This window comes from Glutamicibacter sp. GQ173, from assembly GCF_059759215.1.
In genome coordinates this window covers 115,343-230,685 of the sequence record NZ_JCAXDT010000007.1, presented here as the reverse complement: position 1 = coordinate 230,685, position 115,343 = coordinate 115,343, and the positions used below count along the sequence as shown (strand labels likewise).

Genomic DNA, 115,343 nt, shown 5'->3' with positions numbered 1-115,343 from the left:
GGTAACGTTAATGACTGATGCCGTCGATCTAACCGGCATCGCCCGACTCCGTCGCGACCGCCTAGTGTTGCCCTGCGCCGGAAGTCGGTTACCAGTATTTGAGGGCAACAACGGGGGACCCACTACTTCGGCGTGCAAGCGCCTTGGGGTGAAGCTCTGCTTGATGCAGGCCGGTTCATTCTCCAGAACCGAACCCGACAGCTAACTTCGTAGGCGCAACAGTGAGAGGAATGTTTTGGTAGAAACCAAGACTGCGGGACGACGTCGCGCTGCTGGCACCGAGGCTGATGTGATCACCGAGATCGCTGCTTCGGCAACCCAGCGCACGAGTGGACGCCGCGCGTCACGCGCCGCTGAAGCTGTCCCAACTATTAGCCCGGCTACGCCGGTTCATGCAGATTTCGTGGGTCGACGTTTCGACTCGCTACAGCGCTACGGTGTTGCCCCAACCCAAAAAGAGCTGGCGCATAAGGCCACGGACGGCAATGTTGTCGCTCTGCCTGGCGCTGTAGAGGTCCAGGCTTCCAGCCCGGCTCCGGTCCAGGCATCGAGCAACGTTGAATTCATCGCCAGTGTCAAGGCGAAAGCCCGCAAGACCAGCCGCCTTGGGTTTACCCACAAGGTCGCTGCGGTCGCTGCGGTTTCCGGTTTGGCCTTGGCTGCTGTTGCGCCACAGCTGTCAGGTAATACTGGCGAAGAGGACAAGGCAGTTGCCGCCGCTGAGCGCACTGCGACCTCGGCCGTTGTTGACGTGAAGGCTCCGGGCAACGCTGCGGAGCTGTCCGTGGAACGTGCCGCGTTGTCCTCGAAGCTGAGCCCAGAGGTCAAGAGCGAAGAGAAGTTCTCGGACATCATGACTGCCTCGGGTGGCGACATCACGAGCATCAAGGAAACTGCTGGTTTGCTTTCCGCGCCGGTGACCACTCAGCGAATTACCTCGACCTTCGGGCATCGCAAGAACCCAACCGGGGCTGGGTACATGATCCACAGTGGGACCGACTACGGTGTTCCCAGCGGAACCAAGGTCTACGCTGCAGCAGATGGTGTTGTTGAAGTTGCTGGTTGGGCTGGACATTCGGGCAACCGAGTCACTCTGGATCACGGAAGCGGACTAGAGACCGGCTACAGCCACAACAGCAAGGTACTGGTTAAGGTTGGCGACCACGTTAAGCGTGGCGACGTCATTGCGTTGGCCGGCACCACGGGAAACTCAACTGGGCCCCACGTGCACTTTGAAGTGATCGTCGACGGGCAGTTCAAAGACCCAGCCGGATGGTTATAACGACGTTCGTCACTATTCCGTGATCAAAACGTGACATTTCAAAAATCATCCTATAGGCTTATATCCGTGCCATGGGAAACCCTGGGCAACTTTGCGTGAGAACCGAGCACTGCCAACACGCAATGAGCAGTTATACACAACTCGTACGGCAGTGGCGGGGGAACCATCATCGGGTCTTTAGCTTTGGCTAATAACCCTAGGGGTGAAGTGGATAGAGAAGGAAACTTCGAATCCACCGAGGTAACTCCACTTCGAACCCGACAGCTTACCTCGTAGGTATCAAGGAGAGGCAATAATAGTGACCAAGAGTCATACTCATGGGCGTCGCCGTGCTGACGTACCACGCACTAACTCGCTAGAAGCGATTTCGCAGGCTGTATCTTCGAACGCTGGTTCAGTGGGCCGTCAGGCGGCAGTAGTTGCTGCAGCATCGGGTTTGATCGTTGCCCTGGGTGTTCCAGGTCAGGCTTCTGCCCCACGCGATGTTTCGGCATCGCCAGTTGACACCATCAACCCCGAGCGCGTTGCAGTCAAGTCGGTTAGCGTTTCTGCTGACAAGGACGCTTCGGTCGACATCGAGCGTGCAAGCTTCACCGCTAAGGAGAAGCCAAAGCCAGTCGTCATCGCCGTGGCCAACAACGTTGAGCCAACCACCAGCAGCGACTCCGCTACTACGGACCCGATGGCTCCTATGACCCGCGATAGCCGCGCCGGCCGTACCCAGCCAAGCGAAGCAACTCAGCCAAAGGCCGAGGTGAAAACCGAAACTCCGGTACAGACCTCGAACCTTTCCGGCATCGCAGCAACTGCTGCCAAGTATGTTGGCGTTCCATACGTTTGGGGCGGCAACACTCCTGGCGGCTGGGACTGCTCCGGCTTCGTCAAGTATGTATACGCGCAGCACGGCATCAACATTGCCCGCGGAACTTCGGCCATCCTCGGATCCGGCCAGTTCAAGCGCACCAGCAACCCTAAGCCAGGCGACCTGGTCTTCCAGAACGGTGGCGGCCACGTCGGCATCTACCTGGGCGGAGGCCAGATGATCGGCGCGCAGAACCCAACCGTGGACACCATTGTCGGTTCGGTAACCCGCAACCCGCTGTACGGCTACTACACCTTGGCTGGCTAATTTTCACAGCTTTTCATAGGCCATCGAACGAATCAATCGTTCGATGGCCTATGTTCGTTTAAACGTCAAAACAGGTGAACTGCACAAGGCTGGGAAGTGAAAAACGCTTGATTTCTTTCTCGGATGCTCACTAACTAGCAAAGTAATCGAATAGGCTAGCGAGTAGAGACACTCCGATTAGAACGCGAGCTCCATCAATGCCAGATGGTAGCTATCGGTTCAAGAAGGAAGTACCAAGCATGCGAACACTGGTTTTAAACGCAGGATACGAGCCCTTAGCCGTCGTGACTTTCCGACGAGCACTGTTGATGGTCATGGCCGACAAGGCGACCATCGTTCTCCAGGACGAAGGCTCGCCTGTTCGCAGCTCACACGGACAGTTACCCAGACCAACCGTCATTGTCTTAAAACGCTATGTACGACGCCCCTACCGCGACATGCTTCATGTCACGCGTAGGGGCGTTTTGCGTCGTGATGCCTACACCTGTGCCTACTGCGGAAAGTCCGCCAATACGATCGACCATGTCATTCCACGGAGCAGGGGAGGCAAGAACACTTGGGAGAACCTCGTTGCTGCATGCCTGCACTGCAACAGCCGCAAGGCTGACAAGATGCTCTCCCAGCTGGGCTGGCAGTTGCGCATTACACCGCATCGGCCGCGGATGGGCGGCCATCTTGTATCCGGGCTCCAACATATCGATGCCGCGTGGGACGAATTCCTGCAAGCAAGCTAGAGCCGTCGGGCCACATGCTGCTGTAGGGCCAGAACGCGCCATTGATCAGCTGCTGGCTCGCTTGATGAGCTGGGGGAGTACGTGCTCACGCAGCAGCGGTGCCAAATCATCTCGCTTCATGGCATCTTCCGGCATGATCCACAACAGTTCTTCGAGCTCCGCTAGAGGCGACAGCGTGCCGTCGTAGTGCGCAGTAAATAACGATGCGTGAATAGAGGTCTGATCCTCATTGGCCGCCGGGCCAACCCAGACGCCGTTGAAGTCCAGATCCTCGGCTGCAAATTGGATGCCCAGCTCTTCCTGAATTTCTCGAATGACAGTTTGTAACGGCGATTCTCCAAACTCCGGTTTTCCGCCAGGCTGCATGAATTTCGAAGTGCCGCGTTTCCGCACCAAGAGGATTTGTCCTTGGTTGTTGATTAAACATACCGCTGATATCGTCAAATTTTTCTTCACCAAAACACAATATCGTGTGTATCCAAACGACATTGGTGGTAACGTGCTTAAATGGATCTCCAACGTTTTTAGTTGTAGTTTATGCGCGGTCGCCTTACTCGCAGTAATTAGACCACAGGCTCATAGCTACCAAGAATATTGGAACAGGAAGATCGATCCATCTAATTTACAGAACAATGGAGCAATAATGCGACGGGGTACAAATCTAGGCCGTTTGGGAGACTTCAACCAAGCGGTCATTCTTGAATCGATTCGACGCGCGCCTGAGGGAATCAGCCGTGTCGAGCTGGCAGGATCTACCGGTCTGTCTCCACAGACCATTTCGAACGTTGTGCGACGTCTGTTGGATGACGGAATCGTTCGAGAAGACCGCACGATTGTATCCGGCCCAGGTAAGCCTCGCACCGTTCTGGAGCTTGAAGGCAACCGTTTGGTCTCCATTGGCATCCACCTTGACCCCAGCGTTCTGAGCTTCGTAGCAATGAACCTCCGCGGCGAGGTCTTGCGCGAACGCCGCATCGAAGTTCCCAACTTGGAAGTTGCAGCGGAGACCATCCAGCTGATGGCCACCACGGTCAAGGAACTGATCGCTGAAATCCGCATTCCAAAGAAGCACATCGTTGGCGTCGGCATCGCCGTGCCAGGTCCAGTCAACGTCGAAGACGGCGTGGTTCTCAACCCGCCGCTACTGGACGGTTGGGCCGACGTTGAACTGGTCAACCCGCTGCGCAAGCTTCTGCGTCTGCAGGTCATCATCGAAAAGGACACCATTGCATCGGCCGTGGGCGAGCTGTGGCAATCCAAGGAAGAGAAGAACAACGACTTCGTCTTCATCTACTGCGGCCATGGCTTTGGCGCTGGCCTTGTCTTGAACAACGACGTGCACCACGGCGCCAGCAACAACGCAGGTGAAATCGGACATTACTCCACCGGCCACAAATCGTTCACGTGTGAAGAATGCGGCGCTGATGACTGCTTGGCAGCAGGCACTTCGTACGAATACATTTCCAACCAGGCCAAGGAACGCGGTCTGGAGCTGCCAACATACGAAATCGTTGGCCCGGAACAGCGCGCTGAAGGCATGAACCGCCTGTACGAATTGGCCCATGAAGGCAACAAGGTCGCCAAGGAACTGGTTTCTGAAACCATGACCATGGTTGCCGAAGTTGCAGGACAGCTCGCCAATTCGCTCGACGTCCGCGAGGTCGTTTTCGGTGGCCCGCAGTGGGACAAGGTACGCGAACTAGTCGAGGACGAGGTCCGGGAGGCTATCGAGCGCCGCTTTGCGCTACGAGGAGTTCACGAGATTGAGACTCGCACTTCCGAACTTCGTTCGAATGTTGGTGCCGTCGGTGGCGCTTGCGTAGTTATGGATGCTTCGTTGTCGCCAAAAGCAACAGCATTGCTACTTCGCTAAACCGCTTAGTCATAACCAAGTAAGGGTACGTTTCTATCGGACGTGCCCTTATTTGGTGTCACGAGCAAGTAGCGAAAAAGTATGGAGATACCAAAAGAGCTTTGCTGCCAGAATGAATCTGGGAGCAAAGCTCCATTTGTGCCCCTGGCCGGAATCGAACCGACGGCCTACCCTTTAGGAGAGGGTCGCTCTATCCTACTGAGCTACAGAGGCATGGGCGTGAAAACACCAACAACACTATCCTACAAGGATGCTGAGGGTAAATTTCACGTAGCCACCTAGCTAGTGCCCTCACGAATTGCCAGCATCTTGCGCTTCAGCCCTCGATTCGCTCGGACAGCACCCAGCCCGATGACGAGACCAGCGGTAATAATCAGCAGCGCCCAGCGGACCGTAGTCAAAATTGAAGCGAGCAAGACTGCACCTGCGCTGAGATCATGGTTGAAAAGTGCGTCGATGGCGAAGTTCTCCCAAATATCAGCAACAGCGAAGCCTAGTGGGGCCAACCACGCCAGCCAACGCGTTTGTCGATTAGGAATCCAGCGGATGAACAGCAGCATCGAGAAGACGGCTGTGAACATCGGAAAGAGGAAACCTGCGGTCTTGTGCAGGTAATTCAACTGCCCCACGGCATCCGGATCCATTGCACCTCGCAGCGCCTCGATATCTGCCACGGTGTATCCGAAGATCCGCTGATCAGGCATGGACAACGCATCACTCAAATCCTTCATTTGGAACATGGTGAGCAAGTGGTAGTACGTGAAGAGCGCCAAACAGACAACCAGACCAACCGAGATGAGGATCATCGGGTTTGACTTGTTTTCCTGTGAGTCAATCTTGGTCGTGGGTCGCGCTACCGCAGCGTCGGACGACGCGGGTTGCTGGTTATTGAAGTGACCAGGCTTGCGATACTCTTTGGTTTTTTTGACCTGCTTTGCCATATAGTCCATTATGCCTGTGCCTGGACCGGTACTTTTCTGCAAGCACTGAAAGTGTCTGCAGCGCCACGTAGACTGGCTACATCATGGATTTTCTTTTTGATGATTTCGCCGCCGACACCACACCGCAGGTAATGCCCAGTGCAGAGGACCTACTGCAGGGCATGAATCCGCAGCAGGAAGAAGCCGTCCGCTACGCCGGCGGTCCCTTGCTGATCGTGGCAGGAGCCGGATCGGGAAAAACCCGTGTTCTCACGCACCGTATTGCCTATCTATTGGCCACGGGTCGTGCACGCCCCCATGAGATCCTGGCAATTACCTTCACCAACAAGGCCGCCGCAGAAATGCGCGAGCGAGCTGCGGAGCTGATCGGGGAAGAGCAAGCCAAAAAAATGTGGATCTCAACGTTCCACTCTTCGTGCGTTCGCATCCTCCGTCGTGAAGCCGCAACCATTGGCCTTAAGTCGAACTTTTCCATCTATGATTCAACCGATTCCCTCCGGTTGATCACCCTGGTGGCCAAGTCCTTGGAAATCGACCCGAAGCGATTCACTCCCAAGGCCATCGCGCACAAAATTTCCTCGTTGAAGAACGAACTCATCGACGACGAAGACTATGCATCGACCATTAACACCAACGACCCGTTTTCCCGGGCCGTCGCCGAGGTCTACCGCGGCTACACCCGGCGGATGCGTTCGGCCAATGCGCTCGACTTCGACGACCTTATCGGCCAGGTGGTCTTCATGTTCAGGGCCTTCCCAAGGGTCGCCGACAACTACCGGCGTCGATTCCGCCACGTGCTGATTGACGAATACCAAGATACAAACCACGCCCAGTATTCGCTGATCCGCGAGCTGACCGGGATCGAAGGGGAGACGACACCTGGTGAGCTGACGGTAGTTGGTGACTCTGACCAGTCTATTTACGCATTCCGTGGCGCAGATATCCGCAACATCATCGAATTTGAAAAAGACTATCCCAACGCTGCAACGATCAAGCTGGAGCAAAATTACCGCTCTACGCAGACGATCCTTTCCGCGGCCAACGAAGTCATCAAGCGCAACCCGGACCGCAACGACAAGCGGCTGTGGACTGCGAGTGGCGACGGCGAACAGATCACGGGCTACGTCGGTGAATCGGAATCCGACGAGGCACGGTGGATCGCTGAGGAGATCCTGCGGCTCAACGACGAAAACGATGTTCGTCCCGGCGACGTGGCGATCTTCTACCGCACCAACGCCCAATCGCGCGCGTTGGAAGAACAACTGATGCGCGTTGACCTTAAATACCGCGTTGTAGGCGGAACCAGGTTCTACGACCGCAAGGAAATCAAGGATGCGTTGGCCTACCTGCGCGTTCTGGTGAACCCGGAGGACGACATTAATGTCCGGCGTATCCTCAACGAGCCAAAGCGCGGCATCGGGGATCGCGCTGAAGGCGCCGTTGCAGCGCTGGCAGACCGGGAACGCATTTCCTTTATGGATGCCCTGCGCCGTTCGGATGAAGCACCCGGCTTGGGTACCCGCGGCATCAAGATGACCGCTGCTTTTGTTTCGCTGATTGATGACCTGCAAACCGTTGCCGAAGGATCCGGCCCGGCTGAAGCGCTCGAAGCGGTGCTGGAACAGACCGGCTACCTGGAGAACCTGCGGTTGTCGACAGACCCCCAGGATGAATCCCGGGTCGAGAACTTGGCCGAGCTGGTCGCCGTGGTCCGGGACTTCGTCAACGAAGATCCTGAAGGCGGACTGGCTGGATTCTTGGAACGGGTGGCCCTGGTCGCCGACGCTGATCAGATTCCCGAGGCTCCGAGCGATGACGAAGGCGCTGCCATGGCCGCGCAAGAAGGCATGGTCACGTTGATGACCCTGCACACGGCCAAGGGCTTGGAATTCCCTGTCGTATTCCTGACCGGTATGGAGCATGGCGTATTCCCGCATCAGCGTTCGATGACCGATGAAAAGGAACTGGCAGAAGAGCGCCGCTTGGCCTATGTCGGGCTGACCCGTGCCCGCGAACGCCTGTACCTGACCCGCGCTGAACAGCGCAGCCTCTGGGGGCAGGCCCAATACAACCCTGCGAGCCAGTTCCTTGAAGAGGTTCCGAGCGAGCTGATTGACTGGAAGCGCGAAGGATCTGGCGGCGGAATGGGCTTCGGCTTTGGTAACGCAGCGGTGAATTTCGCCACGAGCAGATATGAGCGTGGAAGTCACTGGGGCGCCGGAACTTCTGGCAGCACGCCACAGCGCGGGCATAACGCGGCCCCGGTTTCCAAACAACGCGTGGTGCAAAATAAGGACATCACCGTTCCGAAGGTCGGCCAATCGGTCAAGCATTCGGCCTTTGGCTTGGGAACTGTTATTGCTTTGGAAGGCTCCGGCGACAAGACCGTGGCCAAGGTCCAGTTCCCTGATTCTGAAAAGCGGTTGCTGCTGCGCTACGCGCCGCTTGAAATCGTCGAGTAGTCAACTGGGAGACCGAGTTTTCTTCGTCACATTTACTTGGTTCTCGGCGTAATCCCGCGGTTTCTCTACGTGTTGTAAAAGTGGGAACTTTGCGGAAGTCGGGATAGTCTGAGAGGTGCGCACGGGCTACGGCGCCTTATGACGTCCGTTTGTTGCGGTGCGCTCTCTTAGGTATGGGATGGATTTCGGTCCATGGCCATGCCGCGAGTCAGCATGAACTTCGAACGAAGGACACAAACCCGTGGACCTGTATGAGTACCAGGCGCGCGATCTATTTGAGGCACACGGCGTTCCCGTGCTTGCCGGTATCGTCGCTTACACCCCGGAAGAAGCCAAAGCCGCAGCTGAGAAGATCGGCGGCGTTGTTGTAGTAAAGGCACAGGTCAAGGTCGGTGGCCGTGGCAAGGCTGGCGGCGTTAAGGTCGCTAAGACCGCCGATGAGGCTTTTGAGCACGCATCCAACATTCTCGGTATGGACATCAAGGGCCACACCGTTAACAAGGTCATGATCGCTCAGGGCGCGGACATCGCTGAGGAGTTCTACTTCTCGGTGCTGCTGGACCGTGCAAACCGCAACTACCTTGCAATGTGCTCGGTTGAAGGCGGCATGGAGATCGAGGTGCTCGCAGTTGAGCGCCCAGAGGCTCTGGCCAAGGTCGCAGTGGACCCAATCGTTGGCATCGACGCAGCCAAGGCTGCCGAAATCGTTGAGACCGCAAACTTCCCAGAAGAGCTGCGTGCCAAGGTTGCAGAAACCATCCAGAAGCTTTGGGTTGTTTTCAAGGAAGAAGACGCAACCCTCGTTGAGGTCAACCCACTGGTGAAGACCGGCGCCGGCGACATCGTTGCGCTGGACGGCAAGGTCTCCCTGGATGACAACGCTTCCGAGGTTCGCCACCCAGCTCACGAAGAGCTGGAAGACAAGGGCGCAGCCGATCCACTGGAAGCCAAGGCAAAGGCTGCTGGCCTGAACTACGTCAAGCTGGACGGCGAAGTAGGCATCATCGGTAACGGTGCTGGCCTGGTTATGTCCACCCTGGACGTCGTTGCCTACGCTGGCGAGAACCACGGTTCGGTCAAGCCTGCCAACTTCCTTGACATCGGTGGTGGAGCTTCGGCTGAGGTCATGGCCAACGGCCTGGACGTCATCCTGAACGACCCACAGGTCAAGTCGGTCTTCGTCAACGTCTTCGGCGGCATCACCGCTTGTGACGCTGTCGCAAACGGCATCGTTGGCGCGCTGAACACCCTGGGCGACTCGGCGAACAAGCCACTGGTTGTCCGCCTGGACGGCAACAACGTTGAAGAGGGTCGTGCCATCTTGGCCCAGGCCAACCACCCGTTGGTCACCCTGGCAGCAACCATGGATGAGGGCGCCGACAAGGCTGCCGAGCTCGCCAACGCAGCGAAGTAAGAGGGATAAGCGAACAATGAGCATTTACCTGAACAAGGACTCCAAGGTCATCGTCCAGGGCATCACCGGCGGCGAAGGCACCAAGCACACCGCCCTGATGCTCAAGGCTGGCACCAACATTGTTGGCGGCGTTAACGCCCGCAAGGCTGGCACCACCGTCACCCACGGTGACCAGGACATCAAGGTGTTCGGCACCGTGGCAGAAGCCAAGGCCGAGACCGGCGCTGACGTATCGATCGTCTTCGTGCCACCAAAGTTCACCAAGGACGCAGTCGTTGAGGCTATCGAGGCTGAAATCGGTCTCGTTGTTGTCATCACCGAAGGTGTTCCAGTACAGGACTCCGCTGAGTTCTGGGCTCTGGCACAGTCGAAGGTTGACGCCGACGGCAACCAGATCACCCGCATCATCGGCCCTAACTGCCCAGGCATCATCACCCCAGGTGAAGCGCTGGTCGGCATCACCCCGAACAACATCACCGGCAAGGGCCCAATCGGCTTGGTTTCCAAGTCCGGCACCCTGACCTACCAGATGATGTACGAACTGCGCGATCTGGGCTTCTCGACCGCAATCGGCATCGGCGGTGACCCAGTGATCGGCACCACCCACATCGACGCACTGGCTGCTTTCGAAGCTGACCCAGAGACCAAGGCCATCGTCATGATCGGTGAAATCGGTGGCGACGCTGAAGAGCGCGCAGCTGATTACATCAAGGCCAACGTCACCAAGCCAGTTGTTGGCTACGTGGCTGGCTTCACCGCTCCTGAAGGCAAGACCATGGGCCACGCGGGCGCCATCGTTTCCGGCTCGGCTGGCACCGCCCAGGCCAAGAAGGAAGCACTGGAAGCTGCTGGCGTGAAGGTCGGCAAGACTCCTTCGGAGACTGCTGTGCTGCTACGCGAAGTTTTCGCAGCTCTCTAAGCTGACGCTGAACTAGAAGTTCTGCCCCGGGTCCTTGACCCGGGGCATTTCTTTACCCATATGGCTTCATCGCCGGCAAGCGGGCCTGAGAGCGCAGAAAAGGGGAAGTCCGCCGGACTGGCGGCCTTCCCCTTTGCTATCCAGTAAGCGACGCCCGCAGGCGCAGCACTGCCGAAGCAGGGATCGCGTGCAGGGTGTCGAAGGCGCTCTACGGCTGCGCCGACAAGTCCTTGCCGGATTTGCCTTGCTCAGCCAACTCCAGCTGGTAGCTTTCCTCAAGAGCCGGAACCTGCTCGAACAGCTCCTCGACATCAAGATCAGGATTCTCCTCCTGGGTCTTGACCAGTTCAATCGCTTCTTCTTCGGTGGCAACCGAAGGCAGCGAACCTGGCAGCGGCTTGCGCGCAGATTCCTTGAGGAAGCACACCGCGATGAACCCGGCTACTGACGTGCCCATCACCCAGAATGCCGGAGCCAACGACGACGAAGTCATGGTCACCAAGGCCTGCATGATAAATGGTGCAAACCCGCCAAAGATCGCTACGGCGAAATTGTACGAGATGCCCATGCCACCGTAGCGCGAGGCGGTCGGGAACAAGGCTGGCAGCGACGAGGCAAGGTTAGCCACGTAGAAGGTCACGGGGAAGGCCAGCAAGGACAGGCCAACCAACGTGGACCAGACAGCACCATGCATCATGAACAAGAAGGCAGGGATCGCCAGAACAATCGCGGAGACCGAACCGATGAACAGCACTTTGCGGCGGCCAATGCTATCTGAGAGCTTGCCGCCCAGCGGGATGCACAAGGACATGCCCACAAGGATCGGCAGTGTCAGGAGGTTGCCGTGGACCGGGTCATAATGAAGGGTTTCGGTCAGGTAGGTCGGCATGTAGCTGGTCAAAGCGTAGCCAGCAGTGTTAGCGGCGGAAACCAGGACGAAGCCGGTCAGAAGCTCACGCCAATAGGACTTGACCAAGGCGATGACACCCTTGGGAGCATCAGGCGAGTTCTTGGCATCTTCGCTGGCGCGGTTGGCTGCTTCCTGGGCTTCCTTGAACGCGGGGGTATCCTCGATCTTGGAACGGAACCACAAGGCGATGACGCCCAGTGGCAGGGCGACCAGGAATGGAATGCGCCAGGCGAATCCTTCCATGACATCTTCGGCCAGGGTGAGCTGCAGGATCGAGACAAAGGCCGCGCCCAACGCGAAGCCCATGTAGGAGCCAAGGTCCAACAGCGAAGCATAAAAACCGCGCCGCTTGTCAGGCGCATATTCGGTAATGAACGTAGTAGCACCCGCGTACTCGCCGCCGGTGGAGAAACCTTGAATGAGCTTCAAGGCGACGAGCAGAATTGGTGCTGCTACGCCCCATACCGAGTAGTCCGGAAGGATGCCGATGCCGAAGGTGGCCAGTGCCATCATGAGCAAGGTGAAAACCAGAATTTTCTGGCGGCCAACGCGATCTCCGAGCTGTCCAAGGATCACGCCACCCAGTGGGCGGGCAACGAAGGTCACAGCGAATACGCCGAGACTGAACAATGTCTGGATTGCGGGGTCAACGGTGTCAGGCATGAACAGCTTGCCGATAATGACGGCCAAGTAGCCATAGACACCAACGTCGTACCATTCCATGAGGTTACCGACGACAGTTCCGCCGATAGCCTTCTTCAGCATTGAGTCGTCAACGACGTTGACATCTTCTACTTTCAGGCGACGTTTTCTAAAGAACAGTTGTTTACGTGGATTTGCTGCTTCCATAGTTTCACTCCTCGTATCTTTCTTGATCTTGTCGTGGAACCGGCGTCCTCCATGTGGTGACAGGTGCGTCGAAAATTACTCGCTAAAGTCACGTTTGGACGCCGGGCGACTCATCGAAATCGATAGATTCCTACTCGAAAAACCGCCTAATTACGGGCCTCGAGTGATGAAACGCTTGAGCGGATAGTTATCAAGCCTACCAAAAAATTGATCATTTTCCCCAAACAAGGACTGCCCTCACGCCTCGTGCGGGGGTGCTTGCGGTGCTCTCGAGTAGGTAGGCGAACCGGTGAAAACAGTTGTAGGCAAGAGGCATCGAGAAGAATTGGACGCGAGTTTCGAAAGGGGTTTAGAGGCGATGAAAATGTGTTGAAGGACTCTATGCGACACGGTGGGGAATCTGTGGAAACACAAAAAATTTGCCGGCTACAGAGGTGCGTTAAGAAGGATTTTGCTTCGCGGAACGCCAGGCAGCGATGTGTTCATGCCACCGATTAGCGCAGTGGAGCAGATACAAGAACGCCCCAAGGCTGCCGGTGCGGCATCTTGGGGCATCTATTTTGCGCGATTGCTAGTTTCGTAGGCCGACAGTCGCTTCTGCATCGATTCGGAGGAACGAAGAACCGATGACGGCGAAAGCACCAGGGATCAAAAGCATCCTGTGCTTGGGGTTGTAAAAAATCTCTTCGAGCGGAGACGCCAGAACCCGGCGGACTTTTTCCAGCAGGCGGTCGTTCTCCAAGGACAAGCGTTGCTGCCCAGTTTCGATGACCACACGATCTTTTTCCGTACTTACGGATGCACGCATCCAGTCGTCATCGGGGGTACTGATAGTCTCCGACTTAATCAGGGACACGGTTATTACCGCCTTTATCGTTCGTTTCGCCTCAGCGAGGATCCGCTCAGGCCAGTGACCGATGGGCGCACTATGTGTGGTTTAGCGCATACCAACTGACATATTGAATATATCGCGTCTGGCCAGCAGCCGTCTCTTATTCCCAGAGAATTAATCAACCTGTTACTCGAGAAGTCCTCTGATGTCTTGTGCAGTGAGCGCCTTGGAGAACCCATCAGCTTCGTCCATAACGGTCGAGATCAGCTTGCGCTTGCTTTCCTGCAGCGCAACAACCTTCTCTTCGATGGTGCCCTGGGAGATCATCCGGTAAACCATCACCTGACGAGTTTGGCCGATGCGGTGCGTGCGGTCAATAGCCTGCGCCTCAACTGCAGGATTCCACCAGGGGTCCAGCAGGAAGCAGTAATCTGCCTCAGTCAGGTTCAATCCGAAGCCGCCAGCTTTCAGCGAGATCAAGAACAGCGGAGCTTCGCCTTCCTTGAACTGCTCGATGACCTTGGAACGATTACGCGTATTTCCGTCGAGATACACGAAATTCACGCCTCGCTCGGTCAGCTTCTCGGCCAGCACTTTCAGATAGGAAGTGAACTGGCTGAAGACCAGAGCGCGGTGGCCCTCGCCCAGAACATCATCAAGCTGATCAAATAAGGCTTCAAGTTTCGAACCCGGAACATCCGATAGCTCGGGATCGACCAGCGAAGGCTCCAGCGCAAGCATGCGCAGATGCGTCAGGGACTGGAAAATCGTAAAGCGGTTGCGATCCAAGTCCTCCACCAGGTGCAGGATCTTCTGGCGTTCACGGTTCAGATGGGTGTCGTAAACATGCTGATGCTCATCGGAGAGCCGGACGAGCAATTGCTGTTCCTGCTTGGCCGGCAGATCGAGCACCACCGATTCCTTGGTGCGTCGCAGCATAAACGGCTTGATCCGGCGCTGGAGCAACGCCAGGGTTTCCTTGTCGCCCAGGACTTCAATTGGGCGGGCGAATTGGCGGTTGAAACGGCTCGTGTTCAAGAACAGGGCCGGTGCTACCAGCGACAACAGCGCACCGAGTTCAGAGAGATTGTTCTCCATCGGGGTACCGGTAACGGCCAGCTTGAAGTTGGTTTGCAGGTTCACAGCAGTGCGGTGGGCCTTGGTGGAGCGGTTCTTCACGAACTGGGCCTCATCAAGGATCAGGCCAGCAAAGCGCTGCGCCTCATAAATCTCATCATTCAAGCGCAACAGCGTGTAGGTGGTGAGGATGACGTCGTAGTTTTCCGCCAGCTCGCTGAGCTGCCGCGGTGAACTCAACGTTCCTTCAATGCTGGTCACGCGCAAGCTTGGAGCGAATCGCTTGACTTCGGTTTCCCAGTTCGAGACGACCGAGCTTGGCGCAACCACAAGGAATGGGGCAGGAGTACGCTGGGCTGCCGGAAGCTTGGCGCAAGCCTCGCTGTCATTCCACAGCCCGTGCGCATGCAGGATCAATGCGATGGTCTGCAGGGTTTTGCCCAAGCCCATATCGTCGGCCAAGATGCCGCCAAAGCCGCCCTGATACAGCCGGCTCAACCAGCGGAAGCCGTCAACCTGATACGGACGCAATTGCGCGTTCAACGTTTCAGGAACGGACGCCTGCTCGCCTTCGGCAACCTTGAGCAGGGAACGCATACGCGCAATGAACAAATCTGCGCCGTCGATGCCTTCGGCGAGATCATCGAGCTCCTCGAAGATGGAAATCTGGAAAACCGTAAGCTTCAGATCGCCTTCTTTTGGCTTGTCGTTGAGTGCTTGGGCTTCATCAACAAGGGCCTTGAGCTTGGCGAACAGCGGCTGGTTCAAGGAGAACCATGTATTGTCCGGAAGCTTGATCTTCATCTGGCCATTGCTCATGGCCTCAACGATTTGTGAAAAAGGAACCTCGTGGTCTCCAACGGTGATCAACAATCCCAGGTCCAGCCAGTCAGTGCGCTCGTGGTTGACCGCGTTGATTTTCAGCTGGGGAAGCTCGCGCAGCTGCCGGAATACCGGCCGGGTGCCCTTTTCGCTCAGCTTCACTATTGGCAGGCTCTCGATGGCAGGCAAGATTTCGGAGACAAAGGTAATGACGCTTTCGCCCGAGTAGAACTTGGGTGAAAGATCAGGATTCCCTGTTTCTGTAGTCTGCAGGAAGACCTCATCGATAGCTGCGCGAAGCTGTTCTTCGATTTCACGATCGTAGACCTCGTGCTGATCCGGAACCCCGGGATAGCGGATCTGGAATTCCAAGGTTGCCGAGTCATTCGGCTCGCCCTTGTCGTTCACATCGCGCTTGTAGGTGGCCGTAGCCTGCACATATGGGGGCTTCAAGTCCGGGAGCACCAATTCCTCGCTGGCACTGCGCAGGTCAAAGCGGCGCGCTAGACGCGGGTAGACCGAATCGAAGAAGCTGTCGATTTCCGCGACCGGAATGGCCACCGGGCGACGGTCAACGTACCAGCGGCGGTGCGCCTCAGCCACCGGTTCCTTGCTTGGAGCCAACCAGATTTCGTCGGGCTGGCCCAACTGCGCATAGAACCCATGATTTGCAATAACGCCGCTAGGCGACTCGGAATCCAGCACCAGGTCCTGGCCGTCGACATGCAAAATGCCGCTCAGCTGCATCAACTGGTCATCGAGCGTCGCCTGCATGCTGAAGCTGGCCGGGTCAACGATTCGAATGCGCTGTTCGGAGCGTGTGGAGATGAGATCAATGCCCAGCTCCTGAGCCTGCTGAAGCAGTGGCCACAGCAGGTCGGAAGCGTATTCGTCCATGAATAGCCAGTCTTCATCCACCTTGAACTGCAACTGGGTGTCGCTGCGGGCCATGGACGCAAAACGGGTGAACCAGTGGTGCTGCGAGCGCAACAAATTCCAGCCATAGGTCTTGAAGCCCAGGGTGGTCCAGCGCAGCTGTCCGCGAACCCAGCGGCCTTCGGTATTGCGGACCATCGGCCGCACGCCCAGGCGGAAACGCTTATTGCGGGTGGGATGCGGAATGGTGCCGGTTGGCATCCACTGTTGTTGCTGCGTGGTGTTCTTCGCATCGAAGAGCATGAACTGCAAACCCATGGCTACTATTGGGTCGTGCTGCGAGCCGAGCAGCCCGTCGGCTGGGCCAGGTTCAGAGGGCTCAAACCACGAGTCGATTTGCTGGGCCCACGCGGCCGAGCTTTTTTCTTCCGGCACAGCCACAAGGCGCGGCTGCGAAGCAATCTTGTTCGAGACGATGGCCAAGGCAGCAATGTGCGCGCAGATGCCTGGCTTGTCGCAAGTGCACTCGCAAAGTTCGATTTGCCAGTCGTCGCCGACCATCTGAACTTGGATCATCGGCGAAAATTCTTCGCCATTAGCACGCACGGTGCCTTCGATCTGCCGGGTGGATTCATCAAATTCCACGTCAACCACAGAATTTTCTTCAGCCGCTATGTTCTTTCCGTAAAAGAAAGGGACATCGCCCAGATAGCGCAGCAAGTGGCGCGCGTCGATGGTTGGGGGAACAGAATCACTCATCCTCTCATCGTTTCACGTTCCGGCCCGCGGTGAAAGTTGAAGGGCCTGTCTGTGAATAATCACTATCTATGACGTAGCGTTGACGCATGTCCCACATCTGGCCTTATCTACCGGCGAGGGCAGTGAATATCACCTCGCTCGTCGAGTTTGATCGCCTGGCTTCCGACGCGCTTTCCTCCCTCCACCCCCGTGGATTCAGCTGGCGCGTGCATCGTGTTGATCTGCGTGAACGGGACTCCGTCCTTCGCTCCCTAGACCTGTCTGAAGCGATCTTCATCGATTGCCAATACTCGCAGCATGGGCGGGAACTGGTTCAGGCGACCGGTGGCCTGTGCATGAGCTCTGCTGAAGAACTGCCCTTCACCACGGGGGAACGCAGCTTGTATACCCCGGACGAACTCTATAAAGGGATCCGCACGCAGGGCTACGAACAGGTCCCGGATGCGAAGATCTACACCTATTCGCAACAGCACACCGCACCGGCTGCGCTGAATCCCGAAGATGCCATGGCCAGGACCCTGCATGATCACCACGTTGGGCAGGCTTTGATTTCGGAAGTCTATGAGGGCGTGTTCAAGGATTCCCCGCTCATCGGGGTTATGGGCGGCCATGCGATGCGCCGCGGTTCACGCGAGTACGCGCAAACAGTGGAACTGGGCCAATTGATTACCCGGGCCGGCTATGGCGTTGCCACTGGCGGGGGACCGGGCGCCATGGAAGCTGCCAATGCCGGAGCATGGCTGGCAGGCTACGAGCAAAAAGATCTCGACCTAGCCCTGGAGATGCTCGCCGAACAGCCCGACGCCATTCACCAGCGCACCGGATGGGCCAGGACCGCGCTCGCCGTCAAGGATCGTTTCCCCAGCTCGCAGCAGTCACTGGGGGTGCCTACATGGTTTTACGGCCACGAACCGCCAAATCTTTTTGCCACGAAGATCGCAAAGTTCTTCGCCAACTCCATCCGCGAGGCAATTCTCCTGGAACAGTCCAATGGCGGGCTGATTGTCCTGCCCGGATCCGCCGGCACGGTTCAGGAGATCTTCCAGGATGCCTGCGAAAACTACTACGCCACCGGTGCCCGGGTGGTTCCCATGGTCCTGTTCGGCCGCGAGTACTGGACCAAGACCCTGCCGGTGTGGCCGCTGCTCCAAGCGCTAGCCGCCGATCGGGTGATGCGAGAAAAGATTGCCCTGGTGGACACCGCGGCCGAAGCGATGGAGTTCATCAACTCCATGAGCACGCTGCGCCGGCGCACTCGCTGGTAGCGCCCCTGACCAAATAACCCCGCTGCATCAGATGATGCCACGGGGTCATGGGCGATTGAAGCGGAGCCAACAGCCGGTCAAGCCACCTGCACGTCGAAAAGCAGGCCCAGGCAGTAGGTGACCGCTGCGGCGCCCCATCCGATGGCCAGCTGGCGCAGGCCGCGCTTGAGCGGCGAAGCTCCGGAGAGCAGGCCGACGATGGCTCCGGTGATCATCAAGGCGATACCCACCAGGATCACGGAGATGACCACGGCCGCCAAGCCGCCAAGCCCGAAGATATAGGGCAGGATCGGGATGACGGCGCCGGAAGCGAAGAGGCAGAAGGAAGTGGCTGCCGCGCCGGAGGCCGAGCCGAGCTCTTCGTGTTCGCTTTCCAATTCCTCTGCGCGTTCTTCGGGGTTCAGCGAAAAGGCAGGGTTGCAATCACAGGTGAAAAGCCCCATGCGTTCGGCGGCACGGTGTTCGGCATCTTCATCGCTCATGCCGCGGGCCTTGTAGATCAGCACTAGCTCGTTGGACGCCAAATCGAGGTTGGGTGCTGCCGTCAGCGTCACCTGGGTGGGCCGCGACGCGGTGAGAAGCTCGCGCTGGGAACGCACGGAGACGAATTCGCCGGCTGCCATGGATAGCGCTCCGGCCAAGAGCCCGGCGATGCCGGAAAAGAGCACGAAGGTGGAGGATACGCCGGTGGCGCCGATGCCCATGATCAGGGCGAGGTTGGAGACCAAGCCGTCATTCGCGCCAAAAACTGCTGCGCGGAAATTGCCCGAGAGCTGAGCCCGGCCGGCGGTGGCCAGCGCGCGGACTACTTCTTCATGCACCTGTTCGTCGGCGGCCATTTGCGCGGTCGCGTCCTTGTCGTCGCGGTACGGCGAATTGCTCTCGGAGCGCTGTGCCATGGCCAGCACGAAGACCGAGCCGAAATTGCGGGCCAAGAAGCGCAAGATCGTGCGGCGCAATGATGGGCGGACAGGCTTGGCGTGTTCTCCCAGCTTGGCCCGCCAGTGCGCCTCATGCCGGGCTTCGGCTTCGGCGAGTCCCAGCAGGATCTGCTTTTCCTGCCCTGATTTCTTCTGGGCCAAGGTGCGGTAGATGGCGCCTTCGGCGACTTCATCGGCCAGGTACTTTCGCCAGCGCTGGACTTGGGCACGGGTAGGTTCGGTTGCTGACTGGTTCGACATCACGAAAACAGCTCTCTTGGCAGGTCGAATTTCTTGGCGAAACTCGGTGAACGGGTCAGCTACCGATTTTAGTAAGGGGATGGAGCGTTGGGAATTTGGCAAGGCTAAAAGCGACGTTGCGCCCCTGCAGTTCCCCTGCGGCGGCAACGCCCAGGAGCAGCTCGGAAGTTTCCGGATCGAAGACCGGGCGGCGTGCGCAGCGGGCCAGGAGCTGTTCGAGCAGAATTGGATCGCCGACGTAGCAGATATGCCAGAGTCCATGGACCTTGAATTGCACTTGGCCGGTTCGGCGGTCGACGATGGGCAGGACGGAATAGGCCATGTGATGCGCTCTCGCTGTGTTCTTGCCCGAGCACATTGTGTGAACGGACCGCTTCTTCATCCGAACCACCCGTGAATCTGGGGTTGGTGCACGGCCAGTCGGAGCTTGGCGCCGTGTCTCGTGAAGCAACACTTGCGATACTACCGCCTGCGCTGTCCGCGCTGAAGACCCGTTCCGTAATATGACCTGGCCCCCCTGGCTACTGGCGGTCATCACCCATGGCGAGGCGGTTGATCGATTCGAACTGCTGGGCCCATTGCGCCGCGGAATAGTCCGGGAGGTTGGGCGCTTCGGGGCGCAAGCCGGTGAAGCCATCAAGCTGTTCGCGCACGATGTCGAGGTGGCCGGCGTGCCGGGAGGTTTCCGCGATCATGTGCACCATGAGATGTTCCAGCGTGGTGTGCCGGCGGCGGATCCACCAGGGCACTTCAACGGGAGCGCTGAGCGGCAAAGCCCTGATGCCAGCATCCGAGAAGGCGGTTGATTCCCGGTATAGCTCGATAATTTCGCTGGCGCTGAAGCGGGCCGGCGGCAGGAAATCGGCCTGCGGATCATCGGCTTCCAGAAGCTCTTGGATATAGGGGTCATCCACTGTGCGTCCGAGGCATTGGGCAAAATACCCGTACTCGGTGATGGCCAGATGGTGGACGACGCCGAGGATGTGCGTTCCGGTGGGCGTCAGCGGCTTGCGTGCCAGCAGGCCGCTCAGCCCCTGGGCCTTGTAGATGACTGCTTCGCGCGCGTCGGAGAGATATTCGTGGAGCAGTTCCTTGCTGTGATCCATGATCAGAGTCTAGCCAGCGTGCAGGGATCCGGAGCGCGGAACGTGCGGGACACGGCATATTTGCAGGACTCGCGCTATGCTCTGTTTACTATTGGTAAACTTGTCGCCGCAGCCCTTTCGAAGCGCCCATTTGGCTGCTGGCGTGCCACAACAAGCGAAGTGATGGAGCGAACGCATGAAGACCCTGCCCGTGGAATCAAGCGGTGCCGCGATCAATATCGGTTCGCGGTTGCGCGGGGTGCGCCAGCGGCAGCGAATGACCATCGACCAGGTGGCAGAGCTGTCTGGGCTGACCAAGGGCTTCCTCTCGCGTGTTGAACGCGATCTCACCAGTCCCTCGGTCTCGACGCTGCTGAAATTGTGCGAGGTGCTCGGCATCGAGGTGGGCACGCTATTCGAAGTGCCCGAAACCATGCTGGTGCGGCTGGAAGAAGCGCCGCGGGTGTCGCTGGGCGGGGAGGGGATCACCGAGCAGCTGGTGACGCCGCGCAGCGAGAAGCGCGTGCAGATGATCCGAGCCGAAATCGCTCCCAAGGGCTCTGGCGAAGCCGAGCTGTATTCGGTGGACTGCGAGTTGGAAGTGCTCCATGTGATCGCGGGGAAATTCACCCTCGTGCTGCCCGAACAGCGCGTTGAGCTCCAGGCCGGGGACACCATGACCTTTCCCGGGCGCGAGCCGCACAGCTGGGAAAACGAGTCGGATGAGGCCGCCCTGGTGACCTGGACCTTGATCCTCTAGCTTCAAGCGCTCCTTTTCGTTGCGGTGCTGTGGAGCGCGTATTCTAAAAAGGTGTGCTCGGCGTGCGCACATAGTGCGGTGATCGATGGGAGTGGCGTGAAGACTAGCGAGGAAACTGGCGCACGGGATCAGCTTCGCTGCATCAGCTGGTGGGCTTCGGTGCTTGTCGGCCTTCTTGCCGGCACAACCCTGACGTGGATCCGCACGCAGCGCAATTTCTTTTTCATCGGGGCGGTCATTATCGCGGTAGTGATTGTGGTGCTCGGCCTGCGGACCATTCGGCGCAGGGCCCGCTTCCCGCAAATGGCGCAGGCCCGCGTTTCGTGGCTATATGCCTTCTGGGCGATCATTCTCATGATCCTGGTCGGGCCCCTGCAACTGGTCTACGTAGCCGATGACCTCTCCGAGCTCATGCTCAAGTCCCTGATCCTGTCCGCCGGGTTCTGCGTGGCGATCCATGAAATCGATCGTTCGCTGGTCAATGCCAGCACGAAGAACTTCCGCGACGCCTAGGGTTCCGGCCATCATGCCGCTGCGCCAGCCAGCTGGTCCAGGCATCTGGCTCCTTATCTTGCACCGGGCCCCGGGCCATCATTCAAGCTGCCCCTGCCCGGATGGGCCAGCCTGCCAATAGCCGCAGCGCAGAACCCTGCCCTGTAATGCCCTGGCGCCGGCATTATGCCCTTTTGCGCGCCCCAGCTCCCAGATCCATGGCTTAAGCCTTGACGTGACCGCGCCAACAAAATAGCATAATAGGAAACTGAAGTTTCATATTGGGCAACTACGGTGAAAGCCGTGAAACGCCGGGAGGGCAAGAACATGAAAGAAGTCCGCATTGAGGAAAACGGCCATCTGGGTCCGATCAACGCAGCGGTTATCCCGCGCTATGCGGGGGCCGGAACCTATGCCCGACTGCCCCGCCTGGACCAGGTCCAGAACGCGGATATCAAGATCATCGGCGTGCCTTTTGACACCGGTGTCTCCTACCGGCCCGGGGCGCGCTTCGGCGCCAACCACGTGCGCGAATCCTCGCGCCTGATCCGCCCGTACAACCCTGCCACCGACACCTCGCCGTTTGCGCAGAGCCAGGTGGTGGATGCAGGCGACCTCGCAGTGAACCCGTTCAACATCAATGAAGCCATTGAAACCATCCAGGACGAGGCGCTGGAGCTGACCGCGGACGGTTCGAGCCTGGTCACCATCGGCGGCGACCACACCATTGCGCTGCCACTGCTGCGCGCGGCTTCCCAGCGCGCCGGCGCACCGGTAGCCATGCTGCACTTCGACGCCCACCTGGATACCTGGGACACCTACTTCGGCGCCGAATACACCCACGGCACTCCCTTCCGCCGCGCGGTGGAAGAAGGCATCCTGGACACCGAGGCCATTTGCCACGTGGGTACTCGTGGCCCGCTGTACGGCAAGAAGGACCTGGAAGATGACAAGCGCTTCGGCTTTGGCATCGTAACCAGCTCGGATGTCTACTACCAGGGCGTGCGCGAAATCGTGGACAAGCTGCGGGACCGTATTGGTAACCGCCCGCTGTACATCTCGGTGGATATCGACGTGCTGGATCCGGCCCACGCCCCGGGCACCGGCACCCCCGAGGCCGGCGGCATCACCAGCCGCGAACTGCTCGAGATCCTGCGCGGCCTGCGGGGCTTGAATATCGTGGGCGCCGACATTGTCGAGGTCGCTCCGGCCTACGACCACGCGGAACTGACCGGCGTGGCTGCCAGCCATGTCACCTACGACCTGATCAGCCTGATCAGCGACTTCCGGGCTAACCAGGGGCTGAACAAGTAATGAGCGAACAGCCTCAACGCAACGGCGGCGACCTGGTCATTGAGACCCTCACCGCGCTGGGCGCCAAAACCGTGTTCGGCATTCCCGGACAGCACGCCTTGGGGCTGTTCGACGCGCTCTCGCGTTCCACCTTGGAGTTTGTCTCCTCGCGCGTGGAAAACAACTCCGCCTTCGCGGCCGACGGCTACTCCCGCGCCACCGGAGAGGTGGGCGTGCTCTTCCTGTCCACCGGCCCCGGGGCGCTGACCTCGCTGGCCGGGCTGCAGGAAGCCTACGCCACCGGCGTGCCCATGGTCGTCATCGCCAGCCAGATTCCGCTCGACGGCCTGGGCGCACGCCGCAAGGGCATGCTGCACCAGCTCGATGACCAGAAGGCCTCGGCGGCCAATGTCACCAAGTTCCAGCAGACCGTGCACCATGCCTCGGGCATTCCCTCGGCCATCCAGGATGCCTGGGCGCGCGCCATCACCGTGCCCATGGGCCCGGTCTGGGTGGAAGTCCCGCAGGATGTGCTCTTGGCCCAGGTGATGGTCCCTCCGGTGCAGGATGCCTTGGCCGAGGCCTATGAGCACCCGCCACGCGAGGAATTGATCCGCGAAGCGGTCAACTGGCTTTCTCTCGCCCACCGCCCGGCGATTATCGCCGGTGGCGGGGTGCGTCGTGCCGGCGGCCAGGCCGAATTGCTCGCGGTGGCCGAAACCCTGCAGGCGCCGGTGCTCTCCAGCCCCGGCGGCAATGGAGCGTTCCCCTGGAACCATGAATTGTCCTTGCAATCGTGGGTTGAGGATCGCCATGCCACGCAGATCATGGAAGATGCAGACGTCTTGCTGGTCATCGGTTCGGCTCTGGGAGAAGTGACCAGCAATTACTTCACCCTGGAACCGCGCGGCAAAATGATCCAGATCGACGCCGAGCCACGAGTGCTGGAATCCAATACCCCGGCGCTGGGAATCCGCGCCGATGCCCGCGAAGCCTTGAAATTCCTCGATCGTCAATTGCACGCCGCCGGGTTCGCCTCGCGGGCCTCCTGGCATGGCCAGAGTCCAGTGCAGGTGGTGGCGCAGACCCTCGCGAAGATCCAGGCTCGTCTTGACGGGCAGGATTTGGCCAAGGAGCGAAAGTTCATGGCCGATATCCGTGCAGCGGTTCCGGCCCGGATGCAGACCTTCTGGGACATGACCATCGCGGCCTATTGGGGCTGGAGCTGCTGGGATGCCAAGGAGGGCCAGTTCCACTCGGCACAGGGTGCCGGCGGCTTGGGCTTCGGCTTCCCTTCGGCCATCGGCGGGGCCATCGGCACCGGCCAACGAGTGCTCGCGGTGAGCGGCGATGGCTCATCGATGTATTCGATCGCGGAGCTGGCTACCGCCAAGCAGCATCAGGCTCCGGTGACCTGGCTGATCGTTGACGACGGCGGCTACGGCATCCTGCGCGAATATATGGAAGGCGCCTTTGGCAAGGCGACGGCCACCGAACTGGCGCGGCCAGATTTTGTGGCGCTGGCCCAATCCTTTGGCGTTCCTGCCCGCGAGGTGGCCGTCGAGCAGATCGGCGACGCCCTCGAGGAAGCGCTGGCCGGGCAAGGGCCGAATGTCATCGTGGTCAAAACCCTGCTCAAGATGTTCGCCCCGACGCATCTGTAAGAGGCAGTGCCCAGTGCAGGCAAAAATATGGTGGCCTCGGAGCGATGGCAAATGCCAGCGTCCGGGGCCACAGCCTTATCCAGAACCGTCAGCGACTAATGCGTGAAGTGGTAAACCACGCCGAAGAGCACTGCGGAAACGCCCATGCTGATTCCGATGAGCAGTGGCTCCCAATCCAAGGACTGGGCTGCCAACATCACTGCGAAGGCACCGAAGAGAACTATCGCTCCGATTCCTCCCAGGATCACTCCTCCGCCTCCATGGTGCCGCACGGCGGAGTGTGCGGCCCGGTGGAATAGTGTTTCCATGCCGCCATGATACGTCCGATTCGACGCGGATCCGAGGTCCAGGGAAAGAATCTGGATATTGTCAGACTTCTTAAGCGTCCTTGCCGGTGCGCAGCTCATGGATTTTCTGCGCCGCCAAGTTCAGCGAGCGGTAGTCCGCTCCCGGTCCCTGGGCAATGAATCCGGGGCATTCGTGATCGGCGAGGCCTTCCTGCCCGTAGGCCAAGCCGCGGTAGGTCCCGTGGGCCATGCGCACCAGGTGTGCTCCGGCGGCCACATCCCACACCTTGGTATCAAAGCCGATGGTGGCATCGCACCAGCCAGCGGCTACATGGGCCAAGGCCAGCGCGGCGCTGACCTTGCGCCGCACGGTGGCGAAGTCCTGGATCCACTGGCCGAACAGCTGCAGTGCCAGATCCCCGTCGTGCACCAGGGATTCTGCGCCGGGATAGTCGGTCATCAAATTGGCCCGGGCCTGTTCGGGGCGCCGTGCGGGGTTCAGGACTGCGCCGTTGAGCAGCGCTGAATCGGCATTGGCGGTGAATTCGTCGCCGGCAATGGGATCGATGATCACCGCCGCGGCCAGCTGGCCATCGATGGCGGCGGCAATGGAAATGCAGAAGAATGCGATGCCGTGGACAAAGTTGCTGGTTCCGTCAATGGGGTCGACAATCCATTGGACTGAGCCTGGCGCGGCGTTGCCCGATTGCGTGGAAATGTTCTCCTCGCCGAGCACCCACGAACCAGGAACCGCGGCCAACAAGGACTCGGTGATAATCTGCTGGCTGCGCCGGTCAATCTCGGTCACCAGATCGTGGGCATTGGTCTTGATCTCGGCATCCACCGAGGTGCGGAAGGTGGCACGCAGCAGGCTCGCAGCGCTGCGCGCCGCGTCCAGGGCGGCCACGCGCAGTTCTTCGGCGCGGGTTTTTTCACAGATTGCTGATTGCTCGCTCACCGTGCCAGCTTATCGTGCGGCCGATGGCAGGCGGGCGTTGCCGAGCAGGCGCAGCCATGCCGGTGCCCGCCGGGGAAGTTCTGCGGCGCAGCTCGATTCGAGTGGCTACCGGGTGCCGCGAGTGCGAATCAGGATAAGCTTCTGCACATGAGCAGCATGCAACCGATCCCGCCCAAGGCCTCGTTGACCGAGCAGGTCACTACGATGATTCGGGCGGCCATCGTTGCAGGCGAGATGGAACCCGGGCAGCACTATTCGGCCATCGGCATTTCCGAGAAGCTCGGTGTCTCGCGCACCCCGGTGCGTGAAGCGCTGCAGCTGCTGGAAAAAGAAGGCATCGTGACCGTCGCCAAAAACCGCGGCGTCCGGGTCAACCAGATTTCCCTGGAGGACATCGTCGAGGTCTTCCAGCTGCGGCTGGCCATTGAACCGCCAGCAGCGGCCCGCGGGGTCATCAACGCCAGCGACGCCGACCGCGCCCGGCTGGTGCAGCTGCACGAGCAGTTGCTGCAGGCCGGGCAAAATGGCGATGGGCGCGCGACCCTGGAAGCCGATAAGGAATTCCACTTGTACCTGCTGGGGCTGGCCAGCAATAAGAAGCTTGACTCCGTGGTGGGGGAGCTGCGCAACCTGGTGCTCGCGCATGGGCAGACAACGGTGCCCTATGCCCGCAGCAGCCAGGAACTGGCGGAGGACCGTGAAGAACTCATGGCCGCGATTCTCGCCAAGGATGCGCCGGCGGCGGCCATGGCGGTGCGGGGCCACATCACGCGCACCGCGCAGATGCTGATTCGTTCCATCTGTTCGCGGACCGAGACGCTGGTGGCCCAGCCCTTCCTGGACCGTCTTGACGACCTGATTTCCTAGCCGCGCCTGGATACTTTCCACCGGGTCTTGCCATGCGTGAGCTGCGCAACATAGAGTAGCATGCAACATGTAACTAACTCAGGTGGCAATGACAACGAGGTGGCAAAGATGGGCCAACCGCTGGACGGTATCAAAGTCGTCGACCTCTCGCGCATTCTTGCCGGTCCGCTATGCACCATGACCTTGGCCGACTTCGGCGCCCAGGTGCTGAAAGTGGAAAGCAAGGCCGGGGATGAAACCCGCGGGTGGATCCCGCCGGTCAATGCCCAGGGCGTGAGCACCTACTACTGGTCGGTGAACCGGAACAAGCTGGCGGTCATCGCCGACTTCAGCAATCCCGAACACCTGGCGAGGCTCCTGGAATTGATCCAGGACGCTGATGTTCTGGTGGAAAATTTCCGGCCCGGCGTCCTGGCCAAATTCGGACTGGACTACTCCCGGTTGAAAGAGCTGAACCCGGAACTGGTCTATTGCTCCATTTCAGGATTCGGCGAACAACAAGGCGCAGCTTTCCCCGGCTTTGACCTCCTGGTCCAAGCGGTGGGCGGACTGATGAGCATTACCGGGGAACCCGATGGCGCCCCCAGCAAGGTGGGGGTTGCCCTGGTTGACGTGCTCGCTGCGCACAACGCCGTCACCGGGATCCTGCTGGCCCTTCGGGAAAGGGAGAACAGCGGCCTGGGGCAGCGGGTGAGCATCAACCTGCTCTCTTCGGTGCTGGCCGGAATGACCAACCAAACAAGCAGCACCCTGGCTACCGGAACATCACCGGCGCGCCTGGGCAACGCCCACCCGAGCATCGCGCCCTACGAAACCTTTAATACCGGCGACGGCGTCATCGCGATCGCGGTAGGCAACGACCGGCAATTTGCCGCGCTGTGCCAGCAACTGGGCGATCCCGCGCTCGCCGAGGACCCCCGGTTCATCACCAACACCGACCGGGTCGCGCACCGTGCCGAGCTCAAGACGCTGATTGAAGCGGCCGCCGCTGAACACAGCGCGGCCAACTGGGCCAGCTGCCTGATGGAGTCCGGGGTGCCCGCGGGCAAGGTCAACACCATCGCGCAAGCCATTGGCTTTGCCCAGGAGCTGGGCCTGGATCCGGTGGCGGCCATCAACGATCCCGACACCGGTGAAACAACCACGCACCTTGCCAGCCCTATTGGGCTCTCCCGCACACCAGCTCAATACCGAAGCAACCCGCCGGCCCACGGCCAGCATCAAGAGCTCTTCGAACAAGCAGCTCGCGCCTAGCCGGACTGTGCGCGAACCCGCCAACCAACGCAACCTCCAAGGAGCGACTATGGACACCACTGAACACGCCCTCGACCCCGCTGATCTGATCAACTTCGATTCGCTGCTTGGCAGTGAGGAACTGGCCCTGCGCGATACCGTGCGCGGCTTCGCTAAAGAACACATCAAACCGAATATTGCCCAGTGGTACAACGACGCGGTCTTCCCGTTGGAGATCGTCCCGGAAATCGCCAAGCTGGGCCTGTTGGGCATGCACCTGAACGGTTATGGCTGTGGCGGCCGCTCCGCGGTGGAATACGGCATCGCCGGAGCAGAATTGGAAGCCGGCGACTCGGGACTGCGCACCTTTGTTTCCGTGCAGGGATCCCTGGCCATGAGCGCCATCCACAAGCACGGTTCCGAAGAGCAGAAACAAGAATGGCTGCCGAGAATGGCCGCCGGCCAGGCCATCGGATGCTTCGGGCTGACCGAGCCAACTGCCGGATCCGACCCGTCAAGCATGAAAACCTTCGCCCGCCGCGACGGTGATGACTGGCTGATCAACGGGTCCAAGCGCTGGATCGGCCTGGCCAATGTGGCACAGGTAGCAGTCATCTGGGCGCAAACCGACGAGGGGATCCGCGGTTTTGTAGTACCGACTAACACCCCGGGATTCACCGCAACCCCGATTGAGCAGAAGCTGTCCATGCGTGCTTCCATCCAGTGCGACATCGACCTGGTTGATGTGCGCTTGCCGGGCTCGGCCGTACTGCCAAACGCCAAGGGCTTGAAGGGGCCATTTTCCTGCCTCAATGAAGCGCGCTACGGAATTCTCTGGGGATCCATGGGAGCAGCCCGCGATGCATTTGAAGATGCCTTAGCCTACTCGCAGCAACGTCTTCAGTTCGACAAGCCTCTAGCTGGCTACCAGATGACCCAGCAGAAGCTGGTGGACATGGCTCTGGAGATCAACAAGGGTTTCCTGCTGGCCCTGCACATCGGCCGGCTCAAAGATGCAGGAAATCTGGATCTGCACATGATCTCGGCGGGCAAGCTGAATAACTGCCGCGAGGCCATCAAGATCTGCCGCGAGGCGCGGACCATCCTTGGCGGCAACGGCATCACCCTGGACTACTCGCCACTGCGCCACGCCAACAACTTGGAGTCAGTGCGCACCTATGAAGGCACTGACGAAGTCCACACCCTGATCCTGGGCCATAAGCTCACCGGCGTCTCCGCCTTCCGCTAAACCGCGCAACGCAAAAGAATCCAGAGGAACATGATGATGGAATTAGCTTCCACCCCGGTGGCCCTGCACCAGTACCTCAACGGCTCGTGGGCCGAGGGCCAGGGACGCGAAATCGATTCGAGAGCTGCTGCTGATAACTCGCAGGTACTTGCCCGAGGCCGCGCAGCCAGTGAAGAGCAAGTCGATGCTGCTTTCGCCGCCGCCCACCAAGCGAAGAAAAGCTGGGCGGCCACCCCGATGGCTGCACGCGCAGCCTACCTGATCGCGGCCGCAAGCTACCTCAAGGAGCATGCTGAGCAGTTCGGAGAGGAAGTTGCCGGCGAAGAAGGCAAAACACGGGCCGAAGGAATTGGCGAAGTACTGCGAGCAGCCCAAATTTTCACCTATTACGCAGGCGAAGCGGAACGCGCTGCCGGGACAGTATTCCAGTCTCCTCGCCCCGGAGAGCAGATTCTGGTGACCAGCAAGCCGCTGGGCGTGGTGGGCATTATTACGCCGTTCAACTTTCCCATCGGCATTCCAGCGTGGAAAATCGCGCCGGCACTTGTCTTCGGAAATACCGTCGTTTTCAAGCCAGCCAGCCTGGTTCCGATTCTGGCGCTGCGCCTAGTCCAGGCCTTGGAATATGCGGGACTGCCCGCAGGAGTGCTCAACCTCGTCATTGGCCCAGGGGCGCTGGGAGACCGATTCATTGCCAATGAGCACCTCAACGGCCTGTCCTTCACCGGATCAACCGCGGTAGGCCGCCGGCTCTGTGCCGCCGGCGCAGCGCGCGGTGTTCCGGTCCAGGCCGAGATGGGAGGCAAGAACGCCGCGGTGGTGCTCGCCGATGCCGACCTGGATTTAGCCAGCGAACAGGTGCTTTTGGGAGCCTTCCGCTCTACCGGGCAGAAGTGCACTGCAACCAGTCGGCTCATCCTGGACGACGAGATTGCCGAGGATTTCCTGGCCAGACTCATCACGCGCCTGGAACAGTGGACTACCGGCAACCCGCTGGATCCCGACGTCCACATGGGACCACTAGTTGATGCCAAAGCAGCGGCCTCGGCGCGCGAAGGAATTGACCGTGCCCTGAGCCAAGGAGCGCTGTTGCGCTTCCAAGGCAAGGCTCCAGAAACGGGAAGCTATCTGGCGCCCGCCATCTTGGAGCTGCCAGCAGGTGAAGCCGGCCGGGAGAACTGTGCCTGGCGCGAGGAATTTTTTGCCCCGATTCTTGCGGTGTGCACCGTCAGCGGCGCAGATCAGGCTTTTGAAGCGGCCGAAGACTCCGAGTTTGGGTTGAGCCTGGCCCTGTTCACCAGCAATCTTTCCGTGGCACTAGCTGCTGAACAAACACTGGATGTTGGCATATTGCATGTAAATTCGGAGTCAGCAGGCGCGGATCCCCACGTACCATTTGGAGGTGCCAAGGCATCTGGCTATGGGCCGAAGGAACAAGGAGCAGCGGCCCGCGAGTTCTACACGCACACGACCACCACTTATTTGCGGGGCTGATTGCTCCAGCTCAAGTGCCGAAGAAGGAAAGATCAATGATGATTGAACGTATTTTGGTTATCGGTGCCGGAACCATGGGCCGGCAAATCGCCATGAGCTGTGCCTTGAGCGGCTATGAGACTCTCCTGCAAGACATCTCTGAGCAGGCCTTGAGCGCAGCGCGCGCAGACCTCGAAGCGTGGGCCGCATCCAGGGTTTCCAAGGGCAAACTGGAACAGTCGGACGCTGATGCGGCCTTGAGCCGGCTGGCCCAGAGCACGGATTTGGCAGATAGCGCCAGTACGGCCGATCTGGTGATCGAAGCAGCCGTGGAGCGGCTGGATATCAAGGAGCAGATCTTCGCCACCTTGGGTGAACATGCCCCAGCCCACGCGATCCTTGCCACCAATTCCTCGACCTTGCCCTCTTCGCGCGTGGCCGCGGCCAGTGGGCGCCCCCAACAGGTATGCAATATGCACTTCTTCAACCCTGCACTGGTGATGAAGTGCGTTGAAGTGGTCCGCAATGAGCAGACCAGCGATGAAACGGTGGAAGCCGTGACGGCGGTGGCCACGCGGCTGGGCAAGCAGCCGGTGCTGGTGAACAAGGAGATCCCGGGATTCATCGCGAACCGCATGATGGGAGCTATCAACGCCGAGGCATTGAACCTTGCCCACGCAGGAATCGCCAGCATTGAAGATATCGACACCACCGCCAAAACAGCACTCGGGCACCCAATGGGCCCCTTTGAGCTGATGGACATGGTTGGCCTGGACGTCATCGATTTCATAGCCCAGGCGACCTTCGCCGAAACGGGTAATGAAGCCGATAAGCCGCATCCGCTCATTACCGAAAAGGTCCAAGCCGGTCTCCTGGGCCGCAAGAGCGGGGAAGGGTTCTACCCTTACTCGTAGCCAATCCGCGGGCCTGGAGGTTGAATCGCGTGCCGGGTTTCGAATGCCAGTCGTTTTCCAGGGTTTGGAGAGAACATGAAAGACTGTGAGCATGAGTCACATTTCGACTGATCAACGAGCTCGTCACGTTGCTTCGCGGGTGGAAGACAAATTCCACAACTGGCGTGCCAAGCGGGCACAAGCCAGGGGGCAAGGGGCGGTCATCCTGCCTTACACCGGCTACGGCTCGACGGGACCCGAAGGGGGCTGGATTCGCGTACTAGCCCGAGTCGTGCTTGCCGGCCCCGGAGCCTTCGAATTCGGTCAGCATCAGGCGCAGGTGATCGCCGACGGGATCAGGGGTTTTCGAAATTTCATTTCACCGATCCTTCCTTTTGGCAAGGTCAGCATCGTCGTAGGAGAGCAGCGCTTCGAGGTGCAAGCGGACCGCGGCGGCGTCATCGATGCGAAGCTGGCCGTTGACCTGCCGGCGGGCTGGAACGAGATACACCTTCAAGCCCACGACGGCGACGAGGCGACAGCCCGCATCATGGTCATTGACCAGGCTCAGAAGTTCGGCGTGATCAGCGACGTAGACGACACCGTGGTGGTCACGGCACTGCCGCGCCCCTTACTGGCAGCGTGGAACTCATTTGTGCTCTCAGAGCACGCTCGCGTTGCAACTCCGGGCATGGCTGTAATGTTGCAGCAAGTGCGGCAAGAACACCCTGGTGGACCGATGGTCTACCTTTCCACGGGGGCATGGAATGTTGCGCAAACTCTGCAGCGCTTCATCTCCCGCAATCTTTACCCCGAAGGCCCGCTGTTGCTCACGGACTGGGGACCTACGGACCGTTCCTGGTTCCGCAGCGGCATGCAGCACAAGGTGGACCAGCTGCGGCGGCTGGCTCAGGAGTTTCCACATATCTCCTGGATCCTGGTCGGCGACGATGGCCAGCACGACCCGGCGATCTACGCAGAATTCGCGCGCCGCTATCCCGAGCTAGTCCGGGCGATAGTGATCCGGCAGCTTACGCCGTCTGAGGCCGTACTGGCTGGCGGACGTTCCAACGAGTTGCGGCGCACGACCCCGGGCGTGCGCTGGGTATATGAGCCTGATGGCGCGCGAATCCTCGACCAGCTGGTGAAGCTTGGCCTGGTTGATGCTGACGCCGAGAATTTGTAGAGGAAAGTACGGTAATGGCTGAATCAACGCTTCGTGTGCAGGTGCCCATGCGTTGGGGCGATATGGATGCCTATGGGCATGTCAATAATGTCAGCCTGATCAGGCTGATGGAAGAAGCGCGTATTGCTGGCTTTGGAGTTCCTGGCGGAACTGGTGCTCCCGGAGTTGAACCGCAGGCAGATATTTTTTCGGCGGTGCCGCCGGGAATTCAGATCCTGGTCGTTGAGCATCGCGTGCGGTACTCCAGGCCTTTGGAATACCGCAATGTTCCGGTGAATGTGGATTTGTGGGTGGCAAACATCAAGCCAGCCAGTTTTGAGATCTGCTACGAATTCCGGGACCCAATTGAGGATTACCTATGTGTTAAAGCGGCCACCACGCTGGCGTATTTTGACCCGGCTACTTCGCGGGTTCAAAGGCTTAGCCCTGAAGAACGCGAGGGACTGAGCGCTTTTGAAGGTGCTTCAACCTTCCCGAAGTAAGCTCTAGCGCTTCTGTCAATTAGGATTGATCTATCTACTCTTATTCAGACAGGAAGTGATGTTATGTCTCAGCCAGCTGGCGGACGTCTGCAAAGCGAGGCTCGACCTGCACGTCCTCAAGTTGTCTTGCAGGTACTCAAGCGCGAGCACATTGCTCCGCATTTGGTGCGGCTGACTCTCGGTGGTCCTGGGTTCGACAACTATGTCGACAAGGACGTGACGGATCGCTACGTCAAATTCTTGTTTGCCAAGCCGGAGCTTGGTCTGGAAATGCCTTACGACATGGAGGAGCTGCGCAGCAAGCTGGCCCCCGAAGACATGCCGGTGCGCCGCACCTACACCGTGCGCCGCAGCGATCTTGAAGCCCGAACGATCGAAATTGATTTTGTCGTGCACGGCGATGAGGGATTGGCCGGCAAATGGGCACGCGATACCGAGATCGGTTCCTCGATCTGCTTTGCTGGGCCTGCCGGGCTGTTCGTGCCGCGCGAAGAATTCGATTTCCATTTCTTTGCCGGTGATGAGACAGCTATTCCTGCCATATCCGCGGCTTTGGAAGCCATGTCCCCGCAAATGAAGGGGCTGGCCGTCATCGAGGTCGCCGACCGAGCCGATGAACTGGAGCTTGTGCACCCGGAAGGCGTTGAAGTTCGATGGCTGCACCGCAACGCACCCTTCACCCCGCAGAACACTGTTCTGGAAAACGCCGTGCGCGAGTACTCATGGCCCGGTGGCCGAGTGCAGGTCTTTGCCCATGGCGAGCGCGAAGTCATGAAGCGGCTTCGCCTTTACTTCTACGATGAGCGCGGGGTCGATCGCCGCGATATGTCACTGTCCGCCTACTGGGCGTTTGGCCGGGCAGAAGATGCGTTCCAAGCCGAAAAGCGCACCGAGGTTGGCAAGATCTTCGCCGACTAAAGCGGGCCCCACGCTCATTCTTCGGGGTGCCCATTGAGTGCTGCGAGCAGCCCAACGTCCTTAGTTAGATGTACCTAATTAAAAAAAGAAGATATTAGGTGATTAGGACTTGACGTTATTAGGGCTAGTTAGGTTATGCTTATTCCAGAGCTTCTCCCGTGTGTGGTCGGGAGAAGCGACTAACTTGACCGATATCATCGGCCAGTTCACTACGGTTCGAGGTTGCTCATCTCGACCTAGTGGTCGGCTTAGCCGGCTTGAATAAGGGGAATAGGGAATCGGGTGACCTGCTCAGTCATCCGGATCGCAGAAAAAGGAACTTACCAGGATTGCACACCTTGGTAAGTTCCTTTTTCATTGCTCGCGAGACTCGGAGTCATGAGCCCATAAGAGCAGTGTGGCCAGATATCCCGCGCAGGCGGGAAGCGATTCTCTGATGTCCGGGGGAATGCTTGAATTCTTGAGCGCGCGCCTGACGACAAGATCAGAATCCAGGAAGATCTGTGAATCCCGTAGCCCACGCAGTGCCATGTAGTCCCTGGTCCAAGGTCCTACCCCGCGTAAGGATAGCAGTTGCGTCAGGAATTCGGCTGGCCGGTGAACTAGGGATTCCCCGGACTCCAGATACCACTGCGACACGGTATGCAGTGTTGCTGCTCGCGCCAATGGGCACCGAATGATGGATTGAATTTCGGGCGCGCCCAGTCCTGACGTTGCTTCGGCAGTCGGAAACGCGTGAAGCCCTGATGCATGTGCCTCGCCCAGGTGTTCGACATACCTTCCTGCGAGCGTTCGCGCGGCGGCCAGGGAAACCTGCTGGCCAATGACCGTTGTCGCCAGAGCCTCGAACGGGTCCGGGTAGCTGATGAGCCTCAGATTCGGAAATGACGCAGCCATCGCGTCGAGCCCCGGCAGCTTCGCAAGGGATGCATAGGCTGGCGAAGTGTCTTGCTGCAATCCGAACCAGTGATTGATTATGGTTTGCAGGTGGGGGACTAGTGCGGCAGGCGCGTCATGATCTACGGATATTCCTGACGGGTCCAAAGCCAGGTGGACCTCGACGAGGTGTCCGCCAACGCGCAGGACCCGGCGAACTTTCGCAGCGGACGGCTCGATTTCTTCCTGGGCTGGAAGGGAATGGAGCCGCAACACGGACAAAGCATGGGCAATGTCCAGTGTTCCCACTGCCTCCAGGTGCAATTTCATGGCTTCAGGCCCAGATTCCTGAGCTGCTGCGGCGATGGGATCCCACCAAATGGGTATCGACCATCCCGATGGCTTCCATGAGCGCGAACATTGTCGTGGGCCCCACAAATTTGAACCCGCGTTTTTTCAATTCCTTGGCCAGCTCTCTGGATTCGGCGCTCTGGGTCGGGATTTCTGCCGCGGTCCGTGGAGCTGGAGTTTCCTCTGGCTTGAAGGACCAGATGAAATTGGCCAGCCCTCCCTCTTCGCGCATCATGAGCGTAGCTTCCGCGTTGGCGATGGTGGCGCGAATTTTCAGTTTATTGCGCACGATGGCGGGGTTATCCATGAGGCTATCAAAGTCATTCTCGGTGAACAGCGCAACCTTTTCAGGGTCGAAGTTGGCAAACGCCTCCCGGAAGGCTTCCCGCTTGGAGAGAATGATGGCCCATGAGAGCCCGGATTGGAAACATTCCAGGCTCAACCGTTCGAAGACTCCTGCTTCGGTGTTCACCGGCATGCCCCACTCGGAATCGTAGTAGGTGCGGAGCATATCGCTGGTGGCTGCCCATTGCGGACGGGCAAGGCCATCTTCGCCGATAACAAGATCTTCAGTCATGAATCTATCTTCGCATTATATGAGGTCAAGGGCATGTACTGAAGAAATGCTTCAGAATTTAGTAAATCCCCGGTGGTGCTTGGGCATCCGCGCGCTGGCAGCGTCCTGGGCGTCCCATCCTTGATTTTCCACCGCTGACGAAGAACATCGACGAGGTGAAAAAGTTGCGCTTTCGCGATCAGCATATGCGTGGCCTGTCGGAGCGTTCGCGTAACAATCGGAGGTTGCCGCGGCGCTCAGCTGGCGCACCTAATGCTCCGGCCCTGATTGGCTATCCCGTGGTGTTCAAATTTCCAGTTCAACCGTCTATCATCGTTATATGGCGATGATAGAGTCTAGAAGCGATGATGTGCTGGATCGCGACGGCAAGATGCGACAAGCTGCGCTCTTCCATGCCCTCGCTGACCCGACAAGGTTGCTGATCCTTGAACATCTGAAAACCGGTGAACACAAGGTCAGGGAACTGACCGATCATCTCGGGCTGGCCCAAAGCACTGTGAGTGCCCATCTTGCCTGCCTTCGGGATACTGATTTGGTCACCGTCCGGAGCCAGGGACGAGCGAGCATCTACACGCTGGGGCAGGCCGAGTACTTGGACCAGCTGCTCACCTTGGCACAGCAACTCGTTCCAAACCAATCTCAGGCGCATCACTGGCAGGAAGCGCACTCAAGCCAGCAAGTGGAGGTGTAGCCATGGGCCACGATCATTCGCACGGTCACTCCCATGATCATTCGGAGGCCAATCGCTCGCGACTTGCCTGGGCCTTTGGCATTACGGCAGGCATTCTCATTGCCGAAATCGTCGGGGCCATTGTCACTAGCTCGCTAGCCTTGCTTGTCGATGCGGCACACATGCTGACCGATACCCTCGGACTGCTGCTGGCGCTCACCGCGGCCAATTTAATTGCGCGCAAGCCCACCACCAAGCGAACTTGGGGGTTCCGGCGCGCCGAAGTGCTCTCGGCAACAATGCAATCAGCGCTGCTGCTCGCAGTCGGCATCTACGCCGCCATCGATGCTGTTCGCCGGCTATTCACGCCAACAGAAATCCAGCCAACAGGCCTGCTCGTTTTTGGTGTGATCGGTTTGCTGGGAAATGTCATTTCCATGTGGATCATCTCCGCGGGACGCAAGAACAACCTGAATATGCGCGCAGCGTTCCTTGAAGTTGTTAATGACGCATTGGGCTCGGTGGCAGTTATCGTTGCTGCCGTTGTCATCGCAACTACCGGATGGATGGCGGCAGACTCGATTGCTGCCCTGGTCATCAGCGCCCTGATCGTTCCACGCGCCATGAAGCTGTTGAGCGAAACGACTCATATTCTTCTGGAATCCACGCCGCGAGGGCTGGATCTCATTGCGGTGCGCGAGCACCTGGAGAACCAGCCCGGTGTCATTGCCGTGCATGACCTCCACGCTAGCCAGATAGCCTCGAACCTGCCGGTGCTCACCGCCCATGTGGTGGTCGAGGATTCGATGTTCTCGGCTGGAGTCGCGGGAGACCTCCTGAAGAACCTGCAAAATTGCGTGGCCGACCACTTCGCGATCAGCATTGAGCATTCGACGTTTCAGATCGAGCCATCCTCGCATCAAAGCACCGAGCACCAGCACGGCTGCTAGCAAGAGCGCCTAGAATTACCCGGCGGATAACCTGTGGTTTAGTTTTGCCGGGGCTGGGTCATACCTGAGTATGATGTCCCGCCTAATCAAGTCAAGCCTGCTGGTGGATGCCCATCTGGCTAGGGAATTTATATTCTTTTGGTATGACTTCTGAAACCCTGCCAAAAACTGACCATGCGGTCGCCGCTCGTGGGCTGACCAAAACCTACGGACATGACACCACTCGGGTTGAGGCTCTTCGCAGCGTCGACGTCTCGTTCGCACGTTCTCGTTTCACTGCCATCATGGGTCCTTCCGGATCCGGCAAATCAACCCTGATGCATTGCCTGGCTGGCCTGGACTCGGCAGACAGCGGCGAAATCATCATCGGCGGCAAGAACTTGCTCTCGCTCAGCGACGATCAGCTCACTGAGATGCGCCGCGAACAGATTGGTTTCGTTTTCCAGTCATTCAACTTGGTCCCCACCATCAACGCGCAAGACAACATCTTGCTGCCCCTGTCCCTGGCAGGCAAGAAGCACGACAAGGCCTGGTTCGACACGGTCATCAATGCCTTGGGCTTGCGCGACCGCCTCACCCACAAACCACATGAACTCTCCGGTGGCCAACAGCAGCGCGTGGCCGTAGCCCGTGCGCTGCTCACTCGCCCTGAAGTTGTCTTTGGCGATGAGCCAACTGGCAACTTGGATTCCCGAACCGGCGCCGAAGTCCTGTCACTGATGCGTACTTCCACTCGCGAAATGGGCCAGACCATCATCATGGTGACCCACGATCCCGTGGCAGCATCCTACGCAGACACCGTGCTGCTCATGAAAGACGGCGCGATCGTCGGTACCATCGAGGAGCCAACCGTGGCTACCGTGTCCGAGGCACTCGCCTCATTGGCGGAGTAAACGATGCTGCACGTAGCACTTTCCAATATCAAGACCTACGCCCGGCGCTATATCGCCGTCGTACTTGCCGTGGCCATCGGCACTGCGTTCCTCGCGGCAACGCTGGCAGTGAATTCGTCAACACAGGCGACCTTGAAGAATTCCTTGGGGGATTCTTACAAGTCCGCCGACTTGGTGGCCTACTGGGATCCAAGCCCAAGCGCCGACCCTGACCAGACAACCGAGCTCACCGCCAAAGAAATTAATGGCGTTCGCAATCTCCCCGGAGTGTCTACCGCCTATGGCTTGGGCTATGCCTATGGCCAACTGCATACCGCGGATAACGGATACACCATTCAGACCCAGCCGGTCGACCCGAATCAGGGGCTGGGTGGAATGGAACTTCTCGAAGGCCGCGCTCCGCTGGCCAACAACGAGATGATCATCGATGATTCCCACGCCAAGGACATGGGCATCTCCGTCGGAGATGTTGTGGCCCTGAGCGACGACCAGGGGAAGACCCAGAACATCAACATCGTCGGAATTCAGCGTTCCTCGGCTAACCCGCAGACCTCCGCCTACGCCTTGGGCGGCATGAGCGAAAAGGCATGGAGCCACTTCGCCGGCGACAGCGCCATATTCCGCGACATCGTCATCAATAGCGATGGTTCCATTGATGCTGTTCGGCAGGACCTGCAAGACTACTTTGCAGACCAGAAGAAAATTGACGTCGCTGTGGTCACCGCTGATCAAAAGGTTATTGACGAAGTGGCCCAGATGACCGGTGGCACCGACCAGCTGAGCATCATCCTGATTATTTTCGCTTTGATCGCGCTCGTGGTTACCGGCCTGGTTGTAGTCAACACGTTCTCCGTGGTGATTGCACAGCGAACCCGGGAATTGGCGCTGCTTCGCACCCTGGGCGCCAAGCGCAAGCAGATCCGCAGCTCGGTACTGATTGAAGCCCTCGTGATTGGCATCGTGGCATCGGTGATTGGCGTCTTGCTGGCCATCGCGTTGATGGCTGGTTTGATCCAGCTGCTGCACACCCTGGTGCCTGCCATGTCGTACGCAACGCTTTCGATGACCCCTGTCGGTCTCGCGGTTCCAATTGCTGTCGGCATCCTAATGACGGTTGTTGCTGCAAGCTTGCCTGCTCGCCGGGCCATGAAGCTGGCGCCGCTGGCCGCTCTGCGCCCGTTTGATGCTGCCAGCGTGAAGAACCGCGCGGGCGTTGTGCGTATCGTCTTTGGAGCGGCGTTGGCCCTCATCGGTGTTGGCCTTCTGGTCTTCGGCGCAGTCAAGGGGAATCTGGTCGTAGCCTTCCTGGGCGGTTTGGTGTCGTTCCCGGGGATCTTGATGCTCGCCTCGCTGTTCGTACCGAGCAGCGTCGCCGGTATTGGCAAGGCAATTGCCGGCAAATCGACTTCCCGCCGCCTGGCTGCATTGAACGCGGTGCGCAATCCAGGGCGCACCACGGCCACGGCGACTGCCTTGCTGATCGGCGTGACGTTGGTTTCGATGATCATGGTTGGCGGCCAGACCGCCAAGGCCAGCCTGAACAATTCAGTTGCTGCCGAGTACCCCGTGGACATGATGGTCTCGTTCTACGACGGAGCGACCAGCAAAGCCAAAGCGGAAGAGCTGGCCAAGACGATCGATGGCGTTGACGGCGTCAGCGCCACCTCGACTTTCACCAGTTCGTATGCCGATGCGGATCTGGACATGGGCGAACCGGTCAACATTCAGCTGATTGCCGTTGATCCGAAGGAATACGCCAAGACGGTTCTGGACCAGAAGGTCGTGCCCGAGAATGGCGAACTGATCTTGTCCCAGTGGGAGACCGACCAGAAATCCATCGAGGTCGCAGGACAGTCGCTCAAGGTCAAAGAATCAGGCGCGCTGCTCTCAGGAAACCTGATCACCAATGAGACCCTCAAAACCCTGGACATCAAGGACCCGAGTTCATACCCCGGAATCATCGTCAAGGTGGATTCCAGTATCGCAGGCTCGCAGATCAATGAACTGGTGACCGAAATTTCGGACATCACCGGCGTTGAATCCTCGATGATTGACGGCGGCGTGGTCATGAAGTCGATGTTCACGCAGATCATTGATGTGCTTCTGACCATTGTTTCGGCGCTCCTTGCCGTTGCGGTGCTCATCGCGTTGATTGGCGTCGCCAATACGCTCAGCCTCTCGGTGCTTGAACGGACCCGCGAGAACTCGCTGCTTCGGGCATTGGGCCTGAAGAAGAAGCAGCTGCAAAGCATGCTGGCCACCGAAGCAGTCCTTATCGGTGGTGTCGCGGCCTTGCTCGGCATGGTCCTCGGAGTTGCCTACGGCTTGCTGGGCGCCCAATCGGCGTTGGCATCCATGGGAACCTTGACCTACTCCATCCCGTGGTGGCAGCTGGCAGCAGTCCTTGCCGTGAGCGTGATCGCTGCGCTCCTGGCATCCATCACCCCAGGGCGACGGGCTGCAAGGCTTTCACCAGTAGAAGGCTTGGCAACCGAGTAATAGCCGCGTAGCGCTCAAGGCCGGGCCCGGAATAACAGCAATCCTGTTTTCCGGGCTCGGCCTTTTCGTTGCAATTGCAGCGGCAGATATAGATTGGCCCCATGAACATAGAACTCACCCGGTTCCGGGTGCTTCCTGGAAAGACTGCCTCGGTCAACGAATGGATGGAACTGCTTAACTCCAGCTTGCCTGCGGTCCTTGAGACCCTGGAGCAAGAAAAGATGTACGTCGAAACGATCTTTAGCGAAAGCATCGACGGGGTCGAGTACCTGTACTGGTACAGCATCCAAGGCGAGAACGGTGTCGAGGTCAAGGACTCGAATCACGAGATCGACAAGGCCCACTTGAGGTATTGGAAAGAATGCATCGACCCGGACTATGCACCGCAGGATCTGCGCCCTCGAGTGAATATGATCCCTGAACGCATTCAGTGCCTCATGAAGTGAATGCAGCACCACGACACTAAAGGTCCAGTTCACAGGGGAACTGGACCTTTAATGTCGGGTGGGGCGCTAGCTGCGCAGCGTGATGGTGGTGGCCATGGCCGGTGAACGGCCGGTGGTCACGAAGCCAGAGATATTGGATCCCGGGTGCTTGATGATGTCGGTAATCGACCCCAGATGCCGGCTCAGGTCGATCTTGTCTTCCGGCGCGGCAAGCACGAGGTGGAAGCCGAATTCCTGCAAGGCGCGTATACCGGCAGCGGCATACTCCGAATTGGCCTGAATGAACGCTTCATCGATCATCACCGTGCCGAAGGAAGTGAAGCCTGCCGAAGCGAAGCCCAGCTGGTAGGCCAAGGCAGCGCCCATGATGAAGGAAGTAAAACGCTGGCCCTCTCCACCGGACAGGGTTCCAGGTTCCAAGCCGGTTTCGATTTCACCATTGGTCTTGTGCTCATTGCAGCTAATAACCACGTGTTGACGAACATCCAACACCGTGGATCGCCACGCATTTAGTGAAGGATCACTCAAGGCAGTAACGAGGGATTCCAACGCCTTATAGGACGTGGCCAAGGTCGTTTCATCCTTGGTCGTATAGGCCTCCTGCAAGGCATCCTTCAACTCCTTGCGGAAGTTCCCGGCTTCCACCGGAATCGAATTCTCGACCTCCAGGCGCAGGATGGAGCCATGCTCGAAGGTCACTTCGGCCAGAATCTGGTTCAACGGCTTGATGCGTTCGGAGATCATGCGCCGCTCTTCATCAAGCAACTGCAGCAGATCGCTGAAGCGCTCGTAGGAGCGGTTGGCGAAGTATTCACGGAACTGTGCTTCGTGGTGCGGCAGGCCATCGGCAACAATCTGATCGTGCAGCTGCGTGTAGTGCCCGGCGGCCTCCGCGGAAGTACCGTGGGTCTGGGCGTGCGAGGTGCCGAAATCACGGGCAAAGCGACGGAAAGTTTCACTCAGGGCGCTGCCAATTTCCTGGTGCTGGCTATGCAGCGAATTCATCTGGCTTCCCAGCTGCAGCTTGACCTCGGCGAAGGCCTCGCTGATTTGCTCACTGGGTGGGCACTTGCCTGAAATGGCCTGGTCAAGGACCGGACCGAGCAACTGATGCTGGCGCAATGGCGCCGGAATCGATTGCTCCCAATCGCCAGCCGGCTCCTGCGCCGTGGCCAGGACCTGCTGAGCACGTTCTACCTGGAGCTGCAGATCCTGGATGCGGGAACGGACAAGTGCAAGGTCGCCGACAAGCTTTTCCGCTTCGGCCTTGGCTGCTTCAATCTGCTGGCGCACTCGTGAGGAATCACCCGAGAGCGACAGGGCATCGCCAAGCTTCTGCTCGCCACGCCGCAACGCTTCCAAGGCAGGGGAAGAATCCAATTGGCTGAAGCTGCGCTCGTCGGCAATGATCGCCTTGAGCAGCAGCGACTTGGCAACCACCTTGTTCTTGGCGGCGCTGCGTTCATCGGCAGACGCTTGAGCCTGGGCGATTTTTTCCTCCAAGCGCACTGCCTTGGACTGCAGCTCGGAGATCTTTGATTCGTTGGTGAATCCGAGCAAGTATTCGGAGGCCGGAAGTCCGCGAGTATCGCGTTCGAAGGTTCCGGCACCGGTTTTCATGGTGCCTGCAGGGGTGATGGCTTTGGGATGCACATGCATGGCGGCATCGTTATCCACGCAAGCCAGCGGATAATCCGCGGTGATCTTCGACTTCAGCCAATTGCCCGCATCGCCTGGGGCAAAGTCGAGTTTGGTGACCAGATCTGCCGGGCCCGCCGCACCCGCCTTGGGCTGCTGGGAAATATCGATCCATCGAACACGTCCCAGGCCATCAAGTTGGTCGATGGCATGGGTCACCTGTCCCAGCAGGTCGCCCGGTACCAGCAGGGTGCGGGCCAAGGAATGCAGGGCCTTCTCCGCGGCCAGGCGCCAGGTCGAGGAATCAGCGGAAACATCCATCAGCTCGCCGGCAAAAGGCAGCTGGTCTTCGCTCAGCGAGCACGCCGAAGCGATTGCCCGGCGCGCTGCGATGGACCGGTCATCGATATTGCTGGCGCGGCGTTGATAGGAGCGGATCTGCTCGGCCAGCGTCTCGGCGCGCTTGCGCAAATTGACCAGCGATGCCATGGCTTCATATTCCACGGTTTGCGCGTCGTGGGTGATCGAAGACAGCTGTTGCAAAGTGCGGGCCGCATTGGCACGCAACTCATCCAAGCCGGTGGCGGAGAACTCAAAGCTCAATCCAGCTTCTGTCGCCTGTTGCTGCAGCGCGCGGAGGGCATTTTCCTTTTCGCTCAGCGCCTTTCGAGCAACATCGGCCTCGCGCTCCAGAAGCATGAGCGAGGCGGAACCGGCCGAATCGTGCGCCGCTTCCAGGGACTGCAGCTGGTCATCGAGCTGCTCCTTGCGCGCTCGAAGTTCCCCTTCTTCGATCTGCAGGGCAGCTAGTTCGCCCTGGTGGGCGGAGAGATCATTGCGCATGACCAGCTGGCGGACCTGGGCTTCCAGGGCTTGCACGTCGCTGTCCAGCAGGTGGCGGGCTTCGGTGATTTTCTCGGCCAGCTGGCGGTAGGCCAGATCCTGCTGGGGAACCTCGGCCAGCGCGTCACGCTGGGCACGGGCGGTGTCCAATTGGCGATAGATGCCACGAAGGTGCGCGAAGTCCTCAACTGCCGCCGCGGCGGCTTTGAGCGTTGCCGGTTCTTCGAGAACTTCATGGCGGAAGAACTGGTTGACGCCTTTGGCCAGGCCCTTGCCGTTTTGCAGGGTGCGCAACAAGGCAAAGGCCTTATCGCTTTCGACCCCAAGGCGGCGGCGAAGACGCTCAATAAACGCCTTGTGGGTATCGAAGGCTTCGGTGGGAGCTAGCGCCTTGGACAGCGAGGAGACGGTGAAGCGACGCGGTCCGTGGTTTTCCAGCTCGGCAATATCCACCTTGCCTTCGCACAACAGGTAGTGCTTGGAAACTTGGCCTTCCAGCCCAGCATCGGGCAGATCAAAAACGGCTCCGGCAGTCACCGTATTTCCCATGCCGTCCTCGTAGCTGAGGATGATGGCGCTCCAAGTTGCCCCCGGACGCTGGTAAACGGTGCCTTCGCTGGTCTTGAATTGGCGTCCGCGCATATAGGAGAAGGTGGTGCGCCGGTCTTCGCGGGTTGCCGCATCGTTAGCTGATTCATTGAGGCGGGGAGTCGCGAAGAATACGTGGCCCATGGCATCGAACAAGGTGGATTTGCCAACACCGGGGTGGCCGGTGACCAGTGTTCCGGCCCGGTCCACGGACAGGTCGTGCAGCCCGTGGAAGGTGCCCCAGTTAACGATCTGCACCCGGCTGAGGCGATGCTGGCCGGGGTTAATCGCGCCGCCCAGCGGAAGAGTCATTTCAATGCTCATCGGTTACTCCTGCACCAACTCGGGGGACTGTTCAGCAAGTTCATCGTTGTCATCGGGCGAAAGGTTAAAAGCCGGCTCATTGGCATCAATTGCCGCGATGTAGCGCGGAATGTCTTGAATGCTGCTCAGCGGCAGTGCCATGGCCAACGCCGGAGAGATGCGGAATTCGTTCTCCAGCTCGGTGCTGGTCAGCAATCGCAGGGATTGCAGCCGGGAGATGGCGGCATCACAGGATTCGGCAAATCGCTTGTCATCGCGGTCAGTGGCCTGCCGGTGCTCGGCCAGGATCTCGTGCATGGTGCCCCGTGAGGCCACCGCGTCGCTGCCGTTGCCGGACTGCTGCTCCAGCAAAAGCCGCAGGCGCAGGGCCAAGAGGGTTTCATCGCGCTTCAGCGGACGCCGAGGCGCGATCGGCGCGGTGTGGACGTGGTCAATCTGGACCGGGGACAGCATCGCAATTTTGCGGTCCATATCCATGGTCAACGCCAAGAAGATCTCCGAGAAGTAATCGGTGATCGTCTGCTGCTGATCAAGCAAGAGCTGCCAAGCGGAAGCGTCCACCGAGCCATCAAGGTAGGGTCCACGCAAGAGGCGAACCAGCAATTGGCGCAACGGCAGGGAGTATTTTCCGGTATCACCGTCGAACAGCGGTTCGGCGATCGGTGCGGCGTAGGCATCGCTCGTGGTCATAGCGGCTCCTTCGTGAAGCTTAAAGCGGGCAGGATGGCGGTTCTCATGGAACCATCAAGTTGCTGGAAATCAATGTTGACCAATTCAGCCTCGTTGAGCGATTCGCCATTGGTGCGTCCAATCTCAACCAGTGCGCGGATGGTGTTCAAATGCCGATGCTCATCGTCCAAAGCGGTGAATACTTCATCCATGCGCACCGCTCCGGCTGGCGCGTGGTTCAACTGCCGGGTGATCGACTCGCGCAGCAATGGCATATTGGCTTGTGGCGTCGCGGGACTGCGGACAATGTCGGCCTCGCTGAATTCCGGTGCCTGGGCCAGCGGGGGAGGCGCAACATGTTCGGAAGGATCGTAGATCCCCAAGCCGGAGAGCGTCATCAGCTGTGGAGTGTACAGATCCATCGGGGCCAGGCCGCTGCGCGGCTTGAGCGCCGACGACTTGGTGATGGCCAGCTCGGCTTCTCTGACAGCCTGGCGCAGAAGCTCGGCCTGCTTGTAATCCTCGGATTGGACGAAGGCATGCAGGGACTCGGAAAGTTTGCCGTAGGAAGCATGGACTTCGGCCGCCTGCCGGCGCAGCTCGCGCAGCAGGTTGGTGAGGATCTGACGCTCGGTGGCATCAAGGTCGTCAACAAATTCGCGTTCGAGCACTTCTGCCAATGCTGAACGGAAGCGCTGCTGGGCATCGGGAGAATTCAGGAATTCGGTGAATCCGCTGAAGGTTTCGCCTTCAGCTGTTGAACGCAATTGGCGATCGGCTTCGAGCACCTGGCCCACCGCGACGCCCTTAGCGGTAGAGGCATCGAGGATGCCTTCGCGAAGGGAGTGCAGCATGTCTTGGACACCATCGCGCATGCGGCGGAAGTCCGCAGGCAGGCTGGAGGCGAGGTCCAACAGCGAACGCGTTGCGGACAAGGCTGTTGTGCGCGAGAGCACCGCGGGATCATCCCCGCTGCGCAACTGCTCAATTTGTGCCTGGCGCTGGGCGATCTGGGATTCCAAGGCGCGGATTCGGGCTTCAGGATCCGGGTCCGTTTCATGCACCAGGGATTCCAGCGATGAAAGCAAGGTGTTCAAGCGCGAGGAGTTCAGGTGGGAATCGTCGGTGGAAAAATCTGAGAGGAAGCGCAATGTGCGCAAGGTCTGCGCGCTGGGCTCATAAACGAAACGCCCATCGATCAGCGGCCGCGCGAGAATTCCTTGCTTGACCCAGGTCTCGGCAAAATCCTGGGCAGAGTATGACTGCGGAATCTGCTCGTCGCTTTGACGCGCCTGCTTCAAGAACGAATCCAACGAAGCATGGAACAGCTCTAGCGCTACGCGGGAGCGATCGGCGGTGAACTCGGCTCGGATGAAGGCAACTGCCCATGGTTGGGCCGTCAGAAGACGATATGCTGCCGAGCCTTTGAACTGTTGAGCTTGAAGCCACAAACTATTCGCGCGGTGCGAGGGCTGCATGTACTTCCTTGATCTTTAGGACGCCTAACTAATCAATTCTAAATCATCGGCCTCAACAGTAAATGTGAATCCATTGCTCCTGCCCGTTAATCCCGGGCCTTGAGAACGAATCAGTTGCCGGGGGTGTTGCCAAAACCTCATTCTGTGTAGGGTCGAATTATAAAGATGACAACCTGTTTTCTGTCAGCTCATAGCCAAGGCAGAATGCACGGAGGGGGCAATCAATGAAGTCCTTGCGCTTAGCAGTATCCGTCGGCCTTGCCATGGCGTTGGCAGCCTGTAGCGCGCAAACCACCCCGGAAACCCCGAGCTCGGATTCTGCCGCACCGGAGCAATCACAACAGGAACAACAGCGAGTCAGCAGCGTTAAAGCCGAAATCAACAGGCTCGCTGATGGCTATGACTATGACGCCGCGATAAAACTTGCCAAGAAAGACACCGACGACAGCCTGTCTTCAATGGTCGCCGGACTCGAAGACGAGAAAGAACACACGACGGCGTGGGATCAGCCAGAGAAGATTCCGCACTTGTTTTTCCACTCGCTCATTGTGGACACCGACCGCGCCTTCGACAAGGAGAGCAGTTCTGCTGGATACGAAGACTACATGGTGACCCAAAAGGAATTTTCTGCGATCCTTTCATCGCTTTATGCAAAAGACTATGTACTGGTCAATCCGCATGACTTCGCTGGCCTCAATAAGCAGAAGAAGATGGAATATCGAAAGATCATGCTCCCCAAAGGCAAAAAGCCCCTGGTGCTTTCCGTTGATGATGTCAGCTACTACGAATATATGGAAGGCGATGGATTCGCCAGCAAGCTGGTGCTCGACAAAGATGGCAAAGTCCGCAACGAATATGTTGATGCTGCCGGTAAAAAACACATCGGTGCCTACGACGTGACAACGATGGTTGACGACTTCATCAACAAGCACCCGGACTTCACCTATCGGGATGCACGAGGTTTGATAGCAATGACCGGCTATAACGGCGTGTTCGGCTACCGCACCTCTGAGAGCCAGTATCCGAATAACAAGAATCTGAAAGAAGATCAGGAAAAGGCTACGGCGATCGCAAAATCCATGAAGGAAACCGGTTGGGTCTTCGCGTCTCATTCATGGGGCCACATCCAGACCGGAACGGTGAGCATGGGTCGGCTGGAACGCGATACCAAGCTTTGGAAAAAAGAGGTTGAACCGATCGTTGGCGCAACAGACCAGTTCATTTATCCTTTTGGCTCTGACATAGCGCACACCAGCGAATATTCGGGTCCCCGCTATGAGTACCTGAAGAAGCAAGGTTTCAGGTACTTCTACGGCGTGGATGGCACCACAGAATCCTGGATGCAGCAGCGCTCAGGCTATCAGCGCCAAATGCGCATCAACGTTGATGGGCTGCAATTTGCCAAGGAAGAAAGGGGAGACCGCCCGGTTCTGGGTTCCTTCTTCGACGTTGAAAAAGTCATCGACCCGGCAAGGAAATGAACGGATCGATGCGCGCCAACCTACAACGCCATGAACGCACCGAGTTGTGACAGTGCCTGCGGGGAAGAGGGCAGATAATCGGTGAGCCGCTCGCTGCGCACGATAATCGCTTTCCACTGTCCTCGGGAGACGGCGACGTTAACCCGGTTTCGATTCAAGAGGAACTCGATGCCTCGAGAAGCATCGTCCGCGCTGGAGCAGGCCATGGTCATCAAGACAATCGGCGCTTCTTGGCCCTGGAACTTGTCCACAGTCCCGACTTTGACCGCGTCCAGCCCCTGGGAGGCCAGTACCTCTCGAACCAGATTGACCTGGGCGTTGTATGCGGCGACCACCAGCATGTCGGTGGGTTCCAACGCTCGTTGGGGTTTACCGGGACCGGGAGTCCACAGCATGCCAAGATGATCGCGAACTAGCTGAGCGATGGTTTCGGCTTCCTCGACTGAGCTAACGGTGTTGCCACGGTGCTCAACCAGCGTAGTGCTCACTCCCGCAGGCGTACCTTCAAGCACACGCTGACCCGCAGCCGGGGCCGAAAACAGCTGGTGGTCGTAGCTCAAGGCCGAAACCTTGGCACATAGTTCCGGGTGCATGCGCCATGAAGCAGCCAGAAAATAGCCCAGCTGTGGCGGCAGCACGGGCTCGCCACCAGAGAGCCACCCCAAGGCCGATTCGTCAACGGGCTGCGGATGCGATCCCTGGGTAACCTGGGGCAGCTGTTGCGGATCACCGAGCAGCAAAAGGTTGCGCGCGGCTCGGGAGACGGCCAAGGTATTAGCCAGCGAGAACTGGCCTGCCTCGTCGATGACCAGCAAGTCGAGACTGCCAGCGGGCACCTTGGACCCGGTGAGGGTCCAAGACGTGCCGCCAATGAGCGCGCCATCGGCCGAACCCAGAACTTCAGAGATCGAGTCCTTGGAGGTTCCGGCCCACGGTACTGGATCCTTGTGCTTGACCTCCTTGGCGACTACTTCCGGGTCTACCCCCGCCTCGACTGCTTTGCGCAACACATTTTCAACCACTGCGTGGGACTGGGCCACGACCCCGATTTTCCATCCTTCGTTGATCAGCTCGCGGATCACGTGGGAAGCCACGAAGGTTTTTCCAGTGCCGGGAGGACCTTGGACGGCAAGGTATGAATCGTCGAGATCTTTCAACGACTCCACGACCGCTTGATAGATCTGGGGCTGGCCGTCGGCCACCATCGGTGCTGCGGGTGCCATGAGCGTTTTGAACCGCGGGGCGGTACGGCGCAAAATGTCGATTCCCGGCTGTTGCGGCAGAACAGGGACAGTGGATCCGACTTTTTGGGCAATCTCCAGCAGGGCATCGTCGATGCTCTTGGTCATCAACGGCTTATCGGGAGTCAACGCCATGGGAAGTGAACCGTAGGGAGGGATCTTGGCGCTGGATTTTTCAGAGACGATAATCCATCCTTCACCAACTTCCACCACAGTTGCGTTGAATGCTCCTCCACGAAGCGACTGGTCGACTTCCATGCCCTCAGGCAGAGGGGCCGTAAACATGGCAAATACCGATGACCCTGGGGAGAGTAGCGAACCTTCGGCCAGCGCGCCGTTGAGCTTGGTGATCCGCGTGAAGGTCCGGGCCCGTTCGGTGGGCTTGTGCCAATCTTCGAGGACTTCGGCGCTATCCACCGAGAAAACGCCGCGGACATCGCTCCAGTCATCAATTGGTGCGGAGAGCCGGTCGAAGTGCTCCCACCAGAACTGCTTTTTCTCCCGGCGGTTATAGCCGGTAGCAGCTGCCACCATGGCGATGGCGCGGTCGTCATCACTGAGTACCTGTCCCTGGGGAAGGTTTGCCAGGTAGTCCTGTAATCGCAGTTCTTCCGCGCTGGGCTCGTACTGTTCTTTGGATTCCTCTTGCAATGGAATAGCAGGAAGGCTTTGAGGCTGGTGTTCTTCGAGGGAAAGCAGCCAGTCGCGCAAGCGCAGGGTCGAGAGGCAGTCATACTCGTTGTAGTCGGCAATCGAGGCCAGTATCTCGTTGGCTGTGGGAGTATCGTGCGCATCGCGTGCCTGCATGTACTGTGCGTAGGCAACTACTGAGGCGCCGGCATCGGTGACGTCTCCGGCGCGCAGATGCTGGCCCATGTATAGCGGCTCAAGTTTCTTGATGGAGTAGGAACGAGTGGAGACCACTAAGGAATTTCGGACGGTTTCATACAGGTCCACGAGGAGGTTTTCCCGCAGCCAGGTATCGACTTCTTCTTCACCCGCGATGTGCACCTGCGAGAGCTTGCGCAGGGCGCTCTTTTCGTAAGCGGCGTAGTGGTAGATCTTCATCTTCGGATACCGCTGCCGGCGTTGCTGAACGTAGCTGATGAAATCCAGGAACGCCTGGCGTTCCTCGGCGCGGCTGTGCGCCCAGAAGGGCTTGAACACAGGTTCCCCGGTGTCATGTTCGATTACTCCGAACAGGTATTCCAAACCCCACGAACCGTCGGCACGATCCTGATATAGCGGGTCGCCTTCAAAATCAAAGAAAATATCGCCGGTGTCGGGAGCAGGAAGCTGCGAAATGGTTTGGCTGGATTTGACCCTGAAACTGACGCCTTGGACCTCTCCATCAACGCGGCCCAACCCTAGCTGCATTTGCGCCTGATCGATTATTCGAGCCAGAGACGATTCAGGCGGTGCTTCCAGAGCAGCTAATTGGTCGATGGTGAATACGCCGCGTTTTCGCAGTTTTTCACGTTGCACCATGGACATTCCCGCCACCAGCAACACGTCGCGGGTTGCCTGGGCTTGCTCAGCGCAGTAATCGCATCGGCCGCAAATGCGCATCAAATCCGAGTTCCATGCAACCGGCTCCGAGGATTCGCGATGCTGCTGGATCATCGACAAGAAGCGTGCGCGTTGGGCTTGGAAGACCGGAAGCACCTCGTCCACGCGGTGAACGGAATGCGTGCCGTCTCCGAGGACGAGAGTGGTTTTGGCAGATACTTTGATGCCTTCCGCGATCATCTGATCTGCGTAGGCGGCAACTTGCAACAGGGCGCTGACCCGCGCGTGGCGAGCCAATTTCGTATCCCAAACAGCCCAGGAACCATCTGGCTGGCGCACCAGGAAGTCGGCGAATCCAATGAAGGAACCGTCGAAGAAAGTGGCCTGGAAAATGACATCGGCTCCATTGCGCAAGACTTGCATCGTTTGCTCGTGGGCTGCGCGCAGGCCTTCGGGAGTCATCGTTGGGCGGTCATGGAATTGCTTGACTCCGGTGCCTTGGGCCGGATCATAGTCGCCGTAGGCTTGCACCAGTTCTTCAAGGACATTGTGTTCGTGGACATCACCGAGGATGGCGGTGCGTTCCAGCATTTCGTCCCTGGCATTTTCCGCTGCTGGACGGCGGCCAAGTTTCACGTCCAGGAGAAATAACGACTGAAAATTGCAATCGACAGACACGGCAAGGTCACTGGCTGAGAAGATGAACTGATCCTCTAAAAAGAACACGGGGCCGGCGCCTTTCGCTGACTGGTATCTACCTAGCCAACGTAGCACCGGCCCCGGACAGAATCATTGTTCTGCAGCGTGGACGACGTGGTTCACTGCCAGTTGGATCTTAGGAAATTTCGTCCTTCGACTTCTTGGAACCGCCGAGCAAGAGGGACAACAGAGCGACGCCAGCAGTGACGCTGTTGACCGCTGGCCATGCGCCGATCTTCTTTGCCAATGGGTGCGAAGCACCGAAGCCGCCAACATAAGCGCTAATCAGTGCGATTGCCTTGGCTAAGCCTGCATCCTTTTTCCAGATGAGGAACGAGCCAACGCCAGCTGCACCGAGCACCACGGCGGCCAGAGGGCGTTTTTTGGTAGCGCGGCCGGTAGCGTATCCGCCAGCCAAGCCGGTGACGGCCAATGCGGTTGAAGCTAAGCGAGACATGAAGATCCTCCAAATATTTTGCACAACATCTCGCTATGCAGATTATGCCTTGCACCTGTGATGTTTCCCAGAAGGCAGGTGAAAGGCTGGGTCGGATCTGCTGCATTTCGGTGGTGCTTGCGAGAATGGGGAACATCGATGGGCGATTGAGGAGCTCGAATGAATTTGGATATTGCTGAAGCCTGGCATCGTCTGGCACAGCCGGTGGTTGTCGATCTGAACTCATGGCAATGGCTGATTATTGCTGCTGTGGTGCTGGCGATGGTGATTCCGGCCCCAGCATGGCGCATTACCGGACTGTACTCAACGCTGGTCCACGAACTCGGCCACATCGTCTCCGCGCTGTTTACCGGAAGATTTGTCACTGGACTGCGATTGGGGTGGGATCATTCTGGCGAAGTTGTGAGCCGCGGGCGCGGAAAATTCTCGGTGATTGTTTCAGGGATATTCGGATATCCTGCGCCGTTGTGGGTTTCAGCCTTGATGTTCTGGGCAATTTCCATCGGCTACGCAGGCCAGGCGCTGGGGATCTACGCGCTCTTCTTCCTGCTTGCACTGGTTTTTGTCCGCAATTGGCCGGCATTTGTGGTGTGCACGGTCAGTGCCCTCATCGCCTTGGGCGTCGTCTTCTTCGCCCCGGTGGAGGCCTACCTTTATCTCTCGCTGCTCATCGCAGGATTCTTGCTGATTGCAGGATTGCGTGACTACGCGAAGCTCTTGGCCGTACATACTTGGCGGCGCCGAGACGTGGCCCAGTCCGACGCCTATTTGATTGCCCGGGCAACGCATACCTTTGCTGGCCTGTGGCTCTTGGTGATTCTTGTCCTTGGAGCCGGCGCTCTGTGGTGGACAAGCAGCAGCCTATTGACGTTGTTCTGAGCGGTTCTTCATGTTCTTGCGTAGCGTTCGGCGCGTCGCGGCCCGCGAAATTACCCAAGCGGCCGTGGCAGCTGCTCCCATCGGCAGAAGTTTCATCTTGCGTTTGGCCGGTCGCCGCGGATCCATTTCCATGTCCTGAAGCGGGTCGCCACCATGATTGATGCGAACTTCTTGCGCTTGGACGAGGTCCTTGTAGCTAGCCAGCTCCTGCTTGGCCACCAGGGTGTCATCGCGCAGGGGGAGCAGCATGTCGTCGGTTGCCGGCAAGCCGGCGCGCAGACGACGCAGGCGGAGGAATTCAATGTCGACCAGCGCACCCAGCAGCAGCGCGATGTTGCTGATCCAGCAGGCCAGCACCAGAATGATGACACCGCCGATAGTCCCGTAGGTAGCTGAATAGCTGGCGAACTGTGAGAGATAGATTCCAAATCCAACGAGGGACAGTCCCAAAATGACGAGGGCCGTTAGGGTTCCGGCAGAGAACCAGCGGAATCGCGGACGCTTGACGTTCGGGGTGAAGTAATAGAGCAATGCCAACACGAGAAGAATCATCACCAGCATGATCGGTGGCTTGGCGATGTTGAGCATCAGCACGAAACTATCGCCCAAGCCGACGACGTTGCCGATACCGCGGGCAATGGATCCTGAGGTGACCAGCAGGACAAGCGTGAGAACTGCAACCAGCATGATCAATACGGTGATGAGGAACATCTGCGGACGGCGTTTCCACTGTGGGCGTCCTTCGGGCACGCCATGGAGCCGATTCATGCTGCGGCCGAACGCCGTGACATATCCAGAGGTGCTCCAAAGTGCACCGAGGGAACCCGCGAGGATGGCCCAGAAGGTTCCACTGGCTTGCGATGCCAATCCTTCAAGCAACTGCTCGGTGGTGTCTAGCAGCTGTCGCGAATCGCCATTCGATGCCTGGCCATTGGGCGCCAGGCCTTGTTCCAGGATCTCCATGATCCATTTGGTCCCGCTGTCGCTGGCGCCTGCCAATGACAGCAGAGAAATCAGTGCCAACAGTCCCGGGAACATGGCCAAAACCATGAAGTACGAGAGGGAAGCCGCGACATCCAAGCCATCGTTTCTGAAGAATTCACGCAATGCGCGGGGGAAGCAGTTGAGAGATTCTTTCATGTGCTCTTTGGTGAATCTGCCTTTGTCTGGCATGTGCTTCCCCTGTCTGGCTAATGAATTCATCAGTGCAACGATCTGCTTTCGCACATCACACTACCTAACCATCTCTCCGGTGACTAGGTCATTTAGATTGGCGTCGTGTCGTCTGCCCGATCGAGCAACCATGTGTCCTCGCAGGGAGGCTGAGGCACCTTGAAGAAATGTTCATGCTCAAGGCGCCGAAATTGGTGAATTGCTGATTGCAAAGGACCTCGTTATGGAGCGTGCGAAGCGGCGATCTTGACACGCGATTCTGGCGCTTTTCAGGGGCCTCGAACGGATTGAAAGCTATATCACAGAAACTTGTTTGATATCCAGTCTAGATTTGTAACATTCTTGCCGGTTCACAAGGAGTTTAAGGATCTGCACGCGGCCAAAATTTAACTTTTTTCCGAGATGGCGACCTGTAATTACGCGGAATCTGGGCGTTTGCTGAGTTGCGGAGAGGGTGGGGGTCTGGGTTAGGGTCTTTATAACGTTTCGATAACACTCGCTGTGTTATTGGGGAAACAGGTACTACCGGGACTTCCAAACCGCTCGCCAGGGTAGTGCTTCATACAACGTCGAAATGCGACGCTGAGCGGTGCACGAAGATGGTCTTGGACGACCTGAGCGCGGGAAGAGCACTGGAGAATCATGATCCAGCAGAAGACTAAGAAATTGATCCGCCGCGGTGGAGCCTCCTTGGCAGCCGTAGCAGTAGCCGGTGGCGCAATCGTCGCCACCACTGCGCCAGCAAATGCTGCAAGCACCTGGGACAAGCTGGCTCAGTGCGAGTCCGGCGGAAACTGGTCCATCAACACCGGTAATGGCTACTACGGTGGCCTGCAGTTCTCGCTGTCGACCTGGAAGGCATTCGGCGGCTCCGGCATGCCGAACCAGGCATCGAAGGCTGAGCAGATTCGCATCGCAACCAAGGTCCAGGCTTCGCAGGGCTGGGGCGCATGGCCAGCATGTACCGCGAAACTAGGCATCAGCGGAACCCCAACCGGTGGATCCTCGAGCGATTCCTCGTCTAGCACCCAGACCAAGCAGGCCGCTCCAAAGGTTGTCGAAACCAAGAAGGCTGCTCCTGAGGTCACCCAGACCAAGCAGGCCGCTCCACAGGTTTCCGAGAGCAGCAACTCGGTCAAGTCCACCAAGCAGGCTGCTCCAAGCACTTCGGGCAAGCACGCGGCTCCGGCTCCACAGGCACCAGTGTTCAACATTGATGTCACCGACTCGGGCAAGAACTACACCGTCAAGTCCGGCGACACCCTGGCCAAGATTGCTGACCAGCTTGGTGTTGACGACTGGCGCGGCCTGTTCGTTCTGAACGACGATCAGCTGGCCAACCCAGATCTGATCATGGTCGGCCAGACCCTGAACGTTCCAGCGAACTAATTTCGCTAGACCAGCAACCTAGGTCCGCATGGTGCCAATTGGCACTATGCGGACCTAGCTGCATTTAACGCACCTATGCATGGGGAGCAAAAGTGCGCAGTACGCTGGTGGCATGCGAACAACCGATAATGCTGGGCATTCCGCTGAAAAGATCCTCGGTGGCGGTTTTGCGGAATCCGGGGTGCTTGAATTTCCGGTGGCGGTCGAGATGCAAGGGCCTCGATCGTGGTGGAACGGACCGCTGAATGTCGAGCAGCTCGCGCTGGGATCGGTTGGCCTGGTAGCTGCAGCGCTGCGCTCGCTCAGTGCAGGCCGACTGGATGTGGGCATCCGGACGGATCAAGTGGCAGCCGCTTTTGGCTCCTCAAGCCTTCTGCGGATTAATGGTGAAAAATCCCAGGGCTTCGCCGAGCACTCGGGCTTTTACCGCACGGGTGATGGCTGGATAAGAACCCACGCGAATTATCCGCATCATGAACAAAGGCTATTGCAATCTGTGGGGGCTTCGGCGAGTGGCGGCCTTCGCGAATCTCTGGCAGGGCTCTCGTCAATTCAAGCCCAAGAGCTCATCGTGGCTTCGGGCGGTGTGGCCGCGGCAGTGCAGACTCGTGCCGATTGGGCTGGATCAGCTGCAGGGCAGGCAGCCAAGCGTGGTGCATGGGCACAATTCACGATTCATGAGGCGAGCCGAAACGGGGCCTGGAGCTATGCTCCTGGTGCCTACCGGCCACTGGAAGGCTTGCGGGTCCTGGACCTGACGCGCGTTATTGCCGGGCCGACCGCGAGCCGGACGCTGGCCGCCTTTGGTGCAGAAGTATTACGCGTGGACGCCCCTGAACTGCCGGAGCTGCAGGCGCAACATGTTGATACCGGCTTCGGCAAGCGCAGCACCTTGCTGGATCTGTCTTCACCAGTTGATGGTGAGCGCATGGCTCGCCTGCTGGAGGTGGCCGACGTGCTGATTACCGGGTACCGGCAAGGGGCACTGAGCCGTTTTGGCCTGGACCCGCAGAGCCTGCAGGAGAAATATCCAGGACTGATCATTGCTGAACTTGATGCATGGGGTTATGAGGGCCCGTGGGCCAGCCGCCGGGGCTTCGACAGCATTGTGCAAGCTGCCTGCGGAATTTCCGATGCCTATCGCACCGAGCGTGGTGAACCTGGCGCTTTGCCGGTACAAGCCTTGGACCACGCAACGGGATACGGCCTGGCTGCGGCTGTCATCGCCATGGTTCAGGCTCGTTCAGAGCGCCGTGGCGTTGGCCTGGTGCGCTTTTCCCTCGCGCGCACCGCGGAGGCGCTTTTCGCGCTAGGTGCACCGGAAACCCCGGAGAAGGAACTGGAAGATCCTCGTACCGGGCGGATGGCAAGCTCTTATGGCGAGCTGGAGTATGCGCTGACGCCTTTTCTCATCGACGGGCATCTGCTTGACTACCGCGCAGCGTCACCGGCCTACGGGCAGGATGAACCGATCTGGCTTTAGCTCATGTCCGAGCACTGAAGCGGCAAATTGCTTGGAGGGGTGTCTCAAGGCGCTCGACAAAGCCAGGAATCGTTGCCTGCTTCGCTTGCCTGGCCAAGCCTCTGGCAGCATGCCATCGGGAAGTCCCGGATCAAGATAGGGCAGGGCGCGCCAAGCGTCAATCATGCTCACATAGCCCCGGTAGGCCTCGGCCGGATCTGCCTGATCCGCGCTGAGCCCAGCGGTAGCTTCAAGGAATTGCTGATGCCTTGAGCCAAGCTGTTCCAGGTCCCACCATTGCGCTGCGGCTTCGCGGGCCGTGGCGGGGAAGTGCGGTTGCTGGACTGTGAAGATCGTTGCCTGCGCTCGAGCATGCAATGCCTCCAAGGCCGCGTCGACCTCTTCGCGCAGATATTCCGGGAAGATCCACAAGCCTGCAGCCACTAGTCCGCCGCCGAGCTGCAGGAAATGCTTGCGTATCTGATGGCGCAGCGGGCGCAGCGTTTCCGGCAGGGAATAGGCCACCAGGCACCACGGGTCCATTGCGGACATCTGCCGGGGAGTGAAAATGCGGCGGCTGCCGCGTTCAAACATCGCCTGCGCGATTTGCGGTACGCGCAAGGCCGAATCGGTGCCGTTCTCCAGCACCTGCTTTTCGATCAGGCGGGAAATGGCAGTCTGCGCTGCTGCCGAGGAAATTCCCGCCGCTGTAGCCAGCTCGACAACGTGCGATCGCGGTATCGCCGCCGGCTTGTGGCGCAAGTATAGTCCGGTAATGGTTCGGATGATGGACGTGGCGCTGCCTGTGCGAGCCTCAAAGTCGTCGAGGCTGAACGCCGAAATCGGGGCGCTAGTTGCCAATTTCGGTGCGCACCGCAAAAAGCTCGGGGAAGAAGGTCAGATCCAGGGCGCGCTTGAGGAAATCGACCCCCGAGGAACCGCCAGTGCCGCGCTTGAAGCCGATGGTGCGCTGGACAACGCGCAGATGGCGGAAGCGCCAGGCTTGGAAATTGTCTTCAACGTCAACCAGGTCTTCGCAAGCCTGGTAAAGGCTCCACGCGGTTTCTTCGGATTCGTAGATTTCCTTGAACACTGGCACCAGTGCTTCTTGGAAGGTCCACGGCTTGGTGAGATCCCGTGACAGGATCTCCACGGGGATCTGGTATCCGCGGCGAGCCAGCGCCGCCAGGAAAACGTCATAGAGGCTTGGTTCGTGAAGCAGCTTGGCCAGCAGCTCGTGGGCCTTGGGATCTGCTTCGTGGACCTTGAGCATCCCTTCGTGCTTGTTGCCCAAGATGAATTCAACAGCGCGGTATTGGAAGGACTGGAACCCGGAGGAGGAGCCGAGGAAGCCGCGGAACTGCGCGTATTCCCGGGGCGTCAAAGTAGCGAGCACCGACCATTGCTCGGTCAGGGTTTTCTGGATGTGCTTCACGCGGGCCAAGCACTTCAGTGCTTTGCCGATGTCGTCGAGGCCCAAAAGCCGCCGGGCTTCGAGCAGCTCGTGGAGCATGAGCTTGAGCCATAGTTCACTGGCCTGATGCTGGATGATGAACAGCATTTCATCGTGATGCTCGGGCACGCTGACCGGGTGCTGTGCGGAGAGCACGCGGTCCAGGTCCAGATAGCTGCCATAAGACATGGTGTTCCTGAAATCGGTGCGGACGCCCTCTTCGATATCGCGCTGGTTTTCGGTCTGTGGCTTCTGGCTGCTCATGGCATCAGCATATCAATATTCTTACCATCGTCACAGTAATGAAAATACGAATCGGGAATACAATTGTCAGCCATCGGGTTGATACATGCATACGCATATAAAAATCGAAAGGACGGCAGCAATGAGCAAGTCGGTTGTAGTGATCAGCGGTGGTTTGGGTTCTCCCTCCAGTTCTTCCTTGCTGGGGCGCCAGATTGGCGAGAGCATCGCAGCAAAGCTTTCATCGGAAGGTGTCCAGGCCGATGTCAGCAACATTGAACTGCGCGAGCATGCCAGTGAAATCACCAACAACATGCTCACCGGGTTCGCTGCCCCCAGCTTGCAGCGGGTTATTGATGCCGTCATCAATGCCGACGTCCTGGTCGCTGTCACCCCGGTATTCACCGCATCGATTTCCGGCCTGTTCAAGTCATTCCTTGACATCCTCGATCCCAAATCGCTGGATGGAAAGCCGGTGGTGCTCGCGGCCACGGCAGGGACCCAGCGCCATCAGCTGGCGATCGACTATGCAATGCGCCCGATTTTCAGCTATCTGAGGGCCAACGTCATGCCAACGTCGGTTTTCGCGGCCGCTGAGGACTTCGGTGGACAAGGCATCGCCGGAACCTTGGCTGAACGCGCTCGCCGGGTAGCCGGCGAAGTATTACTGGCCCTCGGCGCTTTTGATGGGCGCTTCGAGGCTGATGCTGCTCTGGGCGATACCCGCTCGATCACCCCGTCGGTCAGTGAATTTGCGGATCCGAACGATGAGATGACCTCGCTTCCCTTTGAAGCGTTGCTGGCCAATGTGAAGGCATCGGGGAACTAGCAGGGCTGGAAATGTTAGTACGATGTGCCCTGCACCCGGAAGCTGGGTACGATCAAGAAACGTGAGCCATCTCATTGAGTCGGTCGGTGGGTGCTCACCTTGGTTTGAACTGAAGTGAAAGGTGCAGCGCCGATGCTATCCGAGGAAACAATCACGGCCATTGCCGATGAGCTGGTCCAGGCCGGCGAAACGCGAACCCCGGTGCCGCGTCTCACCGCGCGCTACCCGGAAATGACGGTAGAAGACTCCTATCGCGTGCAAAACCTCTGGCGCCAGCGCTCCGAGGCAGCCGGCCGGGTACTGGTCGGCCGCAAAATCGGGTTGACCTCGCGGGCCATGCAGATGGCTACCGGCATCACCGAACCTGACTACGGAATCATTTTTGACGACATGGTTCACGACTCCGGGGCCACGTTCAACTTCTCCGAATTCACCGGTGCCCGCGTGGAAATGGAACTGGCTTTCAAGCTCAAGAAGGACATCGAAGGCCCCCGCGCCAACATTTTCGATGTGCTGGAAGCTACCGAGTACGTGATTCCCGCCCTCGAAATTCTCGATGCCCGCATCGAGATGGAAGGGCGCACCATCGTAGACACGATCAGCGACAACGCCGCCATGGGCGCCATGGTCATTGGCGGCAACCCCGTGAAGCCCGACGCCGTGGACCTGCGCTGGGTTTCGGGCATCTTGTTCAAGAACCAGACCGTGGAAGAAACGGGCGTGGCTGCCGGCGTGCTCAATCACCCCGCCGCCGGCGTGTACTGGCTGGCCAACAAGATCGCCCCGCACGGCGACAAGCTCAAGGCAGGAGAATTGATTCTTGCCGGATCCTTCACCCGCCCTATGTGGGTGAACGCCAACGACACTGTTTTTGCCGACTACGGACCGCTGGGAACTGTGACATGCCATTTCGAGTAGAACCGGATCCATCGCTCAAAGATGCGCTGAAAGATGCGGGCCGTCCACTGGCCGGCATCTGGGTGTGCTCCGCCTCGCCATTGATCGCCGAAATTTGCGCCGGAGCCGGATTCGATTGGGTTTTCATCGACGCCGAGCATTCTCCGAACGACCTGCAGAACATCCTGGCGCAGCTCCAAGCCGTGCGCAGCTACCCTGTGGTGCCAGTGGTGCGCCCGGCGGTTAACGACCCGGTTGTCATCAAGCAGTTCCTGGATCTCGGCGCGCAGTCGCTGATTATTCCCATGGTAAATGATGCGCAACAGGCCTCAGCGGCTGTGGCCTCCTGCCAGTACCCGCCAAAGGGGGTGCGCGGTGTCGGCTCGGCGCTGGCGCGTTCGGCGCGCTGGAACCGCATTGACGGCTACCTGGCCCGTGCCGATGAAACCATCACCCTGATGGTGCAGATCGAAGCCGACGAAGCCGTGCGCAACGTCCAGGAAATTGTCGAAACCGACGGTGTCGACGGCATTTTCATCGGGCCTTCCGACCTGGCAGCCTCGATGGGTGTCATCGGCCAGCAAAACCACCCCGACGTGGTGGCTGCGGTGATCACGTCCATCAACGCCGCGAAGGCCGCCGGCAAATACGCAGGGGTCAATGCCTTCGACCAGAACAGCGCTCGCAAGTACATGGATGCGGGAGCTGATTTTGTCGGAGTCGGCGCAGATGTGGCGTTGCTGGCCCGTGCCACCGAGGCGCTGGCCGCGAGCTTCAATTCCGGAGAACAAGCACCAGCACCGAAGAGCTACTAAAACGCTGGTTCTGGGCAATCGCCCAGGGCAAGGTTGCGCGTCGAAGGGCACAGGGCGCGCTGAATGGTGGCAACATTGACAGTGATGAGTCGCGAAAAGAAACCCATGAAGGCCGTGATGTTGCGTCTGCGCAACGGCTGGCCAATGCCCCTGGCGTTGCAGGGCGTGTTCGAGATCCTGCAATCCGTCGTGTTCTGCCTGGCCTTGATCATGCTGCCCTTGGTCGCTGTGTACTTCAGCGGCGGGTTCCTGGAAGATTCCTTCAACATCATCTTGCAGTTTGCCGGATTTGCCTGGCTGCTGATTCATGGGGTCCCGGTAGAGTTGCTGAACCTCGGGCCGGAAGCCGACCCGGCTTCCGTCTCCGGGTGGGTCACGCTCATTCCGCTGGGACTGTCGCTATTGCCGTTCCTATTCTGCCTGCGCGCCGGCCGGCGCATCGCCCGCGCCTCCTACACTGACCAGTTGTGGCAGGGGCTGCTCGGCGCCTTCATCGCCTATGGCGGTATCGGCGCTGCGGTGGGTTCCTTGTCCAATAACGGCTACGGTCGAGTCAACGTGCTGGCCGCAACGTTCATCCCGCTGATCATTGCGGCGCTGGGGCTGATCATCGGCGCGCGACGCGAAGCAGGTTCCTGGGCCAGGCTCTTCGGCGTCGACATGGCCGCCTATATCCAGCGGATTTCCCCGCACCGCCGCTGGGCCGGATCCTATGTCTGGCACGTGATCGTGGCCGGGTTCCTGGGCTATGTCGCCGCCGTTGGCATCAGCGGCCTGCTGCTGACCATCAATCTGGGATTGCACTGGACCGAAGTCGCCAACGTCTACCAGGAACTGCGGCCGGGACCGATTGGCTCGGCCGCGCTGACCCTTGTGCAGCTGTCCCTGATTCCCAACGCGGTCTTCTGGGTCCTGTCCTGGATTAGCGGTGGCGGATTCACCCTTGGCACCGGGAGCACCCTGTCGACGCTGGAAACCACCGTCGGCCCGCTGCCTTCGATTCCCATGCTGGCTTCACTTCCGACGGGCGAGATGTCCCATCAGTGGCTGTTCCTGCTCTTGCCGGTGGCTGCGGGCATCATGGCCGGCTGGTACTTCTTGCGCGGGGGAGAAAACCACTTGGAAGATTGGTTCGCCCGCCGCATCCCGTTCAACATGCTCTCCCTGGGTCTTTCAACGGCCTGCCTGTCGCTGTTCACGGGTATTGTGGCCGCTGCCCTGAGCCTGATTGGCTCGTGGCTGGCCTCCGGTTCCCTGGCTATTGGCCGGCTAGTCGACCTTGGCCCCAACCTCTGGCTCACTGCGGGAGCCCTGGTCTTGCAGGTTGGCGTGGGCACTGCCATCGGCTACCTGATTGCTCCGCTATTTGAAACCGACCCGGTACTTGAGGGATAGCGTCGTCGAACGTCGACTCGAGCAGGCTCCGGTGGACCATATTCAGCTGGTGCTGGAATCCAAATCCCACAAATGATGCACAAAATCGTGCCACGCATACTTGTTCAAGGACTCCACGGTAAACGCCGAGCCATTCGAGCGCAGTCCGCGCCGCGAATAGGAAGCCTCATCGATGCTGCCTAATTTCTGCGCATACTTTGTTGCCGCATATCGAAGCCGCGTGACGACGTCATCGCGCTCAAGCGCGTTGTAATTGCCTTCTGCCGCGGCCTGGTCCTGATCCCAATTGGGGAAGGTGGGGTCATCATGCTGGAGCATCAGATCCATCCGGTCATTCATGATCTCCAGCATTTGCGCTACGTGAGCGGCGTACTCTTGATCGCTCCATCGCGCGGGGCTGGTCCTCACTCGCGCTTGCGGCCTGGACAGTGCCGACACATAGCGCGCCACGCCATCTGGCAATTGCCCGATGACGTCCGCGGGAGTCACCGCGCGGACGTCGTATCGGCACTGCGGGCAAACCGCTTCCAAGACAAAGGTCCAATTCTTCTGATCCGGAACAATTTCGCTCATGAGCCCATCTTCCACCGTGCCCGGCAGTCTTGCCAGTTTGCGACCGGGGCAAGCAACAATCTGGTGCCGAATGAATAACTAGCCGCCGTGAACCGTAGAATTGAGCCCATGCGCATTGTGGTTTTGGTTTCAGGCACCGGTTCTAATCTCCAGGCAGTCATCGACGCGGTGCAGGCCGGCGAACTGCCCAACGTCGAGATCGCCGCTGTCGGCGCCGACAAGCACGATACCTTCGGCGTGGAACGTTCTGCCCAGGCCGGAATCGAAACCTTTGTGGTGAACTTCAAGGACTACGAGGATCGCAAGGTCTGGAACCACGCGCTGACCGAAAAGTGCCTATCCTACGCGCCGGACTATGTGGTGTCCTCAGGCTTCATGCGCATCGTCGGCGAAGAATTCATCAATGCCTTCGATGGCACCTATATCAACACCCACCCGGCCCTGCTTCCGTCTTTCCCGGGCGCCCACGGAGTGCGCGATGCGCTGGCCTACGGCGTGAAGGTCACCGGATGCACCGTTCACATTGCCGATGCCGGCGTGGACACCGGCCCGATCCTTCGACAGGAAGCGGTGGCCATTGACGATGATGACACCGAAGAGACCCTGCATGAGCGGATCAAGGTTGTGGAGCGCCGCCTGCTGATTGCCACCCTCGCGGATCTGGCACAGGGCAAGTAGCCTTCCCGCTCGTCTTGGTGCCGGAGGGCGAGCCGTTAAAGTGCGTAAAATTGATGTCGAGATGACTGAGCAAACACCCCAGGCCGAAACGGCTGCACCCACCGAACTGTTCACCGACGCGGAACTGGCCACCGCGCTGAAGGTCCTGTCGGTGGTGCACCAGTTGGATTCCGATGACCAGCGCCATATTGCGGTGCGCCGTGCAACCAGCAACATGTTCAAAGCCGCCAAGCGCTACCGCAAGTCGCAGAAGCGCGCTGAAATCAGCGCCGCGGACCGTGCACTGATCGAGAGCACCGCCACCGGTTCGCCGCAGCGCCTGGATGATGAAACCCTGGGCCTGGACCTGAGCACGCCAACCCAGGGCGAGAGCGCCGGAGAATTCCGCAAGCCCCGTGGCTGCTACATCTGCAAGCAGCGCTACACCACTGTTGATGCCTTCCACCACTACCTCTGCCCAGACTGCGCGGCGGCCGGACGCGATCGCCGCGAGGCCCGCGCCGACCTGAGCGGCAAGCGCGCGCTGCTCACCGGCGGGCGCGCAAAAATCGGGATGCATATTGCCCTTCGCCTGTTGCGCGACGGGGCGCACACCACCATCACCACGCGCTTTCCCAAGGACGCGGCACGGCGCTTCGCCTCCATCGAGGACAGCGGGCAATGGCTGCATCGGTTGCGGATTGTCGGCATCGACCTGCGCGACCCGGCACAGGTGATCTCATTGGCAGATCGCGTGGCCGCCGAAGGCCCGCTGGATATCCTGATCAACAACGCCGCCCAGACCGTGCGGCGCACCACCAACTCCTACCAGCACCTGATCGAATCCGAGCATCAGCCGCTGAGCAACGAATTGCTCGCCGGCCATGGCGGCCCGGAACTCTGGGGCGAAGCCAACCCGCCCGCCGAACATCCCAAGGCCCTGGCCAGTGCGTTCAGCCTGGAGGACTCCGCGCTGCTGGCTCCGGCACCGCTGGGCAGCTACGACGCAGAGAAGCTGGCTGAACTGGCCATGAAAGCCGGATCGGCCTCGCTTCAAAGAATTACCGCAGGCACCGCCATCGATGCCGGCGGACTGGTCCCCGACGTGGTCACCGAAAATTCCTGGACCCAAATTCTGGGCGACGTGGACGCCCTGGAAATGCTTGAAGTGCAGCTGTGCAATGTCACCGCGCCCTTCCTGCTGGCTTCCCGTTTGCGCCCGGCGCTGGCCGCCAGCGATGCACGGCGCAAGTACATCGTGAACGTCTCGGCCATGGAAGGCCAGTTCTCCCGCCGCTACAAGGGCGCCGGCCATCCGCACACCAATATGGCCAAAGCCTCGCTGAATATGCTCACCCGCACCAGTGCTGAAGAAATGCTGTCAACCGACCGAATCCTGATGAGCGCGGTGGACACCGGCTGGATCACCGACGAGCGCCCCCATGACTCCAAGGTCCGGATGGTCGCAGAAGGATGGCACGCACCGCTGGACCTGATCGACGGCGCGGCGCGGGTCTACCAGCCAATTGTCGACGGGGAACGCGGGATCGATCTGTACGGGTGCTTCCTCAAGGACTACGAACCTTCGCCTTGGTAAGCCGCTGATTCACGGTTCTTCGCCCATTTCTGCCAGGATCCCGCGCAGGTTGCGCAGGGCATAGTGCTCTCGGGACTTCACCGTACCTTCGGGAATGTGCAGGTCATGGGCTGCCTGGGCCACCGTGGAACCGAAAAAGTGCAAATGCAGCACCACGAGCCGATGCTCGGCGCTCAAGTGCATCAGCGCCTGCTGCATCAGCAGCCGGTCCAGAACCTGGACATAGCCATCCTCGGCCCCGGCAGCTGCGGGATCCGCATCGCCCAGCAGGCCGAGTTGAATGCGCGCCGCGGCCCGGCGATGCTCATCGATGATGACATGCCGCGCCGTTGCAAACAGGTAGCCGCGCAGCGAACCGGTGATTTCCGGTACGGCCCTCCAAACTTTCAGCACGGTTTCCTGCACCACGTCGTCGGCTTCTTCCCGGCTGCAGTACCCGCGCAACGCGAAGCGGCGCAGGGCATCTGCATGCTCGCGGTAGATCTCGGACACCAGCTGGGCATCCCGGGGCGCCTTGGCTCCGCCTGGTCTTGGCTGCGGCAAGGCACTAGGTCCTGGAACACGCCAGGGCGGCACGTGGTACATCCATGGCCCAAGTATGGGCAAGATTCTTTCCCGGCGGTGAACCTGGCGGGGATTCCCTGCGTCCTACTAGGTACGGGCTGAATGCCCACGCTTGAGGTGGGTCCAGCTTTCGAGAGGGGATCGGATCATGGGTATCAAGAATGGCAAAAAATGCGCGGCCGGAGTGGCTGCGCTGTTCGGCGCCGCGTTGCTGCTGGCAGGCTGCTCAGGAGATGGCGGTTCGGAGGGCGGAACCGGCGGCATGTATGGAGGAGGCGGGGAAAGCACCAGCCAAGCCCCTCAGGAATCATCCTCAGGGGTGGATCTTGGGGTGGCGGCAACAGAATTGGGCGACGTTGTGGTGGATTCGAAGGGGATGACCCTGTACTACTTCACCAAGGATGAGCCAGGCACCACGACCAGCGCCTGCACCGGGGATTGCCTGGCCAAGTGGCCGATTGCCACGACCACGAGCGATGACCCGACGCTGGAGGGGGTTTCCGGCGAGGTGAACTCCATCGAAAGCCCCGACGGGCAAAAGCAGCTGACGCTCAACGGCATGCCGCTGTACACCTTCGCCCAAGACGCCAAGCCCGGGGACACCACCGGACAGGGCGTGGGCGGGGTCTGGTACGCGGTGGCCCCGGACGGCACGATGATCCAGTAGGCAGCGGGATATATCCAAGGGAAAGAACGGGGCCGGGATCGGCACGCAGCCGCGTGCCGATCCCGGCCCCTCACGTCTGCGGGCTACTGCGCCAGGCTGAAGCGCAAGGTGCGCACCTCGAAGGGGCCCAGCGCCAACGGCAGCAAGCCGTCGGCGAGGTCGATCGCGCCGTCATCCAACGGATCTTCGAGCAGGCTCGCCGTAGTCGCTGAGGCCACCGGGACGTTGAGCCGCAGCTCGCCGCGGGCACGGCGGCCCAACGACTCGTAGACTCGCACCAGCAGGTCACCAGAACGGTCAGCGGCCAGCTTCACGCTGGAAACCACCAGCCCCTCGCCCGTGATCCTCGCCAAAGGAGCCACGGGCTGGGAACCGCTGATGGTGCGCTCGGCGCTGTTCAGCAAGGCTCCGGCCTTGGTCACCGCGGCAATATCCGCGCCAATGACCAGGCCATAGCGGTGGGTCTGCAAGCCCTGGTCCGTTTGCGGATCGGGGAAGCGCGGAGCACGCAGCAAGGACAGGCGCATCGTGGTGGTGACCTGGGCGTCCTTGGCGTCGCGGGTGACGTCAAAGCCGTAAATGGAATCATTGATCACCCCGACCCCGAAGCCGGGTTCCTCAGCCAGGGCGAAACGGTGCATTGAGGTCTCGAACTTCGCGGCCTCCCAGCTGGTATTCACGTGGGTTACGCGCTTGTGGTAGCCAAATTGGGTTTCGGCGGCAATCTGCTCGGCGCGCACATCCAGCGGGAAGGCCACCTTGAGGAACTTCTCTGCCTCGTGCCAATCGGTGCTCTGGAAGATCTGCACGGTGCGCTCACCGGGAGCCAGCGACACTTCCTGCACCACGGCGGACTTTGAGAAGCTGCGGCGGATGGTGACGACCTGGCTGCCGTCCTCGCGCGAGGCCAGCTTCAATGAGTCGCAATCGCGCAGATCGGTGACCTGGTTGCGGTAATACTTGTCCACGTCCCAGGCATCCCACATATTCGGGAAGTCCTGGTGCAGCTGCAAGAGGTTGGCTTCCTGGCCCGAGGCGATGGCCTCGCGTCCGGTCGCCAGATCCACCGCCGAGGTGATCAGGCCCTGGGCATTAATCACCACGCGGATCACGCCGTTATCAAGGACGTAGCCGCCGTCGGTGGCCGTTGCCTGTACCTGGGCCTCGGTCCTGGAGTCCAGCGCCTTGGCTTCGGCGAAGGCCAGCGTGTTGCGGGTGAACGCGGCACCGTTGAAGGTGATGGGAGTCGAACCGGTTCCGGCAAGGCGCTGCTGGGCCTCATGGATCAGTTGCTCGGCTTGCTCGACGACCTGGGCATAGCGTGCCACGACTTCGCGGTGCACCCACGCGATGGATGTGCCGGGCAGGATGTCATGGAACTGATGCAGGAGCACGGTTTCCCAGAGATCGTCCAGCTGCTCGTATGGGTACTCGGCGCCGGTGTATGCGGTGGCCGTGGCGGCCCACAATTCGGCTTCGACCAGCAATTGCTCGGTGCGGCGGTTCCCTTGCTTCGTCTGGTGCTGGCTGGTCAGCGTGGCACGGTGCAGTTCCAGGTAGAGTTCGCCCACCCAGACCGGAGGATTCGGAAGCTCGGCCTTGGCGCGGTCGAAGAAGTCATTGGGGTGCTCCCACTTGACCTGGGCACTGCCTTCAAGGCTGGCCAAGCGCTTGGCCTTGCCGGTCATCTCGCGGGTGGTGCCGCCTCCGCCATCGCCCCAGCCCACCGGGGCGATGGAATTATTGGCGACGCGCGCTTCACGGAACTGGCGGGAAGCCTTGGCCACTTCCTCGCCGGAAAGCTGCGAATTGTAGGTGTCCATGGAAGGGAAATGGCTGAAGATGCGCGAGCCGTCAATGCCTTCCCAGTCGAAGGAGTGGTGCGGGAATTTGTTCTGCTGGTTCCAGGAGATCTTCTGGGTGAAGAACCACTCGAAGCCAGCGCGGCGCATCAGCTGCGGCAGGGCAGGGGAGTAGCCAAAGGAATCGGGCAGCCAGACGCCCTTGGAGGCCACGCCGAATTCGTCGCGGAAGAACTTCTGGCCATACAGGAATTGGCGAACCAGCGATTCGCCGGAGGGCATGACGGTATCTGACTCGACCCACATGCCGCCCAAAGGCAGGAAGCGCTCGTTGGCAACAGCCTGCTTGACCCGGTCCCACACCTCGGGCCGGTGGGTCTTCAGCCACTTGTACTGCTGGGCGCTGGACATGCCGTAGAGGAATTCGGGTTCATCGCCGAGCAGCTCGACCATGGACGAGCAGGTGCGCGAAACCTTGCGGATGGTTTCCCGCAGCGGCCACAACCACGCGGAGTCAATATGCGAGTGCCCGATCGCCGAGATCTGGTGCGCGCTGTGCTCAGCGGGTGCGGATAGCACCCCGGCGAGTTCGCCGCGGGCCCGCGGCGCCGTGGCGGTGATGTCTTGCAGGTCCAGAACATCCAGGGCGTTATCCAGGGCCTGGAGAATCTGCATCTTTCGAGGACCTTGGGGCAACTGCTCCTGCAGGTCCAGCAGCACTTCGAGATCCAGTGCCAGGTCATGGACGGCCGGTTCGAAGACCGCCAGGTCCATGCGGCGGGTGGTGTAGAGCTTGCGGCTCGAGGAGGTGAGGATATCGCCCTGCTCTGTGGGCAAGAACGGGTGGTGGTCCAGTAGCACCGGATTGGACGCGGCTTCAAGGTACAAATCGACCACTTCATCGCCAGCGGCAGATTCCGCGATCGGCACCCACTGGTTGCGCGGGTTCAGCGCCTTGATGGTGATGCCATCCGGGCGATAGACCAGTCCCTCGCATTGGAAGCCGGTCATATTCACATCGAAGCCGAGGTCGATGACCGCTTCGACTCGGCGCCCGGCCCAGCTGGCGGGCACCTGGCCCTGCAAATGGAACCAGGTGGTGCCCCACGCGGCACCCCATGAGGTTCCCACCTGTGTTGGCGAGAATTCCAGTGCAAGCCCCTCGCCCGGGGTGACTGGTTCGCCGGGAAGCTCATGCCACGACACCTTCAGGGGAACCGACTGGGAGTAGATGGCAGGCAGGACACGCTCCTGCAGTACTCGTTTGACTCGACCGGTGGTCAGTGAGGTGTCGTCGTGCATTGCTGCCTTTCCCAGGGTGCTACCCCGAAAATCAGCGGGGTGGTTCCTTGCCAGACTACCGAAAATCACTGATGAACAGCTATTTATTCGTGTGATGTCTTGATCGATCAAGTGTCACCGTTGTGTTGATTATTTAGCTAGTCCAACTGTCAGGACCAAGCTCATTCTCTTTACACCCTGGGTTTGATCTTCAACTAGCCAAAACGCGGTGAATGTTGTGGCGGAAAGACTGCGATCTTGAACCAACTATTGGTTAGTGATCCTCATAGTGCTCAACCAAAGATCTTGTTAGGTAGGAGAATTAGTCCAAGATTCCAGATCTACTTTCTGCTGCACCAGTTCAATTTCATCTCCAAAGCTGCCAATGAGAATTTTCAATGCTTTAAGCGCTTTTTTGTGTCCAAGCGGATCTATCCGACCAGTAATACGAATTAGTGCGAACGCCGCTGACGAAATGAGCACCGCATCATCCACAGCTTCCTCGCCTTTTAGAGTCTGGCTCCACTCATCGCTAAGTGGTGCGTCTACTATCTCCAAAAGCTCCTGAACGGTTGTTGATGCAGAGACCTCGTCTCGATGGTTTTCTGCCAATGAAATTACGTCAAAGCCTTCGTCCGAACCAAACGGTGCGAATTCGTTGGTTAGATCTTCATAGAACTCTGAGCTGAAGTGCTTCGCATATTCACCATGGGGCAACGCCAAATTATCGTTATGCATTTATGGTTGTTCCTAAAAGTCAAGAATGAATACACTGCCAAACTTCGAATCATTGCATCGCTTGGATCGCGCGATCAATAAACCCTGTGAAAGTCTTTCTCCTCAGCTTTAGACTCTCGATGTGTGAACCACTGAATTGGTTGACCTGCGAGCCACTCTTCCTCTTCACCAGGGGCCAAAGTGAAAAACTCCCACCCTATATCAACCTCGGGAAAGAGCATGTATGACCCTGGACCTGCCGAACGAAGCGTCACTAATACTTCGATCCCAGCAGGGAACATGGAACTCCCAGTATTGCCCTCGACGAGCTTCTTGGTGATCCGCTGTGAAGAAAGAACTTCTACGAGCACCAAGGTTCCTTTTGCAGGACCTTCAAGAAACTCTCCATAGAAAATTCGATGTCCCTTTTTGAGCGCTTCTACACTCGGCCCTCGCAAGCCGTCGTCGCTCTTTTTACGGAATACCGAAAAACCCATGTCCCCCCCAATGAACCCTAGGATGCGGATAAGCCAACTCGTGACCAGCTTATCTATTACTTGCAGTATCTAACGCAGTGCCTTGGTGGACAAATTCCTATTCGCCCCTTGTATCCAACGATCCGCCCACTCTATCGAACTCGCGCATGCTGGTAATTTCGGAACCGGCGATTGATCTGATATTTGCATCGCGTACCCATTCGGCATCGGTATTGCAGGGCTCGCGGTCGAGCAAGTCGTCCCACTTTTTCGCAAAGCACCACCCAACTTCACCGTGCCCTCATCTTTCGCGAGCATCTTCAACTAACCCACCGCTTGTCCGGGGATACACAACCACTAAAGAGAACCCACTTTGGGCTATGCCCGATTCATCGAGCCCGCACCAGATTGGCGTAGGGCAGTTTGCTGAAGCTGGCGTGAAAATTCTCGTGGTACGCCGCCAACGCGGCGTTCAGCTCTTCAGCGGGCAGCTCTTTCCAGGCGATCAAGAGCTTCGCAGAGCCAGCCAGCTGCCAGATCAACCGTCCATCCCAATGTCCTGGTGGTTTGCCTTGCCCGAAATCGACAAATTCCTGGATCTGCCGGCGCAAGCCGCGGTTTCCCTGGCTTCCGGCGCCTGCCTTGCCGATATACAGAACCTCGGTGCCATCGACCCATTCGCTTGCCAGCTGGTCCGCCTTGAGCGACGGATTTTTCTTCTTGAACGTGCCAGCAGTGCTGCGGTTGAGGAATCGAGGTTCGAAGCCTTTGGGTGCCAGCACGGCAAATATCCCTTGGCGCTGCGGGATGCGGTTGATTTCCAGCGAGGCGATGGAGCGGAACCCAGTGAATCCATCGCTTTTGAGGTGCTTCTGGTCAAAGGTCATTGAATGTTCCCGTCGCTGTGCTTCGTCATGCTTACCGCCAAAAGGTGCTGCGACGATCTAACTGCTGAAGAGGTGCAGTCCTCCAATTGTATGGGCGGGAGGATACCGTGGCCGCTTTGCGCCGCGGCAGCCTAGCCCAGTTCCCGGCCCTTGGTCTCGGGGGCGAACTTGGCCATGAAAATCATGGCGATGACGACCAGAACCGTTGCTCCGGCAAAGAGCCCGGGCAGGCCAACCACTGGCCATAGCGCGGCAAAGAGCAGCGGGCCGAAGCCTGCAGCAAAGCGCGACATGGTCGACGCCCAGCCGAATCCGCTAGCCCGCAGCTCGGTCGGATACAGCTCGGAAACATATGCATACAACACCGGGATGGCCACCTGGACGATGACGCCGAAGACCAGTACCCATCCCACGGCCGCCGAAGGAACCTGCAAGTTCAGCGCCACCAGGATCAGCACAATTCCGGAGAGCGGGGCCGAAATCGCCAAGAGCCATTTGCGGCCCACGCGTTCCACCAGCAAGGCAGCGGCCACCACGCCAACCAAGCCCATCAGCGCCATGACCGCGGTGGCGAAGAAGGAGGCCGACTGGGCCATGCCGGCCTCGGTGAGAATTGACGGCAGCCACGTCAGCGCCAGGTAGTACACCAGCAGCACGGTGACAAACAGCAGCCAGCTGGTCGCGGTGATTTTCCAGGAGTAGCGCCATAGCGCCACAACCTGCTCCCACCATCGCGCCGGGCGCTCGGCGACAGGCTGATCAATGATGTACTCGCGCGGGGCGGCACCGGTGCGCTCGACCAGCTGGTCAATGACGGCACGCGCGTGGACCTCTCGTCCCTTGGCCGCCAGATACAACGGGGATTCAGGCACGGAACGCCGGACCAGGAACACCATGAACGCCGGAAGGATCATCACGACCAGGATCAGCCGCCAGTTATCGGCGGTGGCCATGACCCAGCCGGAGACGAAGAAGGACAGCGCAGCGCCAATCGGCCACCACCCGTCCATGGCGGTAAGAACCCGCCCGCGCAACTTGGCCGGTGTGAATTCGCCGACCAGGGCATAGTCCACCGGAATGCAACCGCCCAGCCCGACGCCGGCGAAGAAGCGGAATGCGACGAAGAACCCGAAGTTCGGAGACAGCGCGCCCAAGACGGTGAATACCGCGAACATCAGCAGCGTCATGCTGAAAGCATTTTTTCGTCCGAACCTGTCGGCGATGCCACCCCAGAGGAAGGCGCCCACGGCCATGCCCACCAAGTTGGAGGTGCCCAGCAGCGCCGCGGTGGGGCGATCCAGGCCCCATTCTTGGGCAACCAGCGGGATCAATGCCCCGTTCAATGTCACATCCCAGGCATCGAACATGAACCCCAGGCCGCCAATGATGAAAATGGCGCCTTGGACCTTCCACTTGAAGGGAAGTTCTTGCACGATGGTCGTGCCCGAGGGCGGGAGTGCAGAAGACACGGTGCGGCGCCTTTCTCAGTGCGAGCAAAAGTAGTGTGTACCGCGTCGAAGCATAGCCGAAAACCATTTCAGGTTCGTAGCTCTCTACGCTTCTTTGCTTTCCACGTCAAGACCTGTTGTCAGCGCGGGGGAGGGAGTAATCTCTGGGCATGGGAGTAGATTGGGCCGCTCTCGAAGAGGCGATACGGGTGACCGCCCTTCGGCACGCGGCGGAAGTGATTACTGGACACCCGGACCAAGACTTCTATGCCATTGCCCTGCACGGGGTCAGCACGGAGGAAAGCGAGAGCATCGCCATGCCGCTGCTCGCGCTGAACTCAGTGCAGGCTCTCGAAAGAGACCGTGCCACGGCATCCCGCGAAGAATTGGTGGAACGCGGCGAGGACGCCGATGAACCAGCCGATTACGAGGACCGCCCGGATGCCCGGGTGGATAGTCCGTTGGAATCCGAAGAAGTCACATTGGAAGAAAACTCCATTGTGATTTCCGACGCTGATGACGAGGACCTCGACGGCGAAGATCAAGAGGGCGTCGAAGAAGACGATCTTGACCAGGTTCTTGCCTCGCTCGAAGAAGGCCTGGAGGCCGATGACGCCGAAAGCTTCTACTCGGATAAGTGGGAGCCTAGCGATTGGCACTGGTCAGCTATTGATTTATGTGAAGATCCGGCGGCGACGCTGTGGTCTGATGCGATGACTGACCTGGCATCACGCGAGGGATGGGAAGCGACCATCAAGCGCTACTATGGCACGCTGGTGGCCGTGGCGAACTCGTTGCGCGAGGAGCTCCAGCAGCGCACCACCGCCGACCTGGTTTGCTACGTTGCCGATGAAGACCATGCCGAGAAGCTCTTGCGGCTTTGCCTGACTGACCAGCAACTTTCCAAGTATTTCCCACAGCTCTCCGAGCTCGTGGAAGGGCAGTGACACGAACTGAAAATTCGGGCAAGGACTTGGCTAGAATGAGGGCGGTGGCCTGTGTGCTGCCCGCCCCATTCATTCTCACCGCCGGGAGAAAAATTTCGTGAGTAAGACCGTCCTGGACAAAGTCGCCATCCGCCGCGCACTGATTTCCGTCTACGACAAGACCGGCCTGGAGGAGCTGGCCGCCGGACTGCACGCCGCAGGCGTCCAGCTGGTATCCACCGGATCCACCGCCAAGAAGATTGCTGCCGCGGGAATTCCTGTGACCGAGGTTGAGCAGGTGACCGGTTCGCCAGAAATGCTCGACGGTCGAGTCAAGACCCTGCACCCGCGCATCCACGGCGGCATCCTTGCTGACCGCCGTGTATCCGAGCACATGGACACCCTGTCATCCATGGATATCGAGCAGATCGATCTGGTGGTCGTCAACCTCTACCCGTTCGTGCAGACCGTTGCTTCCGGAGCATCCCAGGATGAGGTTGTCGAGCAGATCGACATTGGCGGTCCCGCCATGGTCCGCTCGGCAGCCAAGAACCACGCTGCAGTATCGATTGTGGTCGACCCGGCCTTCTACCCGCAGGTGATCTCCGCAGCTGCTGATGGCGGCTTCGACTTGAAGACCCGCCAGCGCCTTGCCGCCAAGGCCTACGCCCACACCGCCGCCTATGACACCGCGGTGGCTTCGTGGACCGCCAGCCAGTTCCTGGACGAAGATGGCGACGGCGTCATCGACTGGCCAGCCTACGCAGGCGTCGCCTTGCAGCGTTCGGCAGTGCTGCGCTACGGCGAAAACCCGCACCAGCAGGCAGCGCTCTACGTTGACGAAGCCGCGCCAGCAGGTATCGCGCAGGCCGACCAGCTGCATGGCAAGCCAATGAGCTACAACAACTACGTTGATGCCGACGCTGCATTGCGTGCCGCCTTCGATTTCGAGAAGCCGGCGGTGGCTGTTGTCAAGCACGCCAACCCCTGCGGCGTTGCCGTGGCTTCCGACGACGCTGCCGATCCGATTGCCGACGCGCACCGCAAGGCGCACGCTACCGACCCTGTCTCCGCTTTTGGCGGCGTGATTGCTGCCAACCGCACGGTGACCAAGGAAATGGCCGAGACCGTCAAGGGCATCTTCACCGAGGTCGTCATCGCACCGGACTTCGAAGCTGAAGCCGTCAAGATCCTTTCGGCCAAGAAGAACATTCGCCTGCTGGCGATGCCAGAAGGCTACGGCCGGAACAAGAACGAGTTCCGCCAGGTTTCCGGCGGCATGCTGGTTCAGGCAGGCGACAAGATCGACGCCGAAGGCGACAAGCCAGAGACCTGGACTCTTGCTGCGGGCGAGGCTGCTGACGCAGCGACCTTGGCTGACCTCGAATTCGCGTGGAGCGCGGTGCGCGCGGCCAAGTCCAACGCGATCCTGCTGGCCAAGAACGGCGCGGCAACGGGCATCGGCATGGGCCAGGTCAACCGTATCGACTCCTGCAAGCTGGCCGTTGAGCGCGCGAACACCCTGGGTGTGAAGGTCGAGTCCGGCGCGGATGCCGCCGGCGGTGCCGAGAATGCTGACGGAGCTGCTTCGGAGCAGCGTGCTGTGGGCTCCGTGGCTGCCTCGGATGCCTTCTTCCCGTTCGCTGATGGCCTGCAGATCCTGATCGATGCCGGCGTCAAGGCTGTTGTGCAGCCCGGCGGTTCGGTGCGCGATGAGGAAGTGATCGCAGCTGCGAATGAAGCCGGAATCACGATGTACTTCACCGGTGCACGCCACTTCTTCCACTAGGAAGTAACAGCGGTTCGCCATAAAAGCCCAGGCTCTGATTCCTAAAGGATTCGGAGCCTGGGCCTTTTGCTTCGGAAAGCATCATATTTCTAGCGCAGGGGCCTCCTGCGTTTGATCAGCAACAAGGCAATACCGATACCTGCACAAATCGAGATGAGCCCAAGCCAAGAATACGGATGCGGTTGCATGATCCAGGCCCACGGAAAGTACTCTCCGGATTTGCTGCGGGCGAAGGCCGAACAGAATGCAACGTAGGCGACGGGCACTACCGTTGCAGTTGCGCCCATTCCGAACAATATTCCCACAAGCCAGAATGCCATCAGGGTCGCTAGATCCCTAACAAAAACGAGGGTTGGGAATTGCCCGCCCCCGGCCAGGGCGACAGCCAGCGCGCAGACGACGGACGCAATGACCAGCATTGCGCCTGCGAACCCCATAGAATGCGCCCAAATATTGCGCACCGACGAGAGCATCCAGCGGCAATGGGATCCATGAATGCTCGCACCGAGGATGATGCTAAGCACTAAGGACGGAATGACCGGAGCGGGCATTTGCGTAGGCATGAATAAAGAACCCAAAAAGGGTATTGCAATAAATTGTTGGCCAAAGACTCCGGCCGCTGCACCGCAAAGTACTGCGCTGACCATGCATAGAACAATTCCCCGGGTACGCAAGGCCAGAATCATTTAGAGCCCTTCGGCAATTGCGGAACTTCGCATCGTGAAAGTTGTTCATAAGTAGTCAGAGCCCAATCTTGCTGCTGCCGCGGTGACATGCTTCTGAGCTTCTGATTGCTGGATTCGGTATCAATACCCAGTACCGATCTAAGCGCGTACGCCGTGCTCCAATCCTGCAATACTTCAAATGCCGCGTATTGCTTGTCGTAATCGTCGTTGTCGCACAAGTGGTTGAGGACTTCCGCCGAGTAGGAGCTCGCAGCAGCGTAAACGACTTGATCATCGGTGTACCAAGGTTCAAATGACGTGACCAATACGCCGGTTTGGACCACTTTGGCATCATCATTGCGTTCCGCGGTGACTCTGTCTGCTTCGGGGAAACCTAAGTCAGAGAGGATTCTTACGCTTTGCGCCACCAACTCACTTCGGTCCCCTCCAAAGCGCTGGACCTCGTTGAGACAAACCTTGGGACGGTGGCCCGTGCATGTGAAATCTTCAGCTGCATCGTTGACTACCGGAGTGCCATCAAGGGGGCTAGATATCGAAAGTCCAGCCACTAGCGCGAACACAATAAATGAGTATCCCAAAGCATACTTGCCCTTGCTTGCCCGACCGGAAATTTTCTTTTTCGCCAAAGGGTTGCTATTTCCAGCCAACGCCAAAAAACCAATTGAGATGAGCGACGAAAATACGATCAGCGTCCACACCGCACGATAATCCAACGATTGAGCAGCCATGCAGCAACCGTTTAGAGTTATGCCGGCTAGATAATGAGCAGGGAAATAATCTGATGTTCCGGTAAACGCAAGGAAAAGATAACTCAACACCAGCGCCAACGGAACTGCGAATCGTCCTGGTAGCCACTGCCCAAGCAAGTAGCCAAAGGCTGAATGGGCAAGAATTGCCAACAGATAGCCGACGACTACGAGCCAGAGTTTCGGCTCAAATAGTTGCCCTGATGGGACTAGCAGATAGACAACGATAACAATCTGAATCACAGACGCGGCCAAGAAAGTTGGCCATAGCCTGTCAAAAATGCGTGCTGAGTAGCCGCGTGACGAAAGTTCAAGAACTCCTCGGCTACTTCTTTCCCGGCTGGACTCTAGCGAGGAACCGATCGAGGCCAGCAGGCAAGAGAATAACAGTGTGGTTGATGCTCCTGAAACTGCGGCGGGACCGTTGCCTAGGACGGAATCCATATCCGTATGGCTGGACAAATAGACGAGAGCTACAATCAAGAAGATTGGCATCAGCCACAACGACGGACGTTTTTTCAGGGGGAGCATCAGCGTTCACCCATTACAAGCTGTCCGTAAGCCGCACGAATTCGATCACGCGGGTCAACGTGCTGGTCGCCGCCGAGCTGCATGAATTCAGAAACTGAGCCGTGGAATTTCTGTTGGCCTTGATCGAAAACTAATACCGAGTCGAAGGTTCCGTCTATGTCCTCGGTCTGATGAGTTGATACGAGAACAATCTTTTTCGGATCCATGCCCTGCAGGATTTTCTGGAATCTTTCACGCTGATTAGGATCCAATCCCGCCGTAGGCTCATCTAACAAGATGACAGAAGCATCGTGCGCCAACGCGCCGGCTAAACCGAGCCGCCTCTGTTGGCCGCCAGACAGCGCAGTTGCCTTATGCATTGCCATCTCAGTGAGACCGACTTGTTCCAGCGCAATAGGTGCGGCGGACTTGGCTTCTTTCCGACTGGCACCTTTGAGCCACGCCGAGTACCTAACATGTTCTTCCACCGAAAGACCTGCAACGGGCACAAAGTCTTGGGGCAACCAAGCTACGTGCTTGCGATACGCCCGAATGTTTGTAAACTGCACTGATCCTGCGCCATGCTTAAGCTCGACGATCCCGGTGTTAGCGTGCAGAGCAGTTGCCAGCAAGGATAAGAGTGTCGTTTTTCCTGCACCATTTGGTCCAAGGATAGCTGTCTTCCCTGAATTGAAAGCCATGCTCACCGCGTCGAGGAGCGGATCATCGCCAGTGTAGGAAAAAGACAGATTCGTGATTTTCAGTTTTTTCATTAGTACGTTTGCGTGACCTTTTTGGCAGTGAGCCTTACTCCGGAGGATAGGCCAGCAATTTTCTTTATTGTAAAGTGATAGGTGCTCTTTTTGCGGTCACCGAAGTTTACTGAACCGCATCCCTTGGTGGTCTTCGTAGAAACTGTTTTTGCCGGGAGGAGCGCGCCTCGATGATCTACCAGTGCTACGGTAATGCTTCCGACGCTTTTTGGCGTTCCCCAAGTTTCTGAGCAAGTTTTGAAAGTTGTTTTGGTTGCTACGGAATCAGTATTTTGGTCGTTCCAGCTACGAGACGAAAATCCGGTGAGAGCGTTGGTGATGGATGAACTCCATGATCCTTCGGCCAATGACGGTGCTGCGGGGATGATAACCAGCCTAGCAATTAGTGTGGTTACTAGTGAGAGTTTTCCTCTAAACTTCATGATATATCCCGTATTTTCTAGTTGCAGCCCCCACAGCACGTCAAGAAACTATAAACGGTGTGCAGTAAAATCTCAAATCAGAGGCATTTTAAACTAGTTATCGTAACGATCTAATCTGGTTTGATTTCATGTAGTTCTATGTCTAATGCGAGTAACCGCCGCATTGAGTTCCGTGTTTTCTGAGTCAATAGGGAGGGGTGGTTGTGCGGATTTTCAGGACTGCGACAATACCTGCATCCGGATCGAGTAACGCAAGGAATGGCAGATGAATTCTACGTTGAGCGTGTCTACCTGAGAGGGGTGAAGTTTGCGAAACAAGAAATTGTTCAACAACATCTTGCCAAGGTTGTTCAACAACCTGTAATGTCTTGTGCGTTACATTGATTCTGTGACAGCTGTCACCACTATCGCATTGGAACGTCACCATGGCACTTCCTGAGTCAAAGACTGAAATGAGCCCCAAGGCGCGGCGCACCGCCCTGCTGGGAGCGATGTTCTTGATGGCCACCAGCGCCATCGGTCCCGGATTCATTACCCAGACCACCGAATTCACGGTACAAATCGGCGCAGCCTTCGCCTTCGCCATTATCGTGTCGATCCTCGTTGATATCGCGGTGCAGCTGAACGTCTGGCGCGTCATTGGCGTTACCGGGATGCGCGCCCAGGAACTTGGCAATAAGGTTCTGCCCGGCGTGGGCTGGTTCTTGGCAGTCCTTGTATTCATCGGAGGCATGGTCTTCAACATCGGCAACATCGCCGGTACCGGACTTGGCGTTAACGCCATGCTCGGTGTGGATGCCAAGATTGGCGGAGCGATCTCGGCTGTCGTGGCAATCCTGATCTTCCTGTCCAAGAAAGCCGGAATGGCTTTGGACCGCATCGTCGTGCTGCTCGGTGCCATCATGATCCTCTTGATGATGTACGTAGCAATCGTGGCCGCCCCACCAGTTGGCGAAGCCCTGCGCAACGTGGTCCTGCCTGAGAAGATCGACTTCCTGATTATCACCACTCTGATCGGTGGTACTGTCGGCGGCTACATCACCTACGCTGGCGCCCACCGCATGATCGACTCGGGCACCAGCGGCATTGAGCACGTCAAATCAATTTCCAACATCTCGATCCTGGCCATCATTGTCACCGGCGTCATGCGAGTGCTCTTGTTCCTGGCGATACTCGGCGTTGTTGCCGGCGGCGTGGTTCTGGCCAGCGACAACAAGGCCGCGGAAGCCTTCGGCCACGCGGCAGGCGATATCGGCATTCGCGCTTTCGGCATCATCCTCTGGGCGGCGGCGCTGACCAGTGTCATCGGCGCGGCGTACACATCGGTCTCGTTCATTACCAAGCGAACCACCTCAGACCGTACCCGCAATATGATCACCGTCGCCTTCATTGCGGTCTGCGGCATCATCTACCTGTTCCTGGGCAAGGCGCCAGCCACCCTGCTGATCTTCGCCGGCGCATTCAACGGCCTGATCCTGCCTGTAGGCTTCGCAGTTCTGCTATGGGTGGCGTGGCGCCGCCGGGACCTCATGGGCGGCTACAAGTACCCGACATTCTTGCTTGTGGTGGGTGTGCTCGCATGGCTGTTGAGCGTATTCCTCGGATGGAACTCGTTGACCGGACTAGCCGCACTCTGGCAGGGCTAAGGAGGCCAAGTGATGAATGAGATCAAAGACCTGGATTTGGGCCAACGAGCCGCATTGTCCCCGAAGCAAGCGCGAGAGTTCTTCCGTGATGGCCAAGTGCTTCCCACAGCGGGAATCAGTGCCGGCTATGCGCAGGCGAACCTGATCATCGTGCCGCGCGCACTGGCCTTCGATGTCCTGCTCTTTGCCCAGCGCAATCCCAAGTCCTGCCCGGTGCTCGGCGTTCTTGAAGCCGGGGAAGTATCCAGCGAACTGCTGGCTGGCGGCGACATCAGAACCGATGTCCCCAAGTACGTGGTGTACGAAAATGGCGTGAAAGTAGCTGAACCCACCGACTTGAACGACTACTGGCGCGATGATCTGGTCACCTTCATCATCGGCTGCTCATTCACTTTTGAATCAGCCTTGATGGATAACGGAATCTCTGTCGCGCACATTGATCAGGGCGTCAACGTTCCCATGTACAAGACCACCACGAGGAGCGCCACCGCTGGGGCGATCTCCGGCCCCATGGTCGTCTCGATGCGGCCCATTCCTGCTTCGCAGGTAGCTGATGCGGTTCGGATTACCTCGAGATATCCAGCAGTTCATGGAGCACCGGTACATATCGGCAACCCGGAAGAGCTGGGAATCAGCGACCTGGCACAGCCGGATTTCGGGGATGCAGTCCAAATCCCGGAATGCAGCGTGCCGGTGTTCTGGGCCTGCGGCGTCACGCCGCAGGCGGCCGTCATGGAGTCGAAGCCAGCGCTCGCTATCGGCCATGCGCCGGGCCACATGCTGATCACCGACATCAAGGATTCGCAGTATCAAGTGCCATAACTAAAAAAGTGTTGCGGTGTTCGCCCTTCCGGGAAGAACACCGCAACACTCTTTTAAACTGCAAGTCTTACCTAGCGCTGGTCAACCCAAGCTTCTACTTCGGCCAGGCGCTCTCGCTTCGCAGTCTCATCTATGAATGATGATTCAAAGGAGTTTCGAGCCAGCTGCGCCAATTGCCCGGTGCTGAAGTTGAAGGTCTCCATGAGGGAAGCGAAGTTGGCGTCCATGTAGCCGCCGAAATACGCAGGATCGTCGGAATGCACCGAAACCTTCAGCCCCGCTTCAAGCATGGATGGCAGCGGGTGATCGGCCATCGTATCTACCGCGCGCAGCCGGATATTGGACAGCGGGCAGACTGTCAACGGCATCTGTTCCGCAACGAGCCGCTGCACCAGCTTCTCGTCGCCCAGGCAACGAATGCCGTGATCCACGCGCTCCACCTTGAGCAGGTCCAGGGCCTGCCAAATGTAGTCTGCCGGGCCTTCTTCACCGGCATGGGCGACCGCGTGCAAACCGCTTTCGCGGGCCAGATCGAAAACTTCGACAAAGAGCTCTGGCGGGAATCCCAGCTCGGAGGAGTCCAGGCCGATGCCGTCGATATCGTGTTTTTCCGCAATCATCAGGCGCAACAGCTCCAAGGCTTCGCTGGCCGGTGCATGGCGCCAGAAGCAGGCAATGAGCTTATGCGAGATTCCCCAGCGCTCCTGTGCTTCGCCCAGCGCGTCACGAATTCCCGCGATGACATCGCGCAAGTCCATGCCACGTTCAACGTGGGCCTGGGGATCGAAGAACAATTCCACGTGGCGCACGCCTGAAGCATGCGCGCGCTGCAGGTAGGCCATGGAGATCTCGTAGAAATCCTCGCGGGTGCGAAGCACCAGCATGTTGGCGTAGAAGAGATCCAGGAACGACTGCAAGTTGCTGAACTCATACTGTGCGCGCAGCTCGTCAATTGAGCTGTAGGGCAGCTCTATGGAGTGCTTTGCGGCCAGCGACATGATCATCTCGGGTTCCAGTGTTCCTTCGAGATGGATATGCAATTCGGCAACGGGCAACTTCACGGGGCGGAACCTTTCAGCAACGACTATAGGGTGCGTTCTCACCGCACTAGGCAGGAACTCGCAAGATTGCCTTAAACCATACGCTGGCAGGCTAGGTGCCTGCAGTTTGGGGTTTCGAATCTGCAGCCAATGTATCAGGTGAACGCCGATGGAATCCGGTCATGATTGGTCCTGCGGAAACGGAGCCATCGACAGGCTCCGGCAACACTGAAAATCGCGGAAACCCAGGGAATGACTCGCCTCTTTGCACAACGACGGCCATGCCCCTGAGGCAACGAGCAACGAGAATGCACCGCATGAAGCTAAACATGCAGGGTCTGAGCGACCGCGTTATAGGTGAGACAGAAATCGCAGGACTTGCGCCGTGGTGCAGTGCGCTGGCGCTATTTCGATGCCCCGTTGATGTGTTCGAGCAACTCGGCTTCAGCTGTGTCCAGGTACCCCCGCAGGGCTGCGGCCGCTTCATCCCGTAGGCCTTCACGTAGCAGTTCTACCAAGCGGGCATTTTGCTCAACATAGTGCGAGTGGAAATCCGGGGCATCGCTCATCGCGTGGAAGACCAGGCGCATCCGTGCCAGAACCCGCCCCATGAGTTCTTGGACCAAGCTGCTATCTGAGGAGCGAACCAGTTGCTGGTGGAAGGCCTGATTGGCGCTGGCCATCCGAGGTATATCTCCGGCAGCCAAGGCCGCCCGCGCTTCATCGATGATGGTGCCCAGCTGCTCCAAATCCAGTTCCGGGCCCCACGCCAGGCAAGCCGGCTCAATGGTGCGGCGCACGGCGTAGATTTCCCGCACATCATCAGCATCCGGCGACGCAACAAAAACCCCGCGGTTGGGGATTCTGGTGATGATCAATTCGCTGTCCAGCAGGGTGAAGCTTTCACGCAAAGTATTGCGCGAAAGCCCCAGCGACTCCGCCAAGGACTGCTCAGACAGCTTGTCCCCGGGCAACAACTCGCCTTCTGCGATTCGGGTCCGCAAAAGATTCGCGGCCCAAACACTGCTATGCGCATGGGGTGCTTTGGCCGGAAGCGCAGAGACACTGCTGATGGAGTTCATTAGTCCAATTTATCCCAACTCGTAGCTGGAATAGGAACAAGTGCCAACTCGGTTACCGGATGCTGCCCAACGCGTCGGAACGACGAACCGCAGCCCCGATGCCAAAGTTCGCCGCAGTGAAAACACCATCGCGATGAGCCGCTACGGCAGACTCCATCTTCATTGCTTCAACCACGGCCACCGTCTGCCCCTTGGAAACGGCCTCGCCGTCATCGACAGCGAAACGCACCAAGTTGCCATCCATCGGGCTGAGCACCGCGTCCGCATCGAGTTCGGAAGCCTGCCCTGCCTGCGCCGCAGGGGTGGCGCCAGCACCCGACGGGTTGCGCAAAGCGTTGGTCAGCGCTGCAGGCAAGCCAAGCTGCACAGCCTTGCCATCCAGCTCAATGGTGATCGTTTCACGGCTGGTATCCATCTGGTCGAGATCCATGTCATTGTTGGCCTCGACCTCGTTCAGAAATTCATCCTCAATCCACGTGGTGTAGACCTTCAGCTGATCGCCGTTGAAATCCTCATGCTCGATAACTGCGCGATGGAAGGGCAAGACTGTCGGCACGCCAGCGATGGTGATCTCATCCAAGGCCGTGCGTGCCCGGCGCAGCGCCTGATTGCGGTCTTCACCGCGAACAATCAATTTCGCCATCATCGAGTCGTAGAACGGCGGAATGACAGAACCGCTGCGAACGCCGGAATCGATACGCACCCCGGCACCCGTTGGAGCCTCGAAGCGCTCTACCGTCCCCGGGGCCGGGAGGAATCCGCGGGCAGGATCCTCGGCGTTGATGCGGAATTCAAAGGCATGGCCCTGGGGCGTTGGGTCTTCGCCCAAAGACAGCGGCAGGCCATCAGCGATGCGGAACTGCTCCGCCACCAGATCCACGCCGGCCGTTTCCTCGGTGATCGGGTGCTCCACCTGCAAGCGGGTATTGACCTCCAAGAAGGAAATCAGGCCGTCTTGGGCCACCAGATATTCGACGGTGCCGGCGCCGACGTAGCCAGCTTCCTTGCAGATTGCCTTGGCGGATTCGTGGATGCGGGTTCGCTGCTCGTCGCTGAGGAACGGCGCTGGCGCTTCCTCCACCAGCTTCTGGTGGCGGCGCTGAAGCGAGCAATCCCGGGTGCCAACAACGACAACATTGCCGTGCGCATCAGCCAGGACCTGGGCCTCGACATGCCTGGGCTTGGAGAGGAAGCGCTCCACAAAGCACTCGCCACGGCCAAAGGCCACCGTGGCCTCGCGGGTGGCCGACTCGAAGGCCTCGGTGATCTCATCGAGCGAATACGCGATCTTGATGCCACGGCCGCCACCGCCAAACGCGGCCTTGATGGCTACAGGGACACCGTATTCCTCGGCGAAGGCGCGAACCTCTTCGGCATTTTCGGCAGGGCCATCGGTGCCCGGAGCCAATGGTGCGCCGGCGCGAACGGCAATCTGCCGTGCCGTGACCTTATTGCCCAGGTCTTCAATGGCCTGGGGCGAGGGGCCGATCCACTTCATTCCGGCGTCAATGACCGCCTGGGCAAAGCTGGCGTTTTCCGAGAGGAAGCCGTAGCCCGGGTGAACTGCGTCGGCCGCCGAGCGCTTCGCGATCTCGATGATCTTCTCGATATTCAGATAGGTGTCAGCACTACTCGAACCATGCAGCGGGTAGGCCTCATCGGCGCGCCGCACATGCAACGCGTCGGCGTCCGGGTCGGAGTAGATGGCTACCGAGGCAATATTTGCGTCGGTGGCCGCCCGGGCAATGCGGACTGCGATTTCGCCGCGGTTGGCAATGAGAACCTTTTTCATGACAATCCTTGGAAGTTAATTGGCCGTCAAAGCGGCGGGAGACTGGAGGACAAAGCGAATCTTGCTTCCTGGGGGAAGCTGGGCCGCGACGCTGAGATCTTCGTCGATAACCGTGGCGATCACCGGGTAGCCGCCGGTGACCGGATGATCAGCAAGGAAGAGCACCGGAAGGCCGGAGGGCGGCACCTGCAAGGAGCCGCGTGCCACGCCTTCACTGGCCAGTTCGCCAGATAGGACGCGTTGCAACGGCTGTTCTGCGGTAGACAACCTGATGCCTACCCGGTTCGACTCGCTGGTGACATCCCAGAGCTGTTCTGCCAGCTGCTTCAATCCGGAGGGGCCAAACCACTCGGTGCGCGGACCGGGCAGAACCCTGAGTCGATACAGGCCCTGGTCGTCGGGAACCGGCAGTGTGCTCGGCTGGGGATTGGCGACAATGTGCCCAACGGATGGCTGTTTGACCGGAATGAAGGATCCGGAAACCAGCGGATCCGGTCCGAGGCCCGAGAGCGTATCGGTCGACAGCGAACCGAGCACTGGCTTGAGCATGATGTCGCCGCGCACCGCAAGGTAGCTGCGCAAGCCTTGGCCGCCGGGCTCCACGCTCAGGCGCTCGCCGTGCAGCAGCGCGAACGGAGCGTTCAACGCTGCCTGGCGCGGTGTGCGCAGCTCATCATCCTCAGCCGGGGTGATCCACAGGTCGGCTCCGGCTCCGGTCACGGCCAGCACTTGGTCCTGCACGGCTTCGACGCTCAGGCGGCTGCCGAGGTTCTCGATCACTGCCTGGCCTGGCTGGTTGCCCACCAGGCGGTTGGCCTGGCGGAAGGCTGCCGGGTCGGCTGCGCCGGCGACGCCGACGCCCAGGTTGCCGTAGCCGACACGCCCGGCATCCTGCAGCAGCGATTGCAGCCCGGGATCAAGGATCCGCAGGCCTCCGGAGCCGGGATCCTGGGCGGTGGCGGGCTCGGCGGCAGGTGCCTGAACCGAAATCTTTTCGGAGGCGGGAACGAACTTCACGGTGTCCTGCGGTCGGATCAGCGCAGGATTTTCGCGGTCAAGATCCCACATCTGCAGATCGGTATGCCCGATCAGCTGCCAGCCTCCGGGGGATTGGCGGGGATAAACAGCCGAGTACTCGCCTGCGAGGGCCACAGCTCCGGCCGGGACCTTGGTTCGCGGGGTGTCCCGGCGCGGGACATTCAATTCCTGGTTTTCACCGAGCAGGTAGGCAAAGCCGGGAGCAAATCCGCCGAATACCGCGCGCCATTTCTGGCTTGTGTGGGCAGTGACCACTGCTTCGACACTCAGCCCGGTCAGTTCGGCGACCGCCGCCAGATCTTCGCCGTCGTAGTGCACCGGAACTTCAACCAGGTTGCCAGCGGTGCGAACTGCGGAAGCTGTTTCAAGTTCTGGCAATGCCTTGATGGCGCGTTCGGCGCTGTGCCCCGAATCGAACTTCAGCAGCACCGTCTGGGCGGCAGCCAATAGATCGCGCTGTCCGGGCAGGGGAGAAGCTTCCAAAGCGGCATTGAGCGCCAAGACTGCGTCAAGCGAGTCGAGGTCGATGAGCAGATCATGGGATCCTGCCCGGTGGATGGCGCGGATGCTCACGCGAAGCTCCGGATCTGCACTCCGGCGCTTTCCAAGCCGCCGCGTACGGCACGAGCCATGGCAACTGCTCCGGCGGTATCGCCGTGAAGGCAGATGCTTTCGGCCGGCATAGCGATGGTGCTGCCGTCGACCGCAACAATGGTTCCCTCGGTGGCCAAGCGGATCATGTTGGCGGTGACTTCTTCGGCATCATGCAGTACCGCGTTGGCCTCGCGGCGGGATACCAGTGTGCCGTCGGGGTTGTAATTGCGGTCGGCAAAAGCTTCGGCAACACCGCGCAGCCCGGCGGTCTCGGCTTTTTGCAGGGCCACCGATCCGGGCAACAGCAGTACCGAAAGATCTGCGCCGAAGGCCTTGATCGCATCAATGACCGCCTGGGCATGTACTTCGTGATGCACGATGGTGTTGTAGAGGGCGCCGTGGGGCTTGACGTACTTGATTTCTGCACCGGCGTTGCGAGCCAAAGCCTGCAATGCTCCGAGCTGGTACAGGACATCGTCAGCCAGCTCGGTCGCCGAGCAATCCAGGAATCGACGGCCGAAGCCGGCCAGGTCGCGGTAGCCCACGTGGGCGCCGATGGTGACGTTCGCGCTGACAGCATCGCGGCAGGTCTGGGCGATGGTGCTCGGATCGCCGGCGTGGAAGCCGCAAGCGACGTTGGCGGAGGAAACGGAGGTGAAGATGGCGGCGTCGTCGCCCATCTTCCAGTTGCCGAAGGACTCTCCGACGTCCGAATTCAGGTCTATGTATGGCATTGTGATCCCCGTCTCGTGAAAACCTCTTGGTAAAAGAATGCCTCAATTTCCGTAATTGTTCAACAATCTTGACGTCGTATCTTGAGATCGGCGCTCCGAAGGGCAGATGAACGTGCTCCAAATTGCGTGCTGAGCAGGAGAATTGCGAATGACTTGGAAAACCCGGTGCCGGGCAGGTCTTGTGCTGGGATGCGCGCCGCTTAGCTTTCGGCCTCTACTTCGCAGGCATCTTCAAGGCCGAACGGGATGGGCGCGCCTTGGGCGTCGTCCGGATCAGGGACAGCAGTATTCTTGCCCTCTGGATCCGGGGTTTGGCGTAGTCCTGTGGTTTCGTCGTGGTTTGCGGTTCCCCTGGTCGCTTCCCGTCTTCCGTGCCTTGTATTGATGCCAGCTGGAGGGTGCTGGTCCACACAGACTCGCCGTGGGAACCACCTGGAGTCTGTCGCGGTCACGGAACTACCATGTTCGCCCGCCACGGAACCTTGCGCAGGCAGCATTCTTGGCGGGTCCGGACGCTAGGACAATCCGATAGCGTCGCCCTTCTCATCGACATCCATATGTACGGCAGCTGGCACCTTCGGCAAGCCTGGCATCGTGGTTAGTGCCCCGGTGATGGCCACGATGAAACCGGCACCGGTCTTGGGAATCAGCTCGCGGACCTGCACGGTGAAGCCGCTGGCAGCGCCGAGCAGCTGCGGGTCATCGGAGAAGGAATACTGGGTTTTGGCGATGCAGACCGGCAGGTGGGACCACCCATTGTCATTGATCTGCTGGAGCATCCGCCGGGCCTTAGGGGAGTACTCGACGTCTTCGCCCCCATAGACTTCGCGCACCAGGGCCAGGATCTTCTCCTCGACCGGTTGCTCCAGCTCGTACAGCGGGGCGAAATGGCCCGGTTCCCCGATGGCGCGCAGCACCGTAGCGGCCAGCTCGGTGGCCCCGGCCCCGCCGTGGCCCCAGACATCGGCGATGGCGCAGGCGATGCCCTGCTGCGCTGCCCAGCTGGTGACCGCTTCCAACTCTGCATCCGTATCCGTCGTGAAGCGGTTGATGCCGATCACTGGCTTGATGCCGAACTTGGAGATGATCGAGGCGTGGCGTTCAAGATTAGGCAACCCAGCCCGCACGGCCCCGACGTTTTCGGCCCCCAGTTCTTCCTTAGCCACCGAACCATGCATCTTCAGTGCGCGAACGGTCGCGACAATGACCACCGTGTCGGGCGGGCACCCAGCGAAGCGGGCCTTGATGTCCATGAATTTTTCGGCGCCCAGATCGGTGCCGAAACCGGCCTCGGTTACCACCACATCGGCCAGTGAACGGGCGGTGTTGGTGGCGATGGCCGAGTTGCAGCCGTGGGCGATGTTGGCAAAGGGACCGCCGTGGATGAGCGCGGGAGTCCCGCCGATGCTCTGCACCAGGTTGGGTTTGATAGCTTCCTTGAGCAACAGCGCCATCGCACCAGCCGCACCTAGGTCATCGGCGGTGACCGGCGCCTTGGCATAGGTGTATCCGACGGTCATCCTTCCCAGCCGGGCGCGCAGGTCCGCGAGCCCGGTGGCCAGGCAGAAGACCGCCATGACCTCCGAAGCGGCGGTGATTTCGAAACCTGTTTCGCGCGGCACTCCGTTGGCGGTACCGCCCAGGCCTATCACCACGTGGCGCAGCGCCCGGTCGTTCATGTCCAGCACCCGCTTGAAGGTGACGGACCTCGGGTCGATGCCCAGGGCGTTGCCCTGCTGAAGGTGGTTGTCGAGCATTGCCATGAGCAGATTGTTCGCGCTGGTGATGGCGTGGAAATCCCCGGTGAAATGCAGATTGATCTCGTCCATGGGCAGTACCTGGGATTGGCCGCCGCCGGTGGCTCCGCCCTTCATCCCGAAACTCGGGCCGACCGAGGGCTCGCGCAGAGCGATCATGGTCTTGGCTCCGGTGGCCGCCAGTGCGTCGGCCAGGCCCACCACCATGGTGGACTTTCCTTCACCTGCCGGTGTCGGAGACATGCCGCTGACCAGGACTACTTTTCCGCGCCGGGTTCCAGTGGGCAGCAGCGCCGGATCGATCTTGGCCTTGTACTTGCCGTAGGGCTCCAGTGCAGCGTCCGGGATTCCGGCGGCTTCGGCGATCCGGGAGATCGGTTCGAGCGCTGCCCGCGAGGCAATCGCGAGATCGCTCATGTCGGTGTCCGGTGTTGCTGTCATGCTGCGTCTCCTATCTGGAGGCCCGGCGATCCGGGGATGCGGATGACCGACGCTTCTGGACTTCCCTGATTGGCCTTCAAGCTACCACCTTGTAGGCGAGACGAGAAGGCTGCGACGGGCAGAACGTCGATCGGAACTTCGCCGGGAACCTGCAGGGGCATAAGTGGTGCGATCCCCAGACCAACTTTTGAGCAACTACCTATGTCTGCCTCGACGTTTCAAAAACTTGTGTGCAAATCTTGACTTGTCGGATCGGGCTGGATGAAACCGCGTTGCCATCGAGAGTGTAGTAGAACCGCAGCGCCCGATTGTCATTAGCACAAGTCAGACCTTCGAGCTGCAGAGCGATATACGAGTTCAAAATTGGGACAAGCGCTATCTCAAACGGCCGCATAAGCGCCCCAGCGAGTCCAGATTCAGGGTGCGGCCCCCGGTGATAAAAGATCGGTGAACTGCTGGTGACATGTCAATTTAGAATCTATTCGAGTTTTGGCCTGCTCTAGGGCAGGCTCATTTCCAACCCTGAAGAAACTCCTCTTCTCAAAGACTTCGCAGGGAGCGAGCGCCACAAAGAGTAGGACCTCGCTGGCTTGGATATGCTGCTTGAGATTCAGGAAGTCTCTCAGAAGTACCAAGGTGTCCGAATGAGCTGCGCTTCATTACTACGGTATGTTGATTTTCCAAATACCGATTGCCATATCTTTATTTTACTAGTAGTTTCTATTCACAGGAAGATTTCATCATTAAAAAATAGAAAGTCTGGATTCAATGTCGTTAGAGCGGCGGAACGTAGTATTCAACCTTGCCCCAGCGGTTCTATTAGGGTTACTAGCTCCACAAGCAGTCAAACAAGGGCACAATGAGCATGAGGGCAACAAATTAACGTCACTAAACGATTGCAATACCTGTGATCCGGATAGCAAAGCATTGCAGGATATCGAAGATTTCGAGCGTGCGTTTGAAGAATTCGGTTCAGTGTCGGACATTGAGATTTCCCAAATGGCTAAGCGCCAGAAGCGAATGAATGATCTGGGTGTAATGCAACCCGCAGGGTTACCGCTACCTGGCCCAGCTGCTATCGTAAGTTGCGCGTTAACCGCAGTCTGGGTTTTTCGAAAAGGCGTCTCTAAGAACCAAGTAATCATGCAGGTCACGGAAGTGATTGTTGGCTGTGTCGGAATTCCTGCGACGTCGTGGGTTTTGGTCCGTGTCGCGCGTTTGGTTTGGAAGTATAGAAAGAAAATTGCCGCAGCATTGGCTGCTGTTGGTCTGACCGCAGCACAACTCGCCCCGATTCGCAATGCTCCTTACCCTGGATAGCGTGGGAGCTACAGATTCAGTCAGGAGTTGCCTAATATGAGATGGGCACGCAAACTCGTAGTTCGTCGAGTCGTATTGTATCTTGCGATATCTATACTTGGCCTTTCGGCGTTGACTGGTGTTTATTGCGCGTTGGCTAACCGCCATTTCCTTGAAGTGCTGGGGAATCTCTGGATAGCGTTTGCCTTTGCACTCGTAACTGCAGCTTTAACCGCAGTTAAAGACCATCGCAATGACCAAGAAGAGTTGTGAGAACCGAGATCATCTAAGTCGACTGCAGAAACCACAACGATTACTTGATCTTAGCGATCGCGCTCATGAACAGGGTCTATTTCCCGCTTTGACTACGTCTTTGCTACTTCATGATCACAATTTCGAAGGCTTCTAATTTCCATGACTCGTGTCGATTTTCAGCCCTTCGATGAGGTTGTGCGTGCAGTCATGCTCCTTGCCTGTGTTCTTTTTCGGTGGCGTAGGTCTCGTCCTGCATTTTCGCGGTATCCTACGAACGAATGCTTACGAGCGCACGACTCGGTTCAACCGTTAGTTGCCTCCAATAACTGGTTTTCTCAGGCTGTATTGAACTGTCTGGCTGGCGCATGATTGGAGCACGCTGGGCAGCGGCGGCCGGGGTCGGAAGGGTGTCAGTTTCTAGACATATCGTCTTTCCTGTCATTTGCCCACTTTCTTCCGATGTGTCAGGTCTGCCGGCCTTGCGGGTGTCGACTTAGCGCCTGGATGCGCTCATGGCAGGCCGGGAACCGTTCATGAAACCAGCAAAGCCCGGGTGGAGGAATTCCGGCAGGAATTCCTCCACCCGGGGTGAACACCGTATTTATCTGGGTCATCTGCCGCTGGCCAAGGGCACCAGCACTCGCGCTGTTCCGGACCTCCACGCAAATCGAACCACGGGCAGTGCCTTAGTGATTTGCCTGCGACTTTTCGTCCTTGAGCTTGAAGGCGAAGATGATCCCGATCGTGGTCAGCACAGCTCCAATCAGGAACGCAACGTGAGCACCCGAGAACAGGGCTTCCGCGGTTCCGGAGCCAGCTCCGATTCTCGACGTCGAGACAACGGACATCACCGTGACGAAGATGGTGGTGCCGATAGCGCCGGCTAGTTGCTGTCCGGTGTTGAAAATGGCTGAACCGTGGCCGAAGAGCCGTGGTTCCAGCGTAGCCATGGCCGAGGACATCAAGCCGGTCATCAGCAAGGCCAAGCCGATGGAGAAGACGATGTGGGTGATCATGAACATCCACAATTCGGTCTCGGCGCTGATCGTCGTGTACAGCCACTGGCCCGCGGCGAGCATGATGGCGCCGGGGATCAGGACCGGGCGAGGGCCGTGCTTGTCGTAGATGCGCCCGAAAATTGGCGAGACGATCGCCTGGGCCACTCCACCAGGAAGCAGCATCATGCCGATCTTCAATGAATCAATGCCCTTGCCCGATTCCAGCAAGAGCGGAACGATCATCAACGACCCCAGCATGGTTCCAAAAGCGATCATGATCATGATGATCGAGAAGGTGAATCCACGTGAGCTGAACGCGGAAAGGTTGAGCAGCTCGCGGCCTTGGCCGGTCAGCGACAACTGGCGCTTGATGAAAACCGCCAGTGATACCAAGCCAATGGCAAAGCTGATAATGGTCAATGCCGGGTTGGTCGAAGCGTGCTCGATGCTGGAAATACCGTACACCAGGAAGCCGAAAGCCAGCGCCGAGAGAGCCACCGAAGCGCCATCCACACGGATACTGCGCGCGCTGGATGGAACCTTGAAGAAAATGATGCCCAGCACCAGGACCACTGCTGCGATAGGGAGCATCATCGCAAAGATGTAGTGCCATCCCAAGGCATGCACTACGGCACCTGAAACGGTGGGGCCGATGGCCGGTCCCACGCCAATGACGATGGAGTTCAAGCCCATGATGGTGCCGCGCTTGTGGACCGGCACCAGCGTGAGCGTCGTGGTCATGAGCAGTGGAAGGATGATGGCGGTTCCCAAAGCCTGAATGATGCGAGCCAGGAGCAGGAAGACGAAGCTCGGCGCAATAACCGCGATGGCTGTGCCCGCCAGGAAGCTGATGATGGCGAACATGAAGAGCGATCGGTGGTTGAAGCGCTGCAGCAAGAAGCCGGTAGTTGGAATGACGACCGACATGGTCAGCAAGAAGCCGGTGGTGAGCCACTGTCCGGTCGCCGCGGTGATGCTCATTTCGGCCATGATTCCCGGCAGCGCCACCGTCAGCACTGTTTCATTCAGGATCATCATGAAGGCTGCCAAAGCCAGCGCCGCAATAATTCCAGTGAGCTGCTTGGTGCTCAACTGTGCTTTGGGAGCCTGTGGTGGTGAAGTTTGGGCCTCGGTTTTTGTGGGTTCTGGCGTCACTTTTCCTCTATCTCGGAGTTCTCAACTGTCAAATAGTGTCACAGGGTGACACAATTTCGTAAGGAAAACTGTCAGAGTGTGACAGGAAACTACTTTTCTGCCGGCTTATGAGACGATCGCTAGAAGTCAACGGGTACGGAGGAATGCATGGGGATTCGAGACGAGCGCAAAGCCGAGACCTCGCGCAGGATTCAGGCGGCAGCTCTGGATCTCGTCGAGGAGCTCGGGCTGGAGTCGACCACCGTGGCGCGAATTGCGCAGCGCGTTGGCATTTCAGATCGAACGTTCTTCCGTTATTTTGATTCCAAGGAGTCGGCCATCGTTCCTGGCCAGGGTGAGCTGGCCGCGGCCCTGACAGGCCTCGAGTTTCCCCAGGGCGCTGCGCCCTCGGAGGTATTCCAGGTTCTGTTGCAGGGGTGCAGGGAGCATTTGCATGCAGAAGTTGAACAGCATGAGTACCGCCGGGTGGCCAGGCTGATGTTCTCTGATCCCAAGCTGCTGTTGATCGCCACCAGCAGGGAACAGGAGCTCGTCGTAGAGCTGGGACGGTCGCTGGCTGAGCGTGGGGTCGTTTCGCAAATGCAGGCGTCACTGATTGCCGAGATGGTCGCGTCAACCTGGCGCGTTGCCTGGCAGTGCTTCACCCAGGCCGAAAGGGCCGGCAGCGCTGTGGCGCCTTCGGAATTCTTTGAGCAGTCGGTCACGGAAATGCAGCAGATTTCCGCTACCGGCACCCCGGGACCATGAGCAGCAGGGAAAACAAGATTGAGTTATGGCAGATTAACTTAAATGTGACAAACTGCTCCCACGCTATTCATCCCGGCATTTCGGGGAAAAATTGGGGTTCCCAAGAACTATTCGCATGCCGTGAAAGTGTGGTGCAGAGCAAAATCGGGTAGATTTGGAACGTTGAGTTCAGGGCGGTTAACCCCGCTTCCGCACGACGTTCAGGGAGACGCCACACCTATGGCCAAGATTATTTACACCCACACCGACGAAGCGCCAATGCTGGCGACTCACTCGTTCCTGCCAATCGTGGAGGCCTTCGCGTCGACCGCAGGCGTGGAGCTCGAGACCCGCGACATCTCGCTCGCCGGCCGCATCATCGCTACCTTCCCTGACTATGTCACCGAAGAGCAGCGCATTTCCGATGCCCTGGCCGAACTTGGCGATCTGGCCAAGTCCCCAGAAGCGAACATCATCAAGCTGCCAAACATCTCGGCATCCATCCCGCAGCTCAAGGCCGCTATTGCCGAACTGCAGGCTGCCGGCTACGCACTGCCTGACTACCCGGACAACCCATCTTCGGATGAAGAGACCGACGTCCGCGCACGCTACGACAAGATCAAGGGCTCCGCCGTGAACCCGGTGCTGCGCGAGGGCAACTCGGACCGCCGTGCACCATTGAGCGTCAAGAACTACGCTCGCAAGTACCCGCACTCCATGGGCGCATGGTCTGCAGATTCGAAGACCAACGTCGCCACCATGGGTGTTGACGATTTCGCTTCGAACGAGAAGTCCGTTGTCATCGATCAGGACAAGAAGATCTCGATCCGCTTCGTTGGCGAAGACGGCGAAGTCAAGGTCCTGAAGAAGCCATTCAAGGTTCTTGAAGGCGAAGTCATCGACGGCACCGTCATGCACGTCGCGGCCCTGTCTGAGTTCCTGAAGAACGCCGTGGCCCGCGCCAAGGAAGAGGGCGTGCTGTTCTCGGCCCACCTGAAGGCCACCATGATGAAGGTTTCCGACCCGATCATCTTCGGCCAAGTGGTCAAGGCCTACTTCTCCGAGCTCTTCGACACCTATGGCGACGAGCTGGCTGCTGCAGGCCTGAACGCCAACAACGGCCTTGCTGCCATCCTCGGCGGCCTGGACGAACTCTCCGACGAGGTTCGCGCCGGCGTCGAGAAGCTGATCGCCAAGGGCCTGGAAGAAGGCCCGGCAGTTGCCATGGTCGATTCCGACAAGGGCATCACCAACCTGCACGTCCCATCGGATGTCATCGTTGATGCTTCCATGCCGGCAATGATCCGCCTGGGCGGCAAGATGTGGGATGCCAAGGGCAACACCGCTGACACCTTGGCTGTTCTGCCGGATTCCTCCTACGCTGGCATCTACCAGGTTGTCATCGATGATTGCCGTGCCAACGGCGCCTACGACCCGACCACCATGGGCACCGTGCCAAACGTCGGCCTGATGGCCCAGAAGGCCGAGGAATACGGCTCGCACGACAAGACTTTCGAGCTGGCTGCCAACGGCCACGTGCAGATCGTTGACGAGAACGACACCGTGCTCATCGAGCACCAGGTCTTCGCCGGCGACATCTGGCGTGCCTGCCAGACCAAGGACGTTGCCATTCGCGACTGGGTCAAGCTGGCCGTGAACCGCGCTCGCGCTTCGGCCACCCCTGCTGTGTTCTGGCTCGATGAGAAGCGCGCACACGACGCCGTGCTGATCACCAAGGTCAACGAATACCTGAAGGAACACGACACCGATGGCCTGACCATCGAAATCCTGTCCCCGGTCGAGGCGACCCAGTACTCCATCGACCGCATCCGCAAGGGCGAGGACACCATCTCGGTGACCGGCAACGTGCTGCGCGACTACCTGACCGACCTGTTCCCGATCCTGGAACTGGGCACCTCGGCAAAGATGCTCTCGATCGTTCCGCTGCTGGCTGGCGGCGGCCTGTTCGAGACCGGAGCCGGCGGTTCGGCTCCGAAGCACGTGCAGCAGCTGGTGAACGAAAACCACCTGCGCTGGGACTCGCTGGGCGAGTTCATGGCCCTGGGCGCTTCCTTCGAGCACTTGGCAGTGAACAACGACAACGCTCGTGCCCAGGTTCTTGCTGACACCCTGGATGCCGCAACCGGTACCTTCCTGCTGGAAGACAAGTCGCCTAAGCGCAAGGTCGGCGAGCTGGACAACCGCGGCAGCCACTTCTACCTGGCCAAGTTCTGGGCAGAGGAATTGGCCAAGCAGGACAAGGACGCCCAGCTGGCCGAGGCGTTCTCCGCAGTTGCCAAGGCACTGGACGAGAACGAGGAAACCATCGTTTCCGAGCTCGCCGAGGTCCAGGGCAAGCCCGTGGATATCGCTGGCTACTACCGTCCAGACGAAGCCAAGACCTCGGCTGTTATGCGCCCAAGCGCAACCCTGAACAAGGCTCTGGAACTGCTGACCAAGTAGTCCCTTGAGCTAAACAGACAGGCGCCGTTCCCTTACCGGGGAACGGCGCCTGCTGCGTTAATGAATGGTCGCCGTCTGTAGTGCCGTTAATAGAAAACAAAGGGCGCGGCGTTTGCTGTTGTGTTTGCCTTCATACATCCGATCTTGCTGGTGAAACAGGGTTTACCTAATGCGAACAAAGGTGTCTTCGGTAAATGATTTCCTTAGGACACCATAGCTTTGCAGTTTTGTATCTTTGCTTAGGCAATACGGAGATCAGCTAAGGCGGGCTACGGAGGGCTTTCAACACGACTTGTATCATGGTCTATAGAGCATTAGCCGGTCCCAAGGACTGTGACGACGTCTTAAGTCTCGGAATAACGCCGGGGAAAACGTCTGTAGCATATTGGACCGACGGCAATATTATCTGGCTTTAACTGAAGGCATTTATTAGCTCTTGTCTACGTGTTTAACGGATAACGTTACTCTGAGCGCTAAATCGCCTTAGTTGTAACTTCTGGTCTGACGACATGGCAGTCTCGTTCTGGACCCCCGGCAATCTGGCACTGTCGTTGCTCTTGATACCCAACTGATCAATCCACGCCAGGAGATCTGCTTGCCTGCGGAGGATAGGTCCGCCGAGCTTACTCAGCTGCAGCAAGTCCACGGGCACCTAGGTGCCGCACTGGCAGTTCCGCTCCGCCATGGCCAACGACCCGACCCAAGGCTAGGTTGACTGTGGGCATCGACCATCTCCTGGAGTGCGCCAGTACATCTGCACTGACCCAGCAAGCTACTCGATGCCGGACATCCTCGTATTAGACCTTTAGCTTTTCAGTGGCCCAAGACGACTCGATGGACGACGTCGTGTGTCAACTGGTAGAGAACGGGTCATCTTTGCATGCAAAATGTCCATAGATCTGACTCGGGACATACAGCCTGTTCCGTGACTATATCCGACAGCTGGATGGTTCCGGTGCCGTTCTGCACGATGGCGTCATCCTTAGGCAGTATCTGGGCACAAGAACCGCAGCCCTATTTGTCATGAGGACACCGCCTCAGGTGCGCAGAAGAGGGGTACCAAGAGACGCGTATCTTACGCTCTGTGCTTTCTGGGAATTCATATTTGTCAAGGTTCTACTGGTAGGTAAATTCTTCACAAACGCGAAATCCGAAACTATTGCGTGAATTTGATAGATTGTCCGACGCTCGGCCTATGATTAGCTAAACACGATCCGCATCGAATGTGGAACACTTCGACCTCGTTAGGGTTACTATTATGCTCAAAAAAATCAGTGTATCCGCGGATTATTGTTTTGGTGATAAACCTATTGAATTCTCGGACTTGGCGAAGGTTAATTTTGTTTATGCGCCGAACGGTTCTGGGAAGACGACGATTTCTAACGCCTTGGCGCAGCAACCGACAGGCGCTAGTAAACGTTCGACGTGGCCTACTGCTGAGACAGATTTCTCTATTCGGGTATTCAACGAGTCTTACCGTTCATCAATTCTAACTGAGTACGTTAACGGTATATTTACGATTGGCGAAGATTCAGCTCAGGCTAATGCTGAAATAGAGGCCTTAGAGAACGGGCGGACAGAGCGGCGCCGAGATAGAGAGCAATGGATTGCGCAAATTGGCTCGGACGATGACGAGAGTGCGGCGAGTGGACTAAAATCAGAAATTCTTAAAGAGAGGAACCTCGTTAAGAAATCAGTCTTCGATCATCATCGGAGCGTCCCGGAAGCTTTGAAAGAAGTGATCTTTAGAGGCTTTCGAAACGACAAGGAGAAATTCTTTGTTGAAACCCTTAGACGTCAGTCAACTATGTCCGAAATTCCGGATGATCTTGATTGGGGACAGCTGGATGAGCGCAGGTCGGCGCTATCTGGGGATCTGTCGGAGAGGGGAATCCTGCCTGTTCTCACCGTAGAAGCTCTTATTGAAAAAGATGAGATTGACTTACTGTTGAGAGATGAAGTATTTGCCACAGATGGAGAATTTGCAGAATTTATTCAACGTTTAGAAATCAGCGATTGGGTAAATGAGGGGCGAGCACACTTGTCGGATGAAGCGAACCTGTGTCCTTTTTGCCAACAGGGCCTCCCTGAAGGGTTCATGTCTAAGTTAAGTGGGTATTTCGCAGGTGGGTACGATGACATTCTGAACAAAGCCATGCAGGTTTCAGAGCGGGTTATGGACAGAAGCGCGCAAATCGGTGAGTACCTTGTTGAGCTCGAAACTCAGATTCAACGTGATGAATTGATTGAAGCGAAGCCGCTTAGCGAAACTATCGAGGCAATTAGATTGAGTGTAGGACTAATTGAGTCGAGAGTATCAGAGAAGCTTCGGCACCCTGCTCGCTCCGTCGACGTGGATGACGTTAAGCCAATGTTAAAGAAATTGAATGCGTTGGTAAGCGGCGAGAATGATTCGATTCGAAAACACAATGTTCTGGTTAGAAACTCGAGTACTGAGCTTCCAAAGTTGATCGATCAAGGCTGGGCGCTCTTTCTAAAAGAGCAAGAAGTGTTGAGCGCGTTACTTCGGTATGAGGGACAGCGCAAAAGGAAGCAGCAGCGTATAGATGAGTTGTCCAAGTTGGTCGAAGAGTGCGACCAAGCAGATGCTGCCGATATTGAGGCAATTGAAGGCCGCAAAAACTCGGTCTCAAACACAGTGGACGTTGCGCATCGAATCAACGCGCTACTCCACGCATTAGGATTCACGAGATTTAGTCTCCAAAGCGACGGGGGAGTTGCGGGTGGGTATCGCATACTTCGGTCCGATGGAACTTTGGCCTTCGAGTCTTTGTCAGAGGGGGAGCGATCATTTCTATGCTTCGCTTATTATCTCGAATCTTTATCAGGAACGTCCGTACCCGGCGAGGCTGCTGAGCCGGTTATAGCAGTTATCGATGATCCGATTTCCAGCTTAGACAGTGACACGCTTTTCATTGTCGCTGCATACATTCGTCAACTTGCGAAAAACGTTATTGAAGGAGTTGGGAACGTCGTCCAGCTCCTGGTACTGACTCATAATACACAATTCCATCATGAAGCCGCTTATACAGTAAACGACGCGAGAAGCAGTGACCGTAGTCATTATCGGATGCTTAAAGGGTTCGATGGATTAACCACGCTTAAGCATGATGGTACGCGTAGCATGATCCGTGGTAACTATGACATGTTGTGGCAGGCTGTTGTTGATATTGCCGGAGACGAGGATGAATCTTCGACATCGCAGGTGGGAGTATTCAATATTGCAAGACGAATCGTGGAAGGCTATTTCAAGACTGTAGGTTTGGCGCGTGACTTAGAGCGAGACGCAAAACTCACCGTACTGGAAGAGCGATTGGTTTCAATGTTTCATATATGGGCAAGTTCAGGGTCACATACTATTGTCGACGGCTTTGCACAATCTCATGACATCGGTGGAACACGGCGTTTTTTGCAGTTGTTGCAGTTCTTCTTCGAACAGCAAGGTCATGGCGCCCATTTTGACATGATGATTCGAGCTTCAGACGGGACTGAATTATTGAAAGACGGTTCAATTTTTGGGGGATCGTTAGTATAGTTTCGGCTCCGCTTCGATCATATGCAAGGAGCTGAGCAGAAGCACCTATCTAGATGTAAGCACTGTGGCCTGGTATCGATGTTGTAGTAAGATACCTGAACGGATGAATGCTCCACAACGCATTCTAGGTATCTGGCGCCCACTGCAGTCTTGAGTTTGCTTCTGTCGCTGAACAACGCATAATTCCAAGAACCTGCCGTTAAGGAATTCGGGTACTTGCAAGGCACGATACCTGCATCGTGCCGTCTAAACACGGTTAAAATGACGCCAATGACGGCAATATGGACAGGTTCAGTTCAGAGGGCTCCTTGCATATAGCCAGTGACCGGAACTAAAAATTGTTCGTTATGCGATGTAATTCGGCATGGTTCAATTCAGGAGAAATGTGTCTATGCGGAATAAGTCAGTGGCTGTCCAAGCCTTTCGTTTGTTCGGCATCAACGGATTTTGCCGCAAGATCATCTGGCAGTGAGCGACAGCCTGAATTGCAACGTTTCGGGATCGTACTCCATCACTGCATTTTTCTCGCGAACACCGTGGCTACCGTAGTCTCCTACGTTCCTTCGCATCTGCACATCTCCCAAGTCCGCAACGACGACTACTGCAACCAAATCCACTTCTTCGGCTTCGTCGTTTCGGCCCTCGGCGTCATCGTGAACTCAGAGCCACAAAACGTCTACCGCTAGCTCTTCGAACTGCGTACACCGAGCATTTCCTTTCTGGCGCAGTAAACCGCAGACTTCATCTCTGCCCCCGGTCATAAGGCACTGCCAGCGCGATCTGGTTCCGCGGGTGTTCCTACACCAATGCTTCTTGCTGGAAGACTCAAAGCTCGAAAACCAGGCCGAACCCGACGGTTACAGTCCGCGACCTGCTTCCCAGAGGTTGTCGGCAGTGCCGGTCAGCAAGGCGTTGAGAGAGACGGCCTGGGCATCGGTGAACGAGGCGATGTAGTCCACGATGGCCCGTGACTGGCCCAGGCGCTGCACCTCGTCTGGTCCGGCTTGGCGGAATAGCTCGGGGGATAGCTCGCGCAGGTTCCGGTACTCCTGCGTGGTGGCCTCGACCGAATCAAGCAGCCGACGCGGGGCGCGGCCGGCATCATCGGGATCATTGAGCCAGCCGTGAAAGCCTTCGGCCAGCGAGCGGATGATCCGGGTCTGCCCGCGCTGGTACACGGCCAAATCCGGGCGCTCGAGCACAAAGCGCGAGTGGACGAATTTCAGCACGATCACGTCATGCCAAGCCTCATCGCCCAACCGGACGTGGCCGCTGCGCACAGTGGGGGTCTGCTCGACAGTCACCGATGTCTGAAGCCGTTCGATCCAACGGCGGGTGAACGCGGTGACCGCGCGATCCGCTTCCAGCCCTCCGTCATAGGGAACAGCCAGTAGCCCGTCGACCAGGTCATGGCCCACCCGTTCCACGGATTCCCGGAATGCCTGCGCATTGGCGATCCATGGATCCTTGGCCAGCGCCCGCCGCCAGGTCTGCTCCAAGGCATGTCCCGGGCGCCGGGCATCGAGCTCTGCCTGCTTCAGCCGTCCCAGGCTCGACGAATGCTCCAGCCAGGCGCGCAATTCCGCCGAAACGCTGGTGTACTGCAGCACCCCGGCGCGGTAGAAGTCATCCAGATCATGCACGGCATAGGCAATGTCATCGGCGATGTCCATGACCGAGCTCTCAAGGGTCTGCTGGTGCTGGCCGATGTTGGGGAACACCGAGAGCACATCGGCCATCTCGTGGGCGTCGACATCGTAGGCCGAATATTTCAATGCCCCTGCCGCCGGGTCGGTCCCCACGCCGCGCGGCAGCATTTCCGGGGCTAGCGGGGCCAGGGCGCGCCATTCATTGCGGGTCCACGGGTACTTCAGTACGGCGGCGCGCACCGCGCGGGTGAGGTTCATGCCGCGGGCGGTGGCGTCGCAGCTGTCCAGTGCGGTGAGGATGCGGAAGGTCTGGGCATTGCCCTCGAAGCCGTCAGGCAGGTTCAGCGTTCCCCGGGCCACGCGGTCCAGCTCCAGCTCGCCGAGGTGCCCGAAGGGCGGGTGTCCCAGGTCGTGGGCCGCCGCGGCGGCCTGCACGACTACCGGATCACAGCCACCCAAATGGTCGATGAGTCTTCTAGTTGATTCATCAGCATTACGCAGTCGGATAGCGATGGAGCGGGCCACCGCCGAGACCTTCAGCGAATGGGTCAGTCGGTTGTGCACCAGGGTGCCGGAGCCTGCCTGCGGGATCACCTGGGTGACCGAGGACAGCCGGGAGAAGTAGGGGGAGAAGCGGATGCGCTCGATATCGATGCGGAACTCGTCCTCATCGTTCAGGCTCGGCTCGGCAATGGCGCGATCCCGCCCGCCGCTTTGGTGTGTCTTGGCCCTATATTCCATGGTAGAAACCAGCCTAGATGATCACCTGCTTAACGCCGTGTCAATTGATGATTCGGTTGGCGAGTTCTTCACCGTGCGCAAAGGCGATGACCTGGTTGACGGCCATTTCAGAGACCAGCGAGATGAACTGTCCAGTGTCTCCGGCCATGTGCGGAGTAATGATGCAATTTGGTGCGCTCCACAGCGCATGATTCGCCGGTAGTGGCTCAGGATCGGTGACATCCAAGGCAGCGTGCAGCCTGCCGGCTTGCAGTTCCGGCAACAGGGCGTCGGTGTCGACGATGGGCCCGCGTCCCACATTCACCAACAGTGATCCGTCCTTCATTGCCGATAGGAATTCGGCGTCGATGAGCTGCTCGGTTTCCCGGTTATGCGGCAGACAAACTATCACCACATCGGCAGTGGGAAGAAAAGCCAAGAGCGGGTCGAGAGAATAAATCGGATAGCCCTGCTCATGGACTCGTTCGGTGCGAGCAAATGACGTTAGCTCGGCAGGTTTGAACGGCATCAGCCGCGAACGGATTTCGCTGCCGACTCCGCCGGCACCGAGAAGCACTACCTTGGACCCGTGCAGCGAGCCGGTCCACGTCCTGGTCCACTGTCGCTCGCGCTGCTGCTGGCCGACTTGCGGCAGTTGGCGCAGGGATGCGAGGACTAGGGCGAGGCAGTGTTCGGCGGTGGCATCTTCCACGGCGCCCTTGGAATTGGTCAATGACACTTGTTCAGGAAGATGCTCCAGAACCCACTCGTATCCGATGGAGAGCAGGTGGACATGCTTCAGCCCCTTGACGCGGGAGACCCTTGAACGCAGCTGCGGATTGCTCGGACGTTCGGTAACTAGCACGTCGGCCTGTGGGGCGTCATTGGGGTCATCATTGATGTGCCAGAGGATCGGTTCAATTCCCGGAAGCTGCAGCCGGTCGACGAGATCCTGCCAAGGGAGCAATACACGTAATGCCATATGAAGAATGTCCTTTCGGGTGCTATGACTATTGTGTCCGTTGGCTGGTAGCGATGAAAAATCTGGTTACCGGCCCATTGCTCCGCATCAGTTATTCCAGATTGCAGATCAAATAACTAGTAGGGTGAACCCATGGCTCACAAAGGGATTGTCGGAACCACGACGCTGATGGCGCTTGGCTGGACGGTGTTTGTCCTTGGCCTCGCCGCACTATTCTTCGAGCCGCTGGTCGGCGCGCTGTTGGCGATCGCCGGCGCGATACAGGTCAGCGGGGGCATGATCACCGAGGCGTTGAACAGGAAGCGGGAGGCGTCCGCAGTACTGCAAAACAGCAGGGAAGACGAAATGCCTGCAATCGATTCGTAACCGCTCACCGCGCTCTACTGCCTCCGAGAATGGCTACGTCAGAGGTATGTGGCAGGCTGGTGAGTCTCTGATTAGAGGCTGATGGCGTACGACGTTGGGGTCAACGGGATCGGCAGCTGCCTTCTGGCCAGGGCAACAGATCGTCGCTTCCCAGTGAGCTAGACCTTGATCTTTATATGCGAAACGGTTGTGATGAGTTTTCTAGGCCTGTTTCTTCTTGCATAGCCATTCGTGTTTTGGTTGCAGAAAAGATCTAGAGTGAATCTGGCTTCTTCACCTTAACCTGATGTTTCGGACAGTTGCCGAACGAATTTCTCCAGTCTTGCCGACCGGGTCTTCTCGGTCTTGGCAATCATTAGCTGGTGCAGAATGTGATAACGCGGTTGGGACTTCAGCGCTTCGAAAGCGGCTTTGGCAGCCGGATGTACATCTAGAGCGCGCTGCAGATCTTCGGGCACTTGTGCGGTGGCCTGTCCTTGGTACGCACGGTCCCACCTGCCGTCGGTTTTCGCCTTATCGATTTCTGCTTGTCCACGAGGGCGCATCCTGCCTTGCATGATTAGTTCCTGGACGAACTGCGTATTCTTTTCAGACCAGACAGAGTCTTTGCGTCGCGGTGTGTAGCGCTGCAGGAACGTTGTTTCGTCGCGGCTTCGGCGCTGGCCGTCGATCCATCCGCTGCACAATGCCTCCTGTAGAGCGTCGGCAACCTTCAAAGAGGTCGGCTCGGTGGTTCCCTTCTTTGCTACGAGCAGCCACACTCCGTCGCTGGTTTCTTCGTTTTCATCAAGCCAAGTACGCCATGCGGCAACATCTTTGAGGATCAACGGGTTGTCATAGTCCATGGCAACTATTGTGCTGGCCATGAGCACTCCGCGCGAGTGCAATCTTGCCTAATCCAGATAAATCTTCGCTATGTGCGACTATCAAATCAGTGACTGGACGATATGCACGAACGATTCCAAAAAGCATTTGGATAGAGCTTTTCGGCGCAAAACAATCGTTCAGGGGAATGCAAAGACCGCGGATGAAGAGTGACTCTTCACCTGCGGTTTTCTAGCTTCTGAAGGTCGCGATACTGTGGGCCGAAACGTTGCTACCCTGAGCCGCGAGTGACGGAAATATCTATTTCGTGGGTATCAGCCACTCGCTGAATTGCTCGGATGGTCCAGACATCGGGTTTCACATCTCCATGGCCCAGAAGCATAGTGAAATAGCGGAATGTCACTTTGCCTAGCCCAAGGAAATCGAAGTATGCGTGACGGTGCGCATGATTTGATGGATCGAAATCTTGTGCGCCAGAAACGTTGTAGATCTCGAGATTGGCTAGGTTGTTGGCGACCTGCAGTGCCGCACGAGCTTTAGGATTGCTTGCTGTTACTCCGTTCCCGAGGACGTCCGTTATCTGGCTTTCGGTGAGTTTCAAGAATTCGTGGAGAACGCGGGCAGCGGCAGGGTAAGTGTCTTTGAATTTTTTCAGACGAGGGGCTAGACCCTTGCCATATTTCGTGGTGTATTGGGCACGAATTGAAAAGACCGCATCCAAGAGGGCCATGGGCAGATGATTCGGCCAACCGCCGGGGTATGCAGTGAGCTGTTGTTCTGTGAGGTTTCGGATATCTGCTCAGAAAAACTCGACTAGTCTGCTTGTATCTTCAAGACCCGCAGGCTGAATTGGAAATTGCACTGTCGATTTCCTTCTTTAATGGCTAAGAAGCAGCGTCAGAAACGACGAGCAGGGGAGTAAGAGGCATTAGGGAACGCCAGCGCTCAGGCAGCGCTGCATAGTGTTCCAAGACGAGTGAGACGATGTCTTCACCGGTGAGCAGACGCAGTCCTGGCCGTTGGCGTTCGAGTGCAAGAGCATCGCGGCTGTAGGCTCCGAGGGTCATGAACACTACGAGTTCTCCGGCGCCCTGGACACCGATGAGTTGCTGAACTTCGGGAGCGCCGATCGTGGCGGTCTTGTGTTTGCACTGAACCTTGATCAGGGGCGGTTCGACACCCAAGGGATCTTTGTGGGCAATGACATCGACGCCTCCGTCTTGGGAGTAGGCGGTGACGCGGGCTTGGTACCCAAGTGCCCGCAGGAGGTCGGCGGAGAATTCTTCGAACTGGCGGTGGCTTATGCGTTCTTGGAGTACTTCGAGGACGAAATCTCGGGTATGGCGTTCGATCCTGGACGCGCGGGGCTCATCGGACGCATCGTCATCGGCGGTGTTGCGGGCAGCAGCTTGTTCAACGACCGCGGTGACTTTTTCGACGTCTTCGGTGCGGGTTTTCAACGCGGCGAGGAATTCATGCGTGTGCTTGCTGACCTTGAAGAGCGTCAGTGCGGAACCGATTTCGTAGAGCGCTGGTTGGGTAAATATGGTGCGGGACAGCCCGATTTTCTTCCATTGCACTCTGCGGCGGTGACGGTGGGTCGGCGCTACAGAATCGAAATAGTAGTCGCTGTCCACGACGCCGATATTGATGGTGCTGTCCGGCTTGTACGGAGCGACGATGATGTCGCCGATCTGCAGCTCGTCACGGAAACGCAGGAGCACGCCGGCCCATGTCGGGATAGCTTTGTGGCGTTCTTCTGGGGTGATGCGGGCGAGTTCGGCTTTGAGTCCTTCGCGGCCGCCGGGGATCTGCGATAGATCATTGATGGTGTCCCAGCTGAGACTGACGAAGTTTTCCTTGGTCAGCTCGGTGGTAAGCGAGTCGTTGTGGAGGCCCCATATCTGCATGCGGTGTTCTACTTTCGCGAGTTTAGTTGTTACGTGCCTGCGTAGTTCTAGTCGAGGCGTCGTACGGTGAGGTTGGCGCCCTTTGCCCTATTGCACGGCCCGCAGAGGATCTGGAGATTTTCTGCGTTACTGCTTCCACCGCGCGAGACAGGGATGATGTGGTCGTATTGAAGTTCGGACGAGGAACCGCAATGGCAGCATTGGCCTCCGTCTCTTTGCACGACGAATAATTTGACCTCGTCGGGGATGCCTCGTCGCATCGCTGGCTGGTGTTTCAGATCTTGGAGTGCCACCGCGTTTTCTACTTTTCGTTGCCGCCGCAAACGGGATGCTTCAAGGACTGCGTAGATTTGGCTGGCTTTGAGATCGTCGAGATCGGAATAAATGTTGTTTTTGAAGAGCCAGTAGTTTTTGCCTTTGACCCGTGCAAGGACTTTTGGCTGTTCTAACTGGCGTGAAAGGAGGTGGTCGTATTCTGCTCTGGCGGCTTTTCGCAGAAGATAGTCCTTCTTTCCCAACGTGAGGACTAGCTTGCCTGAGGATCCCCAGAATCCCTTATCGAAACGAATGCGAGCAGTAGGTACCTTGTGAACCATTAGATGAACCCCATGATGTTCTTTTAGTTGTTTGTAGCAGTATATGTTTCTTGGGCGACAGGTTCTCTTTGCTAAAGGGCGATGGGCTCAAAGCGACTTCAGGTCGACATTTCAGTCTGTTGCTCGTCAATCCTGCGGTAGAGCGTGGCTCTGGACATACCCATGTCTTTGGCGACTTGGGCTGCCGGTTCGCCGGCCTGGATGAGTTTGGCTGCAGTGCGGATTTGGGATTCGGCGAAGTTCGGGCTGCGGCCGCCGAGATCCCTGCCAGTCGTGCGGCGTTTGGTAACGGAGTCATTGATCCGTTCGCGTTTGATCTCTAGTTCCATTTGGGCGAGTGCGGGCATGACGGTGAAGACCGTGTCGCCCATTGGGGTTTTGGTGTCCACGTCATCGCCGCCGAGGTTCAGCATCCGTAGCCCGATATTGCGCTCGAGTAGCTCTTGGGCGAGGTCGAGCATCTTCTGAGGGCGTCCGAGCCTGTCCAGGGTAGTAATCACGAGGGTGCCGTTCGGGTACAGCGCGTCGAGTGTTATGTCCTGTCCGGGGCGTTTGGCCAGTGCTCCGGAGAGTCCATGGTCGATGTAGGGATCATCTCGACGGACGCCGGTGGCGAGCAGGTCCTGGCTTTGTCGATCGGCATCTTGGGCTTTGGTGGAAACGCGGGCGTAGCCAATGAGCTTGGTCATTGGTCCTTCAAAAGTGTCTCGCCACTGATGGTGTAGACAAGATTCTACGGCAGCGGTTGCGACACATGGTTACGAGAACTCTGAGCCGTTGGTTTTACGCGGATTTTTCGATGGAGGAGCGGTGCGCGGTGAGATGTCTTGCAGTCTATCGGGTTCGATACAAGCGATAATATTACGGTGAGTGCCAAGGTCAGCGCGGGGGTAGTTGTCAACGATTCCCCTCCATTCCGTGAACCAGATTGGCGAGGTGCAGCATTACTATGGAGCTGTGATGAACTCATTTGGAATGAAGCTCGGGGACACAGCTATTGGGTTGGTGTATGACGGGATTGAAGAAAATGAACTGCTCTATGGGCAGATGATCATAGATGAATACTATGGTCCGTTGCTTGTCGTATCGTTCCCAGATGACATCTTCGGGGAAAAGGATCCACGCTGGTGGAAGCAAGATGATGTCATCCCGGAAGTGTTGTGTTTCCGTTCAGTTGAAGGGAGTGCGTCTTTCCTTGATTGCGTAGTTATTAGACGAAAGCGACGTTTTTCCGGTGTCTCGGAGATTACGATGCGCCCGGCGACAGTCATCTATGATTTGGTCTCAAAGACTAACGAAGGGCCGCTTGAAGCAACTCAAGTTACTTCTACTATTGAATATTTAGGTGAATGGCTTGATCAGGGAAGTATGACATCTCGGCTGGAACAAGATGGTTCGGGAAAAGCAGTAGCATACGAAGTTCGTGTGGAGACGTCATCAAGCAAGAATCTCACTCTTTCGAACATGAGTGTAGAGCTATCCACTCCTTGGCGAGGGCGTTCTAATCATGGCCAGGCAAGCATTGAAACTAACGGTCAGATAAGTACCAACGCAAAGCGTCCACTCCCCGTGGATGATCATCTGAATGTTCATAAGCGTTTACGCGATTTCTTGGTTATCTCCACAGGCAAGCCTGTAAAGATCTCTGGTCACAAGCTGAACTTTGAGGTGGAAAGCGACTCGCTAGAATTTACGCATTTCAGTACCGCTCGTGAACAGTTCGCTACTGAACATGACGTGCCCCGCGGCGTGGATCATTTGATTGATTTTAATGAAGTGGTGACATCAAAATTAGAGGCGTGGCTAGAAACTGATTCTTCACTTGCTGGTAAAACCGGAGCCCTTATTCAATTGCTCGAACGAGAGCATTTCACTAGTACTGATCGAGTGATCTATGCGGGGATGACTGCAGAGAGCCTGGGTAAAGAACTGCCTCCGGTTCTCGGCGATACATTCACATATAGTGGGTGTCCCACCGCGAACTCTCCCGGGAAGCCGACCCAATACACATACGTATTACGATGCATTGCGCATTCGAGGTTGAATTTTACCAACTCTCCATTGAGTATCTACGAGGCGAGTAAAGCAATCGCCCAAAACTACAATAAAACTAAACACTACGAACCCGCGAAGACGCCGGAACCTTCAGCGTCGATAATTCTAGGCAGAGTTCTTGCTGTAGCCCTTCGAAAATTGATGACCCGGGCGGTGCGCGCCAGGCCGCCAATGTTCTATCCGGAGCCCGATGACCGCGAAGCACGTTATGCAGTTGGAGCGCTCGAAAACATAGGGCTGGATGAAAACGGATGGCCGCGCTATAGGGTCGTTACAGAAGATATCGAATCCTAATGCCCTTGCGATAACGATGTTTTTGCAACATAGTTTTCGGCACTGGGTTTTTCTACGATCCTGACGGAGAAATCTGTTGTTATTTCAGGCCGCCCGTTTTCCGTATCTCGTCTCATGAAGAATGTGTCAAAACGACCGTCATAGGCGTGCGCATAATGACCGATGAGGGTGGTGGCGAAGTACTGGCGCGTCGGATCCAGCACTCCAGCGCATGCCTTCTTTCTTGCCCTCGAACAGCGCCGCACTTTCCAGCTTCCAATGCGATCGCAAGGTCTAGGCAGTCAGTTCTTATCACTACCTGTGGAAGGTCGAAAGGTCGATCAGGGCGACAGTGTCAGCACTGCGGGCCAAGTGGGTACTCTGCCGTGAAAAGGATTCAATTGCTGTTCAGATTCCGGCAGATTTTTAATCGGTGGTCTACGACTTGCCAATGGGTCGCTAGACAATAGTAAGAGGCAGAGGTGGTCTCGAATATTCCTTGGTTGACTAGGCTCGCAGGCAACGAGTTTTATGTGAAAAAATTTCTTTGTGAATGTTCGGGTAATGAGCTAGATTTAGCCTAATCATCAATTCGTGGGCACGGGACAGAGCAGCTTTGGCAATAATTGCTAATTAATTCTGTTGTGAGGTTCTTGCGTCGATTCGCACTCTTTGAAGCAGGATAATTGAAAACTAAATTAAGCGCGGCAGTAATGTCCACGGCACTGATCACGGGATTGACGCTTAGCGGCCCGGCAGCAAATGCAGAAGTGATTTCGGATGAGGTTATCTCTACCCCAACGGAATCGTCAACGTCAGCAGACGCACAGGCGGAACCAGTTGCGTCTCAGTCTCCTGTAGCGGACTTCGTTGAATCCGAGGAAAGCATCCTTCCAACTGAGCCAGAGACGATGCTCGATGTCGACGAGTCCATTGAGGCAGAAACGTCGGAACCTGCCAGCGACCCGGCAACCGAGTCCTCGGCTGCTCCAATTGCTGTTTCCGATGCGGACGAAGAACCAGAACCCGCGGTGACGGAATCAGCTGCTTCGGCAGAATCTGACGCTGCACCTGAGCTCACTGCTGAAGTTAGTGAGTCGGCCAAGCCCACCGAAACGTCGTCGGACGTCGCAGTCGAGGATGAAGACCCTCGCTGGGCTCAAATTGACGCGCTGATACCTGAGGGCAGCGAGGATTGGGACGAAGCTCAGTGGGAAGCTTTCGATCAGACTGAAGCCGGGCAGGAGATGAACCGGCTTCTTGATGAATTGCTTGTTGAAGATGACTTCTGGGATGAAGAATTCGAGCTTTCGGATGAAGAGCTGGCGTTCTGGGAGTCCATTACCGATCTTCTTCCCGAGGAAAGCTTCGACTGGGATGAAGCTCAGTGGGAAGCTTACTTCAGCACTGACCAAGGCCTCGAACTCCTTGACTTGATGCTGCCCTTCATCGCCGAAAGCATCGAAAGCGATGAAGACGCCGCTGAGTTCCAGGCGTTCCTCGAAGAAGTATTTGCCCACGATCCCGAACTGCGAGCGTACTACCTTGAGCTGTACTTCGGCATTCAGCCGGAGACTGAAGGCGAAGGTTCGGGAGGTACAGTAACCGAAGAGGAAACAACTCCATCCGAAAGCGAGTCTCCAACGGCTAGCGCCGAAATCAAGCCAGCAGGTGAAATTAGCAAGTCTCCTGCAGCCGAGAAACAGTCCACCTCGAAGGCTGCCGGTTCCACCGCGCCAGTACTGGCAAACACCGGCCTTGATGGTTCTTCAGCTGCAGGGCTAGGACTTCTCATGGCCCTGGCTGGTGCAGTCGTTGTTGCTCTGGGCCGCCGGAAATCGGCCAAGCATTAGCTCGGCGAGATATTACTGGCGAAATGCCAATTGAAGCTGTTCGGCCACCGTCTTCGAGGCGATGGCCGAACAGCTTCAATTCTTTATTTGCGAGTTTTCATCCAAGCGGTGCCAAGCGCGGTTGTGGTAAACCAGTCCGTTGCTGGGCTGGCCGGGTTCGCTATCGCGTTCAATGTGCGACTCAAGGGCGCGCGCGACAAAGACTGTGGACGTTCCTGCCTGAACCCGCTCGATGACCGCGCAACGAACCCAGGCCCGGACGCCATCAAATACCGGTTCGCCGGTGCTCAACCTTGACCACGTTTGCTTCTGTGCGAAGCGGTCGATGCCACTGGTTGCTCCCAATTTGGCCACCTCGATGTCATGCGCATCCAAGCTGTGAACGACAAGAGATGTTGCGCGGGTGAGCACTTTGGCCGCCGAGGACAGTGCAGAAATCGAGAAGACGAGCAATGGCGGATCAACGCTGATCGAAGCCACGGACGTCGCCGTGAGGGCAACTGGTCCGTCGCCGGCATCGGCGGTTATCAGGCTGACGCCACCGGGGTGCCCGCGGAAGATCGCTTTGAAGTCTTCCGTGGGCAACGATGGTGTCGCCGATTCTGTCACTTCAGACGCGGGCACCAACAAGCTCCTCGCGCAGGATGCCAGCCCCTGCGCTGAGCGCACTGAGCTTGGCCAGGGCCACCTCGCGGCGGAACGGGGCCATGCCGCAGTTGGTGCTGGCGATCAGCTTGCCGGCATCGACAAATTCGAGTGCGTTGCGCAGAGTCTGCGCCACTTCCTCGGGTGTCTCCACAGCGTCATTGGCCACGTCGATGGCTCCGAGCATCACTCGCTTGCCGCGCACCATTTCGACGACCTCAAGCGGGACATTCGAGTGGTGGGATTCGAGTGAAACGGTATCGATGGAGGAAGCCTGCAATAGCGGGAAGGACTTCTCGTAGTGGCGCCATTGGGCACCTAGAGTCGCTTTCCAGTCATTGTTCGCCTTGATGCCGTAGCCAAAGCAGATGTGGACTACGGTCTCGGCTTTGAGTCCCTCGCAGGCGCGCTCCAAGGCAGCGATGCCCCAGTCGGCCACCTCATCAAAAAAGACGTTGAAGGCAGGCTCGTCGAACTGGATGACATCCACCCCGGCGGACTCAAGCTCGCGGGCTTCCTGGTTCAGGATGGTCGCGAATTCCCAGGCCAGCTTCTCGCGGCTGCGGTAGTGCGCATCGTACAAGGTGTCGACCATGGTCATGGGGCCAGGAAGAGTCCACTTGATCTGCTTGTCAGTACAGGAGCGCAGGAACTTCGCGTCCTGAACGAATACCGGCTTTTCGCGCTCTACGGCACCGACGACGGTGGGAACACTGGCATCGTAGCGGTTGCGGATGCGCACGGTCTCGCGCTTCTCGAAGTCGACACCGCTCAGGTGCTCGATGAAGGTGGTGACAAAGTGCTGGCGGGACTGCTCGCCATCGGAAATGATGTCGATGCCGCGCTGGGCCTGCTCGAGGACCGCAGCGCGCATGGCGTCCTGCTGGCCTTCGAGCAATTGCGCGCCCTCAAGCTTCCAAGGGGACCAAAGTTTTTCAGGCTCGGCAAGCCATGACGGCTTGGGCAGGCTTCCAACAATTGACGTGGGGATAAGCGGGGAAGTCATAGGGGAATCTTTCTGGATCTTAGGCGACGGGTGTCGGGCAGGAAGCGGACCACTGATCGAGCAGTTGGCGATTAGGGATGATGAAATGCTCTTCGGTGAACTTGCCTTGGATCTTGCCCAGTTGGGTTCGCTCTTCGCGGTCATAGAAGACGCGGGTGGGGGAGAAATCTTCGGCGCCAAGGCTCGGGTGGTACACAGCCGGTGCCGCCGAATTGGCGTTGTAGATCTCCGGGCGGTAGATCTTCTGGAATGTCTCCATGGTGCTGATCAGGCTGATCAGCTGCAGATTGGTGTAATCGTTGAGCAGGTCGCCGCGGAAGTAGAAGGCCAGCGGCGCAACGGCGCCCGGCGGCATGAAGTAGCGCACGCTCAAGCCCATTTTTCCGAAGTATGCGTCGGTCAAGGAATTTTCATCCTGTTGGTATTCCAAGCCGAGCACTGGATGGCTGTTGCCGGTGCGGAAATAGGTTTTGGAAGTCGAGACGCTGATGCAGACCACCGGCAACTGGGCAAAACGCTCACGGTACGCCTGTGAGTTCAAGAAATGCTGGAAGAGCTGCCCATGGAGATCGCCAAAATCTTCCGGAAGCACCGGGGCTCCGCTGTCATTGCACGAAGCTGGAAGCACCACGCTGAAGTCGTAATCGCGGACATAAGAAGAAAAATTATTGCCGACCATGCCCTGGGACTGAGTACCCGTGAGTTTATCCACGATCGTGGTTTCAAGCACTTCTAAAAGTGGAAATTCCTGATCGGTATTATCGGCAGAAAAATGCACATTTGCAGAAATGATTTCCAATTCAAGAGAATAGCGGTCGCCTTGGGGATTGTCCCAGTGAGCCAGGGAATTGAAACGGCGATTGATCATCGTCAGGGCATTGCGAAGGTTCTCTTCGCGGCGCTCCCCGCGCGCCAAATTGGCGAAGTTTGTCGTGGTTCGAGAATTCGCAGAAGGGGAGTAATTCTCGTCGAATCTGGTGGTGCTAATGCTGAAATTTAATGCGTCTGCCATGATGGCCAATCTGTATTTGGGAGGCCTGGGCAGGCCGAGGGGAAGTCGTTGCGTCAATCATGCAGGGTGATTCTTGATATCAGGTAACTCGATATAACTATGGATTCATATAGACTCTGGCTATGGTTCAGGGAACAAATGGCTTGACACTGCAGCAGCTGCGCTATTTCGTGGCGGTGGCCTCCGAGGGATCCATCTCCGCCGCCGCCGACCTGATTTACGTCGCGCAGCCCAGCATGTCGGCGGCGATGAAGGAACTTGAATCCCGGGTGGGACGCACCTTGCTGATGCGCTCGGCCAGGGGAGTGACGCTCACCGCCGAAGGCGCAGAATTCCTCGGCTACGCCCGGCAGGTGCTCGAGCAGGTGGAGCTTCTTGAGCACCGCTACCTCGGCCGCCCCGCCGCCAGGCGGCTGCTGGGCGTCTCCACCCAGCACTACTCCTTTGCTGTGGATGCCTTTGTGCGCATGGTCCAGGCCAGCGGCGCCGAGGAATACCAGTTTTCGCTGCGCGAGACCCGCACCGAAGAAATCATCGAGGACGTGCGCACGCTGCGCAGCGACATCGGGATTCTCTACCTCAACGACTTCAACCGGAAGGTCATCGACAAGCTGCTGCGCGAATCCCGGCTGGTCTTCCACCC

At 58.3% G+C, this 115,343-nt stretch carries 97 protein-coding genes, 1 tRNA gene and 3 riboswitches (1 of these 101 cut by a window edge); of the genes, 49 read left to right on the top strand and 49 right to left on the bottom strand.

Features of this window, described 5'->3' with window-relative positions:
- Positions 1–65 precede the first annotated feature (65 nt).
- Positions 66–231, top strand: a riboswitch (cyclic di-AMP (ydaO/yuaA leader).
- Positions 232–235: 4 nt separating this feature from the next.
- The 3 genes from AC6CHO_RS12880 (at position 236) to AC6CHO_RS12870 (ending at position 3,145) form a co-directional block, all read left to right on the top strand.
- Entirely contained in the window at positions 236–1,282 is a 1,047-nt protein-coding gene (locus tag AC6CHO_RS12880) for a M23 family metallopeptidase (protein WP_498215450.1), read from the top strand.
- 123 nt (positions 1,283–1,405) lie between these two features.
- A riboswitch (cyclic di-AMP (ydaO/yuaA leader) is annotated at positions 1,406–1,576 on the top strand.
- 103 nt (positions 1,577–1,679) lie between these two features.
- Positions 1,680–2,411 (top strand): C40 family peptidase, encoded by a 732-nt coding sequence (locus AC6CHO_RS12875; protein WP_498215448.1) that lies wholly within the window; start codon positions 1,680–1,682, stop codon positions 2,409–2,411.
- 239 nt (positions 2,412–2,650) lie between these two features.
- A complete protein-coding gene (locus AC6CHO_RS12870; protein WP_060700701.1) occupies positions 2,651–3,145 on the top strand; it encodes an HNH endonuclease in 495 nt (164 codons plus the stop codon).
- Positions 3,146–3,190: 45 nt separating this feature from the next.
- Here the strand turns inward: AC6CHO_RS12870 and AC6CHO_RS12865 are convergent, their stop codons facing one another.
- Positions 3,191–3,601, bottom strand: a complete 411-nt coding sequence (locus AC6CHO_RS12865) for an NUDIX hydrolase (protein ID WP_498215446.1) — start codon at positions 3,599–3,601, stop codon at positions 3,191–3,193.
- Between the two features lie 187 nt (positions 3,602–3,788).
- Between AC6CHO_RS12865 and AC6CHO_RS12860 the strand changes: the two genes are divergently transcribed.
- A complete protein-coding gene (locus tag AC6CHO_RS12860; protein WP_060700703.1) occupies positions 3,789–5,018 on the top strand; it encodes an ROK family transcriptional regulator in 1,230 nt (409 codons plus the stop codon).
- Positions 5,019–5,157: 139 nt separating this feature from the next.
- Here AC6CHO_RS12860 and AC6CHO_RS12855 read toward each other — a convergent pair.
- A tRNA-Arg gene (locus AC6CHO_RS12855) sits at positions 5,158–5,231 on the bottom strand.
- 65 nt (positions 5,232–5,296) lie between these two features.
- Entirely contained in the window at positions 5,297–5,959 is a 663-nt protein-coding gene (locus AC6CHO_RS12850) for a hypothetical protein (RefSeq protein WP_498215444.1), read from the bottom strand.
- Between the two features lie 83 nt (positions 5,960–6,042).
- Here AC6CHO_RS12850 and pcrA point away from each other — a divergent pair, with 83 nt between their 5' ends.
- From pcrA to sucD, 3 genes are all read left to right on the top strand, one after another.
- Entirely contained in the window at positions 6,043–8,421 is a 2,379-nt protein-coding gene (gene pcrA / locus AC6CHO_RS12845) for a DNA helicase PcrA (RefSeq protein ID WP_498215442.1), read from the top strand.
- A gap of 241 nt (positions 8,422–8,662) precedes the next feature.
- Entirely contained in the window at positions 8,663–9,835 is a 1,173-nt protein-coding gene (gene sucC, locus AC6CHO_RS12840) for an ADP-forming succinate--CoA ligase subunit beta (protein WP_060700713.1), read from the top strand.
- Between the two features lie 16 nt (positions 9,836–9,851).
- Entirely contained in the window at positions 9,852–10,754 is a 903-nt protein-coding gene (gene sucD, locus AC6CHO_RS12835; RefSeq protein ID WP_060700714.1) for a succinate--CoA ligase subunit alpha, read from the top strand.
- A gap of 208 nt (positions 10,755–10,962) precedes the next feature.
- On the opposite strand, the gene AC6CHO_RS12830 is transcribed toward sucD, so the two are convergent.
- The 3 genes from AC6CHO_RS12830 to AC6CHO_RS12820 form a co-directional block, all read right to left on the bottom strand.
- Positions 10,963–12,513 carry an MFS transporter gene (locus AC6CHO_RS12830; RefSeq protein WP_498215440.1) on the bottom strand — a complete coding sequence of 517 codons (1,551 nt, stop codon included), beginning with the start codon at positions 12,511–12,513 and terminating at the stop codon, positions 10,963–10,965.
- Between the two features lie 571 nt (positions 12,514–13,084).
- Positions 13,085–13,369 (bottom strand): hypothetical protein, encoded by a 285-nt coding sequence (locus AC6CHO_RS12825; protein ID WP_498215438.1) that lies wholly within the window; start codon positions 13,367–13,369, stop codon positions 13,085–13,087.
- A gap of 162 nt (positions 13,370–13,531) precedes the next feature.
- Positions 13,532–16,879: a DEAD/DEAH box helicase gene (locus AC6CHO_RS12820; protein WP_498215436.1), complete on the bottom strand. Its 3,348-nt coding sequence runs from the start codon at positions 16,877–16,879 to the stop codon at positions 13,532–13,534.
- An 86-nt stretch (positions 16,880–16,965) separates the two neighbouring features.
- Here AC6CHO_RS12820 and AC6CHO_RS12815 point away from each other — a divergent pair, with 86 nt between their 5' ends.
- Positions 16,966–18,144 carry an LOG family protein gene (locus tag AC6CHO_RS12815; RefSeq protein ID WP_498215434.1) on the top strand — a complete coding sequence of 393 codons (1,179 nt, stop codon included), beginning with the start codon at positions 16,966–16,968 and terminating at the stop codon, positions 18,142–18,144.
- A 77-nt stretch (positions 18,145–18,221) separates the two neighbouring features.
- Here AC6CHO_RS12815 and AC6CHO_RS12810 read toward each other — a convergent pair whose 3' ends face one another.
- The 3 genes from AC6CHO_RS12810 to AC6CHO_RS12800 form a co-directional block, all read right to left on the bottom strand.
- Positions 18,222–19,325 (bottom strand): VIT1/CCC1 transporter family protein, encoded by a 1,104-nt coding sequence (locus tag AC6CHO_RS12810; RefSeq protein WP_498215432.1) that lies wholly within the window; start codon positions 19,323–19,325, stop codon positions 18,222–18,224.
- Between the two features lie 55 nt (positions 19,326–19,380).
- Entirely contained in the window at positions 19,381–19,647 is a 267-nt protein-coding gene (locus AC6CHO_RS12805) for a hypothetical protein (RefSeq protein ID WP_498215430.1), read from the bottom strand.
- Positions 19,648–19,660: 13 nt separating this feature from the next.
- Positions 19,661–19,773: riboswitch (SAM riboswitch) on the bottom strand.
- A 73-nt stretch (positions 19,774–19,846) separates the two neighbouring features.
- Positions 19,847–20,431: a DinB family protein gene (locus tag AC6CHO_RS12800; RefSeq protein ID WP_498215428.1), complete on the bottom strand. Its 585-nt coding sequence runs from the start codon at positions 20,429–20,431 to the stop codon at positions 19,847–19,849.
- Positions 20,432–20,606: 175 nt separating this feature from the next.
- On the opposite strand from AC6CHO_RS12800, the gene AC6CHO_RS12795 reads away from it, so the two are divergent.
- From AC6CHO_RS12795 to AC6CHO_RS12780, 4 genes are all read left to right on the top strand, one after another.
- The gene (locus AC6CHO_RS12795) at positions 20,607–21,170 is read left to right on the top strand and encodes a helix-turn-helix domain-containing protein (protein WP_060700721.1); all 564 of its coding nucleotides are present in this window, start codon (positions 20,607–20,609) and stop codon (positions 21,168–21,170) included.
- 96 nt (positions 21,171–21,266) lie between these two features.
- Positions 21,267–21,683: a hypothetical protein gene (locus tag AC6CHO_RS12790; RefSeq protein ID WP_498215426.1), complete on the top strand. Its 417-nt coding sequence runs from the start codon at positions 21,267–21,269 to the stop codon at positions 21,681–21,683.
- Positions 21,684–21,989: 306 nt separating this feature from the next.
- Complete coding sequence (gene speB / locus AC6CHO_RS12785) at positions 21,990–22,976, top strand: agmatinase (RefSeq protein ID WP_498215495.1); 987 nt, start codon at positions 21,990–21,992, stop codon at positions 22,974–22,976.
- Complete coding sequence (locus AC6CHO_RS12780; protein ID WP_498215425.1) at positions 22,976–24,619, top strand: thiamine pyrophosphate-binding protein; 1,644 nt, start codon at positions 22,976–22,978, stop codon at positions 24,617–24,619. Before speB ends, AC6CHO_RS12780 begins: the two co-directional genes overlap by 1 nt.
- A 95-nt stretch (positions 24,620–24,714) precedes the next feature.
- Here AC6CHO_RS12780 and AC6CHO_RS12775 read toward each other — a convergent pair whose 3' ends face one another.
- Together AC6CHO_RS12775 and AC6CHO_RS12770 are read right to left on the bottom strand one after the other, a co-directional pair.
- Positions 24,715–24,927: a hypothetical protein gene (locus tag AC6CHO_RS12775; RefSeq protein ID WP_498215423.1), complete on the bottom strand. Its 213-nt coding sequence runs from the start codon at positions 24,925–24,927 to the stop codon at positions 24,715–24,717.
- 70 nt (positions 24,928–24,997) lie between these two features.
- Positions 24,998–25,864: an inositol monophosphatase family protein gene (locus AC6CHO_RS12770; protein ID WP_498215421.1), complete on the bottom strand. Its 867-nt coding sequence runs from the start codon at positions 25,862–25,864 to the stop codon at positions 24,998–25,000.
- A 147-nt stretch (positions 25,865–26,011) separates the two neighbouring features.
- On the opposite strand from AC6CHO_RS12770, the gene AC6CHO_RS12765 reads away from it, so the two are divergent.
- The 8 genes from AC6CHO_RS12765 to AC6CHO_RS12730 all read left to right on the top strand — a co-directional run bounded on the left by AC6CHO_RS12765 (position 26,012) and on the right by AC6CHO_RS12730 (position 34,165).
- On the top strand, positions 26,012–26,731 hold the full coding sequence (locus AC6CHO_RS12765) for a GntR family transcriptional regulator (RefSeq protein WP_498215419.1): 720 nt from the start codon (positions 26,012–26,014) through the stop codon (positions 26,729–26,731).
- A 60-nt stretch (positions 26,732–26,791) separates the two neighbouring features.
- Positions 26,792–27,985, top strand: a complete 1,194-nt coding sequence (locus AC6CHO_RS12760; RefSeq protein ID WP_498215417.1) for a CaiB/BaiF CoA transferase family protein — start codon at positions 26,792–26,794, stop codon at positions 27,983–27,985.
- A 49-nt stretch (positions 27,986–28,034) separates the two neighbouring features.
- Entirely contained in the window at positions 28,035–29,213 is a 1,179-nt protein-coding gene (locus tag AC6CHO_RS12755; protein WP_498215415.1) for an acyl-CoA dehydrogenase family protein, read from the top strand.
- A gap of 30 nt (positions 29,214–29,243) precedes the next feature.
- Positions 29,244–30,707 (top strand): aldehyde dehydrogenase family protein, encoded by a 1,464-nt coding sequence (locus AC6CHO_RS12750; protein ID WP_498215414.1) that lies wholly within the window; start codon positions 29,244–29,246, stop codon positions 30,705–30,707.
- A gap of 35 nt (positions 30,708–30,742) precedes the next feature.
- On the top strand, positions 30,743–31,600 hold the full coding sequence (locus AC6CHO_RS12745; protein WP_498215412.1) for a 3-hydroxyacyl-CoA dehydrogenase family protein: 858 nt from the start codon (positions 30,743–30,745) through the stop codon (positions 31,598–31,600).
- A gap of 91 nt (positions 31,601–31,691) precedes the next feature.
- Complete coding sequence (locus AC6CHO_RS12740; RefSeq protein ID WP_498215410.1) at positions 31,692–32,765, top strand: App1 family protein phosphatidate phosphatase; 1,074 nt, start codon at positions 31,692–31,694, stop codon at positions 32,763–32,765.
- Positions 32,766–32,827: 62 nt separating this feature from the next.
- Positions 32,828–33,247: an acyl-CoA thioesterase gene (locus AC6CHO_RS12735; protein WP_498215408.1), complete on the top strand. Its 420-nt coding sequence runs from the start codon at positions 32,828–32,830 to the stop codon at positions 33,245–33,247.
- A 63-nt stretch (positions 33,248–33,310) separates the two neighbouring features.
- The gene (locus AC6CHO_RS12730) at positions 33,311–34,165 is read left to right on the top strand and encodes a siderophore-interacting protein (protein ID WP_498215406.1); all 855 of its coding nucleotides are present in this window, start codon (positions 33,311–33,313) and stop codon (positions 34,163–34,165) included.
- 354 nt (positions 34,166–34,519) lie between these two features.
- Here the strand turns inward: AC6CHO_RS12730 and AC6CHO_RS12725 are convergent, their stop codons facing one another.
- The gene (locus AC6CHO_RS12725; RefSeq protein ID WP_498215405.1) at positions 34,520–35,371 is read right to left on the bottom strand and encodes a DNA-3-methyladenine glycosylase family protein; all 852 of its coding nucleotides are present in this window, start codon (positions 35,369–35,371) and stop codon (positions 34,520–34,522) included.
- Positions 35,372–35,375: 4 nt separating this feature from the next.
- Positions 35,376–35,969 (bottom strand): DNA-3-methyladenine glycosylase I, encoded by a 594-nt coding sequence (locus AC6CHO_RS12720; RefSeq protein ID WP_498215403.1) that lies wholly within the window; start codon positions 35,967–35,969, stop codon positions 35,376–35,378.
- Positions 35,970–36,288: 319 nt separating this feature from the next.
- Here AC6CHO_RS12720 and AC6CHO_RS12715 point away from each other — a divergent pair, with 319 nt between their 5' ends.
- The 5 genes from AC6CHO_RS12715 to AC6CHO_RS12695 all read left to right on the top strand — a co-directional run bounded on the left by AC6CHO_RS12715 (position 36,289) and on the right by AC6CHO_RS12695 (position 41,427).
- Positions 36,289–36,660, top strand: a complete 372-nt coding sequence (locus tag AC6CHO_RS12715) for an ArsR/SmtB family transcription factor (protein ID WP_498215401.1) — start codon at positions 36,289–36,291, stop codon at positions 36,658–36,660.
- Positions 36,661–36,662: 2 nt separating this feature from the next.
- Complete coding sequence (locus AC6CHO_RS12710) at positions 36,663–37,589, top strand: cation diffusion facilitator family transporter (RefSeq protein ID WP_444660778.1); 927 nt, start codon at positions 36,663–36,665, stop codon at positions 37,587–37,589.
- Positions 37,590–37,732: 143 nt separating this feature from the next.
- Positions 37,733–38,482, top strand: a complete 750-nt coding sequence (locus tag AC6CHO_RS12705) for an ABC transporter ATP-binding protein (RefSeq protein ID WP_060700735.1) — start codon at positions 37,733–37,735, stop codon at positions 38,480–38,482.
- A gap of 3 nt (positions 38,483–38,485) precedes the next feature.
- Positions 38,486–40,981: an FtsX-like permease family protein gene (locus AC6CHO_RS12700; RefSeq protein ID WP_498215398.1), complete on the top strand. Its 2,496-nt coding sequence runs from the start codon at positions 38,486–38,488 to the stop codon at positions 40,979–40,981.
- A 101-nt stretch (positions 40,982–41,082) separates the two neighbouring features.
- Positions 41,083–41,427 (top strand): DUF6176 family protein, encoded by a 345-nt coding sequence (locus AC6CHO_RS12695; RefSeq protein WP_498215396.1) that lies wholly within the window; start codon positions 41,083–41,085, stop codon positions 41,425–41,427.
- A 66-nt stretch (positions 41,428–41,493) separates the two neighbouring features.
- Here AC6CHO_RS12695 and AC6CHO_RS12690 read toward each other — a convergent pair whose 3' ends face one another.
- Genes AC6CHO_RS12690 through AC6CHO_RS12680 form a run of 3 tightly spaced genes read right to left on the bottom strand, consistent with a single transcriptional unit; the run spans position 41,494 to position 46,967 of the window.
- Positions 41,494–44,820 (bottom strand): ATP-binding protein, encoded by a 3,327-nt coding sequence (locus AC6CHO_RS12690; RefSeq protein ID WP_498215394.1) that lies wholly within the window; start codon positions 44,818–44,820, stop codon positions 41,494–41,496.
- Positions 44,821–44,823: 3 nt separating this feature from the next.
- Entirely contained in the window at positions 44,824–45,510 is a 687-nt protein-coding gene (locus AC6CHO_RS12685) for a DUF4194 domain-containing protein (protein WP_498215392.1), read from the bottom strand.
- Positions 45,507–46,967, bottom strand: a complete 1,461-nt coding sequence (locus AC6CHO_RS12680) for a DUF3375 domain-containing protein (RefSeq protein ID WP_498215390.1) — start codon at positions 46,965–46,967, stop codon at positions 45,507–45,509. Before AC6CHO_RS12680 ends, AC6CHO_RS12685 begins: the two co-directional genes overlap by 4 nt.
- A 224-nt stretch (positions 46,968–47,191) precedes the next feature.
- Here AC6CHO_RS12680 and AC6CHO_RS12675 point away from each other — a divergent pair, with 224 nt between their 5' ends.
- Complete coding sequence (locus tag AC6CHO_RS12675; protein ID WP_498215389.1) at positions 47,192–48,448, top strand: polysaccharide deacetylase family protein; 1,257 nt, start codon at positions 47,192–47,194, stop codon at positions 48,446–48,448.
- A 20-nt stretch (positions 48,449–48,468) separates the two neighbouring features.
- Here AC6CHO_RS12675 and AC6CHO_RS12670 read toward each other — a convergent pair whose 3' ends face one another.
- Positions 48,469–51,924: a TM0106 family RecB-like putative nuclease gene (locus AC6CHO_RS12670; protein ID WP_498215387.1), complete on the bottom strand. Its 3,456-nt coding sequence runs from the start codon at positions 51,922–51,924 to the stop codon at positions 48,469–48,471.
- Positions 51,925–52,033: 109 nt separating this feature from the next.
- Entirely contained in the window at positions 52,034–52,354 is a 321-nt protein-coding gene (locus AC6CHO_RS12665) for a hypothetical protein (RefSeq protein ID WP_498215385.1), read from the bottom strand.
- A 159-nt stretch (positions 52,355–52,513) separates the two neighbouring features.
- On the opposite strand from AC6CHO_RS12665, the gene AC6CHO_RS12660 reads away from it, so the two are divergent.
- Positions 52,514–53,233: a M50 family metallopeptidase gene (locus tag AC6CHO_RS12660; RefSeq protein WP_498215383.1), complete on the top strand. Its 720-nt coding sequence runs from the start codon at positions 52,514–52,516 to the stop codon at positions 53,231–53,233.
- Here the strand turns inward: AC6CHO_RS12660 and AC6CHO_RS12655 are convergent.
- Positions 53,216–54,373 (bottom strand): YihY/virulence factor BrkB family protein, encoded by a 1,158-nt coding sequence (locus AC6CHO_RS12655; protein ID WP_498215382.1) that lies wholly within the window; start codon positions 54,371–54,373, stop codon positions 53,216–53,218. The genes AC6CHO_RS12660 and AC6CHO_RS12655 overlap by 18 nt on opposite strands.
- A 675-nt stretch (positions 54,374–55,048) precedes the next feature.
- Here AC6CHO_RS12655 and AC6CHO_RS12650 point away from each other — a divergent pair.
- A complete protein-coding gene (locus tag AC6CHO_RS12650; RefSeq protein WP_498215380.1) occupies positions 55,049–55,795 on the top strand; it encodes a transglycosylase family protein in 747 nt (248 codons plus the stop codon).
- A 112-nt stretch (positions 55,796–55,907) separates the two neighbouring features.
- Positions 55,908–57,278: a CoA transferase gene (locus AC6CHO_RS12645; RefSeq protein ID WP_498215378.1), complete on the top strand. Its 1,371-nt coding sequence runs from the start codon at positions 55,908–55,910 to the stop codon at positions 57,276–57,278.
- On the opposite strand, the gene AC6CHO_RS12640 is transcribed toward AC6CHO_RS12645, so the two are convergent.
- Complete coding sequence (locus AC6CHO_RS12640) at positions 57,240–58,118, bottom strand: PaaX family transcriptional regulator (protein ID WP_498215376.1); 879 nt, start codon at positions 58,116–58,118, stop codon at positions 57,240–57,242. The two genes, AC6CHO_RS12645 and AC6CHO_RS12640, sit on opposite strands and share 39 nt — an antisense overlap.
- Positions 58,108–58,974 carry a tryptophan 2,3-dioxygenase gene (gene kynA, locus AC6CHO_RS12635; RefSeq protein WP_146277729.1) on the bottom strand — a complete coding sequence of 289 codons (867 nt, stop codon included), beginning with the start codon at positions 58,972–58,974 and terminating at the stop codon, positions 58,108–58,110. The genes AC6CHO_RS12640 and kynA overlap by 11 nt, the downstream gene beginning before the upstream one ends.
- Before the next feature lie 121 nt (positions 58,975–59,095).
- Between kynA and AC6CHO_RS12630 the strand changes: the two genes are divergently transcribed.
- From AC6CHO_RS12630 to AC6CHO_RS12615, 4 genes are all read left to right on the top strand, one after another.
- Complete coding sequence (locus AC6CHO_RS12630; protein WP_498215374.1) at positions 59,096–59,782, top strand: CE1759 family FMN reductase; 687 nt, start codon at positions 59,096–59,098, stop codon at positions 59,780–59,782.
- A 132-nt stretch (positions 59,783–59,914) separates the two neighbouring features.
- Entirely contained in the window at positions 59,915–60,700 is a 786-nt protein-coding gene (gene hpaH, locus AC6CHO_RS12625; RefSeq protein WP_195181871.1) for a 2-oxo-hept-4-ene-1,7-dioate hydratase, read from the top strand.
- A complete protein-coding gene (locus AC6CHO_RS12620; RefSeq protein ID WP_498215372.1) occupies positions 60,685–61,494 on the top strand; it encodes an aldolase/citrate lyase family protein in 810 nt (269 codons plus the stop codon). Before hpaH ends, AC6CHO_RS12620 begins: the two co-directional genes overlap by 16 nt.
- An 84-nt stretch (positions 61,495–61,578) precedes the next feature.
- Positions 61,579–62,889, top strand: coding sequence for a cell division protein PerM (locus AC6CHO_RS12615; protein ID WP_498215370.1), 1,311 nt, complete (start codon positions 61,579–61,581; stop codon positions 62,887–62,889).
- A 42-nt stretch (positions 62,890–62,931) separates the two neighbouring features.
- On the opposite strand, the gene AC6CHO_RS12610 is transcribed toward AC6CHO_RS12615, so the two are convergent.
- Positions 62,932–63,462, bottom strand: coding sequence for a DinB family protein (locus AC6CHO_RS12610; protein WP_498215368.1), 531 nt, complete (start codon positions 63,460–63,462; stop codon positions 62,932–62,934).
- Between the two features lie 108 nt (positions 63,463–63,570).
- Here AC6CHO_RS12610 and purN point away from each other — a divergent pair, with 108 nt between their 5' ends.
- Positions 63,571–64,140, top strand: coding sequence for a phosphoribosylglycinamide formyltransferase (purN, locus tag AC6CHO_RS12605; RefSeq protein WP_498215366.1), 570 nt, complete (start codon positions 63,571–63,573; stop codon positions 64,138–64,140).
- 61 nt (positions 64,141–64,201) lie between these two features.
- A complete protein-coding gene (locus tag AC6CHO_RS12600; RefSeq protein WP_498215364.1) occupies positions 64,202–65,716 on the top strand; it encodes an SDR family NAD(P)-dependent oxidoreductase in 1,515 nt (504 codons plus the stop codon).
- A 9-nt stretch (positions 65,717–65,725) separates the two neighbouring features.
- Here AC6CHO_RS12600 and AC6CHO_RS12595 read toward each other — a convergent pair whose 3' ends face one another.
- Entirely contained in the window at positions 65,726–66,259 is a 534-nt protein-coding gene (locus tag AC6CHO_RS12595) for a sigma-70 family RNA polymerase sigma factor (protein WP_498215362.1), read from the bottom strand.
- A 169-nt stretch (positions 66,260–66,428) separates the two neighbouring features.
- Between AC6CHO_RS12595 and AC6CHO_RS12590 the strand changes: the two genes are divergently transcribed.
- On the top strand, positions 66,429–66,947 hold the full coding sequence (locus tag AC6CHO_RS12590) for a COG4315 family predicted lipoprotein (protein ID WP_498215360.1): 519 nt from the start codon (positions 66,429–66,431) through the stop codon (positions 66,945–66,947).
- A gap of 83 nt (positions 66,948–67,030) precedes the next feature.
- Here AC6CHO_RS12590 and AC6CHO_RS12585 read toward each other — a convergent pair whose 3' ends face one another.
- The 5 genes from AC6CHO_RS12585 to AC6CHO_RS12565 all read right to left on the bottom strand — a co-directional run bounded on the left by AC6CHO_RS12585 (position 67,031) and on the right by AC6CHO_RS12565 (position 73,579).
- The gene (locus AC6CHO_RS12585; RefSeq protein ID WP_498215358.1) at positions 67,031–70,051 is read right to left on the bottom strand and encodes an alpha-mannosidase; all 3,021 of its coding nucleotides are present in this window, start codon (positions 70,049–70,051) and stop codon (positions 67,031–67,033) included.
- A 288-nt stretch (positions 70,052–70,339) separates the two neighbouring features.
- A complete protein-coding gene (locus AC6CHO_RS12580) occupies positions 70,340–70,768 on the bottom strand; it encodes a hypothetical protein (RefSeq protein ID WP_498215356.1) in 429 nt (142 codons plus the stop codon).
- Positions 70,769–70,842: 74 nt separating this feature from the next.
- Positions 70,843–71,244, bottom strand: a complete 402-nt coding sequence (locus AC6CHO_RS12575) for a hypothetical protein (RefSeq protein WP_498215354.1) — start codon at positions 71,242–71,244, stop codon at positions 70,843–70,845.
- Between the two features lie 368 nt (positions 71,245–71,612).
- Positions 71,613–72,110, bottom strand: a complete 498-nt coding sequence (locus AC6CHO_RS12570) for a hypothetical protein (protein WP_498215352.1) — start codon at positions 72,108–72,110, stop codon at positions 71,613–71,615.
- A gap of 131 nt (positions 72,111–72,241) precedes the next feature.
- On the bottom strand, positions 72,242–73,579 hold the full coding sequence (locus tag AC6CHO_RS12565; RefSeq protein WP_498215350.1) for an MFS transporter: 1,338 nt from the start codon (positions 73,577–73,579) through the stop codon (positions 72,242–72,244).
- Between the two features lie 149 nt (positions 73,580–73,728).
- Between AC6CHO_RS12565 and AC6CHO_RS12560 the strand changes: the two genes are divergently transcribed.
- Positions 73,729–74,505: a hypothetical protein gene (locus tag AC6CHO_RS12560; protein ID WP_498215348.1), complete on the top strand. Its 777-nt coding sequence runs from the start codon at positions 73,729–73,731 to the stop codon at positions 74,503–74,505.
- Positions 74,506–74,602: 97 nt separating this feature from the next.
- The gene (purH, locus tag AC6CHO_RS12555) at positions 74,603–76,273 is read left to right on the top strand and encodes a bifunctional phosphoribosylaminoimidazolecarboxamide formyltransferase/IMP cyclohydrolase (RefSeq protein WP_498215346.1); all 1,671 of its coding nucleotides are present in this window, start codon (positions 74,603–74,605) and stop codon (positions 76,271–76,273) included.
- An 89-nt stretch (positions 76,274–76,362) separates the two neighbouring features.
- On the opposite strand, the gene AC6CHO_RS12550 is transcribed toward purH, so the two are convergent.
- The 3 genes from AC6CHO_RS12550 to AC6CHO_RS12540 are packed head-to-tail and all read right to left on the bottom strand — an operon-like array spanning position 76,363 to position 78,988.
- Positions 76,363–76,920 carry a hypothetical protein gene (locus tag AC6CHO_RS12550; protein WP_498215344.1) on the bottom strand — a complete coding sequence of 186 codons (558 nt, stop codon included), beginning with the start codon at positions 76,918–76,920 and terminating at the stop codon, positions 76,363–76,365.
- Positions 76,921–76,955: 35 nt separating this feature from the next.
- Positions 76,956–78,236, bottom strand: a complete 1,281-nt coding sequence (locus AC6CHO_RS12545) for a hypothetical protein (protein ID WP_498215342.1) — start codon at positions 78,234–78,236, stop codon at positions 76,956–76,958.
- Positions 78,236–78,988 carry an ATP-binding cassette domain-containing protein gene (locus AC6CHO_RS12540; protein WP_498215340.1) on the bottom strand — a complete coding sequence of 251 codons (753 nt, stop codon included), beginning with the start codon at positions 78,986–78,988 and terminating at the stop codon, positions 78,236–78,238. Before AC6CHO_RS12540 ends, AC6CHO_RS12545 begins: the two co-directional genes overlap by 1 nt.
- An 847-nt stretch (positions 78,989–79,835) precedes the next feature.
- Between AC6CHO_RS12540 and AC6CHO_RS12535 the strand changes: the two genes are divergently transcribed.
- Positions 79,836–81,056: an NRAMP family divalent metal transporter gene (locus AC6CHO_RS12535; RefSeq protein ID WP_498215338.1), complete on the top strand. Its 1,221-nt coding sequence runs from the start codon at positions 79,836–79,838 to the stop codon at positions 81,054–81,056.
- A 12-nt stretch (positions 81,057–81,068) separates the two neighbouring features.
- Positions 81,069–81,878, top strand: a complete 810-nt coding sequence (locus tag AC6CHO_RS12530) for a putative hydro-lyase (protein WP_498215336.1) — start codon at positions 81,069–81,071, stop codon at positions 81,876–81,878.
- Between the two features lie 71 nt (positions 81,879–81,949).
- Here the strand turns inward: AC6CHO_RS12530 and AC6CHO_RS12525 are convergent, their stop codons facing one another.
- The 7 genes from AC6CHO_RS12525 to AC6CHO_RS12495 all read right to left on the bottom strand — a co-directional run bounded on the left by AC6CHO_RS12525 (position 81,950) and on the right by AC6CHO_RS12495 (position 90,356).
- On the bottom strand, positions 81,950–82,939 hold the full coding sequence (locus AC6CHO_RS12525; RefSeq protein WP_498215334.1) for an adenosine deaminase: 990 nt from the start codon (positions 82,937–82,939) through the stop codon (positions 81,950–81,952).
- A gap of 383 nt (positions 82,940–83,322) precedes the next feature.
- Positions 83,323–84,000, bottom strand: coding sequence for a GntR family transcriptional regulator (locus tag AC6CHO_RS12520; protein ID WP_498215332.1), 678 nt, complete (start codon positions 83,998–84,000; stop codon positions 83,323–83,325).
- Positions 84,001–84,052: 52 nt separating this feature from the next.
- Positions 84,053–85,792, bottom strand: a complete 1,740-nt coding sequence (locus AC6CHO_RS12515; protein ID WP_498215330.1) for an ATP-binding protein — start codon at positions 85,790–85,792, stop codon at positions 84,053–84,055.
- 15 nt (positions 85,793–85,807) lie between these two features.
- The gene (locus AC6CHO_RS12510; protein WP_498215328.1) at positions 85,808–87,403 is read right to left on the bottom strand and encodes a 5-oxoprolinase subunit B/C family protein; all 1,596 of its coding nucleotides are present in this window, start codon (positions 87,401–87,403) and stop codon (positions 85,808–85,810) included.
- Positions 87,400–88,158 (bottom strand): LamB/YcsF family protein, encoded by a 759-nt coding sequence (locus AC6CHO_RS12505; protein WP_498215326.1) that lies wholly within the window; start codon positions 88,156–88,158, stop codon positions 87,400–87,402. The genes AC6CHO_RS12510 and AC6CHO_RS12505 overlap by 4 nt, the downstream gene beginning before the upstream one ends.
- Before the next feature lie 200 nt (positions 88,159–88,358).
- Positions 88,359–88,568 carry a hypothetical protein gene (locus AC6CHO_RS12500; RefSeq protein WP_498215324.1) on the bottom strand — a complete coding sequence of 70 codons (210 nt, stop codon included), beginning with the start codon at positions 88,566–88,568 and terminating at the stop codon, positions 88,359–88,361.
- 105 nt (positions 88,569–88,673) lie between these two features.
- Entirely contained in the window at positions 88,674–90,356 is a 1,683-nt protein-coding gene (locus AC6CHO_RS12495) for a formate--tetrahydrofolate ligase (RefSeq protein ID WP_498215322.1), read from the bottom strand.
- 768 nt (positions 90,357–91,124) lie between these two features.
- Here AC6CHO_RS12495 and AC6CHO_RS12490 point away from each other — a divergent pair.
- Positions 91,125–91,676, top strand: coding sequence for a hypothetical protein (locus tag AC6CHO_RS12490; RefSeq protein ID WP_498215320.1), 552 nt, complete (start codon positions 91,125–91,127; stop codon positions 91,674–91,676).
- A gap of 920 nt (positions 91,677–92,596) precedes the next feature.
- Here AC6CHO_RS12490 and AC6CHO_RS12485 read toward each other — a convergent pair.
- On the bottom strand, positions 92,597–94,063 hold the full coding sequence (locus AC6CHO_RS12485) for a DHA2 family efflux MFS transporter permease subunit (RefSeq protein WP_498215318.1): 1,467 nt from the start codon (positions 94,061–94,063) through the stop codon (positions 92,597–92,599).
- A 147-nt stretch (positions 94,064–94,210) separates the two neighbouring features.
- Here AC6CHO_RS12485 and AC6CHO_RS12480 point away from each other — a divergent pair, with 147 nt between their 5' ends.
- From AC6CHO_RS12480 to AC6CHO_RS12465, 4 genes are all read left to right on the top strand, one after another.
- On the top strand, positions 94,211–94,810 hold the full coding sequence (locus tag AC6CHO_RS12480; protein ID WP_498215317.1) for a TetR/AcrR family transcriptional regulator: 600 nt from the start codon (positions 94,211–94,213) through the stop codon (positions 94,808–94,810).
- Positions 94,811–95,029: 219 nt separating this feature from the next.
- Positions 95,030–97,252, top strand: coding sequence for an NADP-dependent isocitrate dehydrogenase (locus AC6CHO_RS12475; RefSeq protein WP_498215315.1), 2,223 nt, complete (start codon positions 95,030–95,032; stop codon positions 97,250–97,252).
- Between the two features lie 1,258 nt (positions 97,253–98,510).
- Positions 98,511–100,808 carry an AAA family ATPase gene (locus AC6CHO_RS12470; RefSeq protein WP_498215313.1) on the top strand — a complete coding sequence of 766 codons (2,298 nt, stop codon included), beginning with the start codon at positions 98,511–98,513 and terminating at the stop codon, positions 100,806–100,808.
- A 536-nt stretch (positions 100,809–101,344) separates the two neighbouring features.
- A complete protein-coding gene (locus tag AC6CHO_RS12465; protein WP_498215312.1) occupies positions 101,345–101,494 on the top strand; it encodes a hypothetical protein in 150 nt (49 codons plus the stop codon).
- A gap of 171 nt (positions 101,495–101,665) precedes the next feature.
- On the opposite strand, the gene AC6CHO_RS12460 is transcribed toward AC6CHO_RS12465, so the two are convergent.
- Together AC6CHO_RS12460 and AC6CHO_RS12455 are read right to left on the bottom strand one after the other, a co-directional pair.
- Positions 101,666–103,198: a deoxyguanosinetriphosphate triphosphohydrolase family protein gene (locus tag AC6CHO_RS12460; protein WP_498215310.1), complete on the bottom strand. Its 1,533-nt coding sequence runs from the start codon at positions 103,196–103,198 to the stop codon at positions 101,666–101,668.
- A 40-nt stretch (positions 103,199–103,238) separates the two neighbouring features.
- The gene (locus AC6CHO_RS12455; protein WP_498215308.1) at positions 103,239–104,159 is read right to left on the bottom strand and encodes a 2-hydroxyacid dehydrogenase; all 921 of its coding nucleotides are present in this window, start codon (positions 104,157–104,159) and stop codon (positions 103,239–103,241) included.
- A gap of 132 nt (positions 104,160–104,291) precedes the next feature.
- Here AC6CHO_RS12455 and AC6CHO_RS12450 point away from each other — a divergent pair, with 132 nt between their 5' ends.
- Positions 104,292–104,525, top strand: coding sequence for a hypothetical protein (locus AC6CHO_RS12450; RefSeq protein ID WP_498215307.1), 234 nt, complete (start codon positions 104,292–104,294; stop codon positions 104,523–104,525).
- A 278-nt stretch (positions 104,526–104,803) separates the two neighbouring features.
- Here AC6CHO_RS12450 and AC6CHO_RS12445 read toward each other — a convergent pair whose 3' ends face one another.
- From AC6CHO_RS12445 to AC6CHO_RS12425, 5 genes are all read right to left on the bottom strand, one after another.
- Positions 104,804–105,370 carry a YdeI/OmpD-associated family protein gene (locus AC6CHO_RS12445; RefSeq protein WP_498215305.1) on the bottom strand — a complete coding sequence of 189 codons (567 nt, stop codon included), beginning with the start codon at positions 105,368–105,370 and terminating at the stop codon, positions 104,804–104,806.
- A gap of 251 nt (positions 105,371–105,621) precedes the next feature.
- A complete protein-coding gene (locus AC6CHO_RS12440; RefSeq protein ID WP_498215493.1) occupies positions 105,622–106,143 on the bottom strand; it encodes a DUF8548 family protein in 522 nt (173 codons plus the stop codon).
- Positions 106,144–106,234: 91 nt separating this feature from the next.
- Positions 106,235–107,260, bottom strand: coding sequence for a restriction endonuclease (locus tag AC6CHO_RS12435; protein ID WP_498215304.1), 1,026 nt, complete (start codon positions 107,258–107,260; stop codon positions 106,235–106,237).
- A 47-nt stretch (positions 107,261–107,307) separates the two neighbouring features.
- The gene (locus AC6CHO_RS12430) at positions 107,308–107,856 is read right to left on the bottom strand and encodes an HNH endonuclease (protein WP_498215302.1); all 549 of its coding nucleotides are present in this window, start codon (positions 107,854–107,856) and stop codon (positions 107,308–107,310) included.
- Between the two features lie 98 nt (positions 107,857–107,954).
- Positions 107,955–108,545, bottom strand: a complete 591-nt coding sequence (locus tag AC6CHO_RS12425) for a recombinase family protein (protein WP_498215300.1) — start codon at positions 108,543–108,545, stop codon at positions 107,955–107,957.
- A gap of 229 nt (positions 108,546–108,774) precedes the next feature.
- On the opposite strand from AC6CHO_RS12425, the gene AC6CHO_RS12420 reads away from it, so the two are divergent.
- Together AC6CHO_RS12420 and AC6CHO_RS12415 are read left to right on the top strand one after the other, a co-directional pair.
- The gene (locus AC6CHO_RS12420; RefSeq protein ID WP_498215298.1) at positions 108,775–110,205 is read left to right on the top strand and encodes an ApeA N-terminal domain 1-containing protein; all 1,431 of its coding nucleotides are present in this window, start codon (positions 108,775–108,777) and stop codon (positions 110,203–110,205) included.
- A gap of 665 nt (positions 110,206–110,870) precedes the next feature.
- Positions 110,871–112,037 (top strand): hypothetical protein, encoded by a 1,167-nt coding sequence (locus tag AC6CHO_RS12415; protein ID WP_498215296.1) that lies wholly within the window; start codon positions 110,871–110,873, stop codon positions 112,035–112,037.
- Positions 112,038–112,112: 75 nt separating this feature from the next.
- On the opposite strand, the gene AC6CHO_RS12410 is transcribed toward AC6CHO_RS12415, so the two are convergent.
- From AC6CHO_RS12410 to AC6CHO_RS12400, 3 genes are read right to left on the bottom strand one after another with little or no spacing between them, the layout of a single operon-like run.
- Positions 112,113–112,661, bottom strand: a complete 549-nt coding sequence (locus tag AC6CHO_RS12410; RefSeq protein ID WP_498215294.1) for a flavin reductase family protein — start codon at positions 112,659–112,661, stop codon at positions 112,113–112,115.
- Positions 112,648–113,688 carry a methionine synthase gene (locus tag AC6CHO_RS12405; protein WP_498215292.1) on the bottom strand — a complete coding sequence of 347 codons (1,041 nt, stop codon included), beginning with the start codon at positions 113,686–113,688 and terminating at the stop codon, positions 112,648–112,650. Before AC6CHO_RS12405 ends, AC6CHO_RS12410 begins: the two co-directional genes overlap by 14 nt.
- Before the next feature lie 19 nt (positions 113,689–113,707).
- Positions 113,708–114,700 carry a DUF1852 domain-containing protein gene (locus AC6CHO_RS12400; protein WP_498215290.1) on the bottom strand — a complete coding sequence of 331 codons (993 nt, stop codon included), beginning with the start codon at positions 114,698–114,700 and terminating at the stop codon, positions 113,708–113,710.
- A gap of 122 nt (positions 114,701–114,822) precedes the next feature.
- Between AC6CHO_RS12400 and AC6CHO_RS12395 the strand changes: the two genes are divergently transcribed.
- Positions 114,823–115,343, top strand: partial view of a LysR family transcriptional regulator gene (locus AC6CHO_RS12395; protein ID WP_498215288.1) — the 5' portion only. 421 nt of this gene lie beyond the right edge of the window; the window shows 521 of its 942 coding nt (coding positions 1–521); the start codon lies at positions 114,823–114,825; its stop codon lies off the right edge, out of view.

What these genes read in the sequence shown, in the direction of transcription:
- AC6CHO_RS12735 (WP_498215408.1), top strand. Translation starts at nt 32,828, where the DNA reads ATGGATGCCTATGGGCATGTCAATAATGTCAGCCTGATCAGGCTGATG.
- AC6CHO_RS12575 (WP_498215354.1), bottom strand. Translation starts at nt 71,244, where the DNA reads ATGGGTTTTTCGGTATTCCGTAAAAAGAGCGACGACGGCTTGCGAGGG.
- AC6CHO_RS12870 (WP_060700701.1), top strand. Translation starts at nt 2,651, where the DNA reads ATGCGAACACTGGTTTTAAACGCAGGATACGAGCCCTTAGCCGTCGTG.
- AC6CHO_RS12690 (WP_498215394.1), bottom strand. Translation starts at nt 44,820, where the DNA reads ATGAGCATTGAAATGACTCTTCCGCTGGGCGGCGCGATTAACCCCGGC.
- AC6CHO_RS12400 (WP_498215290.1), bottom strand. Translation starts at nt 114,700, where the DNA reads ATGGCAGACGCATTAAATTTCAGCATTAGCACCACCAGATTCGACGAG.
- sucD (WP_060700714.1), top strand. Translation starts at nt 9,852, where the DNA reads ATGAGCATTTACCTGAACAAGGACTCCAAGGTCATCGTCCAGGGCATC.
- pcrA (WP_498215442.1), top strand. Translation starts at nt 6,043, where the DNA reads ATGGATTTTCTTTTTGATGATTTCGCCGCCGACACCACACCGCAGGTA.
- AC6CHO_RS12470 (WP_498215313.1), top strand. Translation starts at nt 98,511, where the DNA reads ATGCTCAAAAAAATCAGTGTATCCGCGGATTATTGTTTTGGTGATAAA.
- hpaH (WP_195181871.1), top strand. Translation starts at nt 59,915, where the DNA reads ATGCTATCCGAGGAAACAATCACGGCCATTGCCGATGAGCTGGTCCAG.
- AC6CHO_RS12545 (WP_498215342.1), bottom strand. Translation starts at nt 78,236, where the DNA reads ATGCTCCCCCTGAAAAAACGTCCGTCGTTGTGGCTGATGCCAATCTTC.
- AC6CHO_RS12815 (WP_498215434.1), top strand. Translation starts at nt 16,966, where the DNA reads ATGTCCCACATCTGGCCTTATCTACCGGCGAGGGCAGTGAATATCACC.
- AC6CHO_RS12490 (WP_498215320.1), top strand. Translation starts at nt 91,125, where the DNA reads ATGTCGTTAGAGCGGCGGAACGTAGTATTCAACCTTGCCCCAGCGGTT.
- AC6CHO_RS12620 (WP_498215372.1), top strand. Translation starts at nt 60,685, where the DNA reads ATGCCATTTCGAGTAGAACCGGATCCATCGCTCAAAGATGCGCTGAAA.
- AC6CHO_RS12425 (WP_498215300.1), bottom strand. Translation starts at nt 108,545, where the DNA reads ATGACCAAGCTCATTGGCTACGCCCGCGTTTCCACCAAAGCCCAAGAT.
- AC6CHO_RS12530 (WP_498215336.1), top strand. Translation starts at nt 81,069, where the DNA reads ATGAATGAGATCAAAGACCTGGATTTGGGCCAACGAGCCGCATTGTCC.
- AC6CHO_RS12455 (WP_498215308.1), bottom strand. Translation starts at nt 104,159, where the DNA reads ATGGCATTACGTGTATTGCTCCCTTGGCAGGATCTCGTCGACCGGCTG.
- AC6CHO_RS12660 (WP_498215383.1), top strand. Translation starts at nt 52,514, where the DNA reads ATGAATTTGGATATTGCTGAAGCCTGGCATCGTCTGGCACAGCCGGTG.
- AC6CHO_RS12830 (WP_498215440.1), bottom strand. Translation starts at nt 12,513, where the DNA reads ATGGAAGCAGCAAATCCACGTAAACAACTGTTCTTTAGAAAACGTCGC.
- AC6CHO_RS12495 (WP_498215322.1), bottom strand. Translation starts at nt 90,356, where the DNA reads ATGACAGCAACACCGGACACCGACATGAGCGATCTCGCGATTGCCTCG.
- AC6CHO_RS12820 (WP_498215436.1), bottom strand. Translation starts at nt 16,879, where the DNA reads ATGAGTGATTCTGTTCCCCCAACCATCGACGCGCGCCACTTGCTGCGC.
- AC6CHO_RS12505 (WP_498215326.1), bottom strand. Translation starts at nt 88,158, where the DNA reads ATGCCATACATAGACCTGAATTCGGACGTCGGAGAGTCCTTCGGCAAC.
- AC6CHO_RS12730 (WP_498215406.1), top strand. Translation starts at nt 33,311, where the DNA reads ATGTCTCAGCCAGCTGGCGGACGTCTGCAAAGCGAGGCTCGACCTGCA.
- purN (WP_498215366.1), top strand. Translation starts at nt 63,571, where the DNA reads ATGCGCATTGTGGTTTTGGTTTCAGGCACCGGTTCTAATCTCCAGGCA.
- AC6CHO_RS12570 (WP_498215352.1), bottom strand. Translation starts at nt 72,110, where the DNA reads ATGACCTTTGACCAGAAGCACCTCAAAAGCGATGGATTCACTGGGTTC.
- AC6CHO_RS12450 (WP_498215307.1), top strand. Translation starts at nt 104,292, where the DNA reads ATGGCTCACAAAGGGATTGTCGGAACCACGACGCTGATGGCGCTTGGC.
- AC6CHO_RS12535 (WP_498215338.1), top strand. Translation starts at nt 79,836, where the DNA reads ATGGCACTTCCTGAGTCAAAGACTGAAATGAGCCCCAAGGCGCGGCGC.
- AC6CHO_RS12740 (WP_498215410.1), top strand. Translation starts at nt 31,692, where the DNA reads ATGAGTCACATTTCGACTGATCAACGAGCTCGTCACGTTGCTTCGCGG.
- AC6CHO_RS12710 (WP_444660778.1), top strand. Translation starts at nt 36,663, where the DNA reads ATGGGCCACGATCATTCGCACGGTCACTCCCATGATCATTCGGAGGCC.
- AC6CHO_RS12430 (WP_498215302.1), bottom strand. Translation starts at nt 107,856, where the DNA reads ATGGTTCACAAGGTACCTACTGCTCGCATTCGTTTCGATAAGGGATTC.
- AC6CHO_RS12590 (WP_498215360.1), top strand. Translation starts at nt 66,429, where the DNA reads ATGGGTATCAAGAATGGCAAAAAATGCGCGGCCGGAGTGGCTGCGCTG.
- AC6CHO_RS12475 (WP_498215315.1), top strand. Translation starts at nt 95,030, where the DNA reads ATGGCCAAGATTATTTACACCCACACCGACGAAGCGCCAATGCTGGCG.
- AC6CHO_RS12800 (WP_498215428.1), bottom strand. Translation starts at nt 20,431, where the DNA reads ATGGATCACAGCAAGGAACTGCTCCACGAATATCTCTCCGACGCGCGC.
- AC6CHO_RS12760 (WP_498215417.1), top strand. Translation starts at nt 26,792, where the DNA reads ATGCAACATGTAACTAACTCAGGTGGCAATGACAACGAGGTGGCAAAG.
- AC6CHO_RS12650 (WP_498215380.1), top strand. Translation starts at nt 55,049, where the DNA reads ATGATCCAGCAGAAGACTAAGAAATTGATCCGCCGCGGTGGAGCCTCC.
- AC6CHO_RS12755 (WP_498215415.1), top strand. Translation starts at nt 28,035, where the DNA reads ATGGACACCACTGAACACGCCCTCGACCCCGCTGATCTGATCAACTTC.
- AC6CHO_RS12520 (WP_498215332.1), bottom strand. Translation starts at nt 84,000, where the DNA reads ATGAACTCCATCAGCAGTGTCTCTGCGCTTCCGGCCAAAGCACCCCAT.
- AC6CHO_RS12550 (WP_498215344.1), bottom strand. Translation starts at nt 76,920, where the DNA reads ATGGTCAGCGCAGTACTTTGCGGTGCAGCGGCCGGAGTCTTTGGCCAA.
- AC6CHO_RS12745 (WP_498215412.1), top strand. Translation starts at nt 30,743, where the DNA reads ATGATGATTGAACGTATTTTGGTTATCGGTGCCGGAACCATGGGCCGG.
- AC6CHO_RS12695 (WP_498215396.1), top strand. Translation starts at nt 41,083, where the DNA reads ATGAACATAGAACTCACCCGGTTCCGGGTGCTTCCTGGAAAGACTGCC.
- AC6CHO_RS12445 (WP_498215305.1), bottom strand. Translation starts at nt 105,370, where the DNA reads ATGGACTATGACAACCCGTTGATCCTCAAAGATGTTGCCGCATGGCGT.
- AC6CHO_RS12860 (WP_060700703.1), top strand. Translation starts at nt 3,789, where the DNA reads ATGCGACGGGGTACAAATCTAGGCCGTTTGGGAGACTTCAACCAAGCG.
- AC6CHO_RS12600 (WP_498215364.1), top strand. Translation starts at nt 64,202, where the DNA reads ATGACTGAGCAAACACCCCAGGCCGAAACGGCTGCACCCACCGAACTG.
- AC6CHO_RS12655 (WP_498215382.1), bottom strand. Translation starts at nt 54,373, where the DNA reads ATGAAAGAATCTCTCAACTGCTTCCCCCGCGCATTGCGTGAATTCTTC.
- AC6CHO_RS12630 (WP_498215374.1), top strand. Translation starts at nt 59,096, where the DNA reads ATGAGCAAGTCGGTTGTAGTGATCAGCGGTGGTTTGGGTTCTCCCTCC.
- AC6CHO_RS12805 (WP_498215430.1), bottom strand. Translation starts at nt 19,647, where the DNA reads ATGGCCTATTCCGTCCTGCCCATCGTCGACCGCCGAACCGGCCAAGTG.
- AC6CHO_RS12580 (WP_498215356.1), bottom strand. Translation starts at nt 70,768, where the DNA reads ATGCATAACGATAATTTGGCGTTGCCCCATGGTGAATATGCGAAGCAC.
- kynA (WP_146277729.1), bottom strand. Translation starts at nt 58,974, where the DNA reads ATGAGCAGCCAGAAGCCACAGACCGAAAACCAGCGCGATATCGAAGAG.
- speB (WP_498215495.1), top strand. Translation starts at nt 21,990, where the DNA reads ATGAAAGAAGTCCGCATTGAGGAAAACGGCCATCTGGGTCCGATCAAC.
- AC6CHO_RS12585 (WP_498215358.1), bottom strand. Translation starts at nt 70,051, where the DNA reads ATGCACGACGACACCTCACTGACCACCGGTCGAGTCAAACGAGTACTG.
- AC6CHO_RS12645 (WP_498215378.1), top strand. Translation starts at nt 55,908, where the DNA reads ATGCGAACAACCGATAATGCTGGGCATTCCGCTGAAAAGATCCTCGGT.
- AC6CHO_RS12675 (WP_498215389.1), top strand. Translation starts at nt 47,192, where the DNA reads ATGAAGTCCTTGCGCTTAGCAGTATCCGTCGGCCTTGCCATGGCGTTG.
- AC6CHO_RS12750 (WP_498215414.1), top strand. Translation starts at nt 29,244, where the DNA reads ATGATGATGGAATTAGCTTCCACCCCGGTGGCCCTGCACCAGTACCTC.
- AC6CHO_RS12610 (WP_498215368.1), bottom strand. Translation starts at nt 63,462, where the DNA reads ATGAGCGAAATTGTTCCGGATCAGAAGAATTGGACCTTTGTCTTGGAA.
- AC6CHO_RS12405 (WP_498215292.1), bottom strand. Translation starts at nt 113,688, where the DNA reads ATGACTTCCCCGCTTATCCCCACGTCAATTGTTGGAAGCCTGCCCAAG.
- AC6CHO_RS12780 (WP_498215425.1), top strand. Translation starts at nt 22,976, where the DNA reads ATGAGCGAACAGCCTCAACGCAACGGCGGCGACCTGGTCATTGAGACC.
- AC6CHO_RS12725 (WP_498215405.1), bottom strand. Translation starts at nt 35,371, where the DNA reads ATGAAATTGCACCTGGAGGCAGTGGGAACACTGGACATTGCCCATGCT.
- AC6CHO_RS12775 (WP_498215423.1), bottom strand. Translation starts at nt 24,927, where the DNA reads ATGGAAACACTATTCCACCGGGCCGCACACTCCGCCGTGCGGCACCAT.
- AC6CHO_RS12685 (WP_498215392.1), bottom strand. Translation starts at nt 45,510, where the DNA reads ATGACCACGAGCGATGCCTACGCCGCACCGATCGCCGAACCGCTGTTC.
- AC6CHO_RS12715 (WP_498215401.1), top strand. Translation starts at nt 36,289, where the DNA reads ATGGCGATGATAGAGTCTAGAAGCGATGATGTGCTGGATCGCGACGGC.
- AC6CHO_RS12480 (WP_498215317.1), top strand. Translation starts at nt 94,211, where the DNA reads ATGGGGATTCGAGACGAGCGCAAAGCCGAGACCTCGCGCAGGATTCAG.
- AC6CHO_RS12850 (WP_498215444.1), bottom strand. Translation starts at nt 5,959, where the DNA reads ATGGCAAAGCAGGTCAAAAAAACCAAAGAGTATCGCAAGCCTGGTCAC.
- AC6CHO_RS12680 (WP_498215390.1), bottom strand. Translation starts at nt 46,967, where the DNA reads ATGCAGCCCTCGCACCGCGCGAATAGTTTGTGGCTTCAAGCTCAACAG.
- AC6CHO_RS12515 (WP_498215330.1), bottom strand. Translation starts at nt 85,792, where the DNA reads ATGAAAAAGGTTCTCATTGCCAACCGCGGCGAAATCGCAGTCCGCATT.
- AC6CHO_RS12795 (WP_060700721.1), top strand. Translation starts at nt 20,607, where the DNA reads ATGAAGACCCTGCCCGTGGAATCAAGCGGTGCCGCGATCAATATCGGT.
- AC6CHO_RS12705 (WP_060700735.1), top strand. Translation starts at nt 37,733, where the DNA reads ATGACTTCTGAAACCCTGCCAAAAACTGACCATGCGGTCGCCGCTCGT.
- AC6CHO_RS12720 (WP_498215403.1), bottom strand. Translation starts at nt 35,969, where the DNA reads ATGACTGAAGATCTTGTTATCGGCGAAGATGGCCTTGCCCGTCCGCAA.
- AC6CHO_RS12435 (WP_498215304.1), bottom strand. Translation starts at nt 107,260, where the DNA reads ATGCAGATATGGGGCCTCCACAACGACTCGCTTACCACCGAGCTGACC.
- AC6CHO_RS12615 (WP_498215370.1), top strand. Translation starts at nt 61,579, where the DNA reads ATGAGTCGCGAAAAGAAACCCATGAAGGCCGTGATGTTGCGTCTGCGC.
- AC6CHO_RS12665 (WP_498215385.1), bottom strand. Translation starts at nt 52,354, where the DNA reads ATGTCTCGCTTAGCTTCAACCGCATTGGCCGTCACCGGCTTGGCTGGC.
- AC6CHO_RS12810 (WP_498215432.1), bottom strand. Translation starts at nt 19,325, where the DNA reads ATGTCGAACCAGTCAGCAACCGAACCTACCCGTGCCCAAGTCCAGCGC.
- AC6CHO_RS12700 (WP_498215398.1), top strand. Translation starts at nt 38,486, where the DNA reads ATGCTGCACGTAGCACTTTCCAATATCAAGACCTACGCCCGGCGCTAT.
- AC6CHO_RS12460 (WP_498215310.1), bottom strand. Translation starts at nt 103,198, where the DNA reads ATGGAATATAGGGCCAAGACACACCAAAGCGGCGGGCGGGATCGCGCC.
- AC6CHO_RS12560 (WP_498215348.1), top strand. Translation starts at nt 73,729, where the DNA reads ATGGGAGTAGATTGGGCCGCTCTCGAAGAGGCGATACGGGTGACCGCC.
- AC6CHO_RS12765 (WP_498215419.1), top strand. Translation starts at nt 26,012, where the DNA reads ATGAGCAGCATGCAACCGATCCCGCCCAAGGCCTCGTTGACCGAGCAG.
- AC6CHO_RS12540 (WP_498215340.1), bottom strand. Translation starts at nt 78,988, where the DNA reads ATGAAAAAACTGAAAATCACGAATCTGTCTTTTTCCTACACTGGCGAT.